This is a genomic window from Saccharothrix lopnurensis, assembly GCF_042658445.1.
GTDB classification, from domain to species: domain Bacteria; phylum Actinomycetota; class Actinomycetes; order Mycobacteriales; family Pseudonocardiaceae; genus Actinosynnema; species Actinosynnema lopnurensis.
On sequence record NZ_JBHSQO010000013.1, the window covers coordinates 108839 to 196416 of the forward strand.

Consider the following 87578-nt stretch of genomic DNA (forward strand, 5'->3'; position numbering starts at 1 on the left):
TGACGACCCGGTCGACGAAGCGGGACACGGGTACTTCCTTTCAGCTGAAAGCAAACGAAACGAGGGGCGGGAGCCGGAGTGCACCGGTCCCGCCCCTCGTCGAGGCTCGTGCGGCCGTGGAGGTCAGGCGACCCCGGCCGGAACGATGTTGACGGTCTTGCGACCGCGCTTGACGCCGAACTCGACCGCACCGGGGGTCAGGGCGAACAGCGTGTCGTCCTTGCCGCGGCCGACGTTCACGCCGGGGTGGAACTTGGTGCCGCGCTGGCGGATCAGGATCTCGCCGGCCTTGACGACCTGACCACCGAACCGCTTGACCCCGAGGTACTGGGGGTTCGAGTCACGGCCGTTGCGGGAGCTGGATGCGCCCTTCTTGTGTGCCATGGCTAGTCAGATCCTCACTTACCGGTGATGCCGGTGACCTCGACGCGGGTCAGCTTCTGGCGGTGACCCTGGCGCTTGTGGTAGCCGGTCTTGTTCTTGAACTTGTGGATGCGGATCTTGGGACCCTTGGTCTGCTCGACGACCTTGCCGGTCACCGAGAACTTCCCCAGGGCGTCGGCGTCGGAAGTGACGTCGGAACCGTCCACAACGAGGAGCGGCGCCGCGAAGGTGATCTCGGAGTCGGGCTCGCCTTCGAGCTTCTCGACCTCGATGACGTCGCCGACAGCCACCTTGTACTGCTTGCCGCCGGTCTTGACGATCGCGTACATCGGGACGGAAGTCTCCTGCTACTCGACGGGACGGGACGCGCGCGCCTGAGCCGCACTGAGCGAGCGGGCTGGGCTTCACGCGACAGGGCCCACCGGATGGCGGGCCGCGTATCAGGTTACGTGGCGGTGGTGAGCGGGGTCAAACCGGGGTGGGTAGACCGGGTTTTCCCTGCTCAGGGCGTTGCGCCGGAGCTGCCCGGGAGCACCGCGGGGGCGAGGTCCATTGCGCCGGAGCGACCCGGGGAGCACCGCAGGGGGTCCGTTGCGCCGGAGCTGCCTCGGGGGGCCACCGCGTACGCGGTGGCCCCCCGAGGCGGAACGCTCAGGCTTCCTTGACCCCACCCAGCGGCGGACCGGCCGGACGGGAGGCGGCACGCCGCGGGGCGCGGCGACGACCGGCCGTCACTGGGGGCGCGGCGTCCGGGGCGTGGCCGTTGAGCGGCTGCTCCGGGACCTGGACCTCCGGGGTGCTCCCGGCGGGCCGCTCCTCAACCGCCTTGGGCTGCTCGGTCGCCTTGGGCTGCTCGACGGCGGCGGGGGCCTCGGCGGCCCGCTTCCGCGACGACCGCCCGGACCGCGACGACCTCCCGGTCGCGGGCTGCGCCTGGTCCTCGGAGACCGGGTCGGCAGGAGCCTGGACAGCCGGGGCCTGCACGGCGGGAGCCTGCACGGCAGGCACCTGTCCGGCAGGCGCCTGGTCCGCGGAAACCTGACCAGCGGGAGCCCGGTCGGCAGGAGCCTGCACAGCGGGGGCCTGACCGGCGGGGGCCTGGGCAACAGAGCCCTGACCGGCGGGAACCTGGTCAGCGGCCTGATCGGTCTCGGCGGCGTGCTCCGGACCGTGCTTGACCACGGCACCGGCCTCCCGGCGGGCCCGGCGGCGCTGGCGGCGCTCGCGCTTGGGCGCCTCGGGGGCGGCCTCCTCCTCGATCACGGCGGCCAGGGGCTCGTCCGAGGTGGACGGCTCCGTCGCCTGCGGCTCCCCGGCGGGGGCCGGGATGGGCTCGGTCACCGGCTGCGGGACCTCGACCACGGGCTCGGCCACCGGCTCGACGACCTCGGCGGACTTGCCGCGGCGCGACTTGCGGCCACCGCCCTGCTGCTGGGCCTGACCACCGCCGTTACCACCGTTGTTGCCGCCGCTGTTGCCACCGCCACCGCCACCACCACCGCCGTGGGAGTGGACCTGGTCGGTCGTCACGATCACGCCACGCCCGCGGCAGTGCTCGCAGGTCGCCGAGAACGCCTCCAACAGACCCGTGCCGACCCGCTTCCTGGTCATCTGCACCAGGCCCAGCGACGTCACCTCGGCCACCTGGTGGCGGGTCCGGTCGCGGCCCAGGCACTCGGTCAGCCGGCGCAGCACCAGGTCGCGGTTCGACTCCAGCACCATGTCGATGAAGTCGATGACGATGATGCCGCCGACGTCGCGCAGCCGGAGCTGGCGGACGATCTCCTCGGCCGCCTCCAGGTTGTTGCGCGTCACCGTCTCTTCGAGATTTCCACCCGATCCGGTGAACTTGCCGGTGTTCACGTCGATGACCGTCATCGCCTCGGTGCGGTCGATGACCAGGTAGCCGCCCGAGGGCAGCCACACCTTGCGGTCCAGGGCCTTGAGCAGCTGCTCGTCGATGCGGTACTCGACGAACGCGTCGTTGTTGCCCACGTGCCGGCGCAACCGTTCCTGCAGGTCGGGGGCGACGTGGCGCACGTAGCCGTCGATGGTGTCCCAGGCGTCCGAGCCCTGGACCACGAGCGTGGAGAAGTCCTCGGTGAACAGGTCGCGCACGACCTTGACCAGCAGGTCCGGCTCCTCGTAGAGCAGCTGCGGCGCCTGGGCCTTGGGCGTGCCCGCCTTGTCCTTGATGACCTGCCACTGGGCCTGGAGACGGGTCACGTCGCGGCCCAGCTCCTCCTCGGCGATGCCCTCCGAGGCGGTGCGGATGATGACACCGGCGTCCTCGGGGACGACCCGCTTGAGGATGTCCTTGAGGCGCTTGCGCTCGTTGTCGGGCAGCTTCCGGCTGATGCCGGTGGCGCCGCCGCCGGGCACGTACACCAGGAAGCGGCCGGGCAGGCTGATCTGCGTGGTCAGCCGGGCGCCCTTGTGGCCGACCGGGTCCTTGGTGACCTGCACCAGCACGCTGTCGCCGGTGGACAGGGCCTGCTCGATCTTGCGGGCCTTGCCCTCCAGGCCGGCCGCGTCCCAGTCGACCTCGCCCGCGTAGAGCACCGCGTTGCGGCCCCGGCCGATGTCGATGAACGCCGCCTCCATCGAGGGCAGCACGTTCTGCACCCGGCCGAGGTAGACGTTGCCGACCAGCGAGCCTGAGCCCGCCGAGGTGACGAAGTGCTCGACCAGGACGCCGTCCTCCAGCACGCCGATCTGCGTGCGGTCGCCGCGCTCGCGCACCACCATCGTGCGCTCCACGGCCTCGCGGCGGGCCAGGAACTCGGCCTCGGACAGCACCGGGGCGCGGCGGCGACCGGCCTCGCGGCCGTCCCGGCGGCGCTGGCGCTTGGCCTCCAGCCGGGTGGAACCGCGGACGCTGCGCACCTCGCTCTGCGCGGCCTCGGAGTCGGCCTTGTCGTCGCGGGCGTCCCGCGTCTCGCGGACGTGCACGACCGTGTTCGGCGGGTCGTCCTCGCCCGGCGCGGCCTCGTCCTCCACGCCGGTCTTGCGGCGACGGCGACGGCGACGCCGGCGGCTGGAACCGCCCTCGTCGTCGTCGGCGGCGGGCTCCTCGGCCTCGGCCTCGACCTCGGGGGCCTCGGCGGCCTCCTCCGAGCCCGGCTCGTCGTCGTGCTCGTCGCCCACGCCCTTGCCGCGGCCACGACCACGACGGCCACGACGGCGTCGGCGACGGCCCTCGCCCTCGTCACCGGCGTCGTCGTCGTGCTCGTCGACGTCGTGCTCGGCGTCGTCCTCCTCGACCGCGGGCGGCTCGACCACCGGGGGCGCCGGCGGCAGGAACACCGCCGACGGTGGCGCGAACAGCGGGGCCAGCGGCGCCACCTCGCGGGCGATCACCACCGGTTCCTCGGTGTGTTCGTCGACCTCACCGGTGACGATGTCGTCCCAGTTCAGCAGGCTCTCGGCCACCTTGAGCGCCAGGTCCCGGCCCACGCTCGACTGGGGACTGCGCACCGGTTCGCCGAGGTCGGCCAAGGCCGCCAGGACGTCCTTGCTGCTCGCGTTGAGCAGCTTCGCCAGCGCGTGCACCCGGAGCTTGGCCGGGAGTTCCGACAGGTCGGGGCGCACAGGTGTGGCGTTACCCCCGCCGGCGCCGCCGGCGGGCTTTTCCGTGTTCGACAAAGCAGCTCCTCCGCCCCCGGGCGCGTCTCGACCGACGCGGCCGCGCAGGGGCCTCTCTCGTCACTCACCGCCGCGGCTGGCGGCGGGAATCCTTGCCTCGCGCTGTGGCGCTCGCTGTGGGGCGCGCGGGCACAGCAGGTCGACTGCGGCTCTTCCTCGACGACGCCGTCAGCGCCGCTCCGGCTGCCCGGTCAGACCTCCTCCGCCACCCTGTCCAGGGCCAGCGGGTCGACCAGGCCGCCTTCATCGTCGAGCCGCCCCTGCGCCATCCGGGTCGCCTTCGCGGGCACCGGCGGAACCAGGTCGGCGACGACTCTGAGCGCGCTCAGCACGTCATCGGGTCGTACGGTAGGCGTTGTCTGCCGTACGACCGTCATGAGTATCCCACACGGTTGTGACAAATCCCCGGCATCGTGTCCCGCGTCGCTCGAATGCACCTCTACCTGGGCCGACACGAGGGCGGGCCGCACGTCGAGGACCCGGCGCCCGTCCTTGGTCAACCGCTCGACCTCGACGGACGGCGCGGCGAGCAGCGCGGCCACCGCTTCGGTCAACCGTTCGGGCGACACGCCGGGCAGCTCCAGCCGCCAGGCGCCGGCGTCGATGCGCTCGGGCAGGTTGCCGCCCGCCGACTCGACCACCTCCAGCACGTCCAGCCCCGGCGGCAGCACGGCGTCCAGCACGTCGCGCAACGCGTCGGGGTCCAACCGCTCCACGACCTGGACCTCGACGTACTCGGCCTCGCTGGCCACACCGGTCGGCGCCGCGCCCACCCAGGACACCTTCGGGTGAGGGCTGAAGCCCTGGGAGTACGCCATGGGCACGCCGGCCCGGCGCAGGGCCCGTTCGAAGGTGCGGGCGATGTCGCGGTGCGAGGTGAACCGCAACCGGCCGCGCTTGGCGTAGCGCAGCCGGAGCCTCTGCACGGGCGCGGCCGACGGGTTGGGCTGCTGCTGGCGGCTCAGTGCGACTCCTCCTGGGTACCCGGGTGGTGCCCGTTCGGGGGGTGAGCACCCCAACGGTCCACGTTCCTGCTCCACGAGGACGGTACCTTGGACGCGTTCGACACCGTTGACCTTGTCTGCCCCGCGCAGCCTGACTACCGTCCGGCGACAGCGGTCACCCCGGCCGGCCGGTCGAGCCGGTCCGAGTCATGGAGGTCCACAGTGCCTCTGCTCCGCCGCGTCCGAGCGGTCGCGATCAGCGCGGCGCTGCTCGCGACGGGCAGCCTCGCTGTCACCGCGAGCGCCCAGGCCGCCCCCGAGGGGGCGCCGCCGCCCGTCGACTGCGTCGAGCACGGCTCCCCGCTCCGCTACCTGGTCGTCTTCGAGCCCGGCACCAGCGCGCCGCTGGCCGAGGCCCGGATCGGCGGCGCGTGCGGCGCGGCCACCGCCTACTACCCGGAGATCGCGGTCGCGGTGGCGGTCTCGCCCGATCCCGGCTTCGGCGACCGGGTGGGCCCCGGCCGGGCCTACAGCGCGCAGCTCGACGGCCTGTCCAAGCGGACCGGCGCGCCCGCCCGCAAGAAGGACGACGAGGTCACGGGCCCGCGCACGGCCGAGGGCGCGGTGGACCGCACGGCCGAGCAGTGGGACATGGACCTCATCCGGGCCGCCGAGGCGCACGCGGTGAGCACCGGCAGCCGGGACGTGGTGGTCGGCGTGCTCGACTCGGGCATCGACCCGACCCACCCGGACCTGGTCGGCGCGCTGGACCCGGAGCTGTCCGCGGGCTGCACCACGGGCGCGGCCGACCCGGCGCGGGCGTCCTGGTCGCCCACGACGTCCGCGCACGGCACGCACGTGGCGGGCGTCATCGCGGCGGCCGACGACGGCCTGGGCACCACGGGCGTGGCGCCGGGCGTGCGGATCGCGTCGGTGAAGGTCGTGGACGACGACGGGTTCATCTACCCCGAGTACGCGGTGTGCGGGTTCATGTGGGCCGCCGAGCGGGGCATGACCATCACCAACAACAGCTACTTCATCGACCCCTGGGTGTTCACCTGCCAGGACAAGGCGGGCCAGGCGGTGGTCTACGAGGCGGTGCGGCGCGCGGTCGAGCACGCCACCGCGCGCGGCGTGCTGACCGTGGCGGCGGCGGGCAACTCGGCGGCCGACCTGACCAAACCCTCCCTGGACGCGCAGAGCCCCACCAACGCGGCGACCGAGGACGTCAAGCCGCGGCCGGTGGACAGCTCCTGCCTGGTGCTGCCCGCGCAGCTGCGCAACGTGGTGGCGGTGTCCTCGGTGGGCGCGGACCAGGTCAAGGCCGGGTACAGCTCCTACGGCCTGGGCGCGGTGGACGTGACCGCGCCGGGCGGCGACCGCAGGCAGCCGCCCGACGACGGCCGGAACGGGTGCGTGCTGTCGACCGTGCCTGCGGGCTACGACTACTCGTGCGGCACGTCGATGGCCGCGCCGCACGTGTCCGGGGTGGCCGCGCTGCTGGCGTCCAAGCACCCCCGGGCCGACGTGCCGGAGCTGAACCGGATGCTCAACCAGCAGGCGGAGACGCTGCCGTGCCCGGCCGACTACGACCTCAACGGCACCGGCGCGCAGGACGCCTACTGCACCGGCTACTCCGAGTACAACGGCTTCTACGGCCACGGCATGGTGGACGCGCTGGCGGCCGTCCAGGGGTAGTTCCGCGGTCCCCGGGGCCCCCGAGGGAGCCCCGGGACGGGGGTCAGCGCTCGGCCAGCGCCGGGTTGCGCACCGGCGAGCCCTTGCCCACCGGCGAGATCGGCAGCAGCGCGCGGCCGGTCGGCCCCACCTCGATGTCGGTGCCCATGGCCGGGCACACGCCGCAGTCGAAGCACGGCGTCCAGCGGCAGTCGTCCTGCTCCCGCTCGTCCAGCGCGTCCTGCCAGTCGGCCCAGAGCCACTCCTTGTCCAGGCCGGAGTCGAGGTGGTCCCAGGGCAGGACCTCCAACTCCTCGCGCTCCCGGGTGGTGAACCAGGCCAGGTCCACGCCCAGCGGCTCCAGCTCGGCCGCCGCCGCGTCCACCCACCGCTGGTAGGAGAAGTGCTCGGACCAGCCGTCGAACCGGCCGCCCTCGCGCCACACCCGCTCGATGACGTGGCCGATGCGCCGGTCGCCGCGCGAGAGCAGGCCCTCGATCAGCGACGGCTTGCCGTCGTGGTAGCGCATACCGATGTTGCGGCCCAGCGAGCGGTCCGAGTTCACCGCCTCGCGCAGCTTGCGCAGGCGGTCGTCCACCGTGTCGGGGTCGCACTGGGGCGCCCACTGGAACGGGGTGTGCGGCTTGGGCACGAACCCGCCGATGGAGATCGTGCAGCGGACGTCCTTGCGGCCGGACACCTCGCGACCCGCGCGGATGACGTTCTTCGCCATCTCCGCGATCTGGAGCACGTCGTCGTCGGTCTCGGTGGGCAGGCCGCACATGAAGTACAGCTTCACCTGCCGCCAGCCGGCCCCGAACGCGGCGCTGACCGTGCGGATCAGGTCCTCCTCGGACACCATCTTGTTGATCACGCGCCGGATGCGCTCGCTGCCGCCCTCGGGGGCGAAGGTCAGGCCCGAGCGGCGGCCGTTGCGGGACAGCTCGTTGGCCAGGTCGATGTTGAACGCGTCCACGCGCGTCGACGGCAGCGACAGGCTGGTGTTGGTGCCCTCGTAGCGGTCGGCCAGGGCCTTGGTGACCTCGGCGATCTCCGAGTGGTCCGCGCTGGACAGCGACAGCAGGCCGACCTCCTCGAAGCCGGTCGCCTCCAGGCCGCGCTGCACCATCGCGCCGATGCCCTCGATGGAGCGCTCCCGCACCGGTCGGGTGATCATGCCCGCCTGGCAGAACCGGCAGCCGCGGGTGCAGCCGCGAAAGATCTCCACGCTCATCCGCTCGTGGACGCTCTCCGCGAGCGGCACCAGCGGCTGCTTCGGGTACGGCCAGGCGTCGAGGTCCATCGTGGTGCGCTTGAACACCCGGTAGGGCACGCGCTCGCGGTTGGGCACCACGCGCTGGATGCGGCCGTCGGGCAGGTACTCCACGTCGTAGAACCGGGGCACGTACACGCCGCCGGTCTCGGCGAGCCTGGTCAGGACCTCGTCGCGACCGCCGGGGCGCCCCTCGGCCTTCCAGCGCCGGACGATGTCGGTGATCTCCAGGACGGCTTCCTCGCCGTCGCCGAGCACGGCCGCGTCCACGAACGCGGAGATGGGCTCCGGGTTGAACGCGGCGTGCCCGCCGGCCACCACGATCGGGTGGTCTTCGGTGCGGTCGGCGGCGTGGAGCGGGATGCCCGCGAGGTCGAGGGCGTTGAGCAGGTTCGTGTAGCCCAGCTCGGTGGAGAAGCTGACGCCGAACAGGTCGAACGCGCCGACCGGGCGGTGCCCGTCCACGGTGAACTGCGGCACGCCGTGCTCGCGCATCAGCGCTTCCAGGTCGGGCCAGACCGCGTAGGTCCGCTCGGCCAGCACGTCCGGCTGCTCGTTGAGCACCTCGTACAGGATCATGACGCCCTGGTTGGGCAGCCCGACCTCGTAGGCGTCGGGGTACATCAGGGTCCACCGCACGGCGGCGGTGTCCCAGTCCTTGACGGTCGCGTTGAGCTCCCCGCCGACGTACTGCACCGGCTTGGACACCCTGGGCAGCAGCGGTTCCAGGGCGGGGAAGACCGACTCGACGCTCACGCCGTCCAGGGTAACCGGTGGCCCCGGCGCCCTCGGCCGCCCCGCTCAGGTCAGCAGCAGCCTCCCCAGCCGGCGCGCCGCCACGGCCACCCCGACCACGGCCATCACCACGAAGTAGGCGGCGTGGCCCAGGTCGTCCCAACCGACATAACCGGTGGTCAGGCCCCTGAGCAGCTCGATCGCGTGGTAGAGCGGCGTGCACCGGACCACGGCCTGCAACCAGCCCGGGTACACCGACAGGGGGTAGAACGTGGTCGAGAACAGGAACAGCGGCAGCACGGCCAGCTGGACCAGGTCGAAGTCCTGCCACGAGCGCATGAAGGTGGCCGCGGCCATGCCCACGGCGGCGAACGCCAGCGCGACCAGCAGGCACACCGGCAGCGCGAGCAGCGCCCACGGCGAGTCGACCAGGCCGAACGCGAGCATCACGCCGAGGAAGCCCGCCGAGTACAGGCCGCCGCGCAGCAGGCACCACAGGGCCTCGCCGACCGCGATGTCGACCGGGCCCATCGGGGTGGCCAGCACCGCGTCGTAGACCTTCGCGTACTTGAACTTGAAGAACAGGCCGAACGTGGCGTCGTACACCGCGCCGTTCATCGCCGAGGCCGCGAGCAGGGCCGGCGCGACGAAGGCGGCGTAGTCGACCGGCCCGGCCGGGCCCTGGACGGTGGCCACGAGCTGCCCGAAGCCGAACCCGAGGGACAGCAGGAAGAACAGCGGCTCGAAGAAGCCGGAGACCACCGCCAGCCACGCCCGCCGGTTGACCAGGTAGGAGCGCTCGACCAGGGCGTGCGGGCGCCCCGCGTACAGGCCGGGCGGGACGACGCGGAGCAGCAGGCCGCCGCGGGCCCGCGGCTCGACGGGGTCGAGGGTGCGGGTCATGCGGTGAGCCTCCGGTGGAAGAGGTGACGGCCCAGGACGACGCCCGCGACCACCAGGGCGACCAGGTAGGCGACGTGGCCGAGGGCGGGCAGCGCGCCGAGGGTGCCGAACGCGGCGCCGCGGGCCAGTTCGATGCCGTGCCACACCGGGGTGGCCCAGGCGAGCGGGTGCAGCCAGGCGGGCAGCTGGTCCAGCGGGAAGAACGCGCCGGTGAACAGGGTCATCGGCATCAGCACGAACCGGAAGAGGGCGTTGAACGAGTCCGGCTTCTCCCGGGTCGCGGTGAAGGCGACCACGGGCGCGCTGAACGCCATGCCCGCCAGCACCGCGAACGGCACCGCCAGCACGGCGGAGGGGCTGGTGACCGCGCCCAGCGCGGCGGCGACGCCGAGGAACACGGCGGTGCCGGCGGCCAGGCGCAGCGCGATCCACAGCAGCTGGCCGTAGAGCACCTGCGCGGGCGTGACCGGGGTGGAGACCACGCCGAAGAAGGTCTTCTGCCACTTGAACGACGACAGCACCGCGTAGGTGGACTCGAACATGGCGCTCTGCGCGGCGGAGAGCACGAGCAGCGCCGGCGCGAGGAAGACGACGTACGGGTGGCCGCCGGTGGCCTCGCCCACCGGGACCTGCGAGCCGAAGCCCAGGCCCATGGCGAGCAGCATCAGCACCGGTTGCAGGAAGTTCGAGACGGCCGTGGCCCGCCAGTTGCGGCGGTACCAGGTCCAGTGGTTCTCCACCGCGATCAGCGCGGCGCGGAACGAGCCCAGCACTCGTGGTTCCACCGGTCAGTCCACCAGCGTCCGGCCGGTGAGGCGCAGGAACACGTCCTCCAGGCTGCTGCGGCGCACCAGGCTCGACACCGGCCGCACGCCCCGCGCGTGGGCCGCGGCCAGCGCCGCCTCGCCGTCGGCGGTGTAGAGCAGCACGCGGTCGGGCAGCACCTCCACCCGTTCGGCCAGGTCGCGCACCTCGGTGGCGCTCTGCTCGCCCGGCGGGAAGCGCAGCTCCAGCACCTCGCGGGTGGAGTGGCGCCGGATCAGCTCGGCGGGCGCCCCCTCGTCCGCGATCCGGCCGCCGTCCATCACCACCAACCGGTCGCACAGCTGCTCGGCCTCGTCCATGTAGTGGGTGGTGATGATCAGCGTGACACCGGACTGCTTGAGCCGGAACAGCCGGTCCCACAGCAGGTGGCGGGCCTGCGGGTCGAGGCCCGTGGTGGGTTCGTCGAGCAGCAGCAGCTCCGGGTCGTTGACCAGGGAGCGGGCGATCGTCAGCCGCCTCTTCATGCCGCCGGACAGCGGCTCCACCTCGGCGTCGGCGCGGTCGGTGAGCTGGGCGAACCCCATCAGCTCCACGGCCTTCTCGCGCACCGCGCTGCGGCTGAGCCCGAAGTAGCGGCCGTAGACCTCCAGGTTCTGCCGGACGGTCAGCTCGGCGTCGAGGTTGTCCTGCTGGGGCACGACGCCGAGGCGGGCGCGGATCCGCGGGCCGTCGGTGTCCGGGTCCAGGCCGAGGACCCGCAGCTCGCCGCCGGTGCGCGGGGAGACGCAGGAGATCATGCGCATGGTGGAGGACTTGCCGGCGCCGTTGGGGCCGAGGAAGCCGAACGCCTCGCCCTTGCGCACCTCCACGTCGATCCCGCGGACGGCTTCGAACGTGCCGAAGTGCTTGGTCAGCGCCTTGGCCTCGACGAGGGTGGTGGTCACGCGATCACGGTAGCGGCGGGGTACGACAGGCACCGAGTCGTTTTGGCGCGGGTGGACCGGGCGCGCGAACGGCCCGGGACCCTCGGGGTCCCGGGCCGTCGGAAGGGCGGCTCAGAGGTTCGGGAACCAGAGCTTGACCTCGCGCTCGGCCGACTCCGGCGAGTCCGAGCCGTGGACCAGGTTGAACTGGACCTCCAGCCCGAAGTCGCCCCGGATCGTGCCCGGCGTCGCCTTCTCCACCGGGTCGGTACCACCCGCGAGCTGGCGGAACGCCGGGATCGCCCGCGTGCCCTCGACGACCAGCGCGACCAGCGGACCGCCGGTGATGAACTCCACCAGGTCGTTGTAGAACGGCTTGCCGTCGTGCTCGGCGTAGTGCTGCTCGGCCGTCGCGCGGTCCACGACGCGCAGCTCCAGGGCGGCCAGCTTGAGGCCCTTGCGCTCGATGCGGGAGATGACCTCGCCGACCAGGCCGCGGCTGACGCCGTCGGGCTTGACCAGGACCAGGGTGCGCTCGCTCACGGCGGTCGATACTCCTTCGTGGGGGATCGTGCAACTGCGGCCAAGGGTAGCCGGGGCTGCCACAGTGTCCGCCGTGACCACCGAGAAGCCCCACCTGGCGCCCGCCGTTACGGCGGGTGCCGTGATGTTCGTGCTGCTGCGCCTGCTCGCGGTGGCGCACTACGACTGGCACGTGGCGTTGGATTGCTGATGCTCCTAATTGCTGATGCTCCTATCAGAATGACCGGAGGCGTCGGCAGCAGATCAGGGCGCAGGCGAGTTCCAGGACCGCCTCGTGTACGTCGGTTCGGCGTTCCCAGCGGATCCGCAGGCGTCGGAACTGGCGCAATCGGGAAATTCCGCGTTCGACGACCCGTCGCAGTGTGCCCAGGCCGGAGCCGCGCGGTGTCTGCCGTCGGACGAGGATCGGTGAGATCCCGAGGTGCGCCGGTGAGGGTCACCGCGAGCGGGATGCCGCCGCCGCTGATCACGTGGTGCTGCGGGCCCGCACCGCGGCTTCCCTGCGCCCCGTGGTGCGGGGCCGTTCGCCGCGTGGAGCCGAGATGCGGGTTACGTCGTTACCGGAGTCATCTCGAAGGCGTTCGGCAGGTGCAGCCAGGCGGTGGACTCGGCGTCCCACCCGGTCAGGATCGCGGTGCCATGCGATGTCATGACCGGGACATGTTGCGCCGTGAGGAGGCCGGGCACGGTCAGGTGCACGGCGTCGAGATCCTCGGCGGCACGGGTCCAGCACACCTGCACGCGTCCGTCCGACGAGCGCGGGTACCGGTTCACCAGTCGCCCGTAGTCGAAGGGTGAGTCGATGGTGAACAGCCGGATGTCCGCCGGGTCGAACGTGACGGTGAACAGCGGTCGGTCCGGGCCGAACTCCGCCAACTCGCCCCACTGCCACATACTGGCGCCCTCGGGAAGGATGGACGAGGTCCACAACGCCCCGACCGGTTTGTCAGGGGCTGTGGTACTCGGGGGTCCGTCAGCCACCTGGACCGTACGCGGTGTCACGTCCGTCGCGTACCGCGCCTGGGGCGACCGCAACGATGTGTTGCCGAGGGACCCGGTCGACAGCCGTCGTAGGACGGCTGTAGCGATGTGGTCGAGTTCCGGCGCGGGCCGCGCGGTGAAGTCGCGGCCGGAGTGCTGAAGGGACACCGCGAAGGCGATGTGCCGACAAAGGTCTTCGTCGGTCAGGGCGTTGAGTTGAGCGCCGAGGTCGAGATCGCCGAAGAAGTCGCGCAGGAGCAGGCACAGTTCGATGAACGCGGGGCTTCTGGGCTGGTCGATGGTGCGATCGACCATGGGTGGACCTCATATTCGCGCAGGGTGATTGGCCCCCTGGACTGTAGTGCCGCCTGGTCCGGGCACCCCCGGTGCCCGGACCAGGCCGGCCGGCTAGCAGTTGACCTGGATTTCCGGGGTCCTGTGGGTGCGCTCGTGCCGAGCGTCGTTGCCCTCCACCATCAGGAACTCCGCCTTGGCGTAGTAGCGGGCGGAGACGCAGCCCAGCGCTGCCGCTGCGCTGACGTAAGACCCGTTCCCGGAGTTGTTCACGGCCGAGTTCTGGGCCACCAGCTTGAAGTAGCCGGGGTTGCTGCTTTCGCGGTACAGGTAGGTCTCCACCCCCAGGTACTTCTTCTTGCTGTTGCAGTTGATCACGCCGTTGCTGGTCACGTTACCTGCTACATGGCCTGAGTTGTGCGGCCAATCAAGGTTGAACTTGCAGTCGGAGACATCCTCCATCGGCCGGATTTCCCCGGCGTCGAGCAGTTCGGACTCGGGGATCAGGTCGGATGTGCCTGTTGTCATGGCCGGTCCTGCCAGGCCGACGCCGGTCTCCGCAGTAGCGACCGCGGCTCCGGTGAGCAACAGGGACGCGACTGTGCCCACGACGACGGCATAGTTGGCGAAACGCATTCTTCTCCTCATTGCAACGCGTGAAAGCATGGAATAAATCCAGCTCAACGATCAAATCATTGAATCGTTCGCCACCGTTACCGCCGATTGACGGTGACTCGACATACGTCGAATCATTCGGATGCTATGTATCTCACCCTGGGTAGGCGGCACACGCGCGGCGAGCGGCGGCAGATCCGGTTGAACACCCCGCACCGCCGTCGGACGCTGCGGTCTCAAGCAGCAGCTCCAGCAGCGCCGGGCCTTCTTCGTCGCCGAGGGCCGTGACACCCAACTCGCCGGGCTCGTCGTCCACGTGCAGCGCGCCGTTGTCCGTTACGCGCAGGACGTCCAGGAGCTGTGCGGTCTGCGGGGTCAGCCGGTCCTTGATCCGTTCGATGCGCTGGTCGAGCTTCGCCTTCTCCGGGGCGTCCGGATCGAGGATCCTGATCAGCCTCTCGACCGTGGCACGTGCCAGAGCCGCGCCCGCACGACGTGAGACCCCGGCGACGGCGCGGGCCTCCTCGAACAGCTCGCGCACCTCGGCGGGCATTGACGATCTGGGACGACCGCCCGGACAAGACGTCAGTCGCCAAGGGACGACACACGGAGCGTGAGCGCCTGGCGATCGTGTTGGCGCTCGCGGCCCACACCCACCGCCTGGCGCGGGCCGCGATGCACCTGCACGAGGCGGGGATGGACCTTGAGGCGATGCCTCTGGTCAGAGGAGCCCTTGAAGCACGGGCTGACCGCCCAGTGGATGTTCCACAACGACGAGGAGGTCCCGGCGGCTTTCATCAACGAGCAGCAGCGCCAACGTCGAGCCACCGGACGGGCCCTACTGCGGTGGGGTTTGGGAGAGGTGGACGAGGTCGCCTCGATCATTGAGAAGTCCGTGGTGACCCCCTCGACCGGCGATGGTCCTGCCAGGAGCTTCCAGCAGCTCTGCGATGACTTCGACCCGATGGGACCCCACATGTACGCGATCTACCGCGCGCTCTCCGGCTACACCCACGCCGGACACCACATCGTGGACTCCTACGTGACCTTCGACGACACGATCAAGATCCGGGTCAACCGGGCAAGCCGCTGCCCACTGCCGCCTGGCTGTGGACGCTGTGCGCCGGGTGCATGGGGGCATCGCGCGCGGCGGACGTGCTCGACCGCAACCATCCCCACCGTCAGGCGCTCCGCCGCATCGCGCGTGTCCTCCGCACGCCTGGGAGACCAAGCCGAAGAACACCTCCGCCTGACACCACGAGGCCGCCCCGGCGACGTGTCCGGGGCGGCCTCATGGTTGTGGCGGGTCAGCTCGTGCACACCGCCGAGGGCGGGGTGGTCGCAGTGCCGCCGGGTATCGCACCGATCAACCCGTCCAGGTCGGTTCGCTCGACTTGGTGGTGTTCGGTTTCCACCTGGGCAGGCGCAAGGCAGCCCGCATTCCCCCGTGACCGGTCAGCAGTCGAACCTGACCGTCTCGCTGAACAGGTTGGAGAACTTGTACCAGTAGCCACCGTCCCAGTCGGGCGCCCAGTCGCGCACGCCCTTGCAGCCGGTGGGGATGTAGACGCCGTCTGTGTCCTTGAAGTACTTCGAGGACGTCTCGCCGGGGCGGAGGAACGCACCTGACGCGGTCTCCGGCGGCCAGTTGTTGATGATCCACAGGTCATCGTCGGAAGAACTGGAGTTCTTGATCTTGCCGCACAGTGGTTCCGCGCAGTTGGGGCCCATGGCCTCGACGCCGTTGCCTGAAAGGTGGTCGGCCTGTGCCACTCCCGCGCTCCCCCACACCAGCGCGGCGACCGCCATGAACAACAACATCGCTCTTGCGCGAATCCTCATCGTCTCCCCCTTGGGCTTGAGTGCCTGAAAAGGGTGAACCGCTCGCTTCATCCACTTAGGGCGAAAACGTCAACGTCACCCGAACAGCCTCGACTGTTCGGGTGACGTTGACGCGCCTGGCAAGCGGTCAACCTGCATGGTGTCCTCCTGGTGTGCCAATCTCCGGTGGAGCGGCCGTGCTGGGCCGGCACCCGGTCACCGACCAGCACCAGCACCACGCCCGCGATCATCCACGTGGCCCCGGCGATCACGCGCCCCGTGCGCTCCAGACGCTGCGCGTCCGCGTTCGCCGACCACCGCCGATCCGGGCGGCCGGCTCGGATCGGCGGTGGTGAGCAGCGCGGCCGGCTCGGCCGCCCGCTGGGAGGTCACCAAGCCGGGGTCGTCGCCCGTGCCGTCGGCGACGCGGCGCACGTCCACCGCCGCCACCCCGGGCAGGTAGGTCAGGGACTCCTCGCCGACGACGGCGTGCAGCCGCTGGAGCACCCGCACCACCAGGTGGTCGGCCCCGTCCGGCAGCAGCAGGACGCGGCCGACTTCGGCGACGTGCGCCAGGCGGCCCTCCGACATGCGGATCGTCTCGTCGGCCCACTCCGGGGTGTCCGGGCGGGCGGCCGGGGTGAGGTGCGCGGCGCGCTTGGTCCCGCTCATCGGGCACCCCCCGACCGGGCAGGGGCGCAACGCGGGCACGGCGTCGACCGCGTGCGGTCCTAGTCCGGCGACACCACCCGGGCGGAGACCGGGTGGTGTCGCCGGCGTCGCACTGACCGCACACCGGCGGCACCGCCGAGTGCCCGGTGGAGGACGCGCTCGGCGCGGGACGGTTTCCCGGACGGTCGAAGGGCGGTTCGGGCGTCATGCTGACGCCCCGTGCTGGTCAGCGGAGCGCCATCCTGACGCCCCGTTCCCGAGGCTGCGGACAACCCTGCCGACAACACCAGGTCGTAGACCTGCGGGCGCTGGTCAGCACGTTCGACGCGGGCGTCGCGCACGCGGGTGTTGCCCTCGCGGATCAGGCCCAACTCCTCCAGCGACCGCAGCGCCCGCTGGACTGTGCGCCGGGACAGCCTGTAGTGGGTCATGCGCTCGACCGACGGGAACGCCTCCGACCTATCGGGCCGGGGTGGTTCGCCAGCGCGATCAGCGTGATCGCCCGGCGCGGCGGCAGCCTTGCTCACGGCGACACTGTCGTTGAACTGGGGATATGACGAGATCGGGTCATGACTTGGGACCTCCGGTGTCCAGGTCGAGGTTCCGGTCGGGTGTGCCGGCACTCGACGGGACCACTTACCGGCACTCCAGTGATCTCCTGTCTTTCGCGCTGCTGCACACGCTGGACCTGGAGGACGCGCCGGGGCTGTTCCTGGGCACGTTCATGGCCGACTCGCGCATCAGCAGCGCGCTGCTGGTGCTGGTGCTGCCGTTGACGGTCTTCTACGCCGTCGGCACGAAGTCGCGCACGGCGCCGTTGGCGGTGGCGGTGCTGGTGGCGTTCCTGGTCGCGCACGTGCTGACCTACCACCGCTGGTGGGTGCCGGTGGCCGCGGTGGTGCTGACCGTCGTGCTGGTGCTGCTCCGGCGGTGGTCGGGCGCGGTGTTCGTGCTGCGGCGGTTCGGCTGGGTGGTGGGGGCGGTGGCGCTGGTCGTGGCGGCCGTCGTGGCGACGCCGTGGGTGCCGCGCGAGCGCGTGGAGACCACCGACGGGACCTTCGAGGCTTACGTGGTGGAGACCAGTCCGGGGTTCCTCAAAGTGCTCGGCGCGCAGGAGCGGGGGTTCCGCATCCTGCGCGCCGAGGACGTCCGGTCACGCGTCGAGCTCGCCGACCACTGACCGGCGCCGGGAGAGCGCCGATCGCTAGCGGACGAGGACCACCACCGAGCGGGCGGGCACGCGCACCGAGCCGTCGGCCACGGTCGCCCGGTCACCGCTCAGCTCGTGGTTGCGCCAGGCCCCGGCGACGGTCACCGACTTCTCCACCGGGTACGGGTTCACCACCACGAGGACCCCGTCCAGGGCCGGGTCGACGTCCGGGCCCGCGGTGTCGTCGAGCAGCGCCGCCACCACGCCCGGCTCGGCCGCCGGGAACGACAGCTTCCGCTGCACCAGGGCCGCGTCGCCCAGCGTGAACAGCGGCGAGGACCGGCGGATACGCAGCAGCTCCAGCGTGTTGTCCACGGCCGTCCGCATGTCCGCCGACGACGGCTTCAGCGAGGCGTCGGCCAGCAGCGGGGCCGCGTAGGGCCACTTGTCCTCGTTGTCCGCCGCCGGCGGCAGGCCGCGCCCGAACCCGTTGTCCCGCAGCGACGGGTCGTAGCGGTTGAACCAGTCGCCGGAGTCGTAGCTGTTGCGGTCCAGCGACTTCGAGCGCAGGAACTCCGCGCCCGCGTGCAGGAACGGCTGCCCCTGGCCCAGCAGCACCGGGGCCAGCGCCACCTTCTGCATCCGCACCCGGTCGGCCGTGGACGTGCCGGCGGGCAGCTTGAACACCTGCGAGTCGAACAGCGTCTCGTTGTCGTGCGCGTCCACGTAGGTGATCACGTCGGCGGGCGAGCCCGCGTACCCGGCGGGCGAGCCGTTGTACGGCACGTCCCGGCCGCTGACGACGCCGCCGGAGGTCGAGTCGAACCGGTAGGACGCCATGTTGCCCGCCATGCCCAGCTTCACCAGGTCGGTGTAGTTGGCCAGCCGCGCGGCCACGTCGCCGTTGGCCGGCGAGCCGTTCGGGTCGCCCGCCAGGCCGGAGGCCAGGCCCTGCACCCGGGGGTCCTCGTCGAACGGGCCGCCGCCGCGCACCGCGTCGCGCAGCCGGTCGCTGAACGTGCCGATGCCGGTGCCCGCCAGGTTCGCCTGGGTGGCCTGCTCGAACCGGGCGTTGCCGGCGACCTCGCCGAAGTCCCAGCCCTCGCCGTAGACGCGGATGGCCGGGCCGTCCACGCCGTCGCGCTCGACGGTCAGCGCGTCCAGCGCCGCCCGCACGGCCAGGATGTTCGCCTTCGGGTGGTGGCCCATCAGGTCGAACCGGAACCCGTCGACCTTGTACGTCCTGGCCCAGCGCACCACCGAGTCCACCACGAGCTTGCCCATCATGGCGTTCTCGGTCGCGGTGTTCGAGCAGCACGTGGAGTTGGCCACCGTGCCGTCGGCGTTGAGCCGCTGGTAGTAGCCGGGCACGACCTTGTCCAGCACGGACGTCGCCGCGTCGCCGTGCGCGGCCGTGTGGTTGTAGACCACGTCCACGACCACGCGGTTGCCGTTGGCGTGCAGCGACCGCACCATCTCCCGGTACTGCCTCGACCGGGCCCAGCCGTCCTGCGCGTCGTCGGTGGCGTAGGAGCCCTCGGGCACGTCGTAGTGGAACGGGTCGTAGCCCCAGTTGAAGCCGTCCTTCGCGGCCGCCGCGGTCACGCACTCCTGCTGCGCCGGGGAGTCCGGCGGCGGCGCGGCCAGGTCGCAGGCCGGCTGCCGCTGGTCGGAGCGCTTCTCCGGGATGGTCGCGATGTCGAAGGTCGGCAGCAGGTGCACGGTGTCGAGCCCGGCCTCGGCGAGCTGCCGCAGGTGCGTCATGCCGGTCGACGACCGGTGCGTGAACGCCCTGTAGGTGCCCCGGTCCGCGGCGGGCACCGACTCGTCGCCGATGGAGAAGTCGCGGACGTGCAGCTCGGTGATGCCGTGCTCGGTCGGGTCGCCGCCGAGCCCGCGCGCCACCTCCCCGCCCCAGCCGTCGGGCATGGTGCGGGGGTCGCCGAGGTCGGCGAACTGCGAGTGGGTGGAGTCCACCGACAGCGCCACCGAGTACGGGTCGGTGACGGTCACCGCGCGCCCGGCGACGGTCACCTCGTACCGGTAGTAGCGGTCCTTCCAGTTCCCGGACGCCGACCAGGCGCCCGAGGCGTCGTCCCGCCGCAGGTCGACGACCCGGGCCGGGTCGCCGGACGGCCGGTCGAACAGCTGGAGCCGCACCGACGACGCGGTGGGCGCCCACAGCCGCGCGGTGACCCGGTCGCCCTCGAACACGGGCCCGTAGGTCAGCTTCGCGGCCTCGGCGGCGTACCGGTCGTCCAGCACGCCGGCGATCTGCACGCCCGTGCGGTGCCGCAGGCCGCCGCCCGGGTCGACGTGCACGGCGGACAGCCTGCCGCGCAGCGCCTCGTCGACCCGCGCGGTGTCGCGCACCCGGAACACCGGCATCCCGCGCAGGTGCGGGAACCCGTCCGGCACCGCCTCCTCGGTCGGCTCCAGCCGCAGCACCCTGCCGTCGTACTCCAGGCGGTAGCCGTCGGAGCCCACCACGGGCACGTCCCACACGACCAGGTCCCTGGTCACCCAGACGGCCTTGGCCCTGCTCAGGTCGTCCTCCACGCCCTCTCCCCCGGACGGCGGCAGCACGTAGGAGATCGAACCGTCCGGCTTGGTCGAGCCGGACGCGTACCAGACCTCGTGGCCGGTGGCCGTGACGTCCAGGAACTGGTCCGCGCCGGGGTCCTTGGCGTCACCCCGGTGGATGATGTTGCTCAACCCCGCCGCGCCGGGCTCCAGCGGCACCGACCAGTACGCGCCGAACCCGTCCGAGCCGTCCGGCACGCGCGACTGGTTCCAGCCGGGGCTGGGCTCCAGCGAGCCGGTCCAGTGGTAGAGGGTCCAGTCGGTGTAGTCGCCGTCGGGGCGGTGGTAGTGGATGACCGCGCGGTTCTCCGCCGCGGCCCGGCTCGCGTGCACCGCGCCGCCGTTCACCCAGGCCCGCCCGGCGGTGCGGCCGGTGGCCTCGACGGTCCCGCCGCGCACCACCGAGAACTCCACCGGCGAGGTGGTCGGGATGCTCGCCACTCCCCCGGTGAACGGGTGGTCGGTCGTGCCGACGCGGACCACCGCGCCGGCGGGGTCGCCCAGGTGCGTCACCACGGCCCGGCCGGTCGCGGCGACCTCGCTGGGGTGCACGGCCGCGTTCCCCTGCGCCAACCACACCTGCGGCGTCGCGCTCGGGTCGACGAACCGGTCCCCGTCGGTGTCCTTCTCGTCGCCGCGGTGCGCGACGAGGCCGACCGAGCGGGCGCCCGGCTTCAGCTTCACCCAGGCGAACCGCCCGTAGGGGGTCTCGCCGGCGAACGGCAGCGGCGCGTCCCACGTCGGCGCGCTCTCCACGTCGCCCCACACGTGCAGGCCCCACCCGTCGTAGTCGCCGTTCGGGCGGTTGTAGTGCACGACCAGCCAGTCCGAGGAGGAGGCGGTGGGCGGCTCCACCGGCGGCGCGGCGACCAGGCCGACCTTCGCGCCGTCCGCGCCGAGGGTGCCCCGGGCGTCCTTCGCCACCACCCGGACCTCGACCTCCCGGCCGACCGCCGCGCCCGGCAGGGACGCCAGGTCGGCGAACACCCGGTACGGCGCGGCGTCGTCGGTGCCGAGCACCTGCCAGTCGCGCTCGCCCGCCACCCGCGCGGCGAACGTGGCCTGCGCGTACGGCGAGGTGACGCCGTCGGCGCGCAGCTCGACCCGGTCGTCCAGCGCGGTCCCGGTCGACGGGACGACCAGGGTGGGCTCCGGGGCGGCGGCGCGCAGCGCGCCGGTGCCCCGCAGGACCAGCGCCGACAGCGCGGGCACGGTCACCCGCACCCGGCCGCCCACGGCGTTGACCTGCGAGCCCGCGCCCGGCCAGACGGGTCGGTAGCCGGTGCCGGAGGCGGGCACCTCGACGGTCGCGGGCGCGGTGCCCGCGTTGGCCACCACCAGGTGCTCCACCTGCTGGGCGCGGCCGGTGCGGCTGAACGCGATCACGTCGCCCTGCGCGAGCCGCAGCGCCTGGTTGCCGTCCTTCCACACGGGGTCGCGGTCGACGAACCGCGCCAGGTCGCGCAGCTGCCGGTAGAGCGGGTGGTCGGTGCGGAAGTTGTCGACCGCGCCGGTCCGGTCGCTGCCGACCAGGTCCTCGGCGGCGTACTCCGGGGTCTTCGAGGCGAACATGTCCTGGCGGGCCAGCTTGTCGCCGCCGCCACCCGCGAAGCCCTGCTCGTCGCCGTAGTAGACGACGGGGTTGCCGCGCCACAGGTACATCAGGGCGTTGCCGAGCTTGAGCCGCTCCAGCAGCTCGGCCTCGGGGACGCCGGGCCGGCCCTGCCGGACCATCCAGGCGATGCGGCCCATGTCGTGGTTGCCCAGGAACGTGGGCAGGGAGGAGGCGTTGGAGTCGGCGTCGGTGTACCGGTCGTCGTCCACCAGCACCCGCCCGAGCCGGTCCGCGCCGCCGCCGGACAGGAACGTCGCCGCGCCGCTCTGGAACGGGAAGTCCAGCGCCGCCTGCATCCCGCCCTCGGTGGTGTAGCGCGAGGTGGACGCGGGGTCGGCGTCGAAGACCTCGCCGAAGACGAAGAAGTCCCGCTTGCCGCGCATCTCCGCGTACCGCTTCACGTGCGGGGCCAGCGCCTGCCAGAACTCCATGTTGACGTGCTTGACGGTGTCCACGCGGTAGCCGTCGATGCCCAGGGTGTCGATCCAGCTGGTGAAGATCCGCTTCATGCCCCTGACCACGGTCGGGTGCTCGGTCATGAGGTCGTCCAGGCCGTGGAAGTCGCCGTACTCGGCGGACTCGCCGCTGAACGTCGAGTCGCCCCGGTTGTGGTAGAGCTGCGGGTCGTTGAGCCAGGCCGGGGTCTTCTCGCCCTTGACCACCGGCGTGTAGGGCGCGGTGAGCCGGGGGAAGTCCTCCTGCCCGGCGATCTCGGCGATGTCGACCGGGTTGCCCCGCTCGTCGAGGTAGGGCTCCGCGCCCGTGCTGACGTAGCCGTACTCGCCCTCGGCGTGGTCGATCAGGTCGGCGGTGTGGTTGGCGACGATGTCGAAGAAGACCTTGATGCCGCGCCGGTGCGCGTCCCGGATCAGCCGCCGCATGTCGTTGGTGGTGCCGAAGTGCGGGTCGAGCCGGGTGAAGTCGGTGGTCCAGTAGCCGTGGTAGCCGGCCGAGACGTCGTCGCCGGAGCCCTGCACCCAGCGGTTGCGGAACATGGGGGTCATCCAGATGGCGGTGACGCCCATGCCGTCGAGGTAGTCGAGCTCGCCCTGGAGGCCCTTGAGGTCGCCGCCGTGGTAGAAGCCCTTGTCGGCGGGGTCGAAGCCGCTCTTGAGCCGGTCGGCCTCGGTCGTGCCGCCCCGGTCGTTGGCCCGGTCGCCGTTGGCGAAGCGGTCGGGCATCACGAAGTAGAACCGCTCACCGGTCAGGTCGTCGCGCAGGGCGTCCTTGGCCAGCCGCCGGTCCCCGTCGCGCACGCCGGGCGCGAGGTCGGTGACCGCCCCCACGGCGAGCCGCTGCTCGGCGGGTGCGGCGGATATCGGCGGTGGTGTGAACGGCACCACGGCGAGTGCGATGAGCGCGGCGACGGCCCGACGCATCGCGACCTCCTTGTCGCAAGATCTTGCAAACCCCGCCCCGACGAGCGCCGGGGCGAGGTGCACCAAATCACGACAACAAGGGCGGAACAAGGCCCAGAAGGCTGCAACTCCTTGCAAGACCTTGCGGCACACCCGGTGAGGCCGGGTCCGGGCGCCCGACGAGGCCGCGGCGCCGCGGTGGGCCCGCTCAGGCGCCCGGCTTCGAGGCCGTCTCGGCGAGCCGGTCCTGGAGGGTGGCGTGGCGGAACTGGTAGATCGGGCCGACGGTGCGCAGGAGGTGGCGGGCGCGGGCGTCTTCGAGGAAGCGGCCCAGCCGCAACGGGGTGCCGAGGCCGACGTGGAGGTAGAGCTGGCTGACGGCGGTGACCCACGCCCTCGACGCCGAGAGGCCCAGCACGAGCACGGGCGCCAGCGCGGGGCCGACGTCGACCCCCGGCACGAGCCCGAGCCCCGCCACCCCCACGAGCCCCGCCAGCGACCCGAGCACGAGCCAGTAGACGAGGTCCCCCCGCCACGACCCGCTCGGGTGCGCGACCGCCGACGTGTCCTCGAACCTGAACCCGCGCATGACCGCGCCCACCAGACCGCTGCCCAACCCGAAGATCAGCCCGAGGAGGACCCCGGAGGTCGGCCCGAGGAAAAGCCCGACGAGAAGTCCGAGCAGGGCGCCCCGCAGGAGCCCGGACGCGAGGTTCCACCCCCACCGCGCCCGGTTCCGGGCGAAGCCGCCGAGGCGCACGGGCGAGTCGGCGTCGAGGCGCCCGAACAGGAACCCGCCCGCCATCCCGCCCAGGGAACCGAAGGTGAACCCGGTCAGGGCCCCCTCCGGGAACCCGGGGGAGAACACCCCCGTCACCCCGCCGAGGATCGCACCCCCGACCCCGCCCACCAGCCCGTTCACCCCCGCGGTGAACCGGGCGCGGTGAGCGCGGGAGAGCCAGTTGGGCACGTTCCACCAGACGAGGTCGCGCGTTCCCTCGTGGCGGAGCCTCAGCGCGACGAGGGTGAGGGTGTGGCGGGCGACGTCGGCGGTGTAGCGGGGCGGTGGTTCCCCGGGCCGGGGCGCGTAGGCGGTGGTGATCGCCTGGTCCAGCAGGTGGTGGGTGACGTGCCCGGGGGTGGGGAACCGGGTGGTGTCGAGCAGTTCGCCGACGGTGCCGGCGCCCGGCGGTCGGTGGGCGTCGCGCAGCAGCGTGACGGCCAGCGGGTTGTCCAGCGCCCCGACCACGGGGACGTCGGCGTTCCCGTGCAGCGCCTCCAGCACCGACCGCCACGGCTCGGCCGGCGGGTCGGGCAGGCCGTGCCGCAGGTAGGTGGCCGCGTCGGCGGGGGTGAGGGGTCGGAGCTCCAGGGCGACCGCGCCGGTGAGGACGCCGTCCCGGGCGGCGGCGACGAGTTCGGCCGTGCGGGTGAGCAGGACCAGCCGGAACAGGGCCTGGTCGCCGAGCGCGCGCAGCGCCGTGGGCCGGTGGTGCCCGGGGATCTCGTCCAAGCCGTCGAGGAACACCGCGATCCGGCCCGCGCCGAGCAGTTCGGCGGCACGGCGCCGACCGTCGCGCCCGGACAGGACGGGGATCTCCGTCAGCTTCGCGGCCAGCCACTCCCGCACGGGTGTGGTGTCGGGGTCCCACCCGTGCAGGGTGAACAGCACGGGCACCGGCACCAGCGCGCGCTGCTCGGCGGGCACCTGCCGCCGGTGCTCCAGCGCGTCGAGCAGCAGCAGGACCGCCGCCGAGCTCTTGCCGCTGCCCGGTCCGCCGGCGAGGATGAGCCGCCCGGAGGCCAGGCCGCCGTAGACGCGGTGCAGGGTGCGGTGCGTGCCCTCCCGCAGCTGCGCCGTGGTGACCCGCTCCACGCCGGGCAGCGGGGCGAACGAGCGCGACGCGGTGGCGGCGGACGGCGGGCCGGCCACCGGTTCCCGGCTGCGCCGCCACCGGATCGGCAGCGGGGCCGGTTGCCGCAGACCGCGGTCGGCCGCCGCCTGCTCCCACTGGGCGCGCACGGCCACCGCGAGCCTGTCGGTCAGCTCGTCGACGTCCGGCGCCGGGGTGGGCGCGAGCGACCTGAGCACCAGGTCGCCCACCACGATCACCAACCCGACCGCGGCCAGCACGAACTGCCCGTAACCGCTGGCCTCCGCCCGGGGCGCGCCGTCCAGCGCGGTCACGGTGACGACCCACCACCCCAGGCCCGCCACCACCAGGCCCCAGGCCACCACCACCAGCGCTCGTCGCACACGAGGACCATCGCGCACCCGGCGCCGGGTGTGACACTCCCCCCGGCGCGGGCCGATCGACCGCCGCTCGCGGAACGCCCGGAATGCTCACGACCGGGGAAAACCCGATACCGGCTATTGCCGTTCGGCCATCGGCTGCCGGGCCGTTCCCGGCAGTTGCCCATGGGGATTCGATCGCGAAGAACCGAACAGGGATCACATTCTCCTGATCCGGGTCGATTTCCCCTTCACCGCGGCACGGGTATGATCCAAAGGCGCCTTGTCGGCACTCCGTGAAATGAACGACGCGCTACGGCGGTGAACACCGTCCTGGGCGAAAGTCATCCGCACAGGCGGTGTCCCGAGCACGTCCAGTCGCAGGAGAGATGATGACCACCGAACCGCTGGAGCGCAGCTCGCTCGGCTCACTCGGTCTGCTCCCCACCCGAGCCGGCGACGGCCGGACCATGGTCGGTCACGTGATCGTCTGCCGGGCCGGGGCCGGTGAGGACGACACCATCGCCCTCTGGCACCTCGACACCGAGGGCCTGCGGACCGGGGCGTGGGTGAAGCCCGCCGCGGTGGCCCTGGCCGACGCCGGGACCGCCCGGAGCCTGCTCGGCCTGTGCGAGCGGAAGGCCCTCCTCGCCTGGGACCCGACCGGAGCGCTCACCGCGCTGCGGGCGCTGGAGGAGGTGGCCGGTGTCGCCCACACCGACCGGGGCGCCTGCGCCGTCACCATTCCCGAACTGCTCGCGGAAATCGCCGGGGTCCGGGCCGCGTTCGCCAAACGCGTGGCCGAGGAGAAAGCGGTCAAGAAGAGCATCACCGAACTGGAGTGGGCGATCGACCTGCCGGACCCGCTGCCGGCCACGGTCGAGCAGCTGGAGCGCCTCACCGGGTTCGGGGAACTCGTCGCCCCCACCGAGGCGGCGACCGAAGCGCTGCGCATCAGCCGGTTGGGAGGGTGGGTGGTGCAGCGCTGGCGGGAGACCGCCGTCGCGCTCGGCCGCGCCTACCTCCGCGCCACCTTCGGGCACCCCACCGTGCTGGCGCCCCGGTGGGAGTCGCGCCTGGCCGACGCCTACGCGGGCCGGCGGTGAGGCCCCGGCCGAGGCCGGTCCGGGGGGCCGACCCTTCGCGGTCCGACGCCGCGTCCGACGCCGCCGACTGGGCCCGTGCGGTCCTCCGCGCCCCTGACGCGGTGGTGCTGGACACCGAGCTGACCGACTTCACGGGCCGCGTCGTCGAAATCGCCGTGCTGGCCGTCGACGGCACCGTGCTGCTGAGCACCCTGGTCGACCCCGAGGGCGCGCCGATCAACCCCCGCGCGCAGCGCCAGCACGGCATCTCCGCGGCCGTGCTGGCCGGTGCGCCGACGATGGCCCGGGTGTGGCCGCGCCTGGAGGAGGTCCTGCGGGACCGGGCGGTGATCGCCTGGAACGCCCCTTTCGACCAGGCGCGGCTGCGCGCCGAACACGAACTGGTCATGGGCGGTGCGGCGCTGCCGGCGTGGTTGGCACGGCGGTGGGAGTGCGCGATGCGTCGGCACGCCGCCTGGGTCGGCGAGCCGAACAGCCGGGGCAGCGGGTACCGCAACCACAGGCTGGAGGGTGGGCACCGCGCCGAGGGCGACTGCCGGGCCGTGCTGGACCGGCTGCGGCAGATGGCGTCCGCGGCACCCGGCGGGACGCGCCCCGCGGCGTCCGCCGGCGGGGCGGGGCGGAACCCGGACCTGCACGCCATCCACGAGCTGTGGCCCCGGTTCCTGGGGGAGGTGCGCGGGCGCAGCCGGTCCGCCGAGGCGATGCTGACGAACGCGGAACCGCTCCTGGTCGCCGACCGCACCCTGGTGGTGCGCCACCCCTCCGCGCCGCTCAACCGCAGGCTCGCGCAGGACAGGTGCGCGGCCACGCTCGACGAGGCCCTGTCCGCCGTGCTGGGGCACGGCTGGACCGTCCGGGTCCAACCGCACGACGCGCGGCAGTCGGGGACCACGACCCCGGTCCGGGCCGCCGAACCGGGCGGTGCCTGAGGCACCCGGCGCGGGCGCCCTACCGCTGCTGGCTGGGCAGACGGCCCTCGGCCATCCGCTTCACCACGTCCCGCCGCAGCCAGAACAGGTACACCCACACCAGGCTGAACACCACGCCGATGATGCCCAGCGCCGTCATCGTGAACCACCCCGCGACCACCACCACGTGCAGCGCGACGATCACGTACGCGCTCCACGAGTGCTTCAGCAGCGCGCACGTGCCGAGGAACGCGATGATCAGGCCGAGCACCAGGTACCCGGTGCCGCTGCCGATGCCGCCGCCCAGGTTGGCCACCACCGGCAGCGCGAGGGCGACCACGATCGCCTCCAGGATCAGCGTGCCCGCCATGATGCCCCGGAAGCCCTTCATCGGGTCCTTCACGGGCACCGCGGGCAGGGACTCCGCCGACGACGGGGACCCGGCGGGCCGGGACTCGGGCCGGGACTCGGGCTGGGGCTCCGCGGGCCGGGGCTCCACGGGCTGGGACTCGGTCATGAGGGCTCCTTGCCGAACAGGGCCCGCGCCTCGCCCGCGGTCACCACCGAACCGGTCACGACCACGCCGCCGCCGGAGACCGCGTCGCCGTCGTCGTTCTCCTCGGCCAGCCGGATCGCCTCCTCCAGCGCGTCGGGCAGGTGCGGCTGCACGAGCATCCGGTCCTCGCCGAAGATCGGGATCGCCACGCCCGCGAGCAGGTCGGGGTCCATCGCGCGGGGCGAGGAGTTCGCGGTCAGCACGACCTCCCGCACCACCGGCTCCAGCGCGGACAGGATGCCGACCGCGTCCTTGTCGTCCATCACGCCGACCACGGCGACCAGCTTGCGGAAGCCGAACTCCTCGTCCAGCGCCTTGGCCAGCGCCTCCGCGCCGTGCGGGTTGTGCGCCGCGTCGACCAGCACGGTCGGCGCCGAGCGCACCCGCTCCAGCCGCCCCGGCGAGGTCACCCCGGCGAACGCCTCGCGCACCGCCTCCACGTCCAGCTGCCGGTCGGCGCCGGCGCCGAAGAACGCCTCCACCGCGGCCAGCGCCAGCACCGCGTTCGCCGCCTGGTGGGCGCCGTGCAGCGGCAGGAACACGTCGTCGTAGACGCCGCCCAGGCCCTGGAGCCTCATCACCTGCCCGCCCACCGCGACGTCGCGCTGGAGCACGCCGAACTCCGCCCCCAGCCGCGCCACCGCGGCGTCCACCTCGGCGCAGCGCCGCAGCAGCACCTGCTCCACCTCGGGCTCCTGCCGCGCGAGCACGGCGACCGCGCCGGGCTTGATGATCCCGGCCTTCTCCGCCGCGATGCCCGCGAGGTCGCCGCCCAGGTACTCGACGTGGTCGAGCCCGATGGGCGTGATCACCGCGATCCGGCCGTCGGCGACGTTCGTGGCGTCCCAGGAGCCGCCCATGCCGACCTCGACCACGGCCGCGTCCACCGGGGCGTCCGCGAACGCGGCGAACGCCATGCCGGTGAGCACCTCGAACTTGCTCATCGGCACCTCGTTGCGGCCGTCCACGATCGCCACGTACGGCTCGACGTCCCGGTAGACCTCGGCGTAGCGCCCGGGGGTGATCGGCGCGCCGTCCACGCTGATCCGCTCGGTGGCCAACTGGAGGTGCGGGCTGGTGTACCGGCCGGTGCGCAGGCCGATGCGCGTGAGCAGCGCGTCGACCATGCGCGAGGTGGACGTCTTGCCGTTCGTGCCGCCGACGTGCAGCACCGGGTAGGAGCCCTGGGGGTCGCCGAGCAGGTCGACCAGCTGCCCGATCCGGGTGAGGCTCGGCTCCAGCTTCGTCTCCGGCCAGCGGGTGTTCAGCTCCGACTCGACCTGGCGCAGCTCCTCCAGCTCCCCCGTCCCGAAGCCGGTCACGACCGCGCGTCCGGGCTCTGGGGGAACGTGTCGAGGCGGGCGTGGATGCGGTCGATCTCGGCGTTGGCCGCGGCGAGCCGACCCTGGATCTTGGCCACCACGTCGGCGGGCGCCTTGGCCAGGAACGACTCGTTGCCGAGCTTGCCCTCGCACTGGGCGCGTTCCTTCTCGGCCACCGCGAGGTCCTTGGCCAGGCGCTTGCGCTCGGCCACCACGTCGACCGCGCCGGACAGGTCCAGCTCGACCTTCACCGTCCCCTTGGGCAGGCCCACGTCCAGCGACACCGACGCCGCGAACGCCTCGCCGGGCTCGGTCATCCGGGTCAGCGCCCGCACCGCGGGCACCTGGTCGACCAGGTCCGCGCAGCACGCGCCGCGCACCTTGCCCTCGACCCGCTGACCGGGCTTGAGGCCCTGGTCGGAGCGGAACCGGCGGATCTCGGTGACCAGCTTCTTCAGGCTCTCGACCCGCTGCGCGGCCACCTCGTCGGGCGCGGCGCCGGTCGGCTCCGGCCACGCCGCGACCACCACCGACTCACGGCCGGTCAGGGTCGTCCACAGCACCTCGGTGATGAACGGCGTCAGCGGGTGCAGCAGCCGCAGCACCACGTCGAGCACGTGGCCGAGCAGCGCCCGGGTGGACTCGGCGCGGTCGCCGCCCTCGCCCAGCTGGACCTTGGCCAGCTCCAGGTACCAGTCGCAGAACTCGTCCCAGGTGAAGTGGTAGAGCGCCTCGCTGAGCTTGGCGAACTGGTAGCCCTCGAAGTGCCGGTCCACGTCGGAGGTGAGCCGGTCGAGCAGGTCGAGGATCCAGCGGTCGGCGTCGGTCAGCTCCTCGCGCGGGGGCAGCGGGCGCTCCACCGTCGCGCCGTTGCCCATCGCGAACCGGGCGGCGTTCCACAGCTTCGTGGTGAAGTTGCGGGAGCCCGCCGCCCACTCCTCGGCGATGGCCATGTCCGAGCCGGGGTTCGCGCCGCGCAGCAGCGTGAACCGGGTGGCGTCGGCGCCGTAGGAGTCCATCCAGTCCAGCGGGTCGATGCCGTTGCCGCGCGACTTCGACATCTTCTTGCCGTGCTGGTCGCGGATGAGGCCGTGCAGGTACACGTGGTCGAACGGCTGCCTGCCGTCCATCGCGTACAGGCCGAACATCATCATCCGGACGACCCAGAAGAACAGGATGTCGTAGCCGGTGGACAGCACCGAGGTCGGGTAGAACTTCGCCAGGTCCGCGGTCTGCGCGGGCCAGCCCAGCGTGGAGAACGGCCACAGGCCGGACGAGAACCACGTGTCCAGCACGTCCTCGTCCTGCACCCAGCCCTCGCCGGGCGGCTCGTCGTCCGGGCCGACGCACATCACCTTGTCGTTCGGGCCGTACCAGACCGGGATGCGGTGGCCCCACCACAGCTGGCGCGAGATGCACCAGTCGTTGAGGTTGTCGACCCAGTCGAAGTAGCGCTTGGCCAGCTCCGGCGGGTGGATCGTGGTGCGGCCGTCGCGCACGGCCGCGGACGCCGCCTCGGCCAGCGGCGCGACCTTGACCCACCACTGCATGGACAGGCGCGGCTCGATGACCGTGTCGCACCGGGAGCAGTGGCCGACGGCGTGCCGGTAGGGGCGCTTCTCGGACACGATCCGGCCCTGCTCGCGCAGCGCGGCGACGACGGCGGGGCGCGCCTCGAACCGGTCCAGGCCCTCGAACGGGCCCTTGACCGTGATCACGCCGCGGCCGTCCATCACGGTCAGCGCGGGCAGGTCGTGGCGCCGGCCGATCTCGAAGTCGTTCGGGTCGTGCGCCGGGGTCACCTTGACCGCGCCGGTGCCGAACTCCGGGTCCACGTGCTCGTCGGCCACGACCGGCACGAACCGGCCGGTCAGCGGCACCTCGACCTCGGCGCCGATCAGGTGCCGGTAGCGCGGGTCCTCCGGGTGCACCGCGACCGCGGTGTCGCCCAGCATGGTCTCGGCGCGGGTGGTGGCCACCACGATGGAGCGGTCGCCCGAGCCGTAGCGGATCGAGACCAGCTCGCCGTCGTCCTCGGAGTGGTCGACCTCGATGTCCGACAGCGCGGTCTGGCACCGCGGGCACCAGTTGATGATGCGCTCGGCGCGGTAGATCAGGCCGTCGTCGAAGAGCTTCTTGAAGATCGTCTGGACGGACTGGGACAGCACCTCGTCCATGGTGAAGCGCAGCCGCGACCAGTCGACGCCGTCGCCGAGGCGGCGCATCTGGCCCAGGATCGTGCCGCCGACCTCCTCGCGCCACTCCCAGACCCGCTCGACGAACTTCTCGCGGCCCAGGTCGTGGCGGGACTTGCCCTCGCTCGCCAGGGCGCGCTCGACCGCGGTCTGGGTCGCGATGCCCGCGTGGTCGGTGCCGGGCAGCCACAGCACCTCGTAGCCCTGCATCCGGCGGCGGCGGGTCAGCGCGTCCATGACGCTGTGGTTGAGGGCGTGGCCCATGTGCAGGCTGCCGTTGACGTTCGGCGGGGGCAGCACGATGGTGAACGGCGGCTTGTCGCTGTTCGCGTCCGCCGTGAAGTAGCCGCGCTCCACCCACCGCTCGTACAGGCCGGCCTCTACCTCGGCCGGGTTCCACGCCGGCGGGAGTTCTGAGCGCTGCGGTGCGGCGGGGGTCTCGGTCACGCTCGAAGTCTACGGAGGTACGGGTATCGACTTCTAACCAGATACCTGGTAGCGCCCCTGACGTGTGATGCTGTCGTGCGGCAGGAGGCCGGCGCCGGCGGTCCCGGGTCCGGTGGACCCGGGGACGGCCCGGCGAGGGGCGCGCGTCGAGGTGATCGGGAGATCGGCGTAGTGGACGAGTACCGCATCGAGGACCACCCGGACCTGCGGGACGGCGGGTGGGCGCGGGACGCCGTGCGGCGGGCGGAGCGGGGTGCCCGGCTGCGGCGGGTGCGCTCGTGGCGGCCCCGGCCGAGGGTCCTGGGCGGCCTGGCCATCGTCGTGGCGGCGGTGCTGCTGGCGTGGGCGGTGTTCGCCACCCGGTCCGACGAGCCGGCCGCGTTCGACCCGGACGAGCCGTTCGCGGGCACGACCGCGACGGCCTGGGCGGACGGCGCGGAGGGGGTCGTGCCGCCGGCGGCGGAACCGGTCGGCGGGTTCGGCGCCGAGCAGGTCGCCGACGCCTACGCGCGGGTGCGGCAGGCGGTGGTGACGGCGCGGCTGGACCGGCGGGTGGTGGTCGAGCACGACCTGGAGCCGCTGTTCGCGCTGTTCGCGCCGGACCTGAGGGACTCGCTGCGCACCCTGTTCGACGGGCGCAACGACGGCGAGGCGGCGCTGGTGGCCACGCGCGCGGACCGGGGCGCGCGGCTGTCGGGGGCCGAGCCGAAGGTGCGCGGCGAGATGGTCGCCGAGGCGGGTCCGGCGGGCGAACTGGTGGTGCGCACCGACTACACGATCGCCTACGCGTTCGACACCGACCGCCCCGAGGCGGTGCGCGGGCCGCTGGACGCGGTGGCCGTGGCCCGGTTCCGGGTGCGGTACGCGGTGCGCTCGGGCTCGCCCGGCGTCGAGGGGCTGTGGGCCGACGACTCCGCCGGCACGCTGCACTCGATCGCGTGCTCGGCCGCGAAGCGCGGCTACCTCGCCCCGGCCCTGGCGGAGCCGGAACTCCCGCCGGGACTGGACTTCGACGTCGCGGTGCCCTCGTCCCCGACCGACGGCTGCCCAGAGTGATAAGGGGCGGCTGAAGCGGGGCGGCCGAAGCGGGGCGGCCGAAGCGGGACGGCCGAAGCGGGACGGCGAGGGTCCGGCGAGGTCACCCGTTCGGCCGATTCGCCGGGTAGTGGCGCCGCTCACAATTGACGTTGATCACCAGTTCGTCGCAGGTGAGGGCGCCGGATCCACGGGCCGGACAACCCCTTGGGGCCCGTGGGCAGCGGCCGTGCGCCGCCCTGCCCCGAGCGGTCGATCGGGGAGACCGCCGGCGTACTCGCGCGGGGTGCGCCGGCGGCACGACACGCCGGGGCGGCCACCGACCGGGGGCAGAATGGCGCCATGGAGCGCAGGCCACCGGAGCGGGACGTCGACGAGTCGCGGTTGGACGTGGGGGAGCCCAAGCGCTGGGCGGCGGGCCTGCCGGGGGTCGCGGTGTCGCTCAAGCGCGGGATCGAGCAGATGGGCGTGGCGCGGACCGCGACCACGCTGCGGCTGCTCAACCAGCGGGAGGGCTTCGACTGCCCGGGGTGCGCGTGGCCGGAGCCGCAGGGGCACCGCAGGATGGCCGAGTTCTGCGAGAACGGCGCCAAGGCGGTGGCCGAGGAGGCCACCAGGCGGCGCGTGGGCCCGGAGTTCTTCCGGCGCCACCCCGTCGCCGAGCTGGCCGGGAAGACCGACTACTGGCTGGGGCAGCAGGGCCGGATCACCGAGCCGGTGGTGCTGCGCGAGGGCGCGACGCACTACGAGCCGATCTCCTGGGCGGACGCGTTCGAGCTGGTCGCGGAGAAGCTGAACGGGCTGGCGAGCCCCGACGAGGCGGTGTTCTACACCTCCGGCCGCACCAGCAACGAGGCCGCGTTCCTGTACCAGCTGCTGGTCCGCTCCTTCGGCACGAACAACCTGCCGGACTGCTCGAACATGTGCCACGAGTCGTCGGGCGCGGCGCTGTCGGAGACCACCGGCATCGGCAAGGGCTCGGTCGGCATCGACGACTTCGAGCACGCCGACCTGATCGTGGTGGTGGGCCAGAACCCGGGCACCAACCACCCCCGGATGCTGTCCGCGCTGGAGGCGGCCAAGCGCGCGGGCGCGCGGGTCGTGGCGGTGAACCCGTTGCCGGAGGCCGGGTTGCTGCGGTTCAAGAACCCGCAGAACGCGCGCGGCCTGGTCGGTCCGGGCACGGCGCTGGCCGACGAGTTCCTCCAGATCCGGCTGGGCGGCGACCAGGCGCTGTTCCAGGCGGCGGGCAACCTGCTGCTGTCGTGGGGCGCGGTGGACGAGGGGTTCGTCGAGCGCAGCACGCACGGGTTCGCCGGGTACGCCGAGCACGTGCGGGAGCTGGACTGGGCGGCGGTCGACCGCGCCACGGGCCTGCCGCGCGCGCGGGTGGAGCGGTTCGCCCGGCTGCTGGCCGGCTCGGAGCGCACGATCTTCTGCTGGGCCATGGGCCTGACCCAGCACCGGCACGCCGTGCCGACGATCCGCGAGATCGCCAACGTGGCGCTGCTGCGCGGCATGATCGGCAAGCGGGGCGCGGGCCTGTGCCCGGTGCGCGGCCACTCCAACGTGCAAGGCGACCGGACCATGGGCATCTGGGAGAAGATGCCGGAGAAGTTCCTGGCCAACCTGGAGTCGGAGTTCGGCATCGAGGTGCCGCGCGCCCACGGCCTCGACACGGTGGCCTCGATCCGGGCCATGCGCGACGGCCGGGCGAGGGTGTTCTTCGCCGTCGGCGGCAACTTCGTCTCCGCCACCCCGGACACCCCGGTGACCGAGGCCGCGATGCGGGGCCTGGACCTGACCGCGCACGTGTCGACCAAGCTCAACCGCTCGCACGTGGTGCACGGGCGCACCGCGCTGATCCTGCCCGCGCTGGGGCGCACCGAGAGCGACCTCCAGCACGGCGGCGAGCAGTTCGTCACGGTCGAGGACTCGATGTCGGTGGTGCACCGGTCGCGCGGCCGCCTGGAGCCGGCGAGCGACCGGCTGCTGTCGGAGGTGTCGATCGTGTGCCGGCTGGCGCGCGCCCTGCTCGGACCGGCGCACCCCGTGCCGTGGGAGGGGTTCGAGCGGGACTACGACCTCATCCGGGACCGGATCGCGCGGGTCGTGCCGGGCTGCGCGGACTACAACGAGCGGGTGCGCCGCCCGGACGGCTTCGTGCTGCCGCACGCCCCGCGCGACGCCCGCGAGTTCACCGGGACCCGCACCGGCAAGGCGCAGTTCTCGGCCAACGCGCTGACCGTGCTGGAGGTGCCGCCCGGTCGGCTGCTGCTCCAGACCCTGCGCAGCCACGACCAGTACAACACCACGATCTACGGCTTGGACGACCGCTACCGGGGCGTGAAGGACGGCCGGCGGGTGGTGTTCGTCAGCCCGGAGGACCTGGCCGAGCTGGGCCTGCGCGACGGGCAGCACGTGGACCTGGTGGGCGAGTGGCCGGAGGACCCGACCGGGGTGACCGAGCGCCGCGCGCCGCGCTTCCGCGTGGTGGCGTACCCGACGGCGCGGGGCTGCGCGGCGGCCTACTTCCCCGAGGCGAACGCCCTGGTGCCGCTCGACTCGACCGCCGAGGTGTCGGGCACGCCCACGTCGAAGTCGGTCGTGGTGCGGCTGGAGGCGGTGGACTAGCCGGCGGAGATCGGGCCCCTCCCCCGCGAACCCCGGGGTGCCGTCGTAACGCCCGCCGCCGTCCGGGCGACGACACGGGAGACCGAGGAGGGCTTGTGATCGCCAGGACCGCGCTCGCCGCCGCGGCGCTGTCGGCGCTGACCGCGTGCGCCGCCGAACCGGCGGCCGCGCCCGCCACCACCACGACGACGCCCACCCCCACCGAGTCGGCGGGCGTGAACTGCGCGGACGCGCCGCAGGACGTGGTCGCGGCGGCCCTGCGGCTGCGCCTGAACCACTCGCGCCAGTCGATCGTCGACAACGTGGTGACCTGCACCTACGACGGCGGCGGCGCGCGGGTCCGGTTCACCACCGGCACGGACGCCGCGGCGTTCGCGGCGCGCCGCGGGGAGCACCCCGACGCCGTCGCCGTGCCGGACCTCCCGGACGAGGCGTACCGCGCCACGACCACCTCCGGCGAGGTCGTGCGGACGGTCGTGGTGGCCCGGCGCGGGACGGTCGAGATCGAGGTGTCCTCCGGCGCCAACACGCGGCACGCCGAGCAGCTGGTCGCGGAGCTGTTCGCCCGCCTCTAGCGGGTCAGCACGGCCATCGCCGCGTTGTGCCCGCCGATGCCGCTGACCCCGCCGCCGCGCCGCGCGCCCGCGCCGCAGACGAGCAGGTTGGCCACGTCGGTCTCCACGCCCCAGCGGCCCACCTCGGCCTCCTCCTCGGCGAACGGCCACGCCAGCGCGTCGTGGAAGATGTTGCCGCGCGGCAGGCCCAGCTCCGCCTCCAGGTCGAGCGGCGAGCGCGCCTCCAGGCACGGCCGGCCGTCGGCGTCGGTCGCCAGGCAGGACTCGATCGGCTCCACCAGGTGCTCGTCCAGCGCGGCCAGGTAGCGGCCGACCAGCTCGTCGCGCAGCCCCTCGCGGCCCTCGAACAGCGCCGCCGGCGTGTGCAGGCCGAACAGCGTCAGCGTGTGCCACCCGCGCCCGACCAGGTCCGGCGCGAGGATCGACGGGTCGGTCAGCGTGTGGCAGTACATCTCCGCGGGCAGCACGGAGGGCACGCGCCCGGCCGCGCTCTCCCGGTAGGCGGTCTCCAGCTGCCCGTACGACTCGTCGAGGTGCAGGGTGCCCGCGAACGCCAGCCGCGGGTCCACCCCCGAGCGGAACCGGGGCAGCCGCTCCAGCAGCATGTTGACCTTCACCTGGCAGCCCTCGGCCACCGCGCGCCGCGGCCGCCCGCGCAGGGCGTCCAAAGTGGACGGCGCGACGCCGGAGAGCACGAACCGCGCGCCGACCACGCCCCCGTCGTGCTCGACCTCGGCGGTGACGCCGTCGGCGTCCACCCGGGTCACCTCGGCGCCGGTCACGAGCTCCGCGCCCGCCTCCCGCGCCACCCGCTCCAGCTCGGCGGTCACCGCGCCCATGCCGCCGACGGGCACCAGCCACTCCCCCGAGCCGTTGCCGATCACGTGGTAGAGGAAGCACCGGTTGGCCGCCAGGTCGTGCAGCGACGCGTGCGTGCCGATCAGCCCGTCCGTGGCCACCACGCCGCGCACCACGTCGTCGGCGAACAGCTCCTCCAGGCTCTCCCCGAGCGGCCGCTCCACCACCCGGTCCCAGACCGCCGGGTCGACCAGCGAACGGGCGCGCTCCCGGGACACCAGCGGCTCCAGCGCGGTCGGCGCGAGCGCCCCGGCGAACCCCTCCAGCTCCGCGTACCAGCGCCGCCAGCGCTCGAACTCGGCGTCGGAGCCGGTGAGCGCGCGGAACGAGGCGGCGGTGGCCGCGCCCGGGTCACGCTCGACCAGCAGGTCCCCCGCCGGGGTGTACGAGGACGCGGCCCGCGACCGCAGCCGCACGCGCAGCCCCAGGTCGGCCACGACCCGGTCGGGCAGCAGGCTGACCAGGTACGAGTACCGCGACAGCCGCGCCTCGACGCCGGGGAACGCCCGTTCGCTTACGGCCGCGCCGCCGACGTGCCCCTGCTTCTCCAGCACCAGCACGCGCCGACCGGCCCGCGCCAGGTAGGCCGCCGCCACCAGCCCGTTGTGCCCGCCGCCGACCACCACCACGTCGTAGTTGCCCACCCGCCGACCCTAACCGGTGAACAGGGCGGTGACCTTGCGGATCAGCTCGACCAGCCCGTAGGCCAGCGGCAGCCCGACCCACAGCCAGGCCAGGACGACCAGCGCGCGCCGGTTCACCGGACCACCTCCCCGACCGGTTCGTGGTACCTGGCGTCGACGGGCCGGACCAGCTCGTTGGCCGCGAACCCGACCACCAGCAGGCCCATCATGATGAACAGCGAGGTCGTGTAGAGGTCGGGCCCGGACCTGCCGTCGGCCAGCCTGCCGTCGGCGACGGCGTTGACGATCAGCGGTCCGAGCACGCCCGCCAGCGACCACGCGGTGAGCAGCCGGCCGTGGATCGCGCCGACCTGGTAGGTGCCGAACAGGTCCTTCAGGTAGGCCGGGACGGTGGCGAACCCGCCGCCGTAGAACGACAGGATCAGCATCGCGCACACCACGAACAGCGGCTTGGACGCGTCGCCGGCCAGCGCCAGCACCAGGTAGGTCAGCGCGCCCGCGCCCAGGTAGAGGCGGTAGACGTTCTTGCGGCCGACCAGGTCCGAAGTGGACGACCAGGCGATCCGGCCGACCATGTTGGCCAGCGACAGCAGGGCCACGAACCCGGCGGCGGCGCCCGCGGCGACCGGCGCGGAGGTGTCCGCGAAGAAGTCCCGGATCATCGGCGACGCCTTCTCCAGGATGCCGATGCCCGCGGTCACGTTGAAGCACAGCACCACCCACAGCAGCCAGAACTGCGGGGTGCGCAGGGCGTTGCGCGCGGAGACGTTGACCGCCGAGCGCGCCGCCGCCCTCTCCTCTACGGCGGCGGGCACCCGCACCAGCAGCACGCCCACCGACATGAACACCGCGTAGACCACGCCGTGCACGAGGAAGGTCCGCGCGATGCCGCCGCTGTCGCGCCCGAAGGACTCCAGCATCTGCGCCGACCAGGGCGAGGCGATCAGCGCGCCGCCGCCGAAGCCCATGATGGCGATGCCGGTGGCCATGCCCGGCCGGTCCGGGAACCACTTGATCAGCGTGGACACCGGCGAGATGTAGCCGATGCCGAGCCCGATGCCGCCGACGAACCCGTAGCCGAGCACGACCAGCCAGTACTGCTGCGTCCACGCGCCCAGCGCGGAGATCAGGAACCCGGACGAGAAGCACGTGGCGGAGACGAACATCGCCCACCGCGGACCGTTGCGCTCGACCAGCGTGCCGCCGAACGCCGCGGACAGGCCGAGCATGACGATGCCGAGCTGGAACGGCAGCGCGCTCTGCGTGCCGCTGAGCCCCAGGGCACCCTCCAGCGGCGGCTTGAACACGCTCCACGCGTACACCTGGCCGATGGCCAGGTGCACCGACAGCGCGGCGGGTGGCACCAGCCAGCGGTTCCAGTCCGGTGGGGCGATCGTCCTGGAGCGGTCCAGGAAACCCATTGGCCGACACCTCCGTAGCCTGGTGAGTGGCTTGCGGAAAAACTTAGCCTTGGTGAAGGAGTCGCGCGATGGGCCGAGTGACCGTGCGTCGCCCAGTGGTCAGCTACCTGCGACGAACGCCGCGCACGCGGGTCGACTCGTTGGCCGTCGAGGAGCCGTTGGAGCTGCGCGTGGGTGGCCGGGCACTGGCCGTCACCATGCGCACGCCCGGTCACGACGTGGAGCTGGCGCACGGGTTCCTGCTGTCCGAGGGCGTGGTCCGCGGCCTGGCCGACGTGGCCGTGGCGCGGTACTGCGCGGGCGCCGGACCCGATGGGGTGAACACCTACAACGTGCTGGACCTGGCGCTGGCCGAGGGCGTGGCGCCGCCCGAGGTGGGGGTGGAGCGCAACTTCTACACCACCTCGTCGTGCGGGGTGTGCGGCAAGGCGGCGCTGGACGCGGTCCGGCTCAAGACCCGCCACTCCCCCGCCGGGGACGCCGCGTCGGTCGACGTGGGCGTGCTCGCCGGCCTGCCGGACGCGCTGCGCGAGCGGCAGAAGGTGTTCGCCTCGACCGGCGGCCTGCACGCCGCCGGGCTGTTCACCGCCTCGGGGGAAGCGCTGGTCGTGCGCGAGGACGTGGGCAGGCACAACGCCGTGGACAAGGTGCTGGGCTGGGCCGTGCTGAACGACCGGGTGCCGCTGACCGGGACCGTGCTGGTGGTGTCCGGGCGGGCCTCGTTCGAGCTGGTCCAGAAGGCCGCGATGGCGGGCGTGCCGGTGCTGGCGGCCGTGTCCGCGCCGTCGTCGCTGGCCGTCGAGCTGGCCGACGAGCAGGGCGTGACGCTGGTCGGGTTCCTGCGCGGCGAGTCGATGAACGTCTACACCGGCCACGAACGGGTGACCGCGTGAGACCCCTCGACGGTGTGACCGTGGTCAGCCTCGAACAGGCCGTGGCCGTGCCGTACGCCTCCCGGCTGCTGGCCGACCTGGGCGCGAGGGTGATCAAGGTCGAGCGGCCCGGGGCGGGTGACTTCGCCCGCGACTACGACACCGCGTGCGGCTCGGTGTCCTCCTACTTCGCCTGGACCAACGTCGGCAAGGAGTCGGTGGCGCTCGACCTGAAGGACCCGGCGGGCCGCGAGGTGCTTGACCGCCTGGTCGCGGGCGCCGACGTGGTCCTGTGCAACCTGTCCCCGGACGCCGCGCGCCGCCTGGGCCTGGACGCCGACTCCCTCCGCCGGGACCGGCCCGACCTGGTGGTGGGCGAGCTGTCCGCGTACGGCGCGGACGGGCCGTACGCGGGGCGCAAGGCGTTCGACGCGCTGGTCCAGTCCGAGACCGGCCTGGTCGAGCTGACCGGCGACGGCGAGGTCACGGCCCGCGCCGGGATCTCGGTGGCCGACATCGCCGCCGGCGTGCAGCTGCACTCCGCCGTGCTGGCCGCCCTGCTGCACCGCGCCCGCACCGGCGAGGGCGCGACCCTGCGCCTGTCGCTGTTCGAGGCGCTGGCCGAGTGGATGCACCAGCCGATGCTGTACGCGGCGGGCACCGGCGCCGCCGCCCCGCGCACCGGCGCGCACCACCCCAGCATCGCGCCCTACGGGCCGTTCCGGTGCGCCGACGGCACCGTGCACCTGGCCGTGCAGAACGACCCGCAGTGGCGGCGGCTGTGCCGGGTCCTCGGCCGGCCCGCGCTGGCCGACGACCCGCGCTTCGGCACGGTCAGCTCCCGCGTGGCCCACCGCGCCGACCTGCACGCGGTCCTGGACTTCTCCGCCTGGACCGCCGCGGACCTGCTGGCCGCGCTCGACGGGGCGGACGTGCCCGCGGCCCGCACCCGCACCGTGGCCGAGCTGCCCGGGCACCCCCAGCTCACCGCGCGCGATCGGCTGACCCGGGTGACCGTCCCCGGTGGCGGGGTACCCCTGCTGCGTCCGCCGGTCGACTCCACCGCGTGGGGGTGGGAGCCCGCGCCCGTGCCGTCGCCCGGCGAGCACACCGAACGCGTCCTGCGAGAACTCGGCTACCCGGAGGACGAGGTGAGGGCCCTTCGGGCGACCGCGGCCCGTTGAGCGAAACACCGCCCCCACCTCAGGCGATCCGCTAGGAGAACGGCTGGAGGGCACATGGTCGGCAGGCGTGCGGTGCTCACCGCCCTGGGCGGGGGAGCGCTGGCCGCGGTGGGGGTGACCGCGGGGCTGCACACGAACGCGCCGTTCGGCGAGGGGCTCCGGCACGCGCTGGGCGTGGCCGGCCAGGTGCCCGCCGTGCAGCGGGCCGTGATCCGGGTGGAGCGCGTCCGCTCCCGCTGCCGGGGGCGGGACGTCGACCTGCTCACCATGGTCCCGCCGGGGGTGCCGACCGGGGGTCTGCCGATGTCGCTCCTGCTGCACGGCCGCTTCGGCACGGCGCGGACCGCGGCGGTGGGCCGGATGCCGGAACTGCTGGTCACGGCCGTGCACCGCGGCTCGGTGCCGCCGTTCGGGTTCGTCGCGGTGGACGGCGGCGACCACTACTGGCACGAGAACGTCCCCGGCGACGACCCCCTGGGGATGCTGCTGGAGGAGGTGCCGGCGTGGCTGGCCGAACGCGGCTTCGGCGCGCCGTTCGCCTGCACCGGCGTCTCCATGGGCGGCTTCGGCGCCCTGCTCTACACCCGCCGCAGGCACGAGCGGCGCGAACCCCTCCGGGCCGTCGCGACCATCGCGCCCGCCCTGATCACCTCGTGGCGCGAGATGGCCAAGCGCAGGGCGTTCCGCGACGAGCGGCAGTGGGCCTCGCTGGACCCGCTGCGCAACCTCGACGGGCTGGGCGACGCCCCGGTCGGCGTGTGGGCGGGCGACCGCGACCACTTCATCGAGGGCACCCGCCGGTTCATCGCCGGCGCGCGGCCCGCCGTCGCCTCGATCACCCCCGGCGGCCACGACGACACCCACTACCGCAAGGTCGTCCCGGACGTCATCCGGTTCCTGGGCCGGCGCGTCCCCCGCTGACCGGCGGCCGTCCCCGCCCCGACGGGTGCGGTCCCGGGACCCTGCCGAACCGCCGGGTCAGCGCGGCGTGAGCGGGGTGCGGCCGCTGCGCGCCCACTTGAGCACCGAGCCCCACGACCCGTAGCCCGACTCCTCGTCCAGGCGTCCGCCGCCGACCACGACGTCCAGGTCCAGGCGCAGCGCCTCGGCGAGCCCCTTCGCCTGGCGCAGGGAGCAGCACGGGTCGCCCTCCCCCACCACGAGCCGGGTGGAGACCGCCGCCCGGCGCACGGAGACGGGGTCCGGCACCGGGTGCGGGAACCCCCGGGCGAAGGGCTCGCCGGCGGGGCCCGGGGCGGGCGGGGCGACCAGGAGCACCCGGTCGACCCGCAACGCCCCGTCGAACTCCCCCGCCGCGTGGTGCAGCCAGAGCAGGCACGCGAGCGAGTGCGCGACCACCACCCGTTCTTGCCCCGAGGAGACCTGCCCAGAGGAGACCTGCCCAGAGGAGACCCGCGCAGAGGAGACCCGCGCGGCGGCGAGGTGGCCGCGCAGCTCGTCGAGCCACACGTCCAGCCTCGGCGCGTCCGGCGCGGAGAACTCCGGCACGTCGACCGACCCGCCGTGGCGCGCCAGCTCGCCCGCCAGCCAGTTCTGCCAGTGCGCGGGCCCGGCACCGCCGAGCCCCGGCAGGACCAGCACGTGCGGGAGGGACAACCTCAGGCCGACTTCTCGCGGCGCTCCCGGCGCGAGGGCTGCCGGGCCACGATGGTCGGGTTCACGTTCTCCTTGACCGTCTGCTCGGTGATGACGACCTTGGCGACGTCCGTGCGGCTCGGGATGTCGTACATCACCGGCAGCAGGACCTCCTCCATGATCGCCCGCAGGCCGCGCGCCCCCGTGCCGCGCAGGATCGCCTGGTCGGCGACGGCCTCCATGGCGGTCCGGGTGAACTCCAGCTCCACGCCGTCCATCTCGAACAGCTTCTGGTACTGCTTGACCAGCGCGTTCTTCGGCTCGGTGAGGATGCGGACCAGGGATTCCTTGTCCAGGTTCGTCACGCTGGCGACCATCGGCAACCGGCCGATGAACTCCGGGATGAGCCCGAACTTGATCAGGTCCTCCGGCATCGACTCGGCGAAGTAGTCCGCCGCGTCGACCTCGGCCTTGGTGCGCACCTCGGCGCCGAAGCCGAGCCCGCGCTTGCCGACCCGGTCCTGGATGATCTTCTCCAGGCCCGCGAACGCGCCCGCCACGATGAACAGCACGTTCGTGGTGTCGATCTGGATGAACTCCTGGTGCGGGTGCTTGCGCCCGCCCTGGGGCGGCACCGACGCGGTGGTCCCCTCCAGGATCTTCAGCAGCGCCTGCTGCACGCCCTCGCCCGACACGTCGCGCGTGATCGACGGGTTCTCGCTCTTGCGGGCGATCTTGTCGACCTCGTCGATGTAGATGATGCCGGTCTCGGCGCGCTTGACGTCGTAGTCCGCCGCCTGGATGAGCTTGAGCAGGATGTTCTCGACGTCCTCGCCCACGTAGCCCGCCTCGGTCAGCGCCGTGGCGTCCGCGATGGCGAACGGCACGTTGAGCATCTTGGCGAGCGTCTGGGCCAGGTAGGTCTTGCCGCAGCCCGTCGGGCCGAGCATGAGGATGTTCGACTTGGCCAGCTCAACGCCGTCGTCGCGCCCCTCGCGCCCGCGGTCGCCCGCCTGGATGCGCTTGTAGTGGTTGTACACCGCCACCGAGAGCGTGCGCTTGGCCTCGCTCTGCCCGATCACGTACTGGTCGAGGAACTCGTGGATCTCGGCGGGCTTGGGCAGCTCGTCGAGCTTGACGTCGCCTGCCTCCGCGAGCTCTTCCTCGATGATCTCGTTGCAGAGGTCGATGCACTCATCGCAGATGTAGACACCCGGCCCGGCGATGAGTTTTTTCACCTGCTTCTGGCTCTTGCCGCAGAAAGAGCACTTCAGCAGGTCGCCGCCGTCACCGATACGTGCCATGACCGCTGACCTCTGTCCCCTCCGGCGCGCCACCTGGTCGGGTGCGCCTGACTGCTGGTGTGACGATTGCCCGCTGGGTGCGGGACCGCCCGTTCCCCTCGACGGTACCCGTCCCACCCGCCTGTGCGGGAGGACCAGCGTGCCCCCGTCGCGCCGAACCGACCAGGACCCCTGGTCGGCTCGGCGTGTCGGGGTCACGCGGTGTTACTTCGACGCCGAGAGCTTCCGGTACGGCAGGACGCTGTCCACGATGCCGTAGTCCTTGGCCTCCTCGGCCGTGAGGATCTTGTCGCGCTCGATGTCCAGGCGGACCTGCTCCGGCGAGCGGCTCGTGTGCCTGGCCAGCGTGCTCTCCATGAGGCGGCGCACGCGCTGGATCTCGTTCGACTGGATCTCCAGGTCGGAGACCTGGCCGTAGACGCCCTCGGTCGCCGGCTGGTGGATCAGGATGCGGGAGTTGGGCAGCGCGTGCCGCTTGCCCGGCGTGCCCGCCGCCAACAGGACCGCGGCGGCGGAGGCCGCCTGGCCCAGGCAGTACGTCTGGATGTCCGGTCGGACGAACTGCATGGTGTCGTAGATGGCCATCAGCGAGGTGAACGATCCACCCGGCGAGTTGATGTACATCAGGATGTCGCGGTCGGGGTCCTCCGACTCCAGCACCAGCAGCTGGGCCATCACGTCGTTGGCCGACGCGTCGTCCACCTGCACGCCGAGGAAGATGATGCGCTCCTCGAACAGCTTGTTGTACGGGTTGGACTCCTTGATGCCGTAGCTGGTGCGCTCGACGAACGACGGGAGCACGTACCGGGACTGCGGCGCGTGGAACTGGCTCACTTCGGTGTCTCCTGATGCTCGCGGTCAGTTGGTCGAGGCGGCCTGGCTGGCCCGGCTGATCACCTTGTCCACGAAGCCGTACTCCAGGGCTTCCTGGGCGGTGAACCAGCGGTCGCGGTCCGAGTCGGCGATGATGCGCTCGACGGGCTGACCGGTGTGCTCCGCGATCAGCTCGGCCATCTCGTGCTTGGTCCGGACGAGCATGTCCGCCTGGATCGCGATGTCCGCCGCGGTGCCCCCGACGCCGGCCGACGGCTGGTGCATGAGGATGCGGGCGTGGGGGAGGGCGTGCCGCTTGCCGCGGGCGCCCGCGGACAGCAGGAACTGGCCCATGGAGGCGGCGAGGCCCATCGCGTAGGTGGCCACGTCGGGCTCGATGAGCTGCATCGTGTCGAAGATCGCCATGCCCGCGGTCACCGACCCACCGGGCGAGTTGATGTAGAAGGTGATGTCCTTCTCCGGGTCCTCGGCGGCCAGGAGGAGGAGCTGGGCCACGATCTGGTTGGCGATGTTCTCTTCGACCTGCGAGCCCAGCACGATGATCCGCTCGCGGAGCAGGCGCTCATAGACCGAGTCGTTGAGGTTCATCCCCGAGGCCGCTCGCATCACGGGGGCCGGGAGAGAGTGCTGCGTCACGTCTGCCTGCCTAACTTTGCCGACTAGCTGTGCCGAAAAGAGTCACGTAACTGACGACCTTAACGAAGGCGGGCGGCGTCGACTTCCCGACACCGCCCGCGTTCGCTCAGGGCTTCACTCCGCGTGGGAGTGCTCCTCAGTGGACTTCTCCCCGTTCGCGGCCTCGGGCCGGGTCTCGCCGAAGAGCTCGTCGAGGTCCAGGGCGTTGCCGGACGAGTCGGTCACGGTGGCCTGGCGCACGACCGAGGCCAGCGCCTTCCCCCGGCGCACGTCGGCGAAGATCGCGCCGAGCTGGCCCGACTGCTGGGCCCGCTTGACGTACTCGTCGGGGCTGATGCCGAAGCGCTGGGCCTGGTAGATGATCCGCTCGGTGAGCTCCTGGTCGGTCACGCTGAGCTGCTCGGCGTCGGCGATGGCGTCCAGCACGAGCTGGGTCTTGACCGCCTGCTCGGACGCCTCGCGCACCTCGGTGTCGAACTGCTCGCGGGTCTGGCCCTGCTCCTCCAGCCACTCGGCGAAGCGCGCCTCGTCGTGGTCGAGGGCGTGGACGGCGTCGTGCTCGCGGGCCTCGATCTCGCTCTTGACCACGGCCTCGGGCAGCGGCACCTCGACGCCGGCCAGCAGCGCCTCCAGCACCTTGTCGCGGGCCTGGACGCCCTGCTGCATCTTCTTCACGCGGCCCAGGCGGGTGCGCAGGTCGCCCTTGAGCTCGTCCAGGGTGTCGAACTCGCTCGCCAGCTGGGCGAACTCGTCGTCCAGCTCGGGCAGCTGGCGCTCCTTGACGGAGTTCAGCGTGACGGCGACCTCGGCGTCGCGGCCGGCGTACTCGCCGGCGACCAGGGTGGTGGTGAAGGTCTTGGTCTCGCCCTCGGAGGCGCCGACCAGGGCGTCGTCGATGCCCTCGACGAGCTGGCCGGAGCCGATCTCGTAGGACAGGCCGGTCGTCTTGGCCTCCTCGACCTCCTCGCCGTCCACCGTCGCCGACAGGTCGACCACGACGAAGTCGCCGGTCTCCGCCGGGCGCTTGACGCCGGTCAGGGTGGCGAAGCGGGCGCGCAGCTCGTCCAGCTGGGTGTCCACGTCCTCGTCGGTGACCTCCTGGTCGTCGACGCTGACGGACAGCTCGCCGAAGGCCGGGACCGTGATCTCCGGGCGGACGTCGACCTCGGCGGTGAACGCGAGCGACTCGCCGTCCTCGATCTTGGTCACCTCGAAGTCCGGGCGGCCCAGGGTGCGGATCTCACCCGAGGTGACCGCCTCCAGGTACTTGGCCGGGATGGCCTCCTGGACGACCTCGTCCAGGACGGGCGCGCGGCCGATGCGGCTCTCCAGCACGCGGGCCGGGGCCTTGCCGGGGCGGAAGCCGGGGATGCGGACCTGCTTGGCCAGCTTGCGGTACGCGCGGTCGAAGTCCGACTTGAGCTCGTCGAACGGCACCTCGACGTTGATCCGGACCCGCGTCGGGCTCAGGTGCTCGACGGTGCTCTTCAACGTGGTCTCCTCGTAACGGGACGTGCGGGCATCCCGGGACGCGGTTCGTCGCGCCGGGATTCCGCTTGAGTCTAGGCGGTCGGGGGTCGCCGGGGCGCTAGCACCCCGGCTCAGGGGTCTGCAACCCCACGACGGGGCGGTGCGGCCGGGGTCGGGCGCGCATTGTGCGGCTATCCGCGGGGGGCGCCGGAATCGAATTGCGGTGGACGCCCGTGAATTCACGGGACGCGGCGCCCGGACCCGTTCTCCCGTTCTTCCCGCCGGGACCGCCGGGGCGTCCCCGCCGGGCGCCCCCGAGCCCCGCCGGCCCAAATCACAACGCTGGTTCCTAATTCTCGGCGCGAGCACCGCCCACCCTGCGCCGAACCGCCGCGACACGCCGCGTCGCCACCCGCGCCGGTGACCCCCGGCGTCTCAACAGAGCGCCGCACGGCCCTGCCCACTGCCCGGAACAGCCCAGTGGGGACCCCGCCGATTAGACCGTTCGAGTGACCTCGGGAGCCGTTCGCCCAGGAAGGCGCGTCAGGGGGTGGTGGAGGACACCGGGGGGCGGTGTAACACGGATGACGCAGCAGCGAGGTACTTACTGCTACGGGGGGTGAGAAGCGTTCGCCACAAGGGGTGAAGGGAGGCCGTTCGGAGTAGCGCCCGACCGAAAACTTTCACTTGTCGAGATGACTCCACTCGCCGTAGTCCATTAGTGTGGGTTTCAGGTACCGTGACGCCCGGACCCGCACGTGGGAAGGAATGTTTCCAGGGTTGTCGGAACGTTCTGGGGGGCCAGCGGCGGACCTACCGACAACAGGGACCGACAGGAACGAGCGAGACAATGTCATCGAGCTCTTTAACCACCTACCAGACAAGGTGCCGATGACCCGATGAGATCTATTCCGCCGCTGCCGAACACCAGCCCAGGACCACCTGTGAAAGCGGACCGGCACCTCGGTGTCGGACAGATTCCGGGCACACCGCCCGCCCTCGGGGCGGAGCCCCCGGCGGTAGCACGGCGATGTTGATCAACCTCCGGCCCCGCGGGCCGGAAGGTGCAGCCAGATCAGCCATCGCCACCAAAACGGAGATCGCGGTGCCGTCCCGCACCGGTCTCTCGTGGACCACTTTCACGCACCGTTGGGGAGCTCCATGGAGACGCGTCAGCTGTTGGCGTTCACAACTGTGGTTCAAACGGGCAGCTTCACCAAGGCAGCCGCTACGCTGAATTGCTCGCAGCCAACCATAACGACCCGGATCAAGGCCCTGGAAGAGACTCTCGGCGTGCCGCTCTTCCGGCGACTCCCGCGCGGCATACAAATGACCTCGGCGGGTGTTGAACTACTGCCCTTCGCCCGGAACATCATCACCCTCACCGACAAAGCCAGGAAAGCGATCACGATGAACGGCGAGCCGCACGGCAAGCTGGTCATCGGCAGCGCACAGAGTCTGACCGACTACCGTCTGCTACCACTGATCGAGTACATGTGCTGGCGGTACCCGAGCGTCCAGATCTCGCTGCACTCCCGGAACACCCAGGCCAACCTGACCTCGGTGCGCGAGGGTCGGCTGGACTGCACGTTCTTCATCGGCTCCATCGAGCCCCGCGAGGGGCTGGAGACGACCGTGCTGTGCCCGGAGCCGCTGGTCATGGTGGCCGGGCCCACGCACGCCCTCACCCGGCGTTCGGTGATCACCGAGGACGAGCTGCGCGGGAGCACGCTCATCCGGGCGGAGAACGGCGCGAGCTACTACGAGCAGTTCGAGCAGGCGCTGGGGTTGCAGGACACCGAGTCGAGGTCGCCGGTGCTGGCGCTGGACTCGATCGACGCCGCGAAGCGCGCGGTCGCCTCGGGCCTGGGCATCTCGCTGGTCCCCGAGGTGACGGTGGCCGCGGAACTCGCCGACGGCCGGCTGTGCCGGCTGCCGTGGGTGCCGCCGTTCCGGGTGTACACCCAGTTCGCGTGGCGGCAGGACAACTCCACCAACCCGTCCGTCACGGCGCTCGTGTCGGCCGCGGCGCAGGTGGTGAGCGAACAGGTCGCGGCGCCGGCCTGATCCCGGAGCGGTTGAGCCGTTCTTGAGCACCCGGGCGCGGGTGTGCTCAAGAACGGCGGCTGCGTTTCGCGGGCCCCGCCGGGGGTAGGCCGGAGCCATGACCGTCAAGGGCAGTGACCTGCGCGAGCTGCTGGCCTCCAGCACCCCCGACCCCACCCTGGTCCTGGTGGAGGGCGGGCTGCACATCGTCCAGGTGGACGACCTGGACACCGACGCCTACCGCGGCGCGCTGCTGCTGGTGTCCCGCCAGGAGCTGCTGGCCCGGGGCGTCGACGAGAACTCCCCCGACGAGGTGCTGGAGCAGCAGGCCGCCGCGGTCTCGACCGCCGTGGACCGGCTGGGCGGCTAGCGGTCGTCGCCGTTGCCCCCGGGTCCGCGGCCGCGATGCGGGGCTCGCCGGACCCCGGTGGGGCTCGAACGGGGTCGTCGTGGGCGGGGACCGCCCGGAAGTGCCCTGACCAACCCGGTGGGGTCGGCCAGGGCGACCGTCGGGGCGACAGGATTTGAACCTGCGACCCCCCGCTCCCAAATAGAGTCCCCGCAGTTCCCCTACCTGCGCTCGGCAGCATTACCGCTGGTCAAGCCTTTGGTTTGCGTTGGTCCGAGTTGCTGCGGTCAGTTCTCCCGAGGAGAGTCGTCTCCCGGATTTCTCCCCGGTTCGACGGGCGGCTTGCTGCTATCCGGGCGGCGGGGCATCTTCGCCCCAGGCTCGCGCACGAACCACCTGACGAAGTCGCGCAGCACTGCTGACCGGTCGGTACCCAGCGGCTTCACCGCCTCGCCGAACTTCGCCCACACGTCGTCTTCGGCGCGGAACTGCCTGTGTGGCGTCTTGCCCTCGCCACGTGCGCGTGCGGCCACGTCGCCCTCCTCTTGTGTACGTCCACGGCGCAGCGTACATCGCGCATTCGTGTACGTACATCTCCTCTTGACGTGTACGCACACGTCTGGCTATCGTGGCCGTACACGAACCGCCACGGAGCAGGGAGAACGAGATGGCCACCACGAAGGCCACCGTCAAGTGCACCCGCTGTGGTCGCGCTCTGCGGTCGGCGAAGTCGGTGGCGGACGGCTACGGCCGCACCTGCAAGGCCCGGATCGCCGCAGCCCGCAAGGCCAAGGCTGTCGAGGGCGTCAAGCCGGCCGCCGTCGCCAAGGCGGAGGAGCTGATCGAGCTGGGCGCCATCGTGCCGCTGCGCGGTCGCCGAGTGTTCGGCGTCGTCGCCTCGAACGGCACCGACCGCTACCTCACCGCCCCGCAGGCGTGCACCTGCCCGGCCGGTCTGAAGTCCCTGACCTCGGACTACCGGCTCTGCTACCACCGCGTTGCCGCCGCGATCTTGGCGGCGGCCTGACCCAGTAAGCGGCCCCCGACGGTGCGCCAACACCAGCCGAGGGCCTTGACCCACTACCTGATCAGAGCAGGAGCAGGACCATGACGCAGTTTGCCACCATCGACACCACCCCCGTCTACCCGCTCGCGGCGCAGCCCGGCGCGGTCGAGATGCTCAACGTGATGATCGAGGCTGCGGCCCGCTACCCGGGGCTGGTGGTCCAGCGCGGCACCACCTGGGACGGCGGCCTGGCCGAGGCCGACCACCTGACCGGCGTCATCACCATCTCCCCCGCGGCCAATCGCGCTGAGACGCGGTGCGCGCTGCTGGCCTGCCTGCTGCACCTGGTGCAGGGGGCGACCGACGACGAAGAGGCCGACCAGCGCGCCGTCCGCGAGCAGGTCGCGCGCATCTTGGCCCCCCGGTCCGTTCTGCCAGCTGACTTGGACGACGTCGACGTCGACGCGCTCGCCGGGCAGATGGGCGTCGACCTGCGCACCGCGCGTCTGAGCATCGAATTGGCACGGAGCGCCCGGTGAGCTTCGGAACGGGTGCCGCGCTGGTGGCTGCAGCGGTCGGCGGTGACCGGCTGGCCGTCGAGGACCTGCTAGCTGCCGTGCGCCCGGTGGTGGTGGCGTTCTGCCGCCGCCGGGTGCCGCCCGCCCATGTCGAGGACGTGGTGCAGGAGACGTGCGTCGAGTTGCTCGGCGCACTGCCCCGATACCGGCCCGACGTCGCCCCGTTCGAGGCGTTCGCCACAGGGGTTACCCGCCGCACGGTGGCCGACTTCTGGCGGCGCGTCGAGCGGGACAGGTCGGTGCCGGTTGCGGAGGTGCCGGACACCGTCGAGTACGCCACCCCTGCCGAGGCCGTCGAGGCGCGGGAGCTGTCGCGGGCGCTGCTACGGCTGCTGGCCGAGGCGACCGGCCAGCAGCGCGCGGTGTTGCTGCTGCGCGTAGTGGCTGGCCTGTCCACAGGCGAGGTCGCCGACGCCTTGCACACCACGCCCGGTGCGGTCCGGGTGATCCAGCACCGCGCCGTCCACCGTCTGCGCCGCGCTGCGGTGCTGCTGCCGGTCTGACCGTGCCGGTTGCCCACCGGCAGGGCCGTCACACTGTGACGACCCCTGGTCGGTGGGCTTCACGGGGCGACTCAGCCCGCCACTCGACCCGAGGAGAAGTCGTGACGACCAGGAACGCGCTGCGGCGGCTGACGCTGCCGGCCGCGGTCGCCTACGTGCTCGTGACCGTGTTGACCCTGACCGCCCGGGTGGTGGTGTTCGCCGCGGCGCTGGTCGCCGACGTTGCCGAGCGGGTCGCCGACGCCGGTGACTGCGCCCGGCTGGCCGTGCACACCGCCCCGGCCGCGCCCGCACCGACGTACGGGGGTGCCCGGTGAACGGCACCCGAGCGCCCCGTCCGGGGGAGAAGTGCACGTGCGGCAGTGACCCGAGCATCGTCTATGTCACCGACGCCAAGGACGTGCCCTACTGCGGTGTGCCCGGCGGCACCGGCCCGGCACGGGGTGCCCAGTGACGACCTCCGAACTGGTGTCGCCAGCGCTGTTGCAGTCGTGGGCCCGGGAGGCGTACCGCAAAAGCCTTGAGGCCGGGCAGCCGCTCAACCGCGCGGAGCTCGCCAAGAGGTTCGACCGGTCCGAGTCGTGGGCGCGTGACCGCATCGCCGAGGTCCGCCGTGAGGACGGGCTGGCCGAGGACAGCGGCACCGACAATGCGGGTGACACCCCGACTGGCACCCTGCCGCCGATCGTCCCCGAGCAGCCCCCGGCGCCCGCAGTCGAGGCCGCTCCGCCGGTCGTCGAGCTGGCCCCCGTGGCAGTCGCCGACACCCCCGACATGACACCCCCGGCCGGTGACATGACACCCGCCGGCACCCCGGCGCAGGGGCACCCCGGCGCGCGGTTCGTGGCGTGGTTCGGGTTCGCGTTCGGGTCGCTGGTGTCGATCGCCGCGAACTGGCTGGCGGCGTGGCTGCCCGCGGGTGACATGCCGGATGGCTGGACCCCGAGCATCGCCTCCCAGGTGGGTGCGGCGGTGTGGCCGGTGGCGCTGCTGGTGTCGGTCGAGGTGCTCTCGCGCACCGCGTGGCGCGGCGGCTGGCAGTGGACGGCCGTCCGGTTCGGCGGCGTCGCCGCGGTGGCCCTCGGGTCGGGCGTCATCTCCTACGGCCACATTCACGACGTGCTGTTGAGCTGGGGTTACGACCCGCTCGGGGCGGGTGTCGGCCCGCTCGTGATCGACGGCCTGATGGTCGTCTCTGGCTTCGCGCTGCTCGCCATGAGCGGCACCAATACCAGGAAGGCGTGATCGCCGTGGGCCTGTTCGGACGGAGCTCCACCGCGCGCAGCGTGCCCAGCTCCGGGCACTTCACCCGCGAGGTCGACCTGGACGGCACGTGCGGCTGCGGCCGGTCGGTGTCCACCACAGGCACCGTGACCACCGTGCTCGGTGAGACCGGCGACGCCGCGGGCACCGTGACCTGCCCGTGCGGGTGCAGCGTCACGGTCACCGGCACCTACTAGCCCCGGTGGGCGGCTACTGGCCTGGTAACCCGGCCGCCCACCGGACCCCACCCCGAGGAGTGGAGCCCGATCATGGCACAACCCCTGCCCGACGAAGCGCCGAGCAACCTCGTGCACCTGCCCACCGCGGCCGGTGAGCCCGTGCGCCAGGTGCTCGACGGGGAGCTGGTCACCGAGGCCGAGTACCAGCGCACCCGCGTGGGCCGCGCGGTCGAGGCCGCCCGGTCCTGCCTGCCCGCCCGGTGGCAGGACAACGCTGCGGTCGTTGACATGACACGGACTGTCGCGGCGCTGCCGCTGCGCTACCCGGGCGCGGTGGCCCGGGGGTCGGTGGTGGCGGTCCGGGCGTGGTGGCAGTGGGTCCGGGTGTCGGACTGGTACGCCGCGGCGAAGTCGACTGACACCCTGGCTGTCCGGTGGCCGGAGATCGCCGCGGTGCGCAAGCGACGGGCGCTGCTCACCCTCACCGGCACGGCCGCGGGCGGGCTCGGCGGCGGCGTATGGTGGTGGCTGTCGGACGGGGTGACAGTCGTCGCTGTCGCGGGTGTCACCACGCTGGCACTCGCGGCTGTCGGCCAGCGCCGCGACGGCTCGCCCGGCCGTCAGGCCACGCTCGGCGGGGCCCGGTCGCTGGCCATGCTGATGGACGGGGACAACCTCGTCGAGGCGTTCCGGGCGGCCGGTGCGATCGGCAAGGCCGAGCGGCTGCTGTTGGTGGAGCGTCCGCGCAACGACACCTCCGGCTGGTCGATGGTGCTGGACCTGCCGCCGTCACGGAAGGCGTCCGACGTGGTCTCCAAGCGGGAGGCGCTGGCCTCCGCGCTGGCCGTCGACGAGGTGCGGCTGATCCTGGAACGGGTCCGCGGGGATGCCGGGCACGCCGGCCGGATCGCGGTGTGGATCGGGCACAGCGACCCCTACGCCCGGCCGCCGGTCGTCTCACCGCTCGCGACCGCCGAAGGCTGGGACCTGTGGCGGCCGGTGCCGTTCGGCCGCACCGCCCGCGGGGACCGGGTGGACCTGCCGGTGGTGTGGACGTCGCTGCTGATCGGCGCCATCCCCCGGATGGGCAAGACCTACGCCGCCCGCATCCCGGTCACCGCCGCGGCGCTGGACCCGTTCGTGCGGCTGATCGTCGCGGACGGCAAGGGCGGCAAGGACTTCCGGCCGTTCGAGCGGGTCGCGCACCGGTTCATCCGCGATGCCCGCACCGCCTCCGCACTGCGCTTGGTCGCCGTGCTCGAAGAGGCCGCCGCCGACGTCGAAGACCGGTTCTCCCGGCTCGCCGAAATGGACGACGACCTCTGCCCCGAGTCCAAGGTGACTCCGGACATCACCCGCGACCCCGACCACGCCATGCCGCTCACGGTCATCGCGGTGGACGAGATCCAGAACTACCTGGAGAACGACACCACGCTGAACCCGGAGGAGCCGAGGGGCAAGCGCGTCGGGCAGCGCATCTGCGACCTGTTGACGTTCATCGCCAAGACCGGCCCGGCCGCCGGGTATTCGCTGGTCCTGGCCACGCAGAAGCCGGACGGCAAGGTCATCCCCGACCGGTTGCGCGGGCAGCTCGGGACTCGGTTCGCGCTCAAGGTGATGACCTGGCAGGCGTCGGAGACGATCCTCGGTGCGGGCACGTACAAGGCCGGCATGGACGCCTCCAAGCTGCTCAAGGCACACAAGGGCGTCGGGCTGCTGCTGGGCGCCGATGGCGAGTCGGACCTGTCCGCCGGGGAGTCGGTCACAGTGGCCACCGACCTGCTCGGCATCGCGCAGATCCGGGCGGCGTGCGAGCGTGGCCGGGCGCTGCGGGAGCAGACAGGGACGCTGACCGGAGACGCGGCCGGGGACACCGCGCTCGGTGAGCTGCCCCCTGAGGTCGCGGCGCTGATTGAGCAGGACGCCGCCGTGGCCAGCACCATCAGCAGCGACCAGGCTAGGGACGTGGTCGACGCCGAACTGGTCGACGACACCGGACTCCCCGAGGTGCTGGCCCTGCTGGTCGACGTGGTCGAGGACCACGAACGCGGACTGGTCGCGGTCTCCGAGCTGGCCGACCGCATCGGCTGGGACCCCAAGCGGTTCGGCGAAGCCCTGCGTACGGCCCATGTGAAACGGCCCACCTCTCCCAGGCAGCGCGTTAACGGGTCGGTGCAACCGGTTGCTGTGGTCGAGTTCGAGGCGATCCGAGCTGCTGTCGCCAGCTGGTGAGGTCTACACAGGGTCCGCACAGGGTGTGCGGACCCCTCGGCATCTCGTGCAGACCCGTCCACGGCACGTACAAAGCGCCCTGAGCTGCGCTGTACCGGCCGCGACGCATCCGAGCGGATCTGTGCGGACCGGACGGCGAACAGTCCGCACAGATCCGCACAGGGCTCGGCTCAGAGGTAGGACAACATCACTTGGTTGATGCCTCCAGTCTGCTGACCCAGGCAGCGAGTATCTCAGGCATGGGCACATGGCTTGGCTGGCTAGTAGTCACCATCGCGACGGGGTAGGTCAACGGTGCGAGACGTTAGCGGACGCGGTAATACGGGCACGTCCTCTAGATGTCTTCCCGTGAGACGCCGGCCTGATCGGGTGAACTTGATCGAAAGGGTTCGGCCGGGCTGCTACGACCATTAGCGTGCTGCCGGTTCGGCCGATGGGAGTGGGGTGCATGGGCGACGTCAACGGCAGCAGCGTCGAAGTGGAGTCGGCCGCAGTCGTGCCTGATGGCGGGCTGCCGGATGAGGCGCGTCAGGAGCAGTTCAGCCTGGGTTTTGTGCGGATGGTGGCTGCGGCGGCCGGGTTCTCGATCAAGAGCCATGAGACCGACTACGACGGGGTTGATGTCACCATCGCGGCCTCCGCCGAGTACGGGACGTTCTACTGCGCGGCGCTGGAGATGCAGCTCAAGTGCACCACGCGTCACTCTCTGCTCAAGGACGATCACCTGTCTTGGCAGTTGGAGCGTGCCCGGTTCCTCAAGCTGACCAACCCGAAGCGGTACCTCCCGGCGTTCATCGGGGTGTTGCTGATCCCACCGGATCTCACCGACTTGCTGGAGATGACGGAGGAGCGGATGGTCAGCTCCTGCCGCATGTACTGGGAGTACGCGGGGAACCTGGGAAGCATCGCGGACGACCGGGACAGCAAGACACTGAAGCTACCGAGAAGTAACCTCTTCGATGTGGACGGCTTGAAGGGCATCATGCAGATGATCGGTGAAGGAGGTCTGGAGTGAACGGCACCTCGACCGACAGCTACCGCGACCTCGCGTCCACCCTGTCGCCGCCCGCCGTCCAGCAGTACCTCGCCGCCAACGAGTGGGAGCTGGAGACCAGCCAGCCCGACGTCAAGGAGATCTGGCGGCTGCCCGGCGAGCGGGGGCCGCGCGGCCGGATCCTGCTGCCACTGGCCACCGACTACGTCGACTTCGACCGGCGCTTCCACGACACCCTGCACGCCCTGGCCACCATCTACGACTGGGACCTCGGCGAACTGGCCGAGCACATCACCTCCACCCGCGCCGACCTGTTCTACGTCCGCCTGGACCAGGAGATGCTCGACGGCACCATCCCCTTCCGTCAGGCCGAGCACACCCTGGAAGCCCTGTTCAGGATGCTGAAGGCCGCCGCCACCACCGCCGACGACCCCACCCACTCCCACCGCGGGCGCCGCTCCAGCACCGTCACCGACTTCCTCGAAGACGACGTGCGGCTCGGCCACACCAAGCGCGGCAGCTTCGTGTTCACCGTCGTCACCCGCCTGGGTGATCCCGTGCCCAAGCACGGGGACGACACCCCGGTCTCGCCGTTCCCCCGGCGCGTGATGGAGACCCTGGCCACCGGGCTGAACACGAGCCGCGATCTGGCCTTGAGTGGTGATGCGAGCGTGATCGACGAGGCGTCGCAGCACGGGCTGAGCGCGAATCTGGTGGAGTCGCTGCTGGAGCTCACCCAGGTCGAGACGCTGCGTGAGCTGGACCTTTCGTTCGACTGGGCCGCCGCCGAACCCCCGCCCCGTGTCCCGACCTCCAGGATCGTGGTCGACCGGCAGGCGATGGCCGGCCTGCCCCGGGTCCGGGAACGCCTGGTTCGGCGCGAGAGCCCTCCACGCATGGAGACCCTGGTTGGCAGGGTGCGCAGCCTGACCCGGGAAGAGCAGGGCGTCGACCAGGAAGAGGCCACCATCGTGTTGGCCGCCGAAGTCGACGGCCGCGTCCGCAAGGTGCACATCCCCCTGCCCGAGGAGGACTACACCTGGGCGATCTTCGCCCACACCAACAAGCTGCCTCTCATCGTCACCGGCAGCCTGGTCTTCGAGCGGGGAGCGTGGCGACTGTCCGACCCCATCACCGTCGACGTCGCTTACCTGCGCAACCACCGAACTGAGGGCGATGACCCGGCTCGGCAAGGCTAACCGTCGACGTGCTACTGCCCCCGACCGCTGTCGTGGTCGGGGGCAGTGTGCTGTCCGGACAGAGATTTCCCGGTGCGAATCAGTGACCTGCCGCCACTAGTTCAGGCACCTACAAGTCGGCATGGATGCGGGAAAGAGCTGCTGAACTGACCTTTCACAGCTCATACTGGCCCGCGCAGCGCCACGATCGGGTGTTCTGCATACAGCGGCCATCGGCGCCCACCGCGTTCGTCGCAGACTGCCGTGGTGGCAATCTCCAGTACTTGCTCCCAGCCGCGCAGTGTTGCGGCCTATCCGCTCCCCGCCCGGTCACGCGTTGCCGCAGAACTCGCGGAACGCCTGGCTCGGATCACCACCGAACACCACGCGATCGCCCAACTGCTGGCCGAGTTGGTGCTCACGGTGGGTCCGCCTCAGGGACCCGACGTTCCGGTCGGACCAGAGCGCATGTGGATGCCTCGCCAGGTGTCCGACGCTTGGGGCGTCTCCTACGACACGATCTTGGACTGGATCCGCGCTGGTGAACTGAGGGCCGTGCGCGTGGGCCAGCAGTACCGGGTGCCAGCCTCGGAGTGTGAACGCTTCATGCAAGCTCAGATTCGCGCGGCCTCCTCGTTGAGCATCGCCTGAGCATCACTCAGCTGCACCGAGTCGACCTCTCAGGCTGGACTAGCGACGGGCTTAGGCTCGGTGGCGTTCACGTGCAGCTCTACCTGCTGGTAGTGGATCCGATCGTCGGTGAAGATCCGTCGCACCTCGAAGCGCTGTTCCCAACGCTGTAGGTGCCGGTCGTCGGAGAATCGGACCACGACTGTGAACTGCTGTTTGTCGCCGGGATCGACCATCTCCGGCAGCGGCACCTCCAGCACGTAGGCGTTGTTGGGGCGAAGGTTGGTGGTCCCTATATGGATACCGCCGATCTCGGGCACAGTCCTCGCGGTCAGGTAGACGTCGTTCTCGCCGCGAACGTCGAACGCGACGGCGGCAGCCGGATAGGCGGCCTGGTTCACGAACGAGACCGGGTACTTGCCCTCGTTCGGTGGGGATACGAACGGGCTTAGTTGCACGTCGAAGATCGGCCTGAGCAACATCGCCAGTGCTTGGTTCGCATCCTTCGCTGTGGCGCTGGTCTTGCTGGCCGACCGGGAAGCATAGAAAGCGGAAACGGCGCTGGCGACGGCAGCCGCGACCGGGGCGGCATCCTTCACTGCGGTCCAGAACGACACCGAGTGAGCCTGCCAGATGAGATCGCCTTGCCCGTACCGAGACCACCTCTTGCCTTCAGCGTTGAGCGTCACCCCGGCCGCGGACACCGCCGAGGCGGCGGCGCAAGTCACTTCTCGTCGGCGTACAGAGCGTTTCCGATCGCCACCGGAACATCGAACATTAGTTCGAACAGCTCCCAGCATCCGACGTCGTCCTGCTCGCTGTCGGTGCAGTCGCGGTACGCGTAGTACCCCTGTTCGGCCTGACGCACGGCATCAGCGGTGCCTGCGTACCGTTCTGGCATCAGGTGATTGGTCACCGCCCGGCCGACCTCGGTCACGACGCCGAACACTTGACGCAGGTGCTCGGCGCACTCCGGGCTGTACATCGTGGATCGGGAGCAGTCGGGGACGTCCTTGGTGCGGGCCAGCAGCCGGGGAACCCACTCCTCGGAGAGCTTGGCCGGCGCGGCGGTGGCGGCCGGCGCGGGTGCCGGTTCAGGGCTGCTACACCCGGCGAGCAGCAGGACGGCGAGAGCGAGCGCAGGAGGCTTCACGTCTCGCTCTCGCCGTTGCCGAGGCTGGCGTTACCCCTTCCCGATCACCGCCTGCACGTCGCCGCCACGGACCCGCACGTACCGCCGGAGCAGTTCCACCATGACGTCGTCGAACGAGCTGCCGCTGGACCGGAACTCCAGCACTACCGGCGCGCCACCACCGACCATGGCCGCGCCGGTCTTGTCCATCTCGCGGCGCGACGCCGTGTAGGGCTGAACCTGGGCACCGGGTGGCAGCTTGACGCGCTCCGGACCCAGCTCGCCCACGGTGGTCCAGCCGCCGCCGGACACGCCGCCGTGCGCGCGAGCCTGCGTGCCGCGGCCGTTCGGCAGCACCGAGATGTTCAGGCTTGCGCCCTGTACAGCGTTAGCCATGCGCAGCAGCCAGTCGAGCTTGGCTCGCGCGGCCGCGTCGTCGACGTTGACCACAGTCCGCAGTGCGGCCGGGAATAGCCCCATCTTGTTGATCAGGGTTCCCAGTTCCTCGCGGGTCAGGCCCATCTTCCCGGAGAGGTCGAGCAGCCTGTTGCGTTGGCTGGCGAGGTTCTCGCTGACCATGCGCACGGCCTCATCGTGCGAGTAGCCCGCCGCTTCCAGCTCCCTTGTGGACGCGGCGGCGTTGGCGAACGCGTCACGCAGGCTGGTCAGCTGGTCGTAGAGGTAAGACCCGTTCTCGGTGGTGGTGTTCACCGTGCCGTTGGCGTTGATCAGCGCGTCACCGAACCCGTCGATGTGGTTCGCGGCGTCGCCGAACCGCTCGCTCAGGGCCCGCATGGTGTCGTTGATCTGCTGCTGCGACTCTTGGAACGTCGGCGTGTCGCCGCTGATCAGGCGCAGCACGTTCAACACCTCCGTGCCACGCCTGGCCACGTCGTCGCCGGCGTCGGCCAGGGACTTCCAAGCGGACTCCAGTTGCTGCGCCGGAGACGTCGCCGTCCACGCCGTATCGGCCACCTCGGTCAGCGCCTGCGCGGTCAGCGTGGCCTGCTCTTCACCGTCCTTGAGACCGACCCACTCCAGCGGGGTGGTGACGAGGTCGAAGAGCATCTTGTTGCCCTCGTGCGCGGTGTTGAGCGCACCCGCCAAGTCGAGAGCCATCTCGACGCCGTCGCCCATCAACTCCACGAAGTCACCCAGAGCTTCCGGGTTCTTCGCCACCGACTCGGAGAGCTCCGTCACGGCGTCCGCAATGCCGGCGAACACGCGCTCTGTGGTGGGCCCGAGGTCATCGAGCACACGACCGAACGCCCGGCTCACCGGCTCAAGCGCGGGGCCGAACTTCGCGAACGCCTTGAGCAGCGAGTCACCGAAGCGGTCCAGCTCGGGTGCGATGCCCGCGATCGAGTTGCGCACGGAGGCGCCCAGGCCGCCACCGAGGATGGTCTCAGCGCGGCCGGCGAAGTTCACCAGCACCTGTTCCAGTGGCCGAGACGCACTCTTGGCGCCGCTGGTAATGCGCTCCCACAGGTGGTCGTAGGCGGCCTGTACTCGGCTGTTCTGCGCCGCTGCGGCGATGCCGAGTCCGGCGATCCCTGCTCCGAACGCAGTGACCACACCGCCCGCGAGCGCCCCGCCGATCAGCGGACCGGCCACGACCGCGGCGGTGACACCGGAAGCGACCAACGCGGCCTGCACGTAGGGACCGGCCTTGCTCACGCCTTCGGAGATGCCGCCGATCAGCGACCGCGCCCCGTTCAACCCGGCGGACAGCAGGCCGCCCGCTGCCTTCCCCGCGAGGTCGGTGACCTTGTCCACGGCTTCGGCGGCGCCGTCTGTGGTGTCCTTGCTGGCCTTACGGACTGACTTCTCCGTGTCGCCGGACAGCTTGCCCAGCGCCTTGGCGGCGGCTCCCGCGGCGGACACCAGCCCGGTGAAGTGGTCGGCTTGGTCCTTAGCCTTGGCTGCGATGGCGGTCATGCGTTCGTCGAAGTCGGCGGCCGACTTCGCGGTGCTGTCCAGCGAACCTTTCAGCGCCGCGATCTGCTTGGTGACGGCGGCCTGCGTCGGGCCGAACTTGTTCCGGCCGGTGACGACGATCTGAACTTCGTTCCCCACGGTGGTTCTCCCTGCTCGGAGGGGTCGCCGTGTGGGGCCGGCGACCACCTACGCCACTACTTCTCCGGGTACGTCAGCCAGCCCAGGGCACGAGCCTGCGAGGGCTGTAGTCGAGCGCGGACAGCTCCGGGGCGTCACCGAACAGGTCCGATAGCGGGCTGTTGGGGCACTGAGCCTGCGTGCCTTTCGCCATCCCGTTGAGCTGCCTGCTTGTCGCCGCGGCCGCGCCGAGCGCGGCCCGCGCGATACGTGCCATCGACCGGGCCAGTACCGCGGGCAGGAACACCGGCGCCCATCGGGTGCCGCGCAGCCACAGACCCATGTGCTTGCCGGCGGCCGTGGCGTGGTCGTGGTGCTCCTCGGCGGTCAAGCCGTGCCCCATCAGCCCCTCTCGGACGCGCGTGACCAGCATGTCGTGGTCGGCGGCCTGCTGGGCTGCGGCGAGCATCGCCGACTCTGCGACCGCCACCAGGTCGGCGAGCCGCTGGCAGCTGTCCTCCAGTTCGGCGGACCACTGGTCGAGGTCCGCCACGGCGGCAGCCTCGCACGCCTGCCGCTGCGCCAAGCGCTCGACCTGCTGCCGCTGCTGCGCCAGCAAGTCGGCCAGGTGCCCTTCGGCATTTACCTGGTGGACTGCGGCGGTACGCAGGTCCTCGGCCGGGGTCCACGGCCTCCGCCTGAGTTCCCGGGCCTGTTCGGCTGCCTCCTCGGGAGCGGTTCGGGCGTCGCGGATGGCGTCATCGGTGATGAACCGAGCAGTCACGGGCGGTTCTCCTTACGGGGGTTGAGCAGGGCTGACGGTTCAGGCGAGGGGACAGGGATCTTGGCCAGCAGCGCAGATGCGGCCACCTGGGCGTTGGTGGCTCCGGTCCGGTGGATCAGGTGTCGGTTCCGGGGCTCCACGCGAGTGCAGTACACGCGTTCGTGCAGGCGGCGCAGCACCTCGCCGAGGTCGTAGGGGCGCCACCACTCGCCGCGCAGGTGCACTACCCCGTCCCGCGGGGAACTGCTGGCGTGCCCGTCGAGGATCGGCGTCAGTCCCTGTGCGGCCATCTCCCCGGCGTGCTGGTGGACCAGCCCGTTGTGGTCGCGCACCGCGTCGACCAGGGCCAGCAGCGCGGCCTGTGCACCCTCGGCGGCGGCGGCCAGGCCGTCATGGCTGGCGGCCAGTTCGTCGGCGCGCTTCGCCGAGGCGTCCGCGTGCTTGCGCTCAGCCCTGATCTGCGGAGCGGTGTCCCGCTCCCCGGCGGTCACGAGCGGCCCCACAAGTGCTTGGCGAGCTGCTGCCAGTTGTCGCCTGGGACGGGACGGCGCAGCCGTGTCCTGCCGGCCAGCGGCCCCACGAGCAGGCCGGGCATGCTGGCCTTGGTGAGGGGCAACGCTGCTGCGCCGCCCCGGTGTCCTCTGATCATCATTGGTTCCGCCGTTCGGTAGGGCCGGCCGATGTGCCCGGCCGGAGGTCTTCAGGTGGTTCGCAGCTGCTGCACAGCAGCAGCACGAGTACGAGGTGCCCGGCACGCACGAGGTACTGCGACAGAGCGCCGGGCATGGTCTGGCCGCAGAACTGGCACACTCGCCGTTGGCTATGCGCGTCCTGCGCGAGTCGGTCGAGGAAGCACCGTTCGCACTCAACGACCTCGCTCAAGCCGAGCACGAACGTCGGCTGGTAGGGCATGGCCTTCACGTGCAGGCACCGGCCCGCGTCGTCGAGCGCCGCCAGCAGGCGTGCCGCCGTAGTCGGCGGCGCGGTGACCGTGAGCCCGGCCCGCGTCCCGATGCGCTCTACCAGTGCCGCCGCCTCGGCCTTGGCGGCGGCCAACTGATCGGCGAGGGGGTTCACGGCCTGCCCCCTGCGCCGCCGCGGACCGGTTCATCGAGCATCGCCTCAACCAGCAGCAGCGCCACACCGAGGACGACCAGGCCCACGCCAGCGCCGACCCCTGCGCCGAACAGGACGGCGGCCAGCGTCCACAGACCGGCCACCACACACGCGATGCCGACCACGATCATGGCGGGCCGGTAGTCCAGACGGCGGGTCAGCACAGCGCGGCCCCATCGACTCCGTAGACCACGGTCACCAGCCGGATCCCGTTGCGCTCTCGGTCGTCGAGCACGCACCGGGTGTGCGGCGCCATCAGCTCGCGCTGCCGCTCGCGCAGTAAGTACGCGCGGGCCTGGTCCCTCGGGTTCCGGGGGTTGAGTACCACGAACTCGCGGACCACGTTCGCCAGGTCAGCCGCCTTGCCCATGCACCTGCTCCGCTCCGTCGAGGTTGATGTTGAACGTCATGGGCGCGAGGTCGCCGGAGACCGACGCGTCGAGCTTGGTCTGGGCGTCGTGGCCCAGCAGCTTCCGCACGGACTCGCTGACCTTGACCACGCGGTCGATCGCCGCGAGCTTCGGGCCGTCGTCGAGCACCGGCGAGCCATGCCCTTCCCGGATGACCGCCTGCCCCTGGTCGTCGATCGCGGGCACGCCCTCGCGCACGATGCGCCCGTGCGACACGTGGACGTGGTCACGGGCCATGACCTCGGCAGCAACCCGGTGGGCGGCCTCAAGCCGCGCCAGGTGCAGCTGCCGCCACTCGCTCACCGCCAGGTTCAGTTCGGCCTGTGCCTCGGCCAGCGCCCGCGTCACGTCGGTGCACGCCGCCCCGCGGCTGGCGTAACCGAGGCGCGCGGCGATCTCCTCCCACGTCGCCCCGGCCACCCGCAGCTGTACGGCCTCGGCGCGGCGCCGGGCGACCTGTACCCGAGTGGCGGTCCGACGCCGGGGGCTCATGTTCGCACCCCGTAGGTTCGCAACACGGCCGTCGAAGGGACCTCAGGTACGAACCGCCAGCCAGCCGGGACGGCGCCCGGTCGACTGGCTCGGCTGCCCGCCATAGAGTGACCCTGACCTGCGTTTTTCATATTTCGCCCCCCTGTGTTACACCCTCGTGGCCCGTGTGAGCCTCAAGGTGGTCGACCAGGTCGGCCAGCGGCACCCGGTCCGGACACCGGGTGCACTGGTAGGTCGCGGAGTCGCCTGCACTCACTCGCCGTGCCCCGCTGCGCCGTCGACTCCGGTCGGCCAGGTGTCCGGGGTATGGGAGCGGCCCATGCGGTGTTCGATCGCCGCGAGATCCTGGGCGTCGAACGTCGGTTCGATGTGGAGCCGGTCCGGGTGGTGCACCCCGTCCCACGAGAACCAGTCGGTACCGCCCGCGTGCTGGACCAGCGCGCCGTACCGGCCGGTGGCGAGGACTATGCACGGCGTGAGGTCGTCGGCGTCTCCGCAGCGCGCGGGGTCACCGGCCCGCAGGTGCTGGTGGTTGAGGCCGTACCAGAGGTGCGCCCACACGATGGTGTTGTCACTGGCGGAGGCCAGTGAGGTCACCGCGTCGACGGCCGTCCGCCCGCGGTAATGGTCAAGCGCGTCCGTCAGGTCGGTCAGGTCGGCGGCCCGGATCAGCACCGTGCGGTCCGTGGCGGTGGTGTTCTTGGCGTCGGCCATGGGGTTCTCCTGTGTTCAGCTCGCCTTGCGGCGCCGGTCTAGGCCGCCGAGCGTGATCCGGGTGCAGGTAGACAGTCGGGAGACGATCCGCTCGCCGAGGACTTCGCGCAGCTCGGGGCCGGTCAGGTTCGACGTCCACAGGGTCGGGCGCTCGCTCTCGTACCTGCTGTTGACCACGCGGTACGTGATCTCTTCGGTCCACTCCGAGGACTTCGCCGCGCCGAGGTCGTCGACCACCAGCAGCGATGCCGAGGTGATCTCTCGGAACGTCCGCTCGCTGTCCGAGCCGGCGCGTGGCCGCAACTCGCCGTACAGGTCGGGCGCGGTGATGAACTGCCAGCCGCGGAGCAGGCCCGTAGCTGCGAGCTGCCGCACGGCGCCCCACGCCTGGTGGGTCTTGCCTACGCCGGTGCCGCCGAGCAGCAGCAGCGACGGACCACGGCTGATGTGGGGCCGCAGCGGGTGTGAGCGCGGGCCGATCGGGTCCATCGCCGCGTCGATCAGGCCCTGGGCCCAGCGTCCGACTGCCGGGTCGGTGATGGTGGCGTGGTCGAACCGGGGCGGGATGCGCCTGCTCAGCGAGTCCGTGACCCGCTTGGCCGTCTCGGCGAGGTAGTCGCGGCGTTCGCGTTCGTCGCCGGTCTCCGGGAGCGGTACCTCCGGGACCGTGAGGGTGATGGTCTGTTCGGTCATGACCAGAAGTCCTTGTCGTAGGCGGAAGGGTCGGGGTTGGTGTAGGGCCGGTGGCCGCCGGACACGGCGCGGAGCGGAGGGCGTTGCATGACCTCGTTGACGACGCTGGGCAGCGTCGAGGGGTGCAGTCCCTTCCGTGCCCACTCGGCGGTGCCCCGGTTGACGTCGTCGGGGTCGATGCCCTCGGCCAGCAGCGCCTTGACGTGCTTGGCCACCTGGCCGACGACGTTGCGCGGAGGACGCTTCTGGCAGTTGTCGAGCCACTTGCCGACGATCGTCTGCGCGGTCGGCGACTCGTCGCCCGCCAAAGGCGGAACGGTCTCTGGGCTGGTCAGGGGCAGGTCAAGGGCTGGTGTAGCCGGGGTGACCTGCGGATGTGACGGTCTCTGCGGCGTCACGTCACGCCGCACTGCGGCGTCAGTCACGCCGCACTGCGGCGTCACGTCACGCTCCACTGCGGCGTCACTCGCCGGTTCGGCGTCACGCCGCACTGCGGCGTCGCCCTTTACGTGACGCTCCACTGCGGCGTCACGCCGCTTGTCCCGGTACCGTTTCTGCCGCTCGGCCTGCTTCGCCAACGCGCGAGCCTGCCGCTCGTCGAACTCCTCCGCAGCGGTGTCCACGTCGAACGGCAGGTCGTAGTTGAGGCGCCAGACGACGATGCCGCCGGTGAGCTCTCCGGTGCGGACGATCAGCTTCGCCTCTTCCAAGCGGCGCAAGGTGTCCGTGGTGGTGCGCTGCTTGGTCAGATGGCTTCTCCTGGTCAGCGTCGCCAGCGACGGGCGGATGTTGGTTCCGTCCGGGTCGGCGAATGTCGCCATGACCAGCAGCACGTGATGCGCCGTCGTGTCCGGTGTGCCGTTGCCGCGCAGCAGCAGCGGCACCGACTCCGCCCACCGGACCGGTTCGAAGACGGACACCCCGCGCGGCCTGTCGTTGGTCATGCGGACGCGGCCTCACCAGCGTGTTCGCGGGTGTATGCCTCGTGGACGAGCTTCACGAGCGCAGCCCGGATCGGACTGTCATTGGGACGGCCGTTCTGGTCGACTGCGGGCGGCATGTAGCCGGTCCAACGCTTGGCGTCCGGCAGGTCGAGCAGCAGCCGCAGCCGCCGGGCAAGGTCGGGGTATGCAAGCACTGCGCGACGCCGGTCTGCGGACACCCGCTCGTGGTCCCCCGCGGTGCTGCGCCACAACTCGCCGCGGGCGTGCACCAGGTCCCCGAACTGGTCGGGGTCGAGGCGAGCGCTCGCGGCCTCGGCGCGGCAGAGCATGGCGAGCAGTTCCCCTGCCGTGCTGAGGCCGAGGCCGCTACCCTGACCGTGTCGTGGTCGACGTTGGGTCATGGTGTGATCCGTTCGTTGGGATGGCCGGTCCGGATGCCGCCGGGTCGGCCATCAGCGTGTTCAGGGCAAGGCGGTGTGCTGGGCTCATCCGGCGGCGCGGCGGCGCGGCGGCCGGGCGCGCAACTGAACGACCTGCTCGGCGGGCGGCGGCTGAACGCGCCGACGCGGTGCGTTGGCACCACCGTTTGACGCGGTCTGCTGGCCAGGGCGGCGTTCTAGCAGTGCGACGATCTCCCGCACGTGCTCACTGGTGAACCGGTACTCCCGGCCCACCCGCACGAACGGAACCGTCGTCCGGCGGCACTGCTCTTTCACCCACCACTCGGAGCAACCGAGGGTCTTGGCAACCTCGGCAGGCTTGAGCAGGCGTTCGAGCGGCGCGGACATCAGGCGACGCCTACGCGCTGCGCGGCCAACCATGCGACCACGTCACTCCGCCGGTACCGGATGCGGCCACCGCGCCCCGGCGAGAGCTTGATGAACGCCGGACCCGTGCCCTTCCAACGCCGGTCCTTCAGCGTCGACACGCTGAGCTTGGTCACCTCGGCGGTCTCACGCGGCGTCAGAAGTTCGTCGAGATCGACGGCGATTGCTGCGCCTTCGTACATGTTTCCTCCAAGAATCGCAGCGGTCGCTGCAATGCTTGGACTGTACGAGAGTGGCGTTGACTGTGCAAGGTTTCGCATGGCACGCTGCGAAAGTGACAGCGAATCCGCCCGCCGAGGGCCACCCGACGGATTGGGAACCGGTCGACGACCACGTTGTGCCGACTGCATGGGGACCGATCAGTGGCTACGTGGCAGCGAACGTCCTGCGCCTGCGCACGGCCCGCGGCATGTCCACTACCCGCCTGTCGGCTGCCTTGAAGGACGTCGGACACTCGATCGCCCCCACCGCCATCACCCGGATCGAGAAAGGGCAGCGTCGCGTGGACGTCGACGACCTCGTGGCCCTGGGAGTCGCACTGAAGGTGTCGCCGATGGCCTTCCTGCTGCCCCCGACCATGCTCGGCGAGGTCGAACTGACGCCGGGCAAAGCGGCGGACGCCGTCTCAGCATGGATGTGGATCACCGCACAGAGGCCGCTTGACCTGCCGAAGGACGGCGAGGCGCGATCTGCGGCGATGGACGACCACCAGGTCAACACGTTGCCGCCTCCGCTGCGCCGCTGGTCGGTCAAGCCGGACGAGAGCAGCCCTGGCGTCTACGTCGGTGGCAAGTTCCACCCGCTGGCCTCGGCGGATGCGAGCGAGCAGGAGTAGGAGCGCCGGAGCATGGGCTTTGCGGAGAAGCGCGGTGACTACTACCGCGGCCGGTTCAAGATCGCGCCGGGCAGGTACGGCACAGTCACGGACGCCGCCGGCGCGACGGTGCGGTTCGACTCGAAGCGTGCGGCGGTGAAGGCCGCCAACGACGCAGAGGCCGCGGTCCGCGCCGGCACGTGGCGCGACCCGTCTGCCGGCCGGGTGCTGTTCGCCGACTACGCCTCGCGCTGGTACGCGGCACAGGACTTGGCACGGTCCACGATGGAGATCTACCGGTCCAACCTTGAGGTGCACCTGCTGCCGTACTTCGGGGAGAAGGAGGTAGGCGCGATCTCGGCGTTCGACATCGCCGAGTGGGAGAAGGAGAAGAAGGCCGCGGGGTACGCGCCGAGCAGCATCGCGGGGTGGCGCGGCAACCTGCACCTGGTCCTGGCGGACGCGGTCGACGACGGGCTGATCGACGTCAACCCGGCGACGAAGCGCCGCGGTCGCGGCAAGCGCGCCGGGCGGGACCGTGACCGCGGCCCGGAGAAGGTCATCGCCGACGCGCTCGGCGCGCTGCTGCTCGCCGAGCGGGCCGCGCTGCTGGCCGGTCGTGACGACGAGTTCGTGGCCGTGCTGCTGCTGTACTTCACCGGGATGCGCTGGGGCGAGCTGGTCGGCCTAGAGACCGAGTACGCCCGTCTGGGCTCGATCCGCATCGAGCACCAGCTGTACGAGCTCGACACCAGCGAGTTCCACCGCTGCCCCCCGAAGGACGACAGCTATCGCACGATCGACACCCCCGGGTGGCTGTCGAAGCTGGTCAGCGACCACATCGCCCGGACCGCGCCGCAGCCGTGCGCCTGCCACGGGCACCGGTACGTGTTCCGGGGTCTGGCCACGGCCAACGGCGCCGCCCGGCGGACCGGCGCGAAGCTGGTCGACGTCGCCCGGCGGGCCGGGGTGTCCACCGGCACGGTGTCCAACGTGCTCAACCACCCCGATCGGGTCACCGAGGCCACGCGCCGGGAGGTGGAGGCCGCCATCGCCGAACTCGGGTTCGTGCGGGGCGCGGCCAGCGGGGAGACCGCGGCGCACTGGCGGCGCAACGGGTTCGCGACGTGGCTGTTCCAGCCAGCCGCCACCGGCTGGTACCCGCGCAAGGCGCCACACGACGCGCGCCCGGTGCCACTGCTGGGCGAGCCATGGCCGGGGGTGCCGGTGCGTGGGCGCAACGCCCCGGGTCGGGCCGATGCCTGCTGGCTGCCGATCGCCCGGGGCCTGACGCCACACGGGCTGCGCCACTCCCACAAGACGGCCATGTTGGAGTTGGGCACGCCAGCCGTGCTGATGGACGACCGCTTGGGTCACTCGGACGGGTCGGTGCAGGCGCGCTACAGCCACATCACGTCGGAGATGCGGGGGCGGCTGCTCGACGGGCTGACCGCCGCGTGGGAGGCCGCGCTCGACGACCGGTTAGCCATGTGTCCCAGATCACCGGTCGCGGCGCTCGACGAGCTGCTGCGGGCGCGCGGGCGGCGGGTTGCCGAGGCCGGACCGGGTCCGGCAAGGCCGGTTCTGGAGGCCGTCGGATGACCCCGAAAACCAAGATCGTCTCCCAGATTTCTCCCCAGATGGGGAGAGGCCCCCTCCCCCCGAAGAGGGAAAGGGCCTCTGACCTCGTCGGGGCGACAGGATTTGAACCTGCGACCCCCCGCTCCCAAAGCGGGTGCGCTACCAAGCTGCGCCACGCCCCGGTCCACCCAAGCCTATCGCGACCGGCTAAGCTGAACCCGCGCCCACCCGGGTGAGCGCGTGCGGGTGTAGCTCAATGGTAGAGCCCCAGCCTTCCAAGCTGGTCATGCGGGTTCGATTCCCGTCACCCGCTCTCCCCTTCCTCGCCGGTCGAGCGCTCGCCGAACATCCCTTGTGGACGACCGGGCGTTGGCGCGCGACGGGTCCGGCCCGCCCTTCGGACGACCAGGTCGACCGGACACCCCCACCGGCACCGCTCCACCCGGGCGAACCCCCAGTTCACAGCCATGGGGCGGGCATCGCAAAACACACCCCCACCGGGGCGATCAACACAAAATCTCCACACGAACGGGGCGATTCCGCGGCTTGACGGGCGGCCCCCGCGAACCCCTACGCTCGACCACGACCGGTTCCCACCGGAGTACCCACACCACCCACGAAGAACCGGTCAGGTGCGTCGCGGGGAAACAGTTCAAGCCCGCCAGGACTCCCCCGCTGTTCCCCGCGACCCACCGCACGGACGCCCGCTCCGGTCCACATCGGACACCCGGGCCCCGGCCGCGTCGCGCCGGCTCCCGCGACCGCGCGGCACCGGCGTGACACCCGGGAGGACGCCGACCACCCGGCCGAACGGCCTACCGCCCGTACGACGTGACCGCACGCCACAGCGCCTCGCCGAAGCGGATCGCCAGCAGCACCATGAGGACGCCGATGGTGAAGGACACCAGGCACCTCAGCACCACGCGCAGCTTGTCCATCGGCACAGTGTGCTCCCCGCGCGCCGCCGTTCACCGCACTTCGCGGTGAACGGCGGACGGTGGACTACGCGGTCACCCCGGCGACCGCCGCCCGGAGGGCCCTGACCACCCCGAGGTCACCCTCGACCGAGAGGTGCGACTCCCCCACCCGCCCCCACAGCCACAGGTCGACCGCCGACGACGACCCGCTCACCACCGCGTCCGCCGGCGTGCCGGGGCAGTGGTCGACGACCCCCTCGTGCAGCGCCACGGTCCACTCCCTCCCGGGCACCCGCAGCGTCACCGCCCGCCCGGACGCGTGCGCGGCCGGCGGCAGGTGGCACCCCAGCCACAGCCGCAGCACCTCGTCGATCCCGTCCACCGCCAGCACGGGGTCCAGCGGCGCCACCGCGCCGACCGCCGCCTGCGCGTCCACCCGGTGCACGGCCGTCTCGTGCGCCATCCGCCGCAGCCAGAACCCCAGCGTGCCGTCCCACGGGCACCACGTCGGCGCGGGTGCGGAGGCCCGCACCGGGTTCAGCACCCCGATCAGCGAGGCCGCGCCGATCCGGTACCAGTCGACCGGGTCCGCGTCGCCCGGCGTGGACTCCCAGTCGGCGGGCCGCGACCCGCGCGTGATCCACCGCGTCACCAGCCGGTGCACGGACCCGACGTGCGCGACCAGGTCCGCGACCGTCATGCCGGGGCACGTCGGCACCGGCCGGTCGGGCGGGGCCAGGTCGGCCGCCACCGCCAACGCCGTCGCCTCGGCGCGGAGGGCGTTCGCGAACTCTTGGGGGTCCACCAGCGCAGCATCCCGGAACGCCACAAGATCGGGCGACCCCTGATCGGGCGACGCCCGAATTGGATCGCGCCGCCACCGCGACCGGCGTATGAACTGGTCATGGCGCTCACCCTCCGCACCCTGACCCTGGACGACCTCCCGGTCTTCCAACGACTCGTCGACGCCTCGTTCCTCGGCGACACCCCCGACGACGGGGCGGAGCGCTACCGCGACCTGTTCGAGCCCGACCGCTCGCACGGCGTGTTCGAGGGCGACGAGCTGATCGGCGGCGGCGGCGTCCAGACCCGCGAGATCACCGTGCCCGGCAACGGCCCGCACCCGGTCGCCGCCGTCACCTCGGTCGGCGTCAAACCCGGCCACCGCAGGCGGGGCGTGCTGACCCGGGTCATGCGCGCCCAGCTGCACGGCCTGCACGACGAGGGGCGCGAGGCGGTGGCCGCCCTGTGGGCGTCGGAGGCGGCGATCTACGGGCGCTTCGGCTACGGGCTCGCGGCCGAGTTCACCCGGCTGTCCGTGCCGAAGAACGCCGCGTTCCGCCGGGGTGTGGCCATCGGGGACGCCCCGGTGCGCGAGGTCTCCCGCGACGACGCGATGCCGCACATGAGGGCCGTCTACGAGGCGCTGCGCCCGGACCGCACGGGCTGGTTGAGCCGCGCGGACCAGTTCTGGGGGCACCAGTTCGCCGACGAGGAGCGCGACCGCGGCGGCCTGAGCGCCTACCGCTACGTGAAGCACCCCGAGGGGTACGCGGTGTACCGGGTGAAGCAGGACTGGCAGGAACGCGGTCCGCGCGGCGAGCTGCACGTGCGGGAGATCGCGGCGCGGACCCCCGAGGCGTACGCGGCGCTCTACCGCTACCTGCTGGACGTGGACCTGATCGGCGAGCTGAAGTTCTTCACCGCCGCCGACGACCCGATCACGCTCCTGCTGGACGACCCCCGGCTGGCGCTGCGCAGCCGGTCCGACGCGCTGTGGGTGCGCCTGGCCGACGTGGACCGCGCGCTCGCCCAGCGACGCTACGGCTCGGACGTGGACCTGGTGCTGGAGGTCTCCGACGACTTCTGCCCGTGGAACGCGGGCCGCGTGCGGCTGACCGCGCGGGGCGGTGAGGCGAGCGTGCGGCGGGTGGACGAGGCCCCGGACGTCGAGCTGGACGTGGCGTCGCTGGGCGCGGCCTACCTGGGCGGCACGCGGCTGGCGACGCTGGCCCGGGCGCAGCGGGTGCGCGAGGTGACGCCCGGCGCGGTGGCCGCCCTGTCGCACGCGTTCCTGGGCGAGCACGAGCCGCACTGCCCGGAGGTGTTCTGACCCACTGCGGGAACCCGCACCCGCGCCGGGACGTTGTCCGGTCATGAGCACCGGGATCGTGCTGGTCGTCCTGCTGGTCCTCGTCGTGGGCGCCGGCTGGCTGCTCGCGAGGAACTCCGCGGCGAAGCGGCAGCGCGAGCTGGAGGACGCCCAGGCCGAGGCGCGGCGCTGGGTGGAGCGGCTCGGCGGCCAGGTGATGAACCTGACCGGCACCGACACCGCCTCCCAGCAGGCGATGGCGGACGCGTCCGAGCGGTTCACCGCCGCCGGGTCGCAGATGGAGCAGGCGCGCACGACCGAGCAGTGCCGGCTGGTCTCCCAGACCGCCGTGGAGGGCCTGTACTACGTGCGGGCCGCGCGCACCGCGATGGGCCTCGACCCGGGCCCCGAGCTGCCGGACCTCAGCGGTCGGGGCCGCGCGGGCACGGTGTCGGAGGAGCGCGACGTCACGGTGGAGGGCCACCACTACGCGGCCTCGCCCCGGCCGGGTTCGCGCACGCCGCACTACTACCCGGGCGGTGTGGTGGCCGGGCGGCCCGTGCCGCAGGGCTGGTACTCCGAGCCGTGGTGGAAGCCCGCGCTGGTGGCGGGCGCCTGGGGCCTGGGCTCGATGCTGCTGTTCAGCGCCATGTTCTCGGGCATGGCCGGTGTCGCCTACGCCGACGGGTTCGCCGACGGCGCGGACGCGGGCGACGGCGGTGACGCGGGTGGCGACGACTTCGGCGGCGGTGACTCAGGCGGTGATTTCGGGGGCGACTTCGGCGGCGGCGACTTCGGCGGGTTCGACTTCTAGGGCGCCTGGCAGGTCGGGCACCAGTAGAGGTTGCGCCCGGCCAGTTCGGCGGCGACCACGGGCGTGCCGCAGACCAGGCACGGCAGGCCGGTGCGGCGGTACACGTACACCTCGCCGCCGTGCCGGTCCTGGCGCGGGGCGCGGCCGGTGGCCTCGGGCAGGTGCTCGGGCCGGACGGTGTCGATGCGCCCCGCCGCCACGCCCGCCCGCATGAGCACGACGAGGTCCGGCCACAGGTCGTCCCACAGCGCCCGGTCGATCCGGTTGCCCGGCGTGTACGGGTGGATCCGGTGCCGGAACAGGATCTCGGCGCGGTAGATGTTGCCGACGCCCGCCAGCACGGACTGGTCCATCAGCAGCACCGAGATCGACTGCCTCGACCTCGCCACCCGCGCGTGGGCGAGTTCGGGTCGGGCGTCGCGGCGCAGCGGGTCCGGGCCGAGGCGGGCGTGCAGGGCGTCGACCTCGACGTCGGTCAGCACCTCGCACCGGGTGGGTCCGCGCAGGTCGGTCCAGTGCGTGGGGCCGACCAGGCGCATCCGGACCTGCCCCACCGGTTCGGTGACCGGGTGCGGCGACTCGGTGAAGGAGCCGTAGAGGCCGAGGTGGACGTGCACGGTCGCGTCGGGCCCGTAGACGTGCAGCAGGTGCTTGCCGTGGGCCTCGGCGCGCTGGAACAGGCGGCCGTCCACGAGTTCGGCGGAGAACCTGCCCTGCGGGCTCGACACGCGCACGGTCGAGCCCGCGTAACGGCGGTGGTGCAGCCGCGCCAGGCGGTGCAGCACGTGGCCCTCAGGCACGGGTGTCTTCCCGGTCGGTCGGCGTCACGGGAGGGGCGGTGCCTCGCCGGTGCGCTCGTACTCGCCGAGGATGTCGATGCGGCGGGCGTGCCGCTCCTGCCCGGAGAACGGGGTGGCGAGGAACGCCTCCACGATCTCGAACGCCTGCTCGGTGGTGTGCATCCGCGCGCCGAGGCCGATGAGCTGGGCGTCGTTGTGCTCGCGGGCCAGCGTCGCGGTCTCCACGCTGTAGGCGAGCGCGGCGCGGGCGCCGGGCACCTTGTTGGCGGCGATCTGCTCGCCGTTGCCGGAGCCGCCGATCACCACGCCCAGGCTGCCGGGCTCGCCGACGACCCGGCGGGCCGTCTCGATGCAGAACGGCGGGTAGTCGTCCTCCGCGTCGTAGACCGCGGGACCGACGTCGACCACGTCGTGGCCCGCGTCGGACAGGTGCTTGGCGAGGGCGTTCTTCAGCTCGAAGCCCGCGTGGTCCGATCCCAGATAAACGCGCACGTCAGGCAGTCTGCCATCCTGGGCCCGGTGTTCGGACAAGAGGGCTGCCGGCTGAGGCTGGAGTGGGGCGGCGAGGGGGTGGCCGCGCTCGGGCCGCTGTGCGCGGTGCTCGTGGTCGTGGTCGTGCTGTCGTTCTCGACGGCGGTGGACGTGGTGGTGGCGCGCGGGGGCGCGGTGCGGCCGATCCGGTGGGCGGACCGCGCGCGGGCGGCGAAACCGGCGGACCCGTCGTGGTCGCTGCGGCCGTCGTCGTTGGTGGACGTGCCCGCCGGGGTGGAGCTGGAGCTGCCGTCGCCGAACGGGGCGACGCTGTGCGCCGCGGCCGAGGCGTCCGGGGCGATCGTGCTGGCGGGGTGCCTGCGCAACGCGGAGGCGGTGGCCGCCGCGGCGGCGGAACTGGCGGCCGGCGGCCCGATCGGGGTGATCCCGGGCGGCGAGCGCTGGGGCGTCGACATCACCACTCCCCGGGAGACGGCGACCTTCGGCCCCCTGCGCCCCGCGGTGGAAGACCTCCTGGGCGCAGGCGCCATCCTGTCGGCCCTGCTCTCCACCAACCACACCCCCGCGTCGATCGAGGCGACGATCGCGGCGGAGACCTACACCCGAACCCCGATCGCCGACGCCGTCGCCGACTGCGTGTCCGGCCGCGAACTGATCGCCGCCGGTCACGCGGCCGACGTGGCGCTCGCCTCCCGGGTGAACGTCAGCACCGCCGTCCCCCGCCTGATCAACGGCGCCCTACGCCCCACCTGACCCAATCTCGCGAGTCGTACGTCCAGACCCACCGTGTCGTACGTTCAGGACCCCCGAGTTCAACATTCGCGTCGCTCCGCACCTGGTCAGCGGTTACCCATCGGTAGCCAGCACGTGTACGCGAACGTTGAACTCACCCGTCCCGAGTGTTCGACACGGTGGTCGTGAACGTTCGACTCGCGGGGTCTGAACGTGTAACTCGGGGGGTCTGGACGTACGACACGCGAGGTCTGGACGTACGACTCGCGCGGGGGCCTAGCGTTGGACCGACTTCAGCTCGGTGAACTCGTCCAGGCCGTGGCGGCCGAACTCGCGGCCGTTGCCCGACTGGCGGTAGCCGCCGAAGGGGGCGCTGGTGTTGAACGCCGCGCCGTTGATGTCCACCTGACCGGTGCGCAGGCGCCTGGCCACCGCGAGGGCCCGCTCGGGGTCGGCGGAGAAGACGGCGCCGCCCAGGCCGTAGATGGTCGAGTTCGCGATGCGGACCGCGTCGTCCTCGTCGGCGTAGGGCATGACCGACAGCACCGGGCCGAAGATCTCCTCCTGCGCGATGGCCATGTCCGCCTCGACCCGCCCGAACACCGTGGGCGCGACGTGGAAGCCGCGTGCGGTCGGCGCGTCCGGGCCGCCCAGGGCCAGGGTCGCGCCCTCCTGGACGCCTCGGCGGATGTGGTCGACCACGCGATCGCGCTGGGCGGCCGACACCGCCGGACCCAGGCGGGTGGTGGGCGCGGTCGGGTCGCCCGGCTCGTACTTCGCGGCCGCCGCGACGGCGATCTCCAGCGCCTCGTCGTGCCAGGACGACGGCACCAGCAGGCGGGTCCACGCGCTGCACGCCTGCCCGTTGTTCATGAACGCGTTGGCCACGCCGATCTTGACCGCCCGCGCGAGGTCGGCGTCCTCCAGCACGACGTTCGCGGACTTGCCGCCCAGCTCCAGCGCCACCCGCTTGACCGTCTCGGCGGCCAGCGCGGACACCCGCCGCCCGGCGCGCGTCGAGCCGGTGAACGACACCATGTCCACCATCGGGTGAGCCGCCAACGCCTCGCCGACCACCGGTCCGGTGCCGTGGACCAGCGAGAACACGCCCGGAGGCACGCCCGCGCCCTCCAGCACCGACGCCAGCAGGTCGGCGGTGAACGGCGCCAGCTCGCTCGGCTTCAGCACCACGGTGCACCCCGCCGCCAGCGCGGGCACGACCTTGGCCACCGCCTGCTGCAACGGGAAGTTCCACGGCGTGATCGCCGCGACCACGCCGACCGGCTCCCGCAGCACCAGCGAGTTGCCGATCTCCTCACCGTCAAAATATCCACTCGAAAGTGTGGTCTCGACGCCGCGGGCGATGCCGATGGGGTTGGGCACCTGTACGCGGGAGGCGAACGTGATGGGCGTGCCCATCTCGGTGGTCATCGTCGAGGCGAACTCGTCGGCCCGCTCCGAGAGCCCGTGCGCCACGGCCCGCACGACGGCCAGCCGCTCCTCCACCGAGGTCGCCGCCCACGCCGGGAACGCGGCGACGGCCCTGGTCACGGCCGTGTCCACATCGCCGACCGTGCCGGCGCGGACCGTCCCGAGAACCTCCTCGGTGGTCGGGTTGACGACCTCGATCACAACAGGCCCCCCGCACACGGTGTGACACTCTCGGACGAAACGAGGCCAAGAGTGTCACACCGAGGGCGTCAGGAGAAGTCCAGCCCCCCGGTCCGGGTGCGCTTCAGCTCGAAGAACTCCGGGAAGCCCGCGAGCAGCCGCGCGCCGTCGAACACCCTCAGCGCGTCCTCCCCGCGCGGGATCCTGCTGAGCACCGGCCCGAAGAACGCCACCCCGTCGATGTGGATGGTCGGCGTGCCCACGTCCATGCCCACCGGGTCCATGCCCCGGTGGTGGCTGGCCCGCAGCTCCTCGTCGTGCTCGTCGGTCCCCGCGGCCGCGGCCAGCTCGGCGGGCAGGCCCAGCTCCTCCAGCGCCTGCTCGACGACCTGGTCCCAGTCCTCGTTCCCCTGGTTGTGGATGCGGGTGCCGAGCGCGGTGTACAGGTCGCGCAGCACCCCGTCGCCCCGCAGCTTCGCCGCCGCGATGGCCACGCGCACCGGCCCCCACCCGCGGTCGAGCATGTCCCGGTAGTTCGGGGACACGTCACGACCCTGGTTCAGCACCGACAGGCTCATGACCCGGAAGTTCAGGTCGATGTCCCGCTGCTGCTCGACCTCCAGGATCCACCGGGACGCGATCCACGCGAACGGGCAGATCGGGTCGAAGTAGAAGTCGACGGCAGTGCGTCCCTCGGTCGACATGCGGTGCTCTCCATCCCTGCTGGTGCGAGCCGCTGGCGCGGCTCCGATCGTTCACAACGAACCGGTGTGACGCAGTCTTCCCTCGGACGCCTGTCCACTTCCCGGCACCCGTCGTGATTGGATGCGACTGTCGTGTTCACCCACGCGACACCTGTCCCGTTCCGACGAGGTCAGCGCCAAGTGCGCCGGCAGACGAGGTGACCAGTGGCGGCACCCAACCTCACCCGCGACCAGGCGCAGCAACGGGCTGCGCTGCTGGAGGTCGACTCCTACCGGATCGAGCTGGACCTGACCGACGGCGGTGGCAAGCCCGGCTCGGACACGTTCCGCTCCACCACGGCGGTCGAGTTCCGCAGCCGCACGGCGGGCGAGTCCTCGTGGATCGATCTCGTCGCCGCCAACGTCCACCGCGCCGTGCTCAACGGCCGCGAGCTGGACGTGTCGTCCTACCGCGAGGAGGAGGGCCTGCACCTGCCCGACCTCGCCGAGGCCAACGAGTTGGTCGTCGAGGCCGACTGCCGGTACATGAACACCGGCGAGGGCCTGCACCGGTTCGTCGACCCGGTCGACGGCGAGGTCTACCTGTACTCGCAGTTCGAGACGGCGGACGCCAAGCGCATGTTCGCCTGCTTCGACCAGCCCGACCTGAAGGCCGTCTACACCCTGAGGGTGACCGCCCCGCACCACTGGAAGGTCATCTCCAACGCCGCGATCGAGTCCACTGAGGACGGTATCGGCGGCGCGGACGTGCACTTCTTCGGGACCACGAAGCCCATGTCCACCTACCTGGTGGCGCTGGTCGCGGGCCCCTACGCGGAGTGGCGCGACGAGTTCACCGACGGGGCGACCACCATCCCGCTCGGCATCTACTGCCGGGCCTCGCTCGCCCCGCACATGGACCACGAGCGCCTGTTCACCGAGACCAAGCAGGGTTTCGGCTTCTTCCACGGCGCGTTCGGCGTGAAGTACCCGTTCGGGAAGTACGACCAGTGCTTCGTGCCCGAGTTCAACGCGGGCGCGATGGAGAACGCGGGCTGCGTCACCTTCCTGGAGGACTACGTCTTCCGCAGCCGGGTGACCCGCTACCTGTACGAGCGACGCGCCGAGACCGTGCTGCACGAGATGGCGCACATGTGGTTCGGCGACCTGGTGACCATGCGCTGGTGGGACGACCTGTGGCTGAACGAGTCGTTCGCCACCTGGGCGTCGGTGCTGGCACAGGCCGAGGCGACCGAGTACCGGCAGGCGTGGACCACGTTCGCCAAGATCGAGAAGTCCTGGGCCTACCGGCAGGACCAGCTGCCGTCCACGCACCCCGTGGCCTCCGACATCCCGGACCTCCAGGCGGTCGAGGTCAACTTCGACGGCATCACCTACGCCAAGGGCGCGAGCGTCCTCAAGCAGCTCGTGGCGTATGTGGGGCTGGAGAACTTCCTGGCGGGCCTGCGGGTGTACTTCGCCAAGCACGAGTGGGGCAACGCCACGCTGGCCGACCTGCTCGGCGCGCTGGAGGAGGCGTCCGGCCGCGACCTGTCGTGGTGGAGCGCGCAGTGGCTGGAGACCACCGGCCTGAACCTGCTGCGCCCGAAGTTCACCGTTGACGCGGACGGGCGGTTCACCGAGTTCGCCGTCCTCCAGGGCGGGGCCCGGCCGGGCGCGGGCGAGCTGCGCACGCACCGGCTCGCCGTCGGCGTCTACGACGACGAGAACGGCAAGCTGGTGCGCAAGCACCGGATCGAGCTGGACGTGTCGGGCGAGCGCACCGAGGTGCCGGAGCTGGTCGGCGTGCACCGCGGCAAGCTGGTGCTGGTCAACGACGACGACCTGACCTACTGCACGATGCGGCTGGACCCGGACTCGCTGGCGTCGCTGATCGACCACATCTCCGACATCGCCGAGCCGCTGCCGCGCACCCTGTGCTGGTCGGCGGCCTGGGAGATGACCCGCGAGGCGGAGCTCAAGGCCCGCGACTTCGTCAACCTGGTGCTCGGCGGGCTGGCGTCGGAGACCGAGGTCGGCGTGGTGCAGCGGCTGCTGCTCCAGGCGCAGACCGCGCTGTCCTCCTACGCCGACACCTCCTGGCGCGACGAGGGCTGGCGCCGGTTCACCACCCGGGTGCTGGAGCTGGCCCGCGCCGCGGAGCCCGGTTCGGACCACCAGCTGGCGTTCGTGAACTCGCTCGCGGGCTCCGTGCTGGACGAGTCCAGCCTGGTCGTGCTGCGCGGCTGGTTCGACGGCACGGACGTGCTGGAGGGCCTGGACGTGGACACCGACCTGCGGTGGCGGCTGCTGCACGCGCTGGTCGCCCACGGCGCGGCGGGCCTGGACGAGATCGGCGCCGAGGAGGAGCGCGACCCGACCGCGACCGGTCGCCGCCGCGCCGAGTCGGCCCGCGCCCTGCGGCCCACGATCGAGGCCAAGACCGAGGCGTGGGACCGGGCCGTGAACGACGACGAGCTGCCGAACGCGGTGTCCGAGGCCGTCGTGGCGGGCATCCAGCACGCCGGCCAGAAGGCCCTGCTCCAGCCGTTCGTGGAGCGGTACTTCGCCGACGTGGCCGACGTGTGGGACCGCCGGTCGAGCGAGCGGGCGCAGTCGGTGGTGGTCGGGCTGTTCCCGTCGTGGTCGATCCTCCGGGAGACGGTCGCGGCGGCGGACGCCTGGCTGGCCGAGGAGCGGCCGCCCGCCCTGCGGCGGCTGGTGTCGGAGGGTCGGGCGGGCATCGTCCGCGCCCTGGCGGCCCAGGAGTTCGACCGGTCCTGAGCCCGCGGGCTCGGCAGGTCCGTGAACGGGGTGGTTCCTCCGGGAGCCACCCCGTTCGCCGTGCGTGCGCCGGGGATGCGCCCCACCTGCCGTTGCGGAACGGCGGCGCAGGGGGATCGCCGACGCCCCGGAGCGCCGCGGAGGTCTCGACGGGGTGCGGGCCCCGGGTCAGCGGACCGGGTGGTCCCGCCGGGAGCCGCCGTGCGCGCGGCTGCCGGCGTTGCGCTGGCGCGGGAACGCGGGGATGCGCTCGACCTGCCGCCACGCCGCGTCGCACTCGGCGCACGTCGGCCAGCACCACGCCAGGTTCGACGCCCTCCGGACGGGCACGACCAGCTCCTCCCCGCACAGGGTGGTGGCCTCGTCGTGGGCGACCACGTGCTCGGGCACGGCGTGCCGCTTGCCGTTGTGGGGCAGCCAGCGGAAGGGGCGGAGGGCCATCAGCGGTTCTCCCTGTCGTAGGCGTCGGCCCAGCGCACGAGGACGTCCCGCGAGCGCTCGGGGCCGAGGACCAGGCGCTGGAGGTGGCGCATCTTCGCCTGGTAGGCGGTCACGGCGTCCGGGTCGTCGTGGAAGACGGTGGCCGTGTCGGTCTCGGTGTAGGCCAGCGGCCTGGTCGGGGCGCCGAAGGTCAGCAGGGTGGCCGGGTGGCGCAGCGCGGTGTGCCCCGGTGCGGCCAGGGGGATCACGCGCGGGCTGAACCCGGTCCAGCCGCACATCAGGACCAACCGCAGGAGCTGGTCGCGCATGACCTCCCGGCTGCCGACCACCAGCCTCAGCGCGACCTCGTGGACGATCACGAGGGTGTCGGGGCCGCCCGCGCGGCGCAGGTTCTCCTGGCGGGCGACCCGGGCCCTGGCCAGGTCGCGGTCGCCGGTCAGGGCGTGCGCGTAGTCCTCGGTCTGGGCCAGGCTCGGCACGGTGACCGGCTCGTAGGCGGTGACCGTGCGGGCGGTGCCCTCGTGCAGGGTCAGCGCGAGCAGGTCGTCGGGCACCGCGGTGTGCCGGCGCAGGAACGTGCCGGTGTCCGGTTCGCTCGCGATGGCCAGGACGCGCTCGCGCGTGGCCTTGTCCGCGCCGCACCGGCCGAGCAGCGTGCCGATCTCCCACGCGCTGGTGCCGCGGCTGCCGGTTTCGAGCTTGGAGAGCTTGCCCAGCGACCAGCCGAGCGCCTCGGACACCGCTCCGGACGACATGCCGGCCCGCTGCCGGGCGCGCCGCAGTTCTTCTCCCAATTCCCGGCTGCGGGCGGTGCTCAACCGGGTGGGATGCTTTTCCTCGTGCTGCATGGCTCCTCTATACCGCTATTTGAGTTGCACCAGCATGGCACGGCTCTCAACACGGCGGTCAATGCCCTTTTCGAGGGACACCGTTGCCCGCCTGTACCGATCTGAGCTGCGGGTATGCGAAGAAAATACAGTACGCGCCGTTGAATTTCCGACGCGTTCGCGCAACACCAAAAAAGCCAGGGTATAGAACGCTCACGCCTCGCGGAGCAATTTTCTTCCACGCACGCGGTGCTTTCGCGCAACGCACCCGACGAGGCCGCCCCGAAGCCGGGTGCGGACGTGCGAAAGGCCCCGGCCGCGGGGCCGGGGCCTTGTCGGGTGGTTCCTCAGCGCTGCCGGGGCGCGTGACCCGCCTGGTCCGTCAGCATCCTCAGGCCGCTGATCAGACCACCGGCCAGGTCGCCCTCCTTGAAGGAGGCGATCATGCTCATCACGGCCAGCTTCGCGGCGCGGTCCGGCAGCCGCCGGTGGGACTCGTCGCCGGTCACCACCTCGACCACGCGCTCACCCGGCGACACCGCGATCAGCACGGCGTGCGCGGGGCGCGGCGTGGAGGCGTGCAGCTCCTCGGCGCGGGCGCGCGAGTCCTGCCCCAGCCCGCCGAGGTAGACGCTGAAGTCCAGGCCGGTGGTCCGGCCGGCCAGCGTCAGCGCCTCGTCCAGCGTCGACAGCTGCACGGGGGTGAACGGCAGGCTCGGCGCGTGCGGCTCGTACATCTTCGCCGCGGACACGCGACCGCTGTTGGTCACGGCCGCGCCGGCCGGCAGGGTCGACGGGTCGACCTCGACGCGGGTCAGCTCACCAGTTGCCACGAGCGCCTCCCTTGGCGGTGCGGCCCTCGACCGGCGCGGCGGCGACCTGGTGGGCGCCACCGGGCAGGCCGGCGGGGTTGGCGGTCCACCACACGGGCGCGTAGTCCCATTCCTGGCCCGGGCGGTACCGCTGGATGCGGGTGGCCTTCGGCCTCAGCGTCAGTAGCGTGATCACGCCGTAGATGGCCAGCGGGATCAGCGCGAAGACGAGCACGGTCTCCACGATGGTCACGGCGGTTACGGTAACCGATCGCCCCGGTCCGCTCGGGGCGAGGTCACCCGTTTCCGCACTGGGCGGGTCGGACCCGGTCCGCGGCGTCCCGCCGGCGGGCGTCCTGTCTGTGAACGCCGCGCCGGCGATGTGAGCCCTGATCACGCTTTCCGAGCCGCCCACCCACTGGGACGCCGGGCGCGGCCCGTGGCCTGCACCTCTTCCGCGCGGCGCACGCGGGCGCGCGGCGTGGGCCGGTGTGATTCGGCCGACCCCCACCAGGAGCGATGTCACCGAGAGTGGTCGTGGACGCCGGATGCAGCAACCCGGCCGCTCGATCGTCGCAGCGCGTGCACCCGGAAGGACTTCGCCCGGACGGAGGCGAATGGCGGCCGGTTTGGCGTCTTGTCCCGAGCCCACTCGGCTTCTAACTTTTCACCTGTACGGCTCTTGCGCATCCCTTCAGGGATCAAAAGTCCCGCCCATACGTCTCGGAGGCCACGACATGTACACCGTGAACCGCGCTCAGGTCGCCCCTCTCACCCTTTCGCCGTACACCCGATCGGCGCAGAGCGTTACGGCTGTTCAGGCTCCGCCGCTGTCCGCGGACTCGGTGCGGATCACCGCGCGGGACTCCGTCCGGATCACCGCCGCCGACTCCGTGCGCATCACGGCCTCCGACTCCGTCCGCATCACGGCCGCCGACTCGGCGCGCATCACGGCCGCCGACTCGGTCCGCATCACCGCGTCCGACTCCGTCCGCATCACCGCCCGCGACTCCGTGCGCATCACGGCGCGCCGCGAGGACCTCGTCCCGGCGGCGTGAGCCCCGGCGCGTCAGGCGGCGGGCTCACCCAGGTAGGGGAGCCACAGCGGGTCGGCCTCGGTGACGCCGGCCAGCAGCCGCCAATGGGGCCCGCGAGGCGCCGCGGGCACCACGCGCAGCCGCCACCCCAGTTCCGACAGGAGCTTGTCGGCCTTGCGGTGGTTGCACCGGGCGCAGCAGGCCACGCAGTTGGTCCACGAGTGTGCGCCGCCCCGGCTGCGCGGCACGACGTGGTCGATCGTCTCGGCCCGCCCGCCGCAGTACGCGCAGCGGTACCGGTCGCGGTGCATCAGCCCGGCGCGGGTCAGCGGGACCCGGCCGCGGTAGGGCACCCGCACGTAGTTCGCCAGCCTGATCACCGACGGCACGACCACCGCGGCCGTCGAGGAGTGCACCACGGCGCCCTCCGGGTCGCCGTGCACCACCTCCGCCTTGCCGCACACCACCAGCACCACGGCGCGCCTGAGCGGGAGGGCGGTCAGGGGCTCGAACGTGGCGTTGAGCAGGAGGACCTTCCGTCTTCCCCAAGGCAGCACCAAGGGGGCCGGACCGGCTCCCTCCCCGCCGACCACAGCGTGCACACCGGGCTGTTTTTGGCCGGACGGGACCGACGACGCGATCCCGGCGTTCACCAGGGCGCCGATCGGCGTGGGTTGTCGGTCTGGCACGCGACCACCTCCACCGGTTCAGACCTAGGAGACCACAGATCACCGACAAAAATCACCTGTGATATGTGACGTGTCACGGAGCCGTGGGCAAAACTTCGGCGAACCGCCCCCAATCGACGATCGTTTTCAACTCTGGCGCTACCCTCGGCGGGGTGACCGAGCCTTCCCGCGCAGCGCTGCCTGCGACTACCGACTACCCCGCCGCAGAACGGCTCGACCTCGTCGAGGACCTGCACGGGCACGCCGTGGCCGACCCCTACCGCTGGCTGGAGGACCCGGCCGACCCGCGCACCGCCGCCTGGTCGGCCGCCCAGGACGACCTCACCCGCTCGTGGCTGGACGCGATGCCCGGCCGCGACCCCCTCGGCGCCCGGGTCTCCGAGCTGATGCGGACCGGCTCCGTCGGCGTCCCCGTGTGGCGGGCCGGCCGCGCGTTCTACACGCGCCGCGACCCCGACCAGGACCTCCCCGTGCTCTACGTGCGCGTCGACGGCGTGGAGCGCGTGCTGCTCGACCCCTCCGCCCTCGACCCGACCGGCCGCACCACCCTCGACCGCTGGTCCCCCTCCCGGGAGGGCACGCGCCTGGCCTACCAGGTGTCCGTGGGCGGCGACGAGCACTCGTTGCTGCACGTCGTCGACGTCGACTCCGGCGAACTCCTCGACGGCCCGATCGACCGCTGCCGCTACTCGCCCGTGGGCTGGCTGCCCGGCGGCGAGGAGTTCTTCTACGTGCGGCGGCTGGACCCGGCCCTGGTCCCCGAGGACGAGCGCCAGTTCCACCGCCGGGTCTGGCGGCACCGGGTCGGCACCCCCGCCACCACCGACCTGAACGTGCACGGCGACGACCTCGACCACACCTACTACTACGGCCTGTCCGTCTCCGAGGACGGCCGGTGGCTGGTGGTCAACGGCGCGCCGGGCACGGTCCGCCGCGACTCCGTGTGGATCGCCGACCTGCGCGGCACCGCCGAACTGCGCCCGGTCCTGTCCGCCGACCAGGGCGCGCAGTGCTCCGCGTGGGTCGAGGCCGACGGCCGCCTGTACCTCCTGACCAGCCTGGACGCCCCCCGCTTCCGCCTCTGCGTGGCCGACCCGACCACCCCGGCCGAGTGGACCGAGCTGATCGCCGAGGACCCGGACTCCGTCCTGGACGCGGCGGTCCCCCTCGACGGCTCCCTGGTCGTCGCGCGCACCCGGCACGCCGTGTCCGAACTGCACCTCCACGGCGCCGACGGCGCCCACCTCCGCCAGGTCGACCTTCCCGGCACCGGCTCCCTCCACGGCCTGTCCACAGCGGACGAACTCACCCTTGCCGACCGCGACGTCCTGTGGTTCGGCTGGTCGGACTTCGTCACCCCCACCTCCGTCCACCGGTTTTCGCTCTCCACCGGCGCCGTCACCCTCGACACCGCGCCCCCCGGAGCGGTGACCCTCCCGGACCTGTCCACAACCCAGATCTCCTACCTGTCCCCCGACGGCACCACCGTGCGAATGTTCGTGGTGTCCGGGTCCCGGCACCCGGACCTGCCCAGGCCGACGCTGCTGACCGGGTACGGCGGGTTCGCGGTCGGGCGCGGACCGGGGTACAGCGCGACGACGTTGGCGTGGGTCGAGGCGGGCGGGGTGTGGGCGCACGCGTCGCTGCGGGGCGGCGACGAGGAGGGAGAGGAATGGCACGAGGCCGGGATGCGGTCGCGGAAGCAGAACGTGTTCGACGACTTCCACGCGGCGGCGGAGCGGCTGATCGCGGACGGGTGGACCACACCGCAGCAGCTGTCGATCACGGGCGGCTCGAACGGCGGCCTGCTGGTCGGGGCGGCGCTGACGCAGCGCCCGGAGCTCTACGCGGCCGTGGTGTGCTCGGCGCCACTGCTGGACATGGTGCGGTACGAGAACTTCCTGCTCGGGCGGCTGTGGGCGGAGGAGTACGGTTCCGCGGCCGTCCCGGAGGAACTCGGGTGGCTGCTGGCCTACTCCCCGTACCACCGGGTGCGACCGGGAGTTGAGTACCCTTCGGTGCTGTTCACGGTCTTCGAGTCGGACAGCCGCGTGGACCCGAACCACGCCCGCAAGACGTGCGCCGCGCTCCAGCACGCGACGGCGAGCGATCCGACCAAGCACCCGGTGTTGATCCGCCGGGAGACCGAGGTCGGGCACGCGGGACGGTCGGTGAGCCGGACGGTCGGGCTGGCCGTGGACCAGTTGACCTTCCTGGCCTGGGCGACGGGCCTCGAGTTGTAGATCGGGAGGACTGCTACGTGCTGAACGTGGAGTCGACGCTCGCAGTCGAGTGGTGGGTCGCCAACGGCCCGAAGCTCGCGGGCGGCGCGCTGCGGATCTTGCTGGTCGTGATCGTGGCGGTGATCATCCGGGCGGTCCTGCGCCGGCTGATCGACGGCATGACGCGGGGCAACGGCGGACGCAAGCCCAAGCTGCTCAAGCCGCTGCGGGAGCGGGCGCCCCAGGCCCTGGGCGCGTTCGCCTCCGAGCGGCGGGAGCAGCGGGCCAGGACCATCGGCTCGGTGCTGAAGTCGTTCGTCACGATCATCGTGTTCGGCGTGGCGTTCATCCAGGTCCTGACCGAACTGGGCATGAACGTCGCCCCGATCCTGACCTCGGCGGGCATCCTCGGCGTGGCCATCGGCTTCGGCGCGCAGAACCTGGTCAAGGACTTCCTGGCCGGCATGTTCATGATGCTGGAGGACCAGTACGGCGTGGGTGACGTGGTCGACCTGGGCCCCGCCACCGGCACGGTCGAGTCGGTGGCGCTGCGCACCACCACGATCCGCGACACCAACGGCACGGTCTGGTACGTCCGCAACGGCGAGATCCTGCGCGTCGGCAACTCGTCCCAGGGCTTCGCCGTGGCGGTGGTCGACATCCCCCTGTCCTACGGCGCCAACCTGGCCTCCGCCACCCAAGTCCTCACGACGGCGGCAGAGGAGGCCGCGGCGGAGGAGCTGCTGGCCAAGGACGTGACGGACAAGCCGCAGGTCCTGGGCGTGGAAAAGGTCACCCCGGAGGGCATCACCATGCGCGTGACGGTCAAGGTCAGGCCGGGACGCCAGTGGGCGGTCCAACGCGCCCTCCGGGCCAAGCTGATGCCGGCCCTGGAGGACGCGGGGATCTCCCTCAAGTCCTCCTGACCCACCACAGCACCACAGCCATACCAAAACCTGATGGGCGCACCCAGCCCGATCAGCCCGGAACGACCCCCACCAGGGGCCGACTCCGGGCTGGAGCGGCCCCGGCCAGGGGCAGGACCGAGGCGGGCAAGGACAGCACGGAGCGGGGCCGGACGAAGCCGGGCAAGGCGAGCCCGAGCCCGAGGCAGAAACCGGGCCAACAAGAAACAGAGGCCGAAGCAGAGCTGAGGGCGGAGGCAAACGCAGGGCGGACCTGGACCGGAACCGAGCCGGAGTTCGACCGGAGTCAGGCTGACACCGGACCGGCACCAAAGTGCCCGAAACCAGCTCTGACCTGCCCTAACCCACCTCCCCGACCTCGACCCTCCTCTCCCCCCACCTCCACCCAACGGCCACCGGCCGACGAGGCCCGATTTGACATGGGTTCGAGTGCCATAGGCTGGTCGGAGCCGGCAGGCTCGGCGG

89 protein-coding genes, 2 tRNA genes and 1 pseudogene (1 of these 92 cut by a window edge) are annotated in these 87578 nt (G+C 72.0%); 34 read left to right on the top strand and 58 right to left on the bottom strand.

Going from position 1 to position 87578, the window contains the following annotated elements:
- From obgE to ACFP3R_RS15405, 5 genes are all read right to left on the bottom strand, one after another.
- Nucleotides 1-28: the start of a GTPase ObgE gene (gene obgE / locus ACFP3R_RS15385; protein WP_380636768.1), read on the bottom strand. The gene continues 1442 nt to the left of window position 1, outside the view; the window shows 28 of its 1470 coding nt (coding positions 1-28); its start codon is at nucleotides 26-28; the stop codon falls past the left edge of the window.
- Between the two features lie 95 nt (nucleotides 29-123).
- Nucleotides 124-384: a 50S ribosomal protein L27 gene (gene rpmA / locus ACFP3R_RS15390; protein ID WP_380636770.1), complete on the bottom strand. Its 261-nt coding sequence runs from the start codon at nucleotides 382-384 to the stop codon at nucleotides 124-126.
- Nucleotides 385-398: 14 nt separating this feature from the next.
- A complete protein-coding gene (gene rplU, locus ACFP3R_RS15395) occupies nucleotides 399-713 on the bottom strand; it encodes a 50S ribosomal protein L21 (RefSeq protein ID WP_380636771.1) in 315 nt (104 codons plus the stop codon).
- A gap of 322 nt (nucleotides 714-1035) precedes the next feature.
- Nucleotides 1036-4029, bottom strand: a complete 2994-nt coding sequence (locus ACFP3R_RS15400) for a translation initiation factor IF-2 N-terminal domain-containing protein (protein WP_380636773.1) — start codon at nucleotides 4027-4029, stop codon at nucleotides 1036-1038.
- A 191-nt stretch (nucleotides 4030-4220) separates the two neighbouring features.
- Entirely contained in the window at nucleotides 4221-4955 is a 735-nt protein-coding gene (locus tag ACFP3R_RS15405; protein WP_380636775.1) for a TIGR03936 family radical SAM-associated protein, read from the bottom strand.
- Between the two features lie 240 nt (nucleotides 4956-5195).
- Here ACFP3R_RS15405 and ACFP3R_RS15410 point away from each other — a divergent pair, with 240 nt between their 5' ends.
- Nucleotides 5196-6671, top strand: a complete 1476-nt coding sequence (locus ACFP3R_RS15410; protein WP_380636778.1) for a S8 family peptidase — start codon at nucleotides 5196-5198, stop codon at nucleotides 6669-6671.
- Nucleotides 6672-6714: 43 nt separating this feature from the next.
- On the opposite strand, the gene ACFP3R_RS15415 is transcribed toward ACFP3R_RS15410, so the two are convergent.
- From ACFP3R_RS15415 to ACFP3R_RS15470, 12 genes are all read right to left on the bottom strand, one after another.
- Complete coding sequence (locus tag ACFP3R_RS15415; RefSeq protein ID WP_380636780.1) at nucleotides 6715-8679, bottom strand: TIGR03960 family B12-binding radical SAM protein; 1965 nt, start codon at nucleotides 8677-8679, stop codon at nucleotides 6715-6717.
- Nucleotides 8680-8724: 45 nt separating this feature from the next.
- Entirely contained in the window at nucleotides 8725-9561 is an 837-nt protein-coding gene (locus tag ACFP3R_RS15420) for an ABC transporter permease (protein ID WP_380636781.1), read from the bottom strand.
- The gene (locus ACFP3R_RS15425; RefSeq protein ID WP_380636783.1) at nucleotides 9558-10346 is read right to left on the bottom strand and encodes an ABC transporter permease; all 789 of its coding nucleotides are present in this window, start codon (nucleotides 10344-10346) and stop codon (nucleotides 9558-9560) included. Before ACFP3R_RS15425 ends, ACFP3R_RS15420 begins: the two co-directional genes overlap by 4 nt.
- 3 nt (nucleotides 10347-10349) lie before the next feature.
- Nucleotides 10350-11270 carry an ABC transporter ATP-binding protein gene (locus ACFP3R_RS15430; RefSeq protein ID WP_380636785.1) on the bottom strand — a complete coding sequence of 307 codons (921 nt, stop codon included), beginning with the start codon at nucleotides 11268-11270 and terminating at the stop codon, nucleotides 10350-10352.
- A gap of 111 nt (nucleotides 11271-11381) precedes the next feature.
- On the bottom strand, nucleotides 11382-11792 hold the full coding sequence (gene ndk / locus ACFP3R_RS15435; RefSeq protein ID WP_380636787.1) for a nucleoside-diphosphate kinase: 411 nt from the start codon (nucleotides 11790-11792) through the stop codon (nucleotides 11382-11384).
- Between the two features lie 214 nt (nucleotides 11793-12006).
- Nucleotides 12007-12207 carry a transposase gene (locus ACFP3R_RS15440; protein ID WP_380636943.1) on the bottom strand — a complete coding sequence of 67 codons (201 nt, stop codon included), beginning with the start codon at nucleotides 12205-12207 and terminating at the stop codon, nucleotides 12007-12009.
- A 134-nt stretch (nucleotides 12208-12341) separates the two neighbouring features.
- Nucleotides 12342-13088 (bottom strand): hypothetical protein, encoded by a 747-nt coding sequence (locus tag ACFP3R_RS15445; RefSeq protein WP_380636789.1) that lies wholly within the window; start codon nucleotides 13086-13088, stop codon nucleotides 12342-12344.
- A gap of 93 nt (nucleotides 13089-13181) precedes the next feature.
- Nucleotides 13182-13703, bottom strand: coding sequence for a hypothetical protein (locus tag ACFP3R_RS15450; RefSeq protein ID WP_380636791.1), 522 nt, complete (start codon nucleotides 13701-13703; stop codon nucleotides 13182-13184).
- A gap of 133 nt (nucleotides 13704-13836) precedes the next feature.
- On the bottom strand, nucleotides 13837-14235 hold the full coding sequence (locus ACFP3R_RS15455) for a hypothetical protein (RefSeq protein ID WP_380636794.1): 399 nt from the start codon (nucleotides 14233-14235) through the stop codon (nucleotides 13837-13839).
- A 902-nt stretch (nucleotides 14236-15137) separates the two neighbouring features.
- On the bottom strand, nucleotides 15138-15503 hold the full coding sequence (locus tag ACFP3R_RS15460; protein WP_380636796.1) for a hypothetical protein: 366 nt from the start codon (nucleotides 15501-15503) through the stop codon (nucleotides 15138-15140).
- Nucleotides 15504-15719: 216 nt separating this feature from the next.
- Nucleotides 15720-16175 carry a hypothetical protein gene (locus ACFP3R_RS15465; RefSeq protein WP_380636797.1) on the bottom strand — a complete coding sequence of 152 codons (456 nt, stop codon included), beginning with the start codon at nucleotides 16173-16175 and terminating at the stop codon, nucleotides 15720-15722.
- A 59-nt stretch (nucleotides 16176-16234) separates the two neighbouring features.
- The gene (locus ACFP3R_RS15470) at nucleotides 16235-16702 is read right to left on the bottom strand and encodes a helix-turn-helix domain-containing protein (protein ID WP_380636799.1); all 468 of its coding nucleotides are present in this window, start codon (nucleotides 16700-16702) and stop codon (nucleotides 16235-16237) included.
- Between the two features lie 86 nt (nucleotides 16703-16788).
- Here ACFP3R_RS15470 and ACFP3R_RS15475 point away from each other — a divergent pair, with 86 nt between their 5' ends.
- Entirely contained in the window at nucleotides 16789-17355 is a 567-nt protein-coding gene (locus ACFP3R_RS15475; RefSeq protein WP_380636801.1) for a hypothetical protein, read from the top strand.
- Between the two features lie 24 nt (nucleotides 17356-17379).
- Here ACFP3R_RS15475 and pulA read toward each other — a convergent pair whose 3' ends face one another.
- Together pulA and ACFP3R_RS15485 are read right to left on the bottom strand one after the other, a co-directional pair.
- A complete protein-coding gene (pulA, locus tag ACFP3R_RS15480) occupies nucleotides 17380-22902 on the bottom strand; it encodes a pullulanase-type alpha-1,6-glucosidase (protein ID WP_380636803.1) in 5523 nt (1840 codons plus the stop codon).
- 187 nt (nucleotides 22903-23089) lie between these two features.
- Nucleotides 23090-25138: an NACHT domain-containing protein gene (locus ACFP3R_RS15485; RefSeq protein WP_380636806.1), complete on the bottom strand. Its 2049-nt coding sequence runs from the start codon at nucleotides 25136-25138 to the stop codon at nucleotides 23090-23092.
- Nucleotides 25139-25506: 368 nt separating this feature from the next.
- Here ACFP3R_RS15485 and ACFP3R_RS15490 point away from each other — a divergent pair, with 368 nt between their 5' ends.
- Together ACFP3R_RS15490 and ACFP3R_RS15495 are read left to right on the top strand one after the other, a co-directional pair.
- The gene (locus tag ACFP3R_RS15490) at nucleotides 25507-26220 is read left to right on the top strand and encodes a DUF6218 family protein (RefSeq protein WP_380636811.1); all 714 of its coding nucleotides are present in this window, start codon (nucleotides 25507-25509) and stop codon (nucleotides 26218-26220) included.
- A gap of 101 nt (nucleotides 26221-26321) precedes the next feature.
- Complete coding sequence (locus ACFP3R_RS15495; protein WP_380636815.1) at nucleotides 26322-27152, top strand: exonuclease domain-containing protein; 831 nt, start codon at nucleotides 26322-26324, stop codon at nucleotides 27150-27152.
- 19 nt (nucleotides 27153-27171) lie between these two features.
- On the opposite strand, the gene ACFP3R_RS15500 is transcribed toward ACFP3R_RS15495, so the two are convergent.
- Genes ACFP3R_RS15500 through ACFP3R_RS15510 form a run of 3 tightly spaced genes read right to left on the bottom strand, consistent with a single transcriptional unit; the run spans nucleotide 27172 to nucleotide 31651 of the window.
- On the bottom strand, nucleotides 27172-27648 hold the full coding sequence (locus tag ACFP3R_RS15500; protein WP_380636819.1) for a DUF4233 domain-containing protein: 477 nt from the start codon (nucleotides 27646-27648) through the stop codon (nucleotides 27172-27174).
- The gene (folC, locus tag ACFP3R_RS15505; RefSeq protein ID WP_380636821.1) at nucleotides 27645-29009 is read right to left on the bottom strand and encodes a bifunctional tetrahydrofolate synthase/dihydrofolate synthase; all 1365 of its coding nucleotides are present in this window, start codon (nucleotides 29007-29009) and stop codon (nucleotides 27645-27647) included. The genes ACFP3R_RS15500 and folC overlap by 4 nt, the downstream gene beginning before the upstream one ends.
- Complete coding sequence (locus ACFP3R_RS15510; protein WP_380636827.1) at nucleotides 29006-31651, bottom strand: valine--tRNA ligase; 2646 nt, start codon at nucleotides 31649-31651, stop codon at nucleotides 29006-29008. The genes folC and ACFP3R_RS15510 overlap by 4 nt, the downstream gene beginning before the upstream one ends.
- Before the next feature lie 171 nt (nucleotides 31652-31822).
- Between ACFP3R_RS15510 and ACFP3R_RS15515 the strand changes: the two genes are divergently transcribed.
- The 3 genes from ACFP3R_RS15515 to ACFP3R_RS15525 all read left to right on the top strand — a co-directional run bounded on the left by ACFP3R_RS15515 (nucleotide 31823) and on the right by ACFP3R_RS15525 (nucleotide 35895).
- Nucleotides 31823-32707 carry a hypothetical protein gene (locus ACFP3R_RS15515; RefSeq protein WP_380636829.1) on the top strand — a complete coding sequence of 295 codons (885 nt, stop codon included), beginning with the start codon at nucleotides 31823-31825 and terminating at the stop codon, nucleotides 32705-32707.
- 321 nt (nucleotides 32708-33028) lie between these two features.
- Nucleotides 33029-35320: an FdhF/YdeP family oxidoreductase gene (locus tag ACFP3R_RS15520; protein WP_380636830.1), complete on the top strand. Its 2292-nt coding sequence runs from the start codon at nucleotides 33029-33031 to the stop codon at nucleotides 35318-35320.
- Nucleotides 35321-35415: 95 nt separating this feature from the next.
- Nucleotides 35416-35895, top strand: coding sequence for a hypothetical protein (locus ACFP3R_RS15525; RefSeq protein WP_380636832.1), 480 nt, complete (start codon nucleotides 35416-35418; stop codon nucleotides 35893-35895).
- Here the strand turns inward: ACFP3R_RS15525 and ACFP3R_RS15530 are convergent.
- The 3 genes from ACFP3R_RS15530 to ACFP3R_RS15535 are packed head-to-tail and all read right to left on the bottom strand — an operon-like array spanning nucleotide 35892 to nucleotide 38818.
- A complete protein-coding gene (locus tag ACFP3R_RS15530) occupies nucleotides 35892-37397 on the bottom strand; it encodes a phytoene desaturase family protein (RefSeq protein WP_380636834.1) in 1506 nt (501 codons plus the stop codon). The genes ACFP3R_RS15525 and ACFP3R_RS15530 overlap by 4 nt on opposite strands.
- Nucleotides 37398-37406: 9 nt before the next feature.
- Entirely contained in the window at nucleotides 37407-37514 is a 108-nt protein-coding gene (locus ACFP3R_RS37820) for an MFS transporter small subunit (RefSeq protein WP_415362880.1), read from the bottom strand.
- Nucleotides 37511-38818 carry an OFA family MFS transporter gene (locus ACFP3R_RS15535; protein ID WP_380636836.1) on the bottom strand — a complete coding sequence of 436 codons (1308 nt, stop codon included), beginning with the start codon at nucleotides 38816-38818 and terminating at the stop codon, nucleotides 37511-37513. Before ACFP3R_RS15535 ends, ACFP3R_RS37820 begins: the two co-directional genes overlap by 4 nt.
- 68 nt (nucleotides 38819-38886) lie before the next feature.
- Here ACFP3R_RS15535 and fdhD point away from each other — a divergent pair, with 68 nt between their 5' ends.
- From fdhD to ACFP3R_RS15550, 3 genes are read left to right on the top strand one after another with little or no spacing between them, the layout of a single operon-like run.
- The gene (fdhD, locus tag ACFP3R_RS15540; RefSeq protein WP_380636838.1) at nucleotides 38887-39711 is read left to right on the top strand and encodes a formate dehydrogenase accessory sulfurtransferase FdhD; all 825 of its coding nucleotides are present in this window, start codon (nucleotides 38887-38889) and stop codon (nucleotides 39709-39711) included.
- Complete coding sequence (locus ACFP3R_RS15545) at nucleotides 39708-40874, top strand: CaiB/BaiF CoA transferase family protein (RefSeq protein WP_380636840.1); 1167 nt, start codon at nucleotides 39708-39710, stop codon at nucleotides 40872-40874. The genes fdhD and ACFP3R_RS15545 overlap by 4 nt, the downstream gene beginning before the upstream one ends.
- A 54-nt stretch (nucleotides 40875-40928) precedes the next feature.
- On the top strand, nucleotides 40929-41795 hold the full coding sequence (locus tag ACFP3R_RS15550) for an alpha/beta hydrolase (protein WP_380636842.1): 867 nt from the start codon (nucleotides 40929-40931) through the stop codon (nucleotides 41793-41795).
- A 57-nt stretch (nucleotides 41796-41852) separates the two neighbouring features.
- Here the strand turns inward: ACFP3R_RS15550 and ACFP3R_RS15555 are convergent, their stop codons facing one another.
- The 5 genes from ACFP3R_RS15555 to tig all read right to left on the bottom strand — a co-directional run bounded on the left by ACFP3R_RS15555 (nucleotide 41853) and on the right by tig (nucleotide 46735).
- Nucleotides 41853-42491, bottom strand: a complete 639-nt coding sequence (locus ACFP3R_RS15555; protein ID WP_380636844.1) for an RBBP9/YdeN family alpha/beta hydrolase — start codon at nucleotides 42489-42491, stop codon at nucleotides 41853-41855.
- A gap of 2 nt (nucleotides 42492-42493) precedes the next feature.
- Nucleotides 42494-43774 (bottom strand): ATP-dependent Clp protease ATP-binding subunit ClpX, encoded by a 1281-nt coding sequence (clpX, locus tag ACFP3R_RS15560; RefSeq protein ID WP_380636845.1) that lies wholly within the window; start codon nucleotides 43772-43774, stop codon nucleotides 42494-42496.
- 204 nt (nucleotides 43775-43978) lie between these two features.
- Nucleotides 43979-44608, bottom strand: coding sequence for an ATP-dependent Clp protease proteolytic subunit (locus tag ACFP3R_RS15565; protein WP_344036698.1), 630 nt, complete (start codon nucleotides 44606-44608; stop codon nucleotides 43979-43981).
- Between the two features lie 24 nt (nucleotides 44609-44632).
- Nucleotides 44633-45244: an ATP-dependent Clp protease proteolytic subunit gene (locus tag ACFP3R_RS15570; RefSeq protein WP_380636847.1), complete on the bottom strand. Its 612-nt coding sequence runs from the start codon at nucleotides 45242-45244 to the stop codon at nucleotides 44633-44635.
- A gap of 114 nt (nucleotides 45245-45358) precedes the next feature.
- Nucleotides 45359-46735 (bottom strand): trigger factor, encoded by a 1377-nt coding sequence (tig, locus tag ACFP3R_RS15575; protein WP_380636849.1) that lies wholly within the window; start codon nucleotides 46733-46735, stop codon nucleotides 45359-45361.
- A gap of 1140 nt (nucleotides 46736-47875) precedes the next feature.
- Between tig and ACFP3R_RS15580 the strand changes: the two are divergent.
- The 3 genes and pseudogenes from ACFP3R_RS15580 to ACFP3R_RS15590 form a co-directional block, all read left to right on the top strand.
- Nucleotides 47876-48046 (top strand): annotated as a pseudogene (locus ACFP3R_RS15580) (LysR family transcriptional regulator); the annotation flags it as partial.
- Nucleotides 48047-48124: 78 nt separating this feature from the next.
- Nucleotides 48125-48781: a substrate-binding domain-containing protein gene (locus ACFP3R_RS15585; RefSeq protein ID WP_380636945.1), complete on the top strand. Its 657-nt coding sequence runs from the start codon at nucleotides 48125-48127 to the stop codon at nucleotides 48779-48781.
- 97 nt (nucleotides 48782-48878) lie between these two features.
- The gene (locus tag ACFP3R_RS15590) at nucleotides 48879-49130 is read left to right on the top strand and encodes a hypothetical protein (protein ID WP_380636851.1); all 252 of its coding nucleotides are present in this window, start codon (nucleotides 48879-48881) and stop codon (nucleotides 49128-49130) included.
- 266 nt (nucleotides 49131-49396) lie between these two features.
- On the opposite strand, the gene ACFP3R_RS15595 is transcribed toward ACFP3R_RS15590, so the two are convergent.
- Nucleotides 49397-49642 (bottom strand): hypothetical protein, encoded by a 246-nt coding sequence (locus ACFP3R_RS15595; RefSeq protein WP_380636853.1) that lies wholly within the window; start codon nucleotides 49640-49642, stop codon nucleotides 49397-49399.
- 134 nt (nucleotides 49643-49776) lie between these two features.
- On the opposite strand from ACFP3R_RS15595, the gene ACFP3R_RS15600 reads away from it, so the two are divergent.
- From ACFP3R_RS15600 to ACFP3R_RS15650, 11 genes are all read left to right on the top strand, one after another.
- Nucleotides 49777-50136 (top strand): DUF6011 domain-containing protein, encoded by a 360-nt coding sequence (locus ACFP3R_RS15600; RefSeq protein ID WP_380636855.1) that lies wholly within the window; start codon nucleotides 49777-49779, stop codon nucleotides 50134-50136.
- A gap of 80 nt (nucleotides 50137-50216) precedes the next feature.
- Complete coding sequence (locus ACFP3R_RS15605; protein ID WP_380636858.1) at nucleotides 50217-50654, top strand: hypothetical protein; 438 nt, start codon at nucleotides 50217-50219, stop codon at nucleotides 50652-50654.
- A gap of 23 nt (nucleotides 50655-50677) precedes the next feature.
- Nucleotides 50678-51196, top strand: a complete 519-nt coding sequence (locus ACFP3R_RS15610; RefSeq protein WP_380636861.1) for a sigma-70 family RNA polymerase sigma factor — start codon at nucleotides 50678-50680, stop codon at nucleotides 51194-51196.
- A gap of 101 nt (nucleotides 51197-51297) precedes the next feature.
- Entirely contained in the window at nucleotides 51298-51513 is a 216-nt protein-coding gene (locus ACFP3R_RS15615; protein WP_380636865.1) for a hypothetical protein, read from the top strand.
- Nucleotides 51510-51650, top strand: coding sequence for a hypothetical protein (locus ACFP3R_RS15620; protein WP_380636869.1), 141 nt, complete (start codon nucleotides 51510-51512; stop codon nucleotides 51648-51650). Before ACFP3R_RS15615 ends, ACFP3R_RS15620 begins: the two co-directional genes overlap by 4 nt.
- Entirely contained in the window at nucleotides 51647-52441 is a 795-nt protein-coding gene (locus ACFP3R_RS15625) for a hypothetical protein (protein ID WP_380636871.1), read from the top strand. Before ACFP3R_RS15620 ends, ACFP3R_RS15625 begins: the two co-directional genes overlap by 4 nt.
- Complete coding sequence (locus tag ACFP3R_RS15630) at nucleotides 52438-52656, top strand: hypothetical protein (protein ID WP_380636874.1); 219 nt, start codon at nucleotides 52438-52440, stop codon at nucleotides 52654-52656. The genes ACFP3R_RS15625 and ACFP3R_RS15630 overlap by 4 nt, the downstream gene beginning before the upstream one ends.
- A 72-nt stretch (nucleotides 52657-52728) precedes the next feature.
- Nucleotides 52729-54870, top strand: coding sequence for a cell division protein FtsK (locus ACFP3R_RS15635; protein WP_380636876.1), 2142 nt, complete (start codon nucleotides 52729-52731; stop codon nucleotides 54868-54870).
- 448 nt (nucleotides 54871-55318) lie between these two features.
- Nucleotides 55319-55885: a DUF4365 domain-containing protein gene (locus ACFP3R_RS15640; protein ID WP_380636878.1), complete on the top strand. Its 567-nt coding sequence runs from the start codon at nucleotides 55319-55321 to the stop codon at nucleotides 55883-55885.
- Nucleotides 55882-57063 (top strand): hypothetical protein, encoded by a 1182-nt coding sequence (locus ACFP3R_RS15645; RefSeq protein WP_380636880.1) that lies wholly within the window; start codon nucleotides 55882-55884, stop codon nucleotides 57061-57063. Before ACFP3R_RS15640 ends, ACFP3R_RS15645 begins: the two co-directional genes overlap by 4 nt.
- A gap of 246 nt (nucleotides 57064-57309) precedes the next feature.
- Nucleotides 57310-57693 carry a helix-turn-helix domain-containing protein gene (locus tag ACFP3R_RS15650; protein WP_380636882.1) on the top strand — a complete coding sequence of 128 codons (384 nt, stop codon included), beginning with the start codon at nucleotides 57310-57312 and terminating at the stop codon, nucleotides 57691-57693.
- Between the two features lie 29 nt (nucleotides 57694-57722).
- Here ACFP3R_RS15650 and ACFP3R_RS15655 read toward each other — a convergent pair whose 3' ends face one another.
- The 15 genes from ACFP3R_RS15655 to ACFP3R_RS15725 form a co-directional block, all read right to left on the bottom strand.
- A complete protein-coding gene (locus ACFP3R_RS15655; protein ID WP_380636883.1) occupies nucleotides 57723-58289 on the bottom strand; it encodes a hypothetical protein in 567 nt (188 codons plus the stop codon).
- 107 nt (nucleotides 58290-58396) lie between these two features.
- Nucleotides 58397-58825 carry a hypothetical protein gene (locus tag ACFP3R_RS15660; protein ID WP_380636885.1) on the bottom strand — a complete coding sequence of 143 codons (429 nt, stop codon included), beginning with the start codon at nucleotides 58823-58825 and terminating at the stop codon, nucleotides 58397-58399.
- 30 nt (nucleotides 58826-58855) lie between these two features.
- Complete coding sequence (locus tag ACFP3R_RS15665) at nucleotides 58856-60880, bottom strand: hypothetical protein (protein WP_380636887.1); 2025 nt, start codon at nucleotides 60878-60880, stop codon at nucleotides 58856-58858.
- A gap of 73 nt (nucleotides 60881-60953) precedes the next feature.
- Nucleotides 60954-61643: a hypothetical protein gene (locus ACFP3R_RS15670; RefSeq protein ID WP_380636888.1), complete on the bottom strand. Its 690-nt coding sequence runs from the start codon at nucleotides 61641-61643 to the stop codon at nucleotides 60954-60956.
- On the bottom strand, nucleotides 61640-62134 hold the full coding sequence (locus ACFP3R_RS15675) for a hypothetical protein (RefSeq protein ID WP_380636889.1): 495 nt from the start codon (nucleotides 62132-62134) through the stop codon (nucleotides 61640-61642). The genes ACFP3R_RS15670 and ACFP3R_RS15675 overlap by 4 nt, the downstream gene beginning before the upstream one ends.
- A gap of 157 nt (nucleotides 62135-62291) precedes the next feature.
- On the bottom strand, nucleotides 62292-62720 hold the full coding sequence (locus tag ACFP3R_RS15680; protein ID WP_380636891.1) for a hypothetical protein: 429 nt from the start codon (nucleotides 62718-62720) through the stop codon (nucleotides 62292-62294).
- A complete protein-coding gene (locus ACFP3R_RS15685) occupies nucleotides 62717-62890 on the bottom strand; it encodes a hypothetical protein (RefSeq protein ID WP_380636893.1) in 174 nt (57 codons plus the stop codon). The genes ACFP3R_RS15680 and ACFP3R_RS15685 overlap by 4 nt, the downstream gene beginning before the upstream one ends.
- A 26-nt stretch (nucleotides 62891-62916) precedes the next feature.
- A complete protein-coding gene (locus ACFP3R_RS15690) occupies nucleotides 62917-63129 on the bottom strand; it encodes a hypothetical protein (RefSeq protein WP_380636894.1) in 213 nt (70 codons plus the stop codon).
- Nucleotides 63113-63661 (bottom strand): hypothetical protein, encoded by a 549-nt coding sequence (locus tag ACFP3R_RS15695; protein ID WP_380636895.1) that lies wholly within the window; start codon nucleotides 63659-63661, stop codon nucleotides 63113-63115. Before ACFP3R_RS15695 ends, ACFP3R_RS15690 begins: the two co-directional genes overlap by 17 nt.
- Before the next feature lie 252 nt (nucleotides 63662-63913).
- A complete protein-coding gene (locus ACFP3R_RS15700; RefSeq protein WP_380636897.1) occupies nucleotides 63914-64375 on the bottom strand; it encodes a hypothetical protein in 462 nt (153 codons plus the stop codon).
- 15 nt (nucleotides 64376-64390) lie between these two features.
- A complete protein-coding gene (locus ACFP3R_RS15705) occupies nucleotides 64391-65068 on the bottom strand; it encodes an ATP-binding protein (RefSeq protein ID WP_380636899.1) in 678 nt (225 codons plus the stop codon).
- Complete coding sequence (locus ACFP3R_RS15710; RefSeq protein ID WP_380636900.1) at nucleotides 65065-66012, bottom strand: hypothetical protein; 948 nt, start codon at nucleotides 66010-66012, stop codon at nucleotides 65065-65067. The genes ACFP3R_RS15705 and ACFP3R_RS15710 overlap by 4 nt, the downstream gene beginning before the upstream one ends.
- A complete protein-coding gene (locus tag ACFP3R_RS15715) occupies nucleotides 66009-66413 on the bottom strand; it encodes a hypothetical protein (protein ID WP_380636901.1) in 405 nt (134 codons plus the stop codon). The genes ACFP3R_RS15710 and ACFP3R_RS15715 overlap by 4 nt, the downstream gene beginning before the upstream one ends.
- Before the next feature lie 84 nt (nucleotides 66414-66497).
- A complete protein-coding gene (locus ACFP3R_RS15720) occupies nucleotides 66498-66800 on the bottom strand; it encodes a helix-turn-helix domain-containing protein (protein WP_380636903.1) in 303 nt (100 codons plus the stop codon).
- Nucleotides 66800-67021: a helix-turn-helix transcriptional regulator gene (locus tag ACFP3R_RS15725; RefSeq protein ID WP_380636904.1), complete on the bottom strand. Its 222-nt coding sequence runs from the start codon at nucleotides 67019-67021 to the stop codon at nucleotides 66800-66802. The genes ACFP3R_RS15720 and ACFP3R_RS15725 overlap by 1 nt, the downstream gene beginning before the upstream one ends.
- A gap of 50 nt (nucleotides 67022-67071) precedes the next feature.
- Here ACFP3R_RS15725 and ACFP3R_RS15730 point away from each other — a divergent pair, with 50 nt between their 5' ends.
- Both ACFP3R_RS15730 and ACFP3R_RS15735 read left to right on the top strand, forming a co-directional pair.
- Nucleotides 67072-67674: a helix-turn-helix domain-containing protein gene (locus tag ACFP3R_RS15730; protein WP_380636905.1), complete on the top strand. Its 603-nt coding sequence runs from the start codon at nucleotides 67072-67074 to the stop codon at nucleotides 67672-67674.
- A gap of 12 nt (nucleotides 67675-67686) precedes the next feature.
- The gene (locus ACFP3R_RS15735) at nucleotides 67687-69255 is read left to right on the top strand and encodes a LacI family DNA-binding transcriptional regulator (protein ID WP_380636907.1); all 1569 of its coding nucleotides are present in this window, start codon (nucleotides 67687-67689) and stop codon (nucleotides 69253-69255) included.
- Nucleotides 69256-69342: 87 nt separating this feature from the next.
- On the opposite strand, the gene ACFP3R_RS15740 is transcribed toward ACFP3R_RS15735, so the two are convergent.
- Nucleotides 69343-69416 (bottom strand) — tRNA-Pro (locus ACFP3R_RS15740).
- A 60-nt stretch (nucleotides 69417-69476) separates the two neighbouring features.
- Here ACFP3R_RS15740 and ACFP3R_RS15745 point away from each other — a divergent pair.
- A tRNA-Gly gene (locus ACFP3R_RS15745) sits at nucleotides 69477-69547 on the top strand.
- A 502-nt stretch (nucleotides 69548-70049) separates the two neighbouring features.
- Here the strand turns inward: ACFP3R_RS15745 and ACFP3R_RS15750 are convergent.
- Both ACFP3R_RS15750 and ACFP3R_RS15755 read right to left on the bottom strand, forming a co-directional pair.
- Nucleotides 70050-70172 (bottom strand): hypothetical protein, encoded by a 123-nt coding sequence (locus ACFP3R_RS15750; protein WP_380636909.1) that lies wholly within the window; start codon nucleotides 70170-70172, stop codon nucleotides 70050-70052.
- Between the two features lie 64 nt (nucleotides 70173-70236).
- A complete protein-coding gene (locus tag ACFP3R_RS15755; protein WP_380636911.1) occupies nucleotides 70237-70956 on the bottom strand; it encodes a maleylpyruvate isomerase family mycothiol-dependent enzyme in 720 nt (239 codons plus the stop codon).
- Nucleotides 70957-71055: 99 nt separating this feature from the next.
- Here ACFP3R_RS15755 and ACFP3R_RS15760 point away from each other — a divergent pair, with 99 nt between their 5' ends.
- The gene (locus tag ACFP3R_RS15760; protein WP_380636913.1) at nucleotides 71056-72264 is read left to right on the top strand and encodes a GNAT family N-acetyltransferase; all 1209 of its coding nucleotides are present in this window, start codon (nucleotides 71056-71058) and stop codon (nucleotides 72262-72264) included.
- Nucleotides 72265-72307: 43 nt separating this feature from the next.
- Nucleotides 72308-73057: a hypothetical protein gene (locus ACFP3R_RS15765; protein ID WP_380636915.1), complete on the top strand. Its 750-nt coding sequence runs from the start codon at nucleotides 72308-72310 to the stop codon at nucleotides 73055-73057.
- On the opposite strand, the gene ACFP3R_RS15770 is transcribed toward ACFP3R_RS15765, so the two are convergent.
- Nucleotides 73054-73857, bottom strand: coding sequence for an Fpg/Nei family DNA glycosylase (locus tag ACFP3R_RS15770; RefSeq protein WP_380636916.1), 804 nt, complete (start codon nucleotides 73855-73857; stop codon nucleotides 73054-73056). The genes ACFP3R_RS15765 and ACFP3R_RS15770 overlap by 4 nt on opposite strands.
- A 24-nt stretch (nucleotides 73858-73881) precedes the next feature.
- Nucleotides 73882-74349: a ribose-5-phosphate isomerase gene (locus ACFP3R_RS15775; RefSeq protein WP_380636918.1), complete on the bottom strand. Its 468-nt coding sequence runs from the start codon at nucleotides 74347-74349 to the stop codon at nucleotides 73882-73884.
- Between the two features lie 27 nt (nucleotides 74350-74376).
- Between ACFP3R_RS15775 and ACFP3R_RS15780 the strand changes: the two genes are divergently transcribed.
- A complete protein-coding gene (locus ACFP3R_RS15780; RefSeq protein WP_380636920.1) occupies nucleotides 74377-75102 on the top strand; it encodes a 2-phosphosulfolactate phosphatase in 726 nt (241 codons plus the stop codon).
- A 255-nt stretch (nucleotides 75103-75357) separates the two neighbouring features.
- On the opposite strand, the gene ACFP3R_RS15785 is transcribed toward ACFP3R_RS15780, so the two are convergent.
- Together ACFP3R_RS15785 and ACFP3R_RS15790 are read right to left on the bottom strand one after the other, a co-directional pair.
- Nucleotides 75358-76713, bottom strand: coding sequence for an aldehyde dehydrogenase family protein (locus ACFP3R_RS15785; protein WP_380636922.1), 1356 nt, complete (start codon nucleotides 76711-76713; stop codon nucleotides 75358-75360).
- A 68-nt stretch (nucleotides 76714-76781) separates the two neighbouring features.
- Entirely contained in the window at nucleotides 76782-77396 is a 615-nt protein-coding gene (locus ACFP3R_RS15790; protein ID WP_380636924.1) for a mycothiol-dependent nitroreductase Rv2466c family protein, read from the bottom strand.
- A gap of 204 nt (nucleotides 77397-77600) precedes the next feature.
- On the opposite strand from ACFP3R_RS15790, the gene pepN reads away from it, so the two are divergent.
- Nucleotides 77601-80159, top strand: a complete 2559-nt coding sequence (pepN, locus tag ACFP3R_RS15795) for an aminopeptidase N (RefSeq protein WP_380636926.1) — start codon at nucleotides 77601-77603, stop codon at nucleotides 80157-80159.
- A 168-nt stretch (nucleotides 80160-80327) separates the two neighbouring features.
- Here pepN and ACFP3R_RS15800 read toward each other — a convergent pair whose 3' ends face one another.
- The 4 genes from ACFP3R_RS15800 to ctaJ all read right to left on the bottom strand — a co-directional run bounded on the left by ACFP3R_RS15800 (nucleotide 80328) and on the right by ctaJ (nucleotide 82492).
- Nucleotides 80328-80600: an HC3 family zinc finger protein gene (locus tag ACFP3R_RS15800; RefSeq protein ID WP_380636928.1), complete on the bottom strand. Its 273-nt coding sequence runs from the start codon at nucleotides 80598-80600 to the stop codon at nucleotides 80328-80330.
- Complete coding sequence (locus tag ACFP3R_RS15805) at nucleotides 80600-81448, bottom strand: helix-turn-helix domain-containing protein (RefSeq protein WP_380636929.1); 849 nt, start codon at nucleotides 81446-81448, stop codon at nucleotides 80600-80602. The genes ACFP3R_RS15800 and ACFP3R_RS15805 overlap by 1 nt, the downstream gene beginning before the upstream one ends.
- Nucleotides 81449-81774: 326 nt before the next feature.
- Nucleotides 81775-82260, bottom strand: a complete 486-nt coding sequence (locus ACFP3R_RS15810) for a DUF5130 family protein (RefSeq protein ID WP_380636930.1) — start codon at nucleotides 82258-82260, stop codon at nucleotides 81775-81777.
- On the bottom strand, nucleotides 82247-82492 hold the full coding sequence (gene ctaJ / locus ACFP3R_RS15815; protein WP_344036713.1) for an aa3-type cytochrome oxidase subunit CtaJ: 246 nt from the start codon (nucleotides 82490-82492) through the stop codon (nucleotides 82247-82249). Before ctaJ ends, ACFP3R_RS15810 begins: the two co-directional genes overlap by 14 nt.
- 592 nt (nucleotides 82493-83084) lie before the next feature.
- Between ctaJ and ACFP3R_RS15820 the strand changes: the two genes are divergently transcribed.
- The gene (locus ACFP3R_RS15820) at nucleotides 83085-83297 is read left to right on the top strand and encodes a hypothetical protein (protein ID WP_380636932.1); all 213 of its coding nucleotides are present in this window, start codon (nucleotides 83085-83087) and stop codon (nucleotides 83295-83297) included.
- 11 nt (nucleotides 83298-83308) lie between these two features.
- On the opposite strand, the gene ACFP3R_RS15825 is transcribed toward ACFP3R_RS15820, so the two are convergent.
- A complete protein-coding gene (locus tag ACFP3R_RS15825) occupies nucleotides 83309-83965 on the bottom strand; it encodes an HNH endonuclease (protein ID WP_380636934.1) in 657 nt (218 codons plus the stop codon).
- A gap of 152 nt (nucleotides 83966-84117) precedes the next feature.
- On the opposite strand from ACFP3R_RS15825, the gene ACFP3R_RS15830 reads away from it, so the two are divergent.
- Nucleotides 84118-86208, top strand: coding sequence for a prolyl oligopeptidase family serine peptidase (locus ACFP3R_RS15830; RefSeq protein WP_380636936.1), 2091 nt, complete (start codon nucleotides 84118-84120; stop codon nucleotides 86206-86208).
- 20 nt (nucleotides 86209-86228) lie between these two features.
- Nucleotides 86229-87113 carry a mechanosensitive ion channel family protein gene (locus ACFP3R_RS15835; protein WP_380636947.1) on the top strand — a complete coding sequence of 295 codons (885 nt, stop codon included), beginning with the start codon at nucleotides 86229-86231 and terminating at the stop codon, nucleotides 87111-87113.
- Nucleotides 87114-87578: the final 465 nt, after the last annotated feature.

What these genes read in the sequence shown, in the direction of transcription:
- ACFP3R_RS15750 (WP_380636909.1), bottom strand. Translation starts at nt 70,172, where the DNA reads ATGGACAAGCTGCGCGTGGTGCTGAGGTGCCTGGTGTCCTTCACCATC.
- rplU (WP_380636771.1), bottom strand. Translation starts at nt 713, where the DNA reads ATGTACGCGATCGTCAAGACCGGCGGCAAGCAGTACAAGGTGGCTGTC.
- ACFP3R_RS15520 (WP_380636830.1), top strand. Translation starts at nt 33,029, where the DNA reads ATGGAGCGCAGGCCACCGGAGCGGGACGTCGACGAGTCGCGGTTGGAC.
- ACFP3R_RS15695 (WP_380636895.1), bottom strand. Translation starts at nt 63,661, where the DNA reads ATGAGCCCCCGGCGTCGGACCGCCACTCGGGTACAGGTCGCCCGGCGC.
- ACFP3R_RS15490 (WP_380636811.1), top strand. Translation starts at nt 25,507, where the DNA reads ATGACCACCGAACCGCTGGAGCGCAGCTCGCTCGGCTCACTCGGTCTG.
- clpX (WP_380636845.1), bottom strand. Translation starts at nt 43,774, where the DNA reads ATGGCACGTATCGGTGACGGCGGCGACCTGCTGAAGTGCTCTTTCTGC.
- ACFP3R_RS15635 (WP_380636876.1), top strand. Translation starts at nt 52,729, where the DNA reads ATGGCACAACCCCTGCCCGACGAAGCGCCGAGCAACCTCGTGCACCTG.
- ACFP3R_RS15725 (WP_380636904.1), bottom strand. Translation starts at nt 67,021, where the DNA reads ATGTACGAAGGCGCAGCAATCGCCGTCGATCTCGACGAACTTCTGACG.
- ACFP3R_RS15420 (WP_380636781.1), bottom strand. Translation starts at nt 9,561, where the DNA reads ATGACCCGCACCCTCGACCCCGTCGAGCCGCGGGCCCGCGGCGGCCTG.
- ACFP3R_RS15800 (WP_380636928.1), bottom strand. Translation starts at nt 80,600, where the DNA reads ATGGCCCTCCGCCCCTTCCGCTGGCTGCCCCACAACGGCAAGCGGCAC.
- pulA (WP_380636803.1), bottom strand. Translation starts at nt 22,902, where the DNA reads ATGCGTCGGGCCGTCGCCGCGCTCATCGCACTCGCCGTGGTGCCGTTC.
- ACFP3R_RS15640 (WP_380636878.1), top strand. Translation starts at nt 55,319, where the DNA reads ATGGGCGACGTCAACGGCAGCAGCGTCGAAGTGGAGTCGGCCGCAGTC.
- ACFP3R_RS15705 (WP_380636899.1), bottom strand. Translation starts at nt 65,068, where the DNA reads ATGACCGAACAGACCATCACCCTCACGGTCCCGGAGGTACCGCTCCCG.
- ACFP3R_RS15465 (WP_380636797.1), bottom strand. Translation starts at nt 16,175, where the DNA reads ATGAGCGGGACCAAGCGCGCCGCGCACCTCACCCCGGCCGCCCGCCCG.
- ACFP3R_RS15700 (WP_380636897.1), bottom strand. Translation starts at nt 64,375, where the DNA reads ATGGCCGACGCCAAGAACACCACCGCCACGGACCGCACGGTGCTGATC.
- ACFP3R_RS15720 (WP_380636903.1), bottom strand. Translation starts at nt 66,800, where the DNA reads ATGTCCGCGCCGCTCGAACGCCTGCTCAAGCCTGCCGAGGTTGCCAAG.
- ACFP3R_RS15460 (WP_380636796.1), bottom strand. Translation starts at nt 15,503, where the DNA reads ATGTTGTTGTTCATGGCGGTCGCCGCGCTGGTGTGGGGGAGCGCGGGA.
- fdhD (WP_380636838.1), top strand. Translation starts at nt 38,887, where the DNA reads ATGGGCCGAGTGACCGTGCGTCGCCCAGTGGTCAGCTACCTGCGACGA.
- ACFP3R_RS15710 (WP_380636900.1), bottom strand. Translation starts at nt 66,012, where the DNA reads ATGACCAACGACAGGCCGCGCGGGGTGTCCGTCTTCGAACCGGTCCGG.
- ACFP3R_RS15690 (WP_380636894.1), bottom strand. Translation starts at nt 63,129, where the DNA reads ATGGGCAAGGCGGCTGACCTGGCGAACGTGGTCCGCGAGTTCGTGGTA.
- ACFP3R_RS15500 (WP_380636819.1), bottom strand. Translation starts at nt 27,648, where the DNA reads ATGACCGAGTCCCAGCCCGTGGAGCCCCGGCCCGCGGAGCCCCAGCCC.
- ACFP3R_RS15685 (WP_380636893.1), bottom strand. Translation starts at nt 62,890, where the DNA reads ATGATCGTGGTCGGCATCGCGTGTGTGGTGGCCGGTCTGTGGACGCTG.
- ACFP3R_RS15735 (WP_380636907.1), top strand. Translation starts at nt 67,687, where the DNA reads ATGGGCTTTGCGGAGAAGCGCGGTGACTACTACCGCGGCCGGTTCAAG.
- ACFP3R_RS15450 (WP_380636791.1), bottom strand. Translation starts at nt 13,703, where the DNA reads ATGCGTTTCGCCAACTATGCCGTCGTCGTGGGCACAGTCGCGTCCCTG.
- ACFP3R_RS15605 (WP_380636858.1), top strand. Translation starts at nt 50,217, where the DNA reads ATGACGCAGTTTGCCACCATCGACACCACCCCCGTCTACCCGCTCGCG.
- ACFP3R_RS15445 (WP_380636789.1), bottom strand. Translation starts at nt 13,088, where the DNA reads ATGGTCGATCGCACCATCGACCAGCCCAGAAGCCCCGCGTTCATCGAA.
- ACFP3R_RS15600 (WP_380636855.1), top strand. Translation starts at nt 49,777, where the DNA reads ATGGCCACCACGAAGGCCACCGTCAAGTGCACCCGCTGTGGTCGCGCT.
- ACFP3R_RS15550 (WP_380636842.1), top strand. Translation starts at nt 40,929, where the DNA reads ATGGTCGGCAGGCGTGCGGTGCTCACCGCCCTGGGCGGGGGAGCGCTG.
- ACFP3R_RS15805 (WP_380636929.1), bottom strand. Translation starts at nt 81,448, where the DNA reads ATGCAGCACGAGGAAAAGCATCCCACCCGGTTGAGCACCGCCCGCAGC.
- ACFP3R_RS15760 (WP_380636913.1), top strand. Translation starts at nt 71,056, where the DNA reads ATGGCGCTCACCCTCCGCACCCTGACCCTGGACGACCTCCCGGTCTTC.
- ACFP3R_RS15585 (WP_380636945.1), top strand. Translation starts at nt 48,125, where the DNA reads ATGAACGGCGAGCCGCACGGCAAGCTGGTCATCGGCAGCGCACAGAGT.
- ACFP3R_RS15765 (WP_380636915.1), top strand. Translation starts at nt 72,308, where the DNA reads ATGAGCACCGGGATCGTGCTGGTCGTCCTGCTGGTCCTCGTCGTGGGC.
- ACFP3R_RS15590 (WP_380636851.1), top strand. Translation starts at nt 48,879, where the DNA reads ATGACCGTCAAGGGCAGTGACCTGCGCGAGCTGCTGGCCTCCAGCACC.
- ACFP3R_RS15535 (WP_380636836.1), bottom strand. Translation starts at nt 38,818, where the DNA reads ATGGGTTTCCTGGACCGCTCCAGGACGATCGCCCCACCGGACTGGAAC.
- ACFP3R_RS15455 (WP_380636794.1), bottom strand. Translation starts at nt 14,235, where the DNA reads ATGCCCGCCGAGGTGCGCGAGCTGTTCGAGGAGGCCCGCGCCGTCGCC.
- ACFP3R_RS15790 (WP_380636924.1), bottom strand. Translation starts at nt 77,396, where the DNA reads ATGTCGACCGAGGGACGCACTGCCGTCGACTTCTACTTCGACCCGATC.
- ACFP3R_RS15715 (WP_380636901.1), bottom strand. Translation starts at nt 66,413, where the DNA reads ATGACCCAACGTCGACCACGACACGGTCAGGGTAGCGGCCTCGGCCTC.
- rpmA (WP_380636770.1), bottom strand. Translation starts at nt 384, where the DNA reads ATGGCACACAAGAAGGGCGCATCCAGCTCCCGCAACGGCCGTGACTCG.